At 71.7% G+C, this 115,343-nt stretch carries 94 protein-coding genes, 3 pseudogenes and 2 riboswitches (2 of these 99 cut by a window edge); of the genes and pseudogenes, 56 read left to right on the top strand and 41 right to left on the bottom strand.

What is annotated here, in order from left to right; translation table 11 throughout:
• On the top strand, positions 1 to 179 hold the final stretch of the coding sequence (locus AB0E24_RS25445; protein ID WP_359380213.1) for an LLM class flavin-dependent oxidoreductase. It extends 895 nt beyond the left edge of the window; 179 of the gene's 1,074 nt are visible here — the last part of the coding sequence; its start codon lies off the left edge, out of view; the stop codon is at positions 177 to 179.
• An 81-nt stretch (positions 180 to 260) separates the two neighbouring features.
• Positions 261 to 1,280: an LLM class flavin-dependent oxidoreductase gene (locus AB0E24_RS25440; RefSeq protein WP_359380211.1), complete on the top strand. Its 1,020-nt coding sequence runs from the start codon at positions 261 to 263 to the stop codon at positions 1,278 to 1,280.
• A 96-nt stretch (positions 1,281 to 1,376) separates the two neighbouring features.
• Here the strand turns inward: AB0E24_RS25440 and AB0E24_RS25435 are convergent, their stop codons facing one another.
• Complete coding sequence (locus tag AB0E24_RS25435; RefSeq protein ID WP_359380208.1) at positions 1,377 to 2,666, bottom strand: hydroxyacid-oxoacid transhydrogenase; 1,290 nt, start codon at positions 2,664 to 2,666, stop codon at positions 1,377 to 1,379.
• Between the two features lie 108 nt (positions 2,667 to 2,774).
• Between AB0E24_RS25435 and AB0E24_RS25430 the strand changes: the two genes are divergently transcribed.
• From AB0E24_RS25430 to AB0E24_RS25420, 3 genes are all read left to right on the top strand, one after another.
• Positions 2,775 to 3,149 (top strand): hypothetical protein, encoded by a 375-nt coding sequence (locus AB0E24_RS25430; RefSeq protein WP_359380205.1) that lies wholly within the window; start codon positions 2,775 to 2,777, stop codon positions 3,147 to 3,149.
• Positions 3,149 to 3,925, top strand: a complete 777-nt coding sequence (locus AB0E24_RS25425; protein ID WP_359380201.1) for a 2-keto-4-pentenoate hydratase — start codon at positions 3,149 to 3,151, stop codon at positions 3,923 to 3,925. Before AB0E24_RS25430 ends, AB0E24_RS25425 begins: the two co-directional genes overlap by 1 nt.
• Positions 3,926 to 4,049: 124 nt before the next feature.
• Positions 4,050 to 4,856, top strand: coding sequence for an FHA domain-containing protein (locus AB0E24_RS25420; protein ID WP_147964974.1), 807 nt, complete (start codon positions 4,050 to 4,052; stop codon positions 4,854 to 4,856).
• Between the two features lie 67 nt (positions 4,857 to 4,923).
• Here AB0E24_RS25420 and AB0E24_RS25415 read toward each other — a convergent pair whose 3' ends face one another.
• Positions 4,924 to 5,316 (bottom strand): glycosyl hydrolase, encoded by a 393-nt coding sequence (locus AB0E24_RS25415; RefSeq protein ID WP_069861889.1) that lies wholly within the window; start codon positions 5,314 to 5,316, stop codon positions 4,924 to 4,926.
• A gap of 261 nt (positions 5,317 to 5,577) precedes the next feature.
• On the opposite strand from AB0E24_RS25415, the gene AB0E24_RS25410 reads away from it, so the two are divergent.
• Positions 5,578 to 6,351: a polysaccharide lyase family 7 protein gene (locus AB0E24_RS25410; protein ID WP_232636819.1), complete on the top strand. Its 774-nt coding sequence runs from the start codon at positions 5,578 to 5,580 to the stop codon at positions 6,349 to 6,351.
• A gap of 261 nt (positions 6,352 to 6,612) precedes the next feature.
• Entirely contained in the window at positions 6,613 to 8,487 is a 1,875-nt protein-coding gene (locus tag AB0E24_RS25405) for a serine/threonine-protein kinase (RefSeq protein WP_359380196.1), read from the top strand.
• Between the two features lie 112 nt (positions 8,488 to 8,599).
• On the opposite strand, the gene AB0E24_RS25400 is transcribed toward AB0E24_RS25405, so the two are convergent.
• The 3 genes from AB0E24_RS25400 to AB0E24_RS25390 form a co-directional block, all read right to left on the bottom strand.
• Positions 8,600 to 9,244, bottom strand: coding sequence for a DUF305 domain-containing protein (locus tag AB0E24_RS25400; protein ID WP_359380194.1), 645 nt, complete (start codon positions 9,242 to 9,244; stop codon positions 8,600 to 8,602).
• Positions 9,245 to 9,385: 141 nt separating this feature from the next.
• Complete coding sequence (locus AB0E24_RS25395) at positions 9,386 to 10,336, bottom strand: DUF1996 domain-containing protein (protein ID WP_435855297.1); 951 nt, start codon at positions 10,334 to 10,336, stop codon at positions 9,386 to 9,388.
• A 249-nt stretch (positions 10,337 to 10,585) separates the two neighbouring features.
• The gene (locus AB0E24_RS25390) at positions 10,586 to 11,125 is read right to left on the bottom strand and encodes a DUF2165 domain-containing protein (protein WP_232636816.1); all 540 of its coding nucleotides are present in this window, start codon (positions 11,123 to 11,125) and stop codon (positions 10,586 to 10,588) included.
• Positions 11,126 to 11,457: 332 nt separating this feature from the next.
• On the opposite strand from AB0E24_RS25390, the gene AB0E24_RS25385 reads away from it, so the two are divergent.
• From AB0E24_RS25385 to AB0E24_RS25350, 8 genes are all read left to right on the top strand, one after another.
• Positions 11,458 to 11,928 (top strand): carboxymuconolactone decarboxylase family protein, encoded by a 471-nt coding sequence (locus AB0E24_RS25385; RefSeq protein WP_069861897.1) that lies wholly within the window; start codon positions 11,458 to 11,460, stop codon positions 11,926 to 11,928.
• Between the two features lie 40 nt (positions 11,929 to 11,968).
• Positions 11,969 to 12,892 (top strand): RNA polymerase sigma-70 factor, encoded by a 924-nt coding sequence (locus AB0E24_RS25380; RefSeq protein ID WP_102933856.1) that lies wholly within the window; start codon positions 11,969 to 11,971, stop codon positions 12,890 to 12,892.
• Between the two features lie 58 nt (positions 12,893 to 12,950).
• Positions 12,951 to 13,164, top strand: a riboswitch (cobalamin riboswitch).
• 62 nt (positions 13,165 to 13,226) lie between these two features.
• Positions 13,227 to 14,267 (top strand): ABC transporter substrate-binding protein, encoded by a 1,041-nt coding sequence (locus tag AB0E24_RS25375; RefSeq protein WP_459117469.1) that lies wholly within the window; start codon positions 13,227 to 13,229, stop codon positions 14,265 to 14,267.
• Positions 14,264 to 15,277: a FecCD family ABC transporter permease gene (locus AB0E24_RS25370; protein WP_232636815.1), complete on the top strand. Its 1,014-nt coding sequence runs from the start codon at positions 14,264 to 14,266 to the stop codon at positions 15,275 to 15,277. Before AB0E24_RS25375 ends, AB0E24_RS25370 begins: the two co-directional genes overlap by 4 nt.
• Before the next feature lie 119 nt (positions 15,278 to 15,396).
• Positions 15,397 to 16,122, top strand: a complete 726-nt coding sequence (locus tag AB0E24_RS25365) for an ABC transporter ATP-binding protein (RefSeq protein WP_351375471.1) — start codon at positions 15,397 to 15,399, stop codon at positions 16,120 to 16,122.
• A 230-nt stretch (positions 16,123 to 16,352) separates the two neighbouring features.
• Positions 16,353 to 20,474, top strand: coding sequence for a bifunctional nitrate reductase/sulfite reductase flavoprotein subunit alpha (locus AB0E24_RS25360; RefSeq protein ID WP_359380189.1), 4,122 nt, complete (start codon positions 16,353 to 16,355; stop codon positions 20,472 to 20,474).
• 96 nt (positions 20,475 to 20,570) lie between these two features.
• Complete coding sequence (locus tag AB0E24_RS25355) at positions 20,571 to 21,503, top strand: LysR family transcriptional regulator (protein ID WP_069861908.1); 933 nt, start codon at positions 20,571 to 20,573, stop codon at positions 21,501 to 21,503.
• Positions 21,504 to 21,608: 105 nt separating this feature from the next.
• Positions 21,609 to 22,769 (top strand): NAD-dependent formate dehydrogenase, encoded by a 1,161-nt coding sequence (locus AB0E24_RS25350; RefSeq protein WP_232636812.1) that lies wholly within the window; start codon positions 21,609 to 21,611, stop codon positions 22,767 to 22,769.
• 76 nt (positions 22,770 to 22,845) lie between these two features.
• On the opposite strand, the gene AB0E24_RS25345 is transcribed toward AB0E24_RS25350, so the two are convergent.
• Positions 22,846 to 23,895, bottom strand: a complete 1,050-nt coding sequence (locus tag AB0E24_RS25345) for an amidohydrolase family protein (RefSeq protein ID WP_359380184.1) — start codon at positions 23,893 to 23,895, stop codon at positions 22,846 to 22,848.
• Positions 23,896 to 23,911: 16 nt separating this feature from the next.
• Complete coding sequence (locus AB0E24_RS25340) at positions 23,912 to 24,544, bottom strand: TetR family transcriptional regulator (RefSeq protein WP_147968975.1); 633 nt, start codon at positions 24,542 to 24,544, stop codon at positions 23,912 to 23,914.
• A gap of 181 nt (positions 24,545 to 24,725) precedes the next feature.
• Here AB0E24_RS25340 and AB0E24_RS25335 point away from each other — a divergent pair, with 181 nt between their 5' ends.
• The 4 genes from AB0E24_RS25335 (at position 24,726) to AB0E24_RS25320 (ending at position 29,513) form a co-directional block, all read left to right on the top strand.
• Positions 24,726 to 26,333 carry a bifunctional 3-(3-hydroxy-phenyl)propionate/3-hydroxycinnamic acid hydroxylase gene (locus AB0E24_RS25335; protein ID WP_283887541.1) on the top strand — a complete coding sequence of 536 codons (1,608 nt, stop codon included), beginning with the start codon at positions 24,726 to 24,728 and terminating at the stop codon, positions 26,331 to 26,333.
• Positions 26,334 to 26,364: 31 nt separating this feature from the next.
• Positions 26,365 to 27,237 carry an alpha/beta fold hydrolase gene (locus tag AB0E24_RS25330; protein ID WP_283887543.1) on the top strand — a complete coding sequence of 291 codons (873 nt, stop codon included), beginning with the start codon at positions 26,365 to 26,367 and terminating at the stop codon, positions 27,235 to 27,237.
• The gene (locus tag AB0E24_RS25325; protein ID WP_283887545.1) at positions 27,234 to 28,259 is read left to right on the top strand and encodes a VOC family protein; all 1,026 of its coding nucleotides are present in this window, start codon (positions 27,234 to 27,236) and stop codon (positions 28,257 to 28,259) included. The genes AB0E24_RS25330 and AB0E24_RS25325 overlap by 4 nt, the downstream gene beginning before the upstream one ends.
• A 78-nt stretch (positions 28,260 to 28,337) precedes the next feature.
• Positions 28,338 to 29,513 carry an epoxide hydrolase family protein gene (locus AB0E24_RS25320; RefSeq protein WP_079256703.1) on the top strand — a complete coding sequence of 392 codons (1,176 nt, stop codon included), beginning with the start codon at positions 28,338 to 28,340 and terminating at the stop codon, positions 29,511 to 29,513.
• Positions 29,514 to 29,543: 30 nt separating this feature from the next.
• On the opposite strand, the gene AB0E24_RS25315 is transcribed toward AB0E24_RS25320, so the two are convergent.
• From AB0E24_RS25315 to AB0E24_RS25300, 4 genes are read right to left on the bottom strand one after another with little or no spacing between them, the layout of a single operon-like run.
• Positions 29,544 to 31,925, bottom strand: a complete 2,382-nt coding sequence (locus AB0E24_RS25315; protein ID WP_359380178.1) for a bifunctional salicylyl-CoA 5-hydroxylase/oxidoreductase — start codon at positions 31,923 to 31,925, stop codon at positions 29,544 to 29,546.
• 11 nt (positions 31,926 to 31,936) lie between these two features.
• Positions 31,937 to 33,631, bottom strand: a complete 1,695-nt coding sequence (locus AB0E24_RS25310) for an AMP-binding protein (RefSeq protein WP_359380175.1) — start codon at positions 33,629 to 33,631, stop codon at positions 31,937 to 31,939.
• 40 nt (positions 33,632 to 33,671) lie between these two features.
• The gene (locus AB0E24_RS25305) at positions 33,672 to 34,574 is read right to left on the bottom strand and encodes an acyl-CoA thioesterase (protein ID WP_359380172.1); all 903 of its coding nucleotides are present in this window, start codon (positions 34,572 to 34,574) and stop codon (positions 33,672 to 33,674) included.
• Positions 34,571 to 35,056: a cupin domain-containing protein gene (locus tag AB0E24_RS25300; protein ID WP_069861928.1), complete on the bottom strand. Its 486-nt coding sequence runs from the start codon at positions 35,054 to 35,056 to the stop codon at positions 34,571 to 34,573. The genes AB0E24_RS25305 and AB0E24_RS25300 overlap by 4 nt, the downstream gene beginning before the upstream one ends.
• A gap of 131 nt (positions 35,057 to 35,187) precedes the next feature.
• Here AB0E24_RS25300 and AB0E24_RS25295 point away from each other — a divergent pair, with 131 nt between their 5' ends.
• Both AB0E24_RS25295 and AB0E24_RS25290 read left to right on the top strand, forming a co-directional pair.
• Positions 35,188 to 35,607: a RidA family protein gene (locus tag AB0E24_RS25295; protein ID WP_359380167.1), complete on the top strand. Its 420-nt coding sequence runs from the start codon at positions 35,188 to 35,190 to the stop codon at positions 35,605 to 35,607.
• 100 nt (positions 35,608 to 35,707) lie between these two features.
• Positions 35,708 to 36,565 carry a PaaX family transcriptional regulator gene (locus AB0E24_RS25290; RefSeq protein ID WP_069861932.1) on the top strand — a complete coding sequence of 286 codons (858 nt, stop codon included), beginning with the start codon at positions 35,708 to 35,710 and terminating at the stop codon, positions 36,563 to 36,565.
• Between the two features lie 115 nt (positions 36,566 to 36,680).
• Here the strand turns inward: AB0E24_RS25290 and AB0E24_RS25285 are convergent, their stop codons facing one another.
• The 6 genes from AB0E24_RS25285 to AB0E24_RS25260 form a co-directional block, all read right to left on the bottom strand.
• On the bottom strand, positions 36,681 to 37,187 hold the full coding sequence (locus AB0E24_RS25285) for an inclusion body family protein (RefSeq protein WP_069861934.1): 507 nt from the start codon (positions 37,185 to 37,187) through the stop codon (positions 36,681 to 36,683).
• 4 nt (positions 37,188 to 37,191) lie between these two features.
• A complete protein-coding gene (locus tag AB0E24_RS25280) occupies positions 37,192 to 39,036 on the bottom strand; it encodes a thiamine pyrophosphate-binding protein (RefSeq protein ID WP_359380162.1) in 1,845 nt (614 codons plus the stop codon).
• Positions 39,033 to 41,072 carry a flavin monoamine oxidase family protein gene (locus AB0E24_RS25275; protein ID WP_359380159.1) on the bottom strand — a complete coding sequence of 680 codons (2,040 nt, stop codon included), beginning with the start codon at positions 41,070 to 41,072 and terminating at the stop codon, positions 39,033 to 39,035. The genes AB0E24_RS25280 and AB0E24_RS25275 overlap by 4 nt, the downstream gene beginning before the upstream one ends.
• Complete coding sequence (locus tag AB0E24_RS25270) at positions 41,069 to 41,293, bottom strand: hypothetical protein (protein ID WP_206331699.1); 225 nt, start codon at positions 41,291 to 41,293, stop codon at positions 41,069 to 41,071. The genes AB0E24_RS25275 and AB0E24_RS25270 overlap by 4 nt, the downstream gene beginning before the upstream one ends.
• Before the next feature lie 358 nt (positions 41,294 to 41,651).
• Positions 41,652 to 42,071, bottom strand: coding sequence for an SRPBCC family protein (locus AB0E24_RS25265; RefSeq protein ID WP_069861940.1), 420 nt, complete (start codon positions 42,069 to 42,071; stop codon positions 41,652 to 41,654).
• Between the two features lie 38 nt (positions 42,072 to 42,109).
• Positions 42,110 to 43,120, bottom strand: a complete 1,011-nt coding sequence (locus AB0E24_RS25260; protein ID WP_359380154.1) for an aldo/keto reductase — start codon at positions 43,118 to 43,120, stop codon at positions 42,110 to 42,112.
• Positions 43,121 to 43,262: 142 nt separating this feature from the next.
• Here AB0E24_RS25260 and AB0E24_RS25255 point away from each other — a divergent pair, with 142 nt between their 5' ends.
• Positions 43,263 to 44,201, top strand: a complete 939-nt coding sequence (locus AB0E24_RS25255; RefSeq protein WP_079256695.1) for a LysR substrate-binding domain-containing protein — start codon at positions 43,263 to 43,265, stop codon at positions 44,199 to 44,201.
• 182 nt (positions 44,202 to 44,383) lie between these two features.
• Here the strand turns inward: AB0E24_RS25255 and AB0E24_RS25250 are convergent.
• Positions 44,384 to 44,842: pseudogene (locus tag AB0E24_RS25250) on the bottom strand (MarR family winged helix-turn-helix transcriptional regulator); the annotation flags it as partial.
• 167 nt (positions 44,843 to 45,009) lie between these two features.
• On the opposite strand from AB0E24_RS25250, the gene AB0E24_RS25245 reads away from it, so the two are divergent.
• From AB0E24_RS25245 to AB0E24_RS25235, 3 genes are all read left to right on the top strand, one after another.
• Positions 45,010 to 46,215 (top strand): MFS transporter, encoded by a 1,206-nt coding sequence (locus AB0E24_RS25245; protein ID WP_147967423.1) that lies wholly within the window; start codon positions 45,010 to 45,012, stop codon positions 46,213 to 46,215.
• 138 nt (positions 46,216 to 46,353) lie between these two features.
• Positions 46,354 to 46,779, top strand: coding sequence for a GlcG/HbpS family heme-binding protein (locus AB0E24_RS25240; RefSeq protein ID WP_102933841.1), 426 nt, complete (start codon positions 46,354 to 46,356; stop codon positions 46,777 to 46,779).
• Between the two features lie 65 nt (positions 46,780 to 46,844).
• Positions 46,845 to 47,669 (top strand): aldo/keto reductase, encoded by an 825-nt coding sequence (locus AB0E24_RS25235; RefSeq protein ID WP_359380148.1) that lies wholly within the window; start codon positions 46,845 to 46,847, stop codon positions 47,667 to 47,669.
• A gap of 162 nt (positions 47,670 to 47,831) precedes the next feature.
• Here AB0E24_RS25235 and AB0E24_RS25230 read toward each other — a convergent pair whose 3' ends face one another.
• Entirely contained in the window at positions 47,832 to 48,419 is a 588-nt protein-coding gene (locus tag AB0E24_RS25230; RefSeq protein WP_359380146.1) for a hypothetical protein, read from the bottom strand.
• Between the two features lie 184 nt (positions 48,420 to 48,603).
• Complete coding sequence (locus AB0E24_RS25225; protein ID WP_359380143.1) at positions 48,604 to 49,077, bottom strand: MarR family winged helix-turn-helix transcriptional regulator; 474 nt, start codon at positions 49,075 to 49,077, stop codon at positions 48,604 to 48,606.
• A gap of 133 nt (positions 49,078 to 49,210) precedes the next feature.
• Between AB0E24_RS25225 and AB0E24_RS25220 the strand changes: the two genes are divergently transcribed.
• The 3 genes from AB0E24_RS25220 to AB0E24_RS25210 all read left to right on the top strand — a co-directional run bounded on the left by AB0E24_RS25220 (position 49,211) and on the right by AB0E24_RS25210 (position 52,276).
• Positions 49,211 to 50,275 carry an alkene reductase gene (locus AB0E24_RS25220; protein ID WP_359380140.1) on the top strand — a complete coding sequence of 355 codons (1,065 nt, stop codon included), beginning with the start codon at positions 49,211 to 49,213 and terminating at the stop codon, positions 50,273 to 50,275.
• Between the two features lie 37 nt (positions 50,276 to 50,312).
• The gene (locus AB0E24_RS25215) at positions 50,313 to 51,200 is read left to right on the top strand and encodes an AraC family transcriptional regulator (RefSeq protein ID WP_359380138.1); all 888 of its coding nucleotides are present in this window, start codon (positions 50,313 to 50,315) and stop codon (positions 51,198 to 51,200) included.
• Between the two features lie 227 nt (positions 51,201 to 51,427).
• A complete protein-coding gene (locus tag AB0E24_RS25210) occupies positions 51,428 to 52,276 on the top strand; it encodes an alpha/beta fold hydrolase (protein WP_100808005.1) in 849 nt (282 codons plus the stop codon).
• 54 nt (positions 52,277 to 52,330) lie between these two features.
• Here the strand turns inward: AB0E24_RS25210 and AB0E24_RS25205 are convergent, their stop codons facing one another.
• Positions 52,331 to 53,281, bottom strand: coding sequence for an SDR family NAD(P)-dependent oxidoreductase (locus AB0E24_RS25205; RefSeq protein ID WP_359380135.1), 951 nt, complete (start codon positions 53,279 to 53,281; stop codon positions 52,331 to 52,333).
• A 150-nt stretch (positions 53,282 to 53,431) separates the two neighbouring features.
• Between AB0E24_RS25205 and AB0E24_RS25200 the strand changes: the two genes are divergently transcribed.
• On the top strand, positions 53,432 to 54,295 hold the full coding sequence (locus AB0E24_RS25200; protein ID WP_079256686.1) for a helix-turn-helix transcriptional regulator: 864 nt from the start codon (positions 53,432 to 53,434) through the stop codon (positions 54,293 to 54,295).
• Positions 54,296 to 54,370: 75 nt separating this feature from the next.
• Here AB0E24_RS25200 and metE read toward each other — a convergent pair whose 3' ends face one another.
• Positions 54,371 to 56,689, bottom strand: coding sequence for a 5-methyltetrahydropteroyltriglutamate--homocysteine S-methyltransferase (metE, locus tag AB0E24_RS25195; protein WP_359380131.1), 2,319 nt, complete (start codon positions 56,687 to 56,689; stop codon positions 54,371 to 54,373).
• Between the two features lie 166 nt (positions 56,690 to 56,855).
• Positions 56,856 to 57,076, bottom strand: a riboswitch (cobalamin riboswitch).
• Positions 57,077 to 57,260: 184 nt separating this feature from the next.
• The gene (locus tag AB0E24_RS25190) at positions 57,261 to 57,485 is read right to left on the bottom strand and encodes a hypothetical protein (RefSeq protein WP_069861965.1); all 225 of its coding nucleotides are present in this window, start codon (positions 57,483 to 57,485) and stop codon (positions 57,261 to 57,263) included.
• Between the two features lie 403 nt (positions 57,486 to 57,888).
• Here AB0E24_RS25190 and AB0E24_RS25185 point away from each other — a divergent pair, with 403 nt between their 5' ends.
• Entirely contained in the window at positions 57,889 to 58,371 is a 483-nt protein-coding gene (locus tag AB0E24_RS25185; RefSeq protein WP_359380127.1) for a molybdopterin-dependent oxidoreductase, read from the top strand.
• Positions 58,372 to 58,399: 28 nt separating this feature from the next.
• Here the strand turns inward: AB0E24_RS25185 and AB0E24_RS25180 are convergent, their stop codons facing one another.
• Positions 58,400 to 59,251 carry a putative RNA methyltransferase gene (locus AB0E24_RS25180; protein ID WP_359380124.1) on the bottom strand — a complete coding sequence of 284 codons (852 nt, stop codon included), beginning with the start codon at positions 59,249 to 59,251 and terminating at the stop codon, positions 58,400 to 58,402.
• A gap of 318 nt (positions 59,252 to 59,569) precedes the next feature.
• On the opposite strand from AB0E24_RS25180, the gene AB0E24_RS25175 reads away from it, so the two are divergent.
• Positions 59,570 to 59,983, top strand: coding sequence for a (R)-mandelonitrile lyase (locus AB0E24_RS25175; protein WP_069861971.1), 414 nt, complete (start codon positions 59,570 to 59,572; stop codon positions 59,981 to 59,983).
• 209 nt (positions 59,984 to 60,192) lie between these two features.
• Positions 60,193 to 61,437: a glycoside hydrolase family 99 protein gene (locus AB0E24_RS25170; RefSeq protein ID WP_435865316.1), complete on the top strand. Its 1,245-nt coding sequence runs from the start codon at positions 60,193 to 60,195 to the stop codon at positions 61,435 to 61,437.
• A 122-nt stretch (positions 61,438 to 61,559) separates the two neighbouring features.
• On the opposite strand, the gene AB0E24_RS25165 is transcribed toward AB0E24_RS25170, so the two are convergent.
• Genes AB0E24_RS25165 through AB0E24_RS25145 form a run of 5 tightly spaced genes read right to left on the bottom strand, consistent with a single transcriptional unit; the run spans position 61,560 to position 66,760 of the window.
• Positions 61,560 to 62,675 carry a glycoside hydrolase family 99 protein gene (locus tag AB0E24_RS25165; RefSeq protein ID WP_206331687.1) on the bottom strand — a complete coding sequence of 372 codons (1,116 nt, stop codon included), beginning with the start codon at positions 62,673 to 62,675 and terminating at the stop codon, positions 61,560 to 61,562.
• A 41-nt stretch (positions 62,676 to 62,716) separates the two neighbouring features.
• Entirely contained in the window at positions 62,717 to 63,583 is an 867-nt protein-coding gene (locus AB0E24_RS25160) for an NAD-dependent epimerase/dehydratase family protein (RefSeq protein ID WP_359380119.1), read from the bottom strand.
• Complete coding sequence (locus AB0E24_RS25155) at positions 63,580 to 64,458, bottom strand: carbohydrate ABC transporter permease (RefSeq protein WP_102933827.1); 879 nt, start codon at positions 64,456 to 64,458, stop codon at positions 63,580 to 63,582. The genes AB0E24_RS25160 and AB0E24_RS25155 overlap by 4 nt, the downstream gene beginning before the upstream one ends.
• Complete coding sequence (locus AB0E24_RS25150; protein ID WP_359380114.1) at positions 64,455 to 65,438, bottom strand: carbohydrate ABC transporter permease; 984 nt, start codon at positions 65,436 to 65,438, stop codon at positions 64,455 to 64,457. The genes AB0E24_RS25155 and AB0E24_RS25150 overlap by 4 nt, the downstream gene beginning before the upstream one ends.
• Positions 65,435 to 66,760: an ABC transporter substrate-binding protein gene (locus tag AB0E24_RS25145; RefSeq protein WP_359380111.1), complete on the bottom strand. Its 1,326-nt coding sequence runs from the start codon at positions 66,758 to 66,760 to the stop codon at positions 65,435 to 65,437. Before AB0E24_RS25145 ends, AB0E24_RS25150 begins: the two co-directional genes overlap by 4 nt.
• A 266-nt stretch (positions 66,761 to 67,026) precedes the next feature.
• On the opposite strand from AB0E24_RS25145, the gene AB0E24_RS25140 reads away from it, so the two are divergent.
• The 7 genes and pseudogenes from AB0E24_RS25140 (at position 67,027) to AB0E24_RS25110 (ending at position 81,212) form a co-directional block, all read left to right on the top strand.
• Positions 67,027 to 67,821, top strand: a complete 795-nt coding sequence (locus tag AB0E24_RS25140) for an IclR family transcriptional regulator (RefSeq protein WP_359380108.1) — start codon at positions 67,027 to 67,029, stop codon at positions 67,819 to 67,821.
• Between the two features lie 133 nt (positions 67,822 to 67,954).
• Positions 67,955 to 69,241: an enolase C-terminal domain-like protein gene (locus tag AB0E24_RS25135; protein ID WP_359380106.1), complete on the top strand. Its 1,287-nt coding sequence runs from the start codon at positions 67,955 to 67,957 to the stop codon at positions 69,239 to 69,241.
• A 321-nt stretch (positions 69,242 to 69,562) separates the two neighbouring features.
• Positions 69,563 to 72,022 (top strand): PQQ-dependent sugar dehydrogenase, encoded by a 2,460-nt coding sequence (locus tag AB0E24_RS25130; RefSeq protein ID WP_206331683.1) that lies wholly within the window; start codon positions 69,563 to 69,565, stop codon positions 72,020 to 72,022.
• Positions 72,023 to 72,347: 325 nt separating this feature from the next.
• Positions 72,348 to 75,464: an alpha-mannosidase gene (locus AB0E24_RS25125; RefSeq protein WP_359380102.1), complete on the top strand. Its 3,117-nt coding sequence runs from the start codon at positions 72,348 to 72,350 to the stop codon at positions 75,462 to 75,464.
• Entirely contained in the window at positions 75,461 to 77,692 is a 2,232-nt protein-coding gene (locus tag AB0E24_RS25120) for an ROK family protein (RefSeq protein ID WP_232564337.1), read from the top strand. The genes AB0E24_RS25125 and AB0E24_RS25120 overlap by 4 nt, the downstream gene beginning before the upstream one ends.
• Before the next feature lie 249 nt (positions 77,693 to 77,941).
• Positions 77,942 to 78,694: pseudogene (locus tag AB0E24_RS25115) on the top strand (ThuA domain-containing protein); the annotation flags it as partial.
• A 130-nt stretch (positions 78,695 to 78,824) separates the two neighbouring features.
• Positions 78,825 to 81,212 carry a glycoside hydrolase family 95 protein gene (locus AB0E24_RS25110; RefSeq protein WP_435865320.1) on the top strand — a complete coding sequence of 796 codons (2,388 nt, stop codon included), beginning with the start codon at positions 78,825 to 78,827 and terminating at the stop codon, positions 81,210 to 81,212.
• A gap of 47 nt (positions 81,213 to 81,259) precedes the next feature.
• On the opposite strand, the pseudogene AB0E24_RS25105 reads toward AB0E24_RS25110, so the two are convergent.
• From AB0E24_RS25105 to AB0E24_RS25085, 5 genes and pseudogenes are all read right to left on the bottom strand, one after another.
• Positions 81,260 to 81,418: pseudogene (locus AB0E24_RS25105) on the bottom strand (2-aminoethylphosphonate ABC transport system ATP-binding subunit PhnT); the annotation flags it as partial.
• Complete coding sequence (locus AB0E24_RS25100; RefSeq protein WP_359380095.1) at positions 81,418 to 82,116, bottom strand: HAD family hydrolase; 699 nt, start codon at positions 82,114 to 82,116, stop codon at positions 81,418 to 81,420. The gene AB0E24_RS25100 and the pseudogene AB0E24_RS25105, both read right to left, overlap by 1 nt.
• 5 nt (positions 82,117 to 82,121) lie before the next feature.
• Entirely contained in the window at positions 82,122 to 83,246 is a 1,125-nt protein-coding gene (locus AB0E24_RS25095; protein WP_359380336.1) for a TIGR03364 family FAD-dependent oxidoreductase, read from the bottom strand.
• Positions 83,247 to 83,388: 142 nt separating this feature from the next.
• Positions 83,389 to 84,144, bottom strand: coding sequence for a GntR family transcriptional regulator (locus AB0E24_RS25090; protein ID WP_359380093.1), 756 nt, complete (start codon positions 84,142 to 84,144; stop codon positions 83,389 to 83,391).
• Between the two features lie 159 nt (positions 84,145 to 84,303).
• Positions 84,304 to 85,236 (bottom strand): LysR family transcriptional regulator, encoded by a 933-nt coding sequence (locus tag AB0E24_RS25085; RefSeq protein ID WP_069862005.1) that lies wholly within the window; start codon positions 85,234 to 85,236, stop codon positions 84,304 to 84,306.
• 97 nt (positions 85,237 to 85,333) lie between these two features.
• On the opposite strand from AB0E24_RS25085, the gene AB0E24_RS25080 reads away from it, so the two are divergent.
• The 12 genes from AB0E24_RS25080 to phnE all read left to right on the top strand — a co-directional run bounded on the left by AB0E24_RS25080 (position 85,334) and on the right by phnE (position 98,558).
• On the top strand, positions 85,334 to 86,647 hold the full coding sequence (locus AB0E24_RS25080; RefSeq protein WP_093703584.1) for an aspartate aminotransferase family protein: 1,314 nt from the start codon (positions 85,334 to 85,336) through the stop codon (positions 86,645 to 86,647).
• Positions 86,648 to 86,787: 140 nt separating this feature from the next.
• Positions 86,788 to 87,714: an ABC transporter ATP-binding protein gene (locus AB0E24_RS25075; RefSeq protein WP_099012830.1), complete on the top strand. Its 927-nt coding sequence runs from the start codon at positions 86,788 to 86,790 to the stop codon at positions 87,712 to 87,714.
• The gene (locus tag AB0E24_RS25070; RefSeq protein WP_069862011.1) at positions 87,714 to 88,526 is read left to right on the top strand and encodes an ABC transporter permease; all 813 of its coding nucleotides are present in this window, start codon (positions 87,714 to 87,716) and stop codon (positions 88,524 to 88,526) included. Before AB0E24_RS25075 ends, AB0E24_RS25070 begins: the two co-directional genes overlap by 1 nt.
• A gap of 17 nt (positions 88,527 to 88,543) precedes the next feature.
• On the top strand, positions 88,544 to 89,779 hold the full coding sequence (locus tag AB0E24_RS25065; RefSeq protein WP_237287482.1) for a sensor histidine kinase: 1,236 nt from the start codon (positions 88,544 to 88,546) through the stop codon (positions 89,777 to 89,779).
• Positions 89,776 to 90,381, top strand: coding sequence for a response regulator transcription factor (locus AB0E24_RS25060; protein ID WP_069862013.1), 606 nt, complete (start codon positions 89,776 to 89,778; stop codon positions 90,379 to 90,381). The genes AB0E24_RS25065 and AB0E24_RS25060 overlap by 4 nt, the downstream gene beginning before the upstream one ends.
• Before the next feature lie 266 nt (positions 90,382 to 90,647).
• Positions 90,648 to 92,060, top strand: coding sequence for a multicopper oxidase family protein (locus tag AB0E24_RS25055; protein ID WP_359380086.1), 1,413 nt, complete (start codon positions 90,648 to 90,650; stop codon positions 92,058 to 92,060).
• Positions 92,061 to 92,176: 116 nt separating this feature from the next.
• Positions 92,177 to 93,331, top strand: a complete 1,155-nt coding sequence (locus AB0E24_RS25050; protein ID WP_069862017.1) for an inorganic phosphate transporter — start codon at positions 92,177 to 92,179, stop codon at positions 93,329 to 93,331.
• A gap of 30 nt (positions 93,332 to 93,361) precedes the next feature.
• Positions 93,362 to 93,595, top strand: a complete 234-nt coding sequence (locus AB0E24_RS25045; protein ID WP_069862019.1) for a hypothetical protein — start codon at positions 93,362 to 93,364, stop codon at positions 93,593 to 93,595.
• A 20-nt stretch (positions 93,596 to 93,615) separates the two neighbouring features.
• Entirely contained in the window at positions 93,616 to 94,602 is a 987-nt protein-coding gene (gene ppk2, locus AB0E24_RS25040; protein WP_359380082.1) for a polyphosphate kinase 2, read from the top strand.
• Positions 94,603 to 94,872: 270 nt separating this feature from the next.
• Positions 94,873 to 95,811, top strand: a complete 939-nt coding sequence (locus AB0E24_RS25035; protein WP_359380079.1) for a phosphate/phosphite/phosphonate ABC transporter substrate-binding protein — start codon at positions 94,873 to 94,875, stop codon at positions 95,809 to 95,811.
• Complete coding sequence (gene phnC, locus AB0E24_RS25030) at positions 95,808 to 96,773, top strand: phosphonate ABC transporter ATP-binding protein (RefSeq protein WP_359380076.1); 966 nt, start codon at positions 95,808 to 95,810, stop codon at positions 96,771 to 96,773. Before AB0E24_RS25035 ends, phnC begins: the two co-directional genes overlap by 4 nt.
• Positions 96,774 to 98,558 carry a phosphonate ABC transporter, permease protein PhnE gene (gene phnE / locus AB0E24_RS25025; RefSeq protein ID WP_359380073.1) on the top strand — a complete coding sequence of 595 codons (1,785 nt, stop codon included), beginning with the start codon at positions 96,774 to 96,776 and terminating at the stop codon, positions 98,556 to 98,558.
• Positions 98,559 to 98,657: 99 nt separating this feature from the next.
• Here the strand turns inward: phnE and AB0E24_RS25020 are convergent, their stop codons facing one another.
• The gene (locus AB0E24_RS25020; protein ID WP_359380070.1) at positions 98,658 to 100,001 is read right to left on the bottom strand and encodes a family 43 glycosylhydrolase; all 1,344 of its coding nucleotides are present in this window, start codon (positions 99,999 to 100,001) and stop codon (positions 98,658 to 98,660) included.
• Positions 100,002 to 100,227: 226 nt separating this feature from the next.
• Here AB0E24_RS25020 and AB0E24_RS25015 point away from each other — a divergent pair, with 226 nt between their 5' ends.
• Entirely contained in the window at positions 100,228 to 100,791 is a 564-nt protein-coding gene (locus AB0E24_RS25015; RefSeq protein WP_069862027.1) for a YceI family protein, read from the top strand.
• Positions 100,792 to 100,840: 49 nt separating this feature from the next.
• Here the strand turns inward: AB0E24_RS25015 and AB0E24_RS25010 are convergent, their stop codons facing one another.
• Positions 100,841 to 102,364, bottom strand: a complete 1,524-nt coding sequence (locus AB0E24_RS25010; RefSeq protein WP_359380067.1) for a sulfatase family protein — start codon at positions 102,362 to 102,364, stop codon at positions 100,841 to 100,843.
• A 126-nt stretch (positions 102,365 to 102,490) separates the two neighbouring features.
• Positions 102,491 to 103,489, bottom strand: coding sequence for an LLM class flavin-dependent oxidoreductase (locus AB0E24_RS25005; protein WP_251770083.1), 999 nt, complete (start codon positions 103,487 to 103,489; stop codon positions 102,491 to 102,493).
• 210 nt (positions 103,490 to 103,699) lie between these two features.
• Between AB0E24_RS25005 and AB0E24_RS25000 the strand changes: the two genes are divergently transcribed.
• On the top strand, positions 103,700 to 107,539 hold the full coding sequence (locus AB0E24_RS25000; RefSeq protein ID WP_359380063.1) for a CHAT domain-containing protein: 3,840 nt from the start codon (positions 103,700 to 103,702) through the stop codon (positions 107,537 to 107,539).
• A 237-nt stretch (positions 107,540 to 107,776) separates the two neighbouring features.
• Here the strand turns inward: AB0E24_RS25000 and AB0E24_RS24995 are convergent, their stop codons facing one another.
• Positions 107,777 to 108,433 (bottom strand): maleylpyruvate isomerase N-terminal domain-containing protein, encoded by a 657-nt coding sequence (locus tag AB0E24_RS24995; RefSeq protein ID WP_359380061.1) that lies wholly within the window; start codon positions 108,431 to 108,433, stop codon positions 107,777 to 107,779.
• Between the two features lie 216 nt (positions 108,434 to 108,649).
• Positions 108,650 to 109,114, bottom strand: coding sequence for an RrF2 family transcriptional regulator (locus AB0E24_RS24990; protein ID WP_069862037.1), 465 nt, complete (start codon positions 109,112 to 109,114; stop codon positions 108,650 to 108,652).
• Positions 109,115 to 109,310: 196 nt separating this feature from the next.
• On the opposite strand from AB0E24_RS24990, the gene AB0E24_RS24985 reads away from it, so the two are divergent.
• Both AB0E24_RS24985 and AB0E24_RS24980 read left to right on the top strand, forming a co-directional pair.
• Positions 109,311 to 112,070 (top strand): FAD/NAD(P)-binding protein, encoded by a 2,760-nt coding sequence (locus AB0E24_RS24985; RefSeq protein WP_359380057.1) that lies wholly within the window; start codon positions 109,311 to 109,313, stop codon positions 112,068 to 112,070.
• A 383-nt stretch (positions 112,071 to 112,453) separates the two neighbouring features.
• Positions 112,454 to 112,972: a lytic polysaccharide monooxygenase auxiliary activity family 9 protein gene (locus AB0E24_RS24980; RefSeq protein WP_069862041.1), complete on the top strand. Its 519-nt coding sequence runs from the start codon at positions 112,454 to 112,456 to the stop codon at positions 112,970 to 112,972.
• A gap of 119 nt (positions 112,973 to 113,091) precedes the next feature.
• On the opposite strand, the gene AB0E24_RS24975 is transcribed toward AB0E24_RS24980, so the two are convergent.
• Complete coding sequence (locus AB0E24_RS24975) at positions 113,092 to 114,318, bottom strand: DUF418 domain-containing protein (RefSeq protein ID WP_069862043.1); 1,227 nt, start codon at positions 114,316 to 114,318, stop codon at positions 113,092 to 113,094.
• Between the two features lie 167 nt (positions 114,319 to 114,485).
• On the opposite strand from AB0E24_RS24975, the gene AB0E24_RS24970 reads away from it, so the two are divergent.
• Entirely contained in the window at positions 114,486 to 115,283 is a 798-nt protein-coding gene (locus AB0E24_RS24970) for a TetR/AcrR family transcriptional regulator (protein ID WP_099012819.1), read from the top strand.
• A gap of 18 nt (positions 115,284 to 115,301) precedes the next feature.
• Here the strand turns inward: AB0E24_RS24970 and AB0E24_RS24965 are convergent, their stop codons facing one another.
• A protein-coding gene (locus tag AB0E24_RS24965) for an ATP-binding protein (protein WP_069862204.1) crosses the window boundary here: on the bottom strand, positions 115,302 to 115,343 show its end. The gene runs 423 nt beyond the window's last position; 42 of the gene's 465 nt are visible here — the last part of the coding sequence; its start codon lies beyond the right edge, outside the window — the gene reads right to left on this strand; the stop codon is at positions 115,302 to 115,304.

The following is a 115,343-nucleotide window of genomic DNA, read 5'->3' as shown; positions in this document are numbered from 1 at the left end:
GTGGCGGGGGAGCGGCGACCACCTGGCTGGTCGGCTCGCCCGACGACGTCGCCGAGGCGCTGAACGGCTACCGCAAGCTGGGCATCACCCACTTCGTGCTCTCCGACACCCCGTACAAACCGGAGGTCGCCCGCATCGGTGACCAACTGCTCCACAGGCTGCGGGAACGGGCCGGGTGACCCGTTCCCCGATCGGCCGCCTGAGACAATGGAACGGCAATGGTGTGCGGCGGAGTGCGCCGCGGACGCTGGAGGAGCCCTGTGCCGCTGACCTCGAAACCCTTGCGGAAGCTGGGCTTCTTGACCATCGGGCTGTTCGATGAGGCCGACCCCCGCCGGGGCCATGAGTCGACACTCGACATCATCGAACTGGGCGAGCGGCTGGGGTTCGACAGCGCCTGGGTGCGCCACCGCCATCTGCAATACGGCATCTCCTCTCCCGTGGCCGTTCTGGCGGCGGCCACGCAGCGCACCAGCCGCATCGAACTGGGCACGGCCGTCATCCCGCTGGGATGGGAGAACCCGCTGCGGCTGGCCGAGGACCTGGCGACGGTCGACATCCTGTCCGGGGGCCGCCTCAACCCGGGGGTCAGCGCCGGTCCGCCGCATCACTACGAGCACGTCAAGGGCGCGCTCCACCCCGACACCGCCGATACCGAGGACTTCAGCCATGAGCGGGTGCGCAGGCTGCTGGACTGCGTACGCGGCGAACCGGTCACCGGCATCAGCGGTGTCGAGGGCTTCGAGGTGTTCTCCGACCGCGTCCAGCCGCACGCCCCGGGGCTCGGCCGCCGCATGTGGTACGGCGGTGGCAGCCTGCGGTCGGCCCAGTGGGCCGGTGAGCACGGAATGAACCTGCTCACCAGCAGTGTGGTGAAGGCGGAGGAGTCCGAGGACTTCGCCGAGATCCAGCTCTCGCACATCCGGACCTTCCGCGCCCACCACCCCGACGGCGACCGTGCCCGGGTCTCCCAGGGACTCGTCGTCATCCCCACCGACAGCGCCTCACCGGAGCAGCGCGCGAAGTACGAGCAGTACGTCGCGAAGCGGATGCCGCGTACCGCCACGCCTCAGGGCCCGGCGCGGATGATGTTCGCGCCCGATCTCGTGGGCACCTCCGAGGAGATCGCCGAACGGCTGTCCTCGCACGCCGCCTTCCGGGAGGTCGAGGAGGTCGCGTTCGCGCTGCCCTTCACCTTCGACCACGAGGACTACGTCCAGATCCTCACCGACATCGCCACCGAACTCGCCCCGGCACTGGGCTGGCGACCGGCCTCGTAGCGCTTCATAGGCGACCGGCCCCGTAGCGCTTCGTATCGGATTGACCTCGAAGCGGCGCCCGGTCTCGCAGACGCGGCCGGTCGACGGTTTCTCATCTCACCAGAGCGACAGGGAGCGGTCGAGGATACCGGCGAGGTCGTCCTCGGTGACCGCGCGCGGGGCGGTGGCCAGCAGCCGCTGCTGTTTCATGGTGCCTTCCACCAGGGCGGGGATATCGCCCTTGCCGTAGCCGACACCGCCGATGCCGTTGGGCATGCCGATGTCGCGCATCAACCGCTCGATGGCGGCCGGCAGATACTCGGCGAGGTCGCCGGGGCGTTCCATTTCCGGGGCGAGGAGTTCCGCGGCCCGGAGGTGCCGTTCGGGCTGGGCGGCGAAGGTGAAGCGGAACGCCTCCGGCGCGGTGAGCGAGACGGCCATGCCGTGCGGGACCATCGGCTCGTGTTCCGGGTAGCCGGCGGGGTGGAAGTCCTTCACCCGTCCGGCGATCGGGTAGGCGTTGGCGTGGGGGATGTGTACGCCCGCGTTGCCGAATCCGAGCCCCGCGAAGGTGGCCGCCAGGGCCATGTCCGACCGTGCCCCGGGGTCGTCGCCGTCGCGGACCGCGGTGCGGAAGGACTGTGCGAGCAGGTGCAGGGCCCGTTCCGACCATGCGTCGGAGATGGGATTGGCGCCGCAGTACGGTACGCGCTGTTCGGGGCGCTTGCGCGGCAGCGCGTCGTACGGGCGGGCCGTGTAGCTCTCCAGCGCATGGCACAGGATGTCCATACCGCTGGCGGCGGTCACCCCGGCGGGCAGGGTGAACGTCAGATCGGGGTCGATGACCGCGAGTGCGGGTCGCAGCCTGGCGTGGCTGATGCCGGTCTTGACCTTCAGCTCCAGGACGTCGAGTACGCAGATGGTGGTGGACTCCGAGCCGGTCCCGGTGGTGGTGGGGACCGCGACCAGCGGCTTGAGCGGGTTCACCGGCGCCAGCGCCCTGCCCACCGGCGCGTTGACATAGTCCATCAGCTCGCCGGGGTTGGTGCTGAGCAGGTTGACGGCCTTGGCGGTGTCGATGCTGGAGCCGCCGCCCACCGCGACGAAGGCGTCCCACGGGCCCGACGCCAGCGCGTGGTCGGCCGCCTGCCGCAGGCTGACGTCGGTGGGCTCCACGTGCACCCCGTCGAAGACATGGGCCTCGATGCCGAACGCCGTCATCCGTTCGGCGACGCGGTGCGGTGCGCCGGTGGCGGCCACTCCGGCGTCGGTGATCACGAGGACCCGGCGGACCTCCCGCTGGGCGAGGTCGTAGCCGATCTCGTCGGACGCTCCCGGCCCGAACTTCAGCGCCGGGGCGCCATAGGTGAACACGGACTCGGGTCCGGCCGGAACGGTGGTGCTCATACGCATCCCTCCTGAGGGATCGGACGGGGCCGCACGATCAGGTGCGGAAGCCGTTGAGTGTGAAAGCCGTTGGGGGGCGACCCACATCGAGCGCGGCCGCTGGGCGTCATGACCGAAGACGACGGTGGCGTCCGACCGCTCGGCGATGCCGCGGATCTTCTTCTCCACCGAGCCCTACCAGGTGGACAGGTCGTTGACAATGACGGTCTCCGGGGCGGCGAGCGGTTCGGCCGCCCCTTGGTGCGGCGGGAGAAGCGGCTGATCGGTAGTCTCTACGGCTCGGCCAACACACCGGTCGACATCCCCAAGCTCGTCGATCTGTTCAAGACCGGCCGCCTGCCGCTTCACAAGCCGCTCGGCGAACGGTACGAACTGTCGGCGATCAACGAGGCTTACGCCGCGCTGTCGCGGGGTGCCACCGGCCGTGCGGTGATCATCCCCGACGGGGCGGTGAGCGGCCGCCCGCGGGCAAGGAGAGACTGATGCAGAAGGACCTGATCGCAGAACTGGCGCGGCGCCTGTGGGAAGCCGGCAACGGAGCCGCCGCGGTGGACCCCGCCGCGGCCGATCGGCTCGATGACCTCGAGCTGGCCTACGCCGTGGAGAGCGCGACCCGCGACCTGGCGATCGCGGCCGGGGAACGGGCGATCGGCTACAAGATCGGCCTGACGTCACAGCCCGCGCGGGACACCTTCGGCGCCGATGAGCCCTCCGCCGGCCACCTGCTCGCCGGCAGGCTGCTCGAGCACGGCGAACCCCTCGCCACGGCCGGGCTGTTCAACCCGCTGGCGGAGGTGGAGGTCGCGTTCACGCTGGGCGAGGCGCTGCCCGGCCCGGATGTGACCGCGCAGGACGTCCGCGATGCCACCGCCACCGTCGCACCGGCCTTCGAGATCGTCGACAGCAGGTGGCACGGCGGTCCGCGCGGCCTCCCCATGCTCGTCGCCGACAACACCAATGCCGCGCGTGCGGTGCTGGGGTCCGCGGTCGCGCTGTCGGCGTCGGGGGATCTGTCGCGGCTCACCGCCACGCTGACGATCGGCTCCACAACGGTGCCGGGAAGCGCGGCCGCCGTCATGGGCGACCCCGCCGAGGCGGTCGCCTGGCTGGCCCGGCACCTGCTGCGCGGCGGCAGGCGGCTGGAGGCCGGGGACATCGTCCTGAGCGGCACCCTGTGCGCTCCGACGGCGATCAGCGCCGGTGACCACCTGATCGCCGACCTGGGCGAGCTGGGCCGGATCGAGCTCGACGTCAACTGACCGATGGCGCGCACCGCGTACTCCGGCCGCGGGCTCGCTCTGGGACGGGTCCCGGCGGAGGGCATGGACCCTGGTGGGCGTGTCTGCGCACCTGCCGAGCATCCGCCGAACCGAGGAGACCCCGATGCCCCTCTCCGCCAGCCTCGCGCGCGGAGTCGCGCCCAGCACCCCCGGCACGCTGCACGCCCGTACCGTGATCGGCGACCTCAGCGCCCCGCCCCGGCCGGGGCTGACGGTCCGCTTCGGGCGCGGGGAGAAGCCGGACGTGGATCTGGGCGTGGGCGTGGACGACCTGCGGGTGAGCCGGCGGCACGGTGAGTTGACCTACCGTCAGGGGCAGTGGTGGCTGCGGAACACCGGGCGGCAGCTCGTACGGCTGCCGCGCGGCCGGATGATGCATCTCAGCACCGAGCCGATCCCGCTCGACACCGGCTACACGCCGCTGTTCGTCAAGGGCTCCGGCTACCGTGAGCACCTGGTCGAGCTGTATGTGGCGGGCCACGACGACCAGGGGCCGGTGTCGCGGCGGCGCGCCGAGACCCTGCGGCCGGAGATCTGGCCGCTCGAGGACGACGAACGGCTGCTGCTGGTCGTCCTCGGCCAGCGGTATCTGCTGTACGAGGAGGATCCGCGGCCCCTGACGTATGCCATGGCGGCCAGGCAGCTCGGCTATCTCCGTCCGGACGCCGGCTGGAACGAGCGCAAGATCGAGTATCGGATCGAGGCCGTACGGCGCCGGCTGCACAACACCGGCTTCAGGCACCCGCTGATGCACGACAAGTCGCAGGGCCGCCCGGCCGACAACGGTCTGCTGCACAACCTGCTCAAGGGGTTGGTGGAGTCCACGACGCTCGTACCGCCCGATCTGGAGCTGATCGAGGACGACGCCCTCTGGCCCGACCCCGATCCAGGTCCGGCGCCCGAACGGTAGCCACCGGGTCCGTGGTGCCCGATCCAGCGGGCACCACGGACCACCGGGGTCAGCTCACCACGTCAGGTCACCACCAGGTGGTGCAGGCGACCTCGGGGAAATTGCTTGCCTTGCCGCAGGCCCGCATGAGGTTGCCCCGGTTGTTGAACGCGTCGGTGAAGTTGCTGCCACCGGTGTTGATCTTCGTGACGCTGAGCTGCTCCCAGGTCCGGCCGCCGTCGAAGCTGCGGTCCACCCACACCAGATCGCCCGGTGAGCCGAAGATCCTGCCCCATGCGCACGCTCCGTTGTACCGAAGCTCGATGCCGCGGGAGTGGGTCGAGGCGTTCGCGACCGTCCTGGCGTTGTTGGTGTTGCAGCCTTCGGCGGCCTGAGCCGCGGTCGGGGTCACCGCGGTGAGCAGGGCTCCGGCGAGTCCTGCCGCTGCGAGGGTTCCGAGAAAGGTCTTGCGCATGCTCATGGCTGACGTCCTTCCGATTGTCGCTTTTCCGGGACCGGATGGCGCGGGTCGGAGATCCGCTGTGATGACATCGCTCATCCGGCGACACTTCCGGGTATAGCGGGAGGTTTCCGGGAGGGGTCCCGGCCCGCACCCGGGCCCGGCCCGCACCCGGAAGACGGCCCGTCTTCGGGACCCGTCCCGGAAGCGGCGGCGAACGATGGGAAGCGGCCCCACCCGTCACTCCACCGCTCCGGACCGGAAGGAACACCCATGAGGTGCATGCGCATCGTCGTTCTCGCGGGTATCACCGCGGCCGCCTCGACGGCCCTCGCGCTCCCGGCACAGGCCGGTATCCCCGCCCGCGACGCCACCACCACGGCGGCCCCGTGCGAGTACCCCGCCGATGTTCTCGACCTCACCAACTGGAAGGTGACCCTGCCGACCGGCGACGACGAGGACCCGACCGAGATCACCCAGCCCGAGCTCGCCACCTTCTCCGCCAAACCCTGGTTCCAGGCCGACGAGGACTGCGGCGCGGTACGGTTCCGCGCCGCGGTCGACGGTGTGACGACGGGGAGCTCCAGCTACCCGCGCGCCGAACTGCGCGAGATGACGGACGATGGGGAGGAGGAGGCCAGTTGGTCGACCGATGAGGGCACCCACACCCTCGTGGTCACCGAGGCGTTCACGGCGCTCCCCGAGGACAAGCCGCATCTCGTCGGTGCCCAGATCCACGGCGGGGACGACGATGTCACCGTCTTCCGCCTCGAAGGCAGCAAGCTCTACATCACCGACGGGGACGACACCCACCACCACCTCGTCACCGACGACTACGAGCTGGGCACCGAGTTCGAGGCCAAGTTCGTGGTGCGGGACGGGAAGATCGACGTCTACTACAACGGGGAGCGCGAGACCGCGATCTCCCACGACGACGACAGCAACTACTTCAAGGCGGGGGCCTACACCCAGGCCAACTGCGGCAACTCGGACCCGTGCGACGCTGACAACTACGGCGAGGTCCAGATATCCGGCATCAAGGTCACCCACTCCTAGCCGGGGAGGAGCGCGGTGCCGGGCCCCGCCCGTAGTGGAGGCCCGGCACCGCCGTAACCTCCACAAAGGTGAAGATTTCTGGAGTGGTGGGTGAAATCCCTTCTCAACCAACCAGGTCCGCCGCGCCGCGCGCGGCCGCCGCGCCTCTTGCCGCCCTCACGAACGCCGCGAACAGTACGTGTCCCTCCGTGTACGCAGTAAGTTCGATCCGCGTGCCCGGTAACGGCAGGTGTTCTGGACTCGTACGAGGGGAGTGTCGCCGTGCGACGGGGGGAGAAGGTGGGCAAGTACCGGCTCACAAAGGGGCCTGTCGAGGGAGGGAGAGGCGCGGTCTGGTTCGCCGTCGACACCGAGCTGGGCCGGTCCGTCGTCCTCAAACGGGCCCTGCTCGAGAACAACGGCCAAGCCGACTTCGACGAGTTGCTGGCCGAGGCCCGCGCTCTGGCGAAGTTCAGCCACCCGAACGTGGTCACTCTCTACGACGCCGTCCGCGCGGGCAAGGGCAGGAAGGCCACGTTCTGGCTGGTGATGGAGCATGTGACCGGGGGCAGCCTGGACGTCCCGGTCAAGATGGCCCCGGAGCTCGCGGCGCATATCGGCGCGCAGATCGCGGGCGCGCTGGCGGCCCTGCACCACAAGGGCATCGTGCACTGCGACGTCAAGCCCGGCAATATCGTGATCACACATGACCGAGTGGCCAAGCTGACCGACTTCGGCGCCGCGTACCGGGTGGACGGCAGCGAGACCATCACCCCCAACGGACCGGTGAGCCTCACCCCGTTCTTCGCCGCCCCCGAGGCGTTCCGGGGCGCACCCGAGCGCGCGTCCGATGTGTTCTCCCTCGGGGCCACGCTGCACTGGCTGGTGACGGGGACCGCGCCGCTGCGCGGCCCCGGGCGCGCGGTCCGGCTGGAGACCATCGCCCCCCAGGTCGGCCCGCTCGGCGGGGTGGTCACGGCGATGCTCCAGCGCGACCCCGGAGCCCGGCCCACCGCGGCGGAGGTGCTCGGCGTCCTCACGGACATCGCGGGATCGCCTGACCGGTTCCCGACCCTCCCGCTGACCCCGTCGACCACGCCCTATACGGCCACCTTTGGATACGGTGAGATCCCGGCGGGAGGCCGGACGCGCACGACGGCGCCCCTCGTCGGACGCCGCCCGTTACTCATGGCCGGTGCCGCCGCCGTGACGGCTCTGGCCATCTCCGTTCCGTTCATCGTGATGAGCCTGGGCGACGACGGCGACCAGGCCGATCCGGCGCCGAACAAGCCGAACAAGCCGAACAGCGCCGCCTTCATCGGCGACCCCCGTACCGCCGATCCCTGCTCCTTGCTGAACGCCACCGTGTTCGACCGGTACGGCGAGGCCGAACTCGACCGTGACTACGGCAACTTCAACCGGTGCGACGTCCTGCTGAGGGAGCGGAGTGAGGAGGTCGTGGACGTCAGGGTGGAGCTCGACGCCGATCCGCTGCCGGAGGGCGTGGCGAGGAAGACCAGGGGCAGGGTCACCGTCGTGGAGCGCGCGGCCGAGGACGACGCGTGCGAACGGGCCGTGGCGGTGACCGCCGCCCACGGCAACAGCCTTCGGGTCACCGCGGCCGCCAGACAGCCCGATGAGCTCAAGGAGCCGCTGTGCGACACCGCCGACCGCGCCACGGGACTCGCGGTCAAGGTGCTCAACCGCGGTGCGGTCCCCCGGCGTTCCCCCGGCTTTCCGGCCAGTTCGCTGGCGCATCTGGACGCATGTACGTTGCTCGACGTCAAGGCGCTGGAGAAGGTGCCCGGTATCGACGCCGGGGACCCGGACGTCGGATTCGGCCGCTGGGACTGCCAGTGGAAGAGCACCACCAGGGAGTTCGAGGTGGACTTGCGGTTCGACCAGGGCGATCTGCCGCATGAGAAGAACTCCCGGTCCACGAGGCTCGGTGACCGCCAGGCGATCGTGCTGCCGGAGAGCGAGGGGCCGGGCACCTGCCGTGTCGAGGTGGTCCACCGTGACTACACCGGCCTGGACCGGGTGAAGGGGACCGAGCGGGTGGCCCTCGTCATCAAGGGGGCGGGCGCCAAGGATCGGCCCTGCGAACTGGCCACCGATCTCGCCGCGTCGGCCGCCACCGCGCTGCCGTCGGTCTGACGGCCGAGCGTCGGTCCGACGACCGCCGTCCGCCCGACGGCGCCCTCCGCCGGACTCCGCCCAACGGCCGTCCTCCGCCGGACGGCCGCCCTCAGCCCGGCGTGGCGCCGCGCTACGGTCGGCCGGACGTCGCCTTGAGGAGGCGGGCGCGCCAGGTGAGCGAGGTCTTCTCCACGCTCGCGGCCAGCTTCTTGGTGGCCGGGTCGGTGCCCGCCGAGCGCGCGGAGTGGGCGATCTTCGCCGCCTGGTCGAGGTGTTCGCGCATCGCCGCGAGGAAGAGCGCGTCGAAGGCGGCGCCCTTCGTTCCTTCGATGGTGCGCAGTTCGTCCTCGGTCACCATGCCGGGCATATCGTGGCCCTGGTGCGGGTTGGTGTCGGGCACGCCCGCCCGGGAGAGCAGCTCTCGCAGCTGGACGAGTTCACCCCGGTAGTCGGCGGCCACCAGTTTCGCCCACTTCTCCACCCCGGCGTCGGAGGAGTGGTCCGGGACCAGGCCCAGCAGGAGTGCGGCTTGGTCGTCCATCGCGATCATCAGCTGGATCCAGCCGATATCGCTGGAGTTGAAGGTCCCCGATGTCGCCTGCCCGTCCGGGGGCCGGGTGGCGGCGTTCCGCGCGGCCGACGTCGACCGCCCCTCGCCCGTTGGCTTCCCGCCACCGCCACCGCCGTCGCTGCCGCATCCCGTGGTGAGCAGCGTGGCGGCGGCGAGCAGCACCGCTACGGACGCCACGCGCCGTGTGACGGCTGCCGCTGTCATCTCGACTCCCCTCGTCCGTGATGGGCGGAGCCCCCGGTGACGGGGCTCCGCCCACCGGCGGGACGGGATCGCCCCGCCGGTTCGTACGCTCTCCTTCTGCGTCAGGGACGGCCAGCCCGGGTCAGAGGCGGGCCCTCTCGGTCAAGGACGGCCGTCGGCGCCGCACTTGATGATCGGGTTGATGCAGTCACGCACCCGCCGGGCCATCTCGTCCTCGGGCCAGGCGTTGAAGAAGTCACCGTGCATGGTGAATCCGCCACCCGATGCCAGCTTGAACCGCGAGGGGTCGCCGCTGACCGGGTAGCGCAGCACCTGGCGCAGCTTCGGCACGGCGACCGGGTGTGTCGCCGGGCACTGGCCACCGACCGGGTAGGCCATGTGGCTCTTGTGGTCGGGGGAGTCCAGGTCCTTCCCGTTCCAGCACTGGGGGAAGTCGAGGTAGGACTCCAGCATCGAGCCGGACGGGCAGTTCACGAAGTCCTTGGAGGGGTTGACCTCTCCGTGGTGCAGGCAGGACCACCGCGAGATGGACGAGGGATCGTCGATCCCGGTGGCCTTGGCGTTGCCCGCCACGATCCGCAGCCCCGCGGGCAGCGGCTTGATGTTCGCGATCACATCGTCGCGCACACCTTCACCGAGGTAGTAGAAGGTGGTGCCGGTGGGCTCGACCTCTTTGCCGTTGTCGTAAAGGGTGGGAGTCCAGTACGACGACAGGTCGGCGATCGGGTCGCAGCTGGTCCGGCCCTTCTTCAAGGCGGCCAGATCGGTGTGTGCGTTGGTCGAGTCGTTGCCGAAGAAGCTGTGCATATGGGACGCGCCGGGGAGCCCCGGGAACACGATCGGGTCGTCCGGCAGCCGGTGGGTGAACGGGCACTCGGCCACGAACTCGGCCACGCGCACCGGTGCCTTGACGCTCGGCGCGCTCGATGACGCGCCGGTCCTGTCGTTGGCGCGCAGATCGGCACGGGCGCTGGCCGAGCCGGTGGACAGCATGGACAGGATGAGGCCGACGGCGGCGAGGATGACACCCGGCCCTCGCCAGTGGCCGAGTACACGCCGTAAGGGCGGGAAGCGCGGGGGTGTACGTGACATGACTCTCCTTTCCGTGCGCACACGGAAGAGCGAAAAGAGCGGGAGAGCCCTGCGGTGTGGTCACGCGGGGCGGTTCAGAGAGCGCTCTCACAGAGCGGTGCTGCGGACGCTAGAGGTGGCGCAGGTCACTGTCAAGAGTCCGCGTCAACGAGGGGCGGTCGCCGTCCAACGGCGAGATCGTCGCTGTCCTCTGAGCGGAGCCCGCTCGGTCGATCCGGCCCGGCGATCCCGTTCGGCCATCCCGCTCGGTCAGTCCGTGGCGCCGGGGTCGGTGCGCTCGTCCGAGAGCAGATGAATGAGCAGCAGGACAACCCCGGAGATCATGAAGACGCGAGTGGCGGCCTCCAGCCCGTTCCACGCCTTCGACTGCCACATGGCGAACCATTCGCCGCCGATGGCGATGAACCCGGCACCGAACAGCACCATCAGCATCACGAGCCCCAAGGTGCTGGCCTGACGGGCGCGGCGAACCCTGCCCCCGCGCAGCCCCGCGCACCACATGGCCGTCGCGGCGAGGAGAACGAGCGCGGCGACGCTCTCCCAGACGATGATGGCGATGTAGGCGGTGTCCTGGAGCGTGGTGGACTCGATCGCCCGCCACATCAGATCGTTGTCCTTGAAGGTGGTGTCCATCGCCAGGACATGCCGTACGAACTGCTGATTGGTGTCGAAGTCGGTGATGTTGCCGAAGGCGACAAGCGTGATGTACAGCGCGATCGTTCCGGTGAGTACCCCCGAGGTGAGGGCATAGCCGCGGGGGGAACGTATCCTGCCGGTTCGCTCACTCACGATGGCCTCTGCCTCCCGCTGTATCCCCGTTGGCCGGGCCGAGTTGATCGACCCGAGCCGTAGCGTACAACTGACCGGATCCGAGCGGTCATGGATGCCGTACATGATGCGCGAAGTGCCGTCGCTCCCTCCGGGATACGCGTCCCGGAGGGAGCCGGGCGCCCCGGCGAAGGTGGCGGTGTACGTCGGTGCCGTGAGGGTGGCGCTCAGCAGCGGTATGACGAACTGCGCGCTCGGGGCGGGGAGACGCAGGTCACAGCCGGCGATGTCACAGGGGGTCGGGCTACCCCGTCTCAGGGGTGTAGCCACTGACAACCGCGGAGGAGCACACCATGGACGCGCGACTGAACTACTTCGACAGCGTCACCGCCGGCAAGATCCTCAAGCCCGTGATGACGGCGGGCAAGGCGGTCAAGGACTCGCCGCTGCCGGCCGCTGCGCAGGAGCTGGTGGCGCTTCGGGTGAGCCAGATCAACGGCTGCGCCGCCTGTGTCGACATGCACACCAAGGAGGCCGCCGCGGCCGGTGAGACCGCGGTGCGGCTGAACCTGGTGGCGGTATGGCGCGAGGCCACGGTCTTCACCGAGGCCGAGCGCGCCGCGCTGGCGCTGGCGGAGGAGGGGACCCGGGTCGCGGACGCGGCCGTCGGGGTCGGCGACGAGGTGTGGGCGAATGCCGCCAAGTACTACGACGAGGAGCAGCTCACCGCTCTGGTGATCTTGGTCTCGTTCATGAATATGGTGAACCGGCTGAACATCATCACCCAGCAGCCGGCCGGCGACTACCAGGTCGGGCAGTTCTGACCGGCCGGTGGTTCAGGGGGATCCGGGGGAGGGGAGCCGTGTGAGCAAGGTCGAGGAGTTCGAGGAGCTGCGGCCGCTGCTGTTCTCGATCGCCTATCGGATTCTGAGCAGTGTGAGCGAGGCCGAGGACGCGGTGCAGGAGACCTGGCTGCGCTTCGACGGCTCGGCGACCCGGCCCACGTCGACCAAGGCGTTTCTGTCGGCCACGGTGACGCGGATCTCCATCGATGTGCTGCGCTCCGCCCGGGTGCGACGGGAGGAGTACATGGGCCCGTGGTTCCCCGAGCCACTGCTCAGGGACCCGTATCAGGATCCGGCCCGCGCGGTGGAGCTGGCCGACTCGGTGTCGATGGCGGCGTTGCTGCTGCTGGAGCGGCTCAGCCCGCTGGAGCGGGCGGTGTTCGTGCTGCGGGAGGTGTTCGCCTTCGGGTTCGACGAGATCGCCACGGCGGTGGGGCGCTCGGAGGCGGCATGCCGGCAGCTGCTGGTACGGGCTCGGCGGCATATGGAGGCCGGGCGGCCGCGCTTCGAGGCGGACCGGCGGGAGCGGCAGGAGCTGGCCACGCGGTTCTTCGACGCGCTGACGGACGGCGATGTGGGTGGGCTGCGGAATCTGCTGGCCGCCGATGTGCGGCTGGTCGGGGACGGTGGCGGCAAGACCCCGCAGCTGGCGAAGGCCGTCGTGGGCGCGGAGAAGGTGGCCCGGTTGCTGGGCACGGCCTTCCCCTGGCTGTTCCGGGTGGATGTGTCGTTCGAGCCGCATGAGGTCAACGGCCAGCCCGGGGCGATCTTCCATGACCGGGACGGCAAGGTGCTCCACACCCTGGCCCTCGATGTGCTCGACGGGCGTATCCAGACCGTCCGCACGGTGTCCAACCCCGACAAGCTCGGCCACCTCGGCCCTGTCGGCGATGTCTGGGCCGTCGACCGCGAGATACGGCAGGCCCGCCGACGGCCGAACTGACCTGCTCGGCCCACGAGTCCATCCGCTTCCACGACCGGCCCTTGCGACCGACCCCTCTTGATAGGCTCGGGGAGCCAGTCGTGCCACATCCGAGGCCAGGGAATCCGGTGTGAATCCGGAGCTGACGCGCAGCGGTGAGGGGGACGGGCGGGGCATGTGATGCCACTGGAAGGAGTCCATGACGGCCGCGAGGCCGCCGCGGACGAGCACCGGGAAGGCGCCCCGTCCGGACGAACCCGAGTCCGAAGACCTGCTGGCACCTCCGCGACCCTGTGCGCGGAGGGACGTCCGTAGGCCAGGCTCCGCGTACGAGCCCCGACCCCGAGGCATGCCCGTGCTCAGCTCCGCCCGCCGCACCGCGGCCCTCCTGCTCGCCCCTGCCCTGCTGCTCACCGCATGCGGTGGCTCCGGCCATGACACCGCGGACGCCGGAAAGCCCGCCGGTTCGGGCTATCCGCGAACGATCGACAACTGCGGCCACAGAACCACGTTGACGTCCGCCCCGAAGCGGGCCGTCTCGCTCAACCAGGGCACCACGGAGATCCTGCTCGCCCTCGGCCTCGCCGACCGCCTGGCGGGGACGGCCATGTGGACCGACCCGGTGCCGAAGGGCCTGGAGAAGGCCAACGCGACGGTGCCGCGACTGGCGGACAACGCGCCCTCCTTCGAGAAGGCCCTGGACGCCGAACCCGACTTCGTCACCGCCTCGTTCGTCTCCACCCTCGGCAGGGGCGGTGTGGCCACCCGTGAGCAGTTCGAGAAGCTGGGTGTGCCCACCTACGTCTCGCCGTCCGACTGCTCGGCGGGCAGGGACCCCGACAGCGGCGGCGACGGCTCCCGCGGCAGGCCACTCACCTTGGACGTGGTCTACGGCGAAATACGCGACCTGGCCCACGCCTTCGGTGTCGACGAGCGTGGCGAGAAGCTGGTCGCCGAGTTGAAGCGGCGTGTTCGTACGGCCACCGAGGGGCTGGACGCCCCCGGTGTCTCCCTCATGTACTGGTTCGCCAACTCCCAGTCGCCGTACCTCGCCGGCTGCTGCGGCGCGCCGGGCGCCATCACCCGGGCCGTCGGGGCGGAGAACGCCTTCTCCGACACCCACGACGAGTGGCCGCAGATCAACTGGGAGACCGTGGCCGACCGCGACCCGGACGTCATCGTCCTCGGCGATCTCACGCGCAAGCAGCAGACCGCGGAGACCGCCGAGGCCAAGATGCGTTTCCTGCGGACCCACCCCGCCACCCGCAACCTCACCGCGGTGAAGAAGAAGCGGTACATCCTGCTGAGCGGGCAGGCCATGAACCCGTCCCTGCGCACGGTCGAGGGGGTCGAGCAGGTCGCCGCCGGACTGCGCGACTTCGGTCTCGCCAGGTGAGCGCCCGCCTCCTGCCGCTGCTCGCGGGAGGCGTGGCCGCGCTGCTCGCGTCGGTCGCCTTCGCCGTGACCATCGGCCCCGCCGACATCTCCACGGCCGACGTATGGGCGGCGGTCAGCGCCCATCTCGGCCTGGGCGAGAGCACGTTGCCGCCATTGCGCGACGGCATCGTGTGGAACCTGCGCATGCCCCGCACGCTGCTCGCCGCGGTGTGCGGGGCGGGTCTGGCCCTCTGCGGGGCCGTGATGCAGTCGCTGCTGCGCAATCCGCTGGCCGATCCGTTCGTCCTCGGGGTGTCCTCCGGCGCCTCCACCGGGGCCGTCGCCGTGGTCGTCCTCGGGGTGGGCGGCGGGGCCGTATCGCTGTCGGCGGGCGCGTTCACCGGTGCGCTGCTCTCCTTCGGCCTGGTCCTGGCGCTCAGCCACAGCCTCGGTGGCAGCACCGACCGCGTGGTGCTGTCCGGGGTGGCCGCCATGCAGCTGTTCTCCGCGCTGACCTCGTTCACCGTGCTCACCTCCGCGGACGCCGAGACCACCCGGGGCGTGCTGTTCTGGCTGCTCGGCTCGCTCACCGGCGCCGGGTGGGGCGATGTGCTGCTGTGCGCCGCCGTCCTGGCCGGCGTGCTCGCGGTCTGTCTCGGGCACGGCCGCACCCTGGACGCGTTCGCCTTCGGGGAGGAGGCCGCGGCAGCGCTCGGCGTACGGGTGGCCCGTGCCCGTCTCGTCCTGCTGTGCGCGGTCGCGCTGCTCACCGCGACCCTGGTCAGCTGCGCCGGGGCCATCGGCTTCGTCGGCCTGGTCCTCCCGCACGCCACCCGCGCCCTCACCGGCTCCGGCCATGTCCGGCTGCTCCCGGTCACCACACTGGCCGGAGCCATCTTCCTGGTGTGGGTGGACACCGCAGCCCGTACCGTCATCGACCCCCAGGAGGTCCCGGTGGGCGTGGTGACGTCCCTCATCGGCGTACCGGCCTTCGTGGCCGTGCTCCACCGCGGCCGGAGGAAGACGTGAGCGACTCCACGGCGGGACGCCCCGCCACCGCCACCCCCGCCACCGCCGCATCCCCCGCCACCGCCGAGGCCGCGCCCGGACTCCGCGCCGACCACGTCAGCCGCCGCACCCACGACCGGCTGATCCTCGACGGTGTCACCCTCACCCTGCGCCCCGGCGAGACGGTGGGCCTGCTCGGCCCCAACGGCTCGGGGAAGTCCACCCTGTTGCGGCTGCTCGCCGGGGTCCTCGCCCCCTCCGCCGGAGTCGTCACCCTGGACGGCCGCACACTGCCACAGGTCGGCCGCCGCGCCACGGCCCGCCGTATCGCCACCGTCGAACAGCACGCCCACACCCAGACCGAGCTGACCGTGCGCGAGGTCGTGGCCCTCGGCCGTATTCCGCACCGGCGCGCCTGGTCCGCGGCCTCCGCCGTGGACACCCGGGCCGTCGACGCGGCCCTGGAACGCACCGGACTGACCGACCGGGCCGGTCAGTCGTGGCACACCCTCTCCGGTGGCGAACGCCAGCGTGCCCAGATCGCCCGTGCCCTCGCCCAGGAACCGCGTGAGCTCCTGCTGGACGAGCCGACCAACCACCTCGACATCCAGCACCAACTCGACCTGCTCGACCTCGTCGTGGGTCTGCCCATAGCCACCCTGATCGCCCTCCACGACCTCAACCTCGCCGCGATGTACTGCGATCGCCTGCTCGTGCTGCGCGAGGGACATGTCGTGGCCGAGGGCACCCCCGCCGATGTGCTGACCCCGTCCCTGATCAAGCGGGTCTACGGGGTCCGGGCCGATGTCACCCACGATCCGGGCCACCCGGTCATCCGCTTTCTGCGCCGGCCGCCGAAACCGTGAAGCGGTGGGCGGCATGCGGCTCTCGAACCGCCGGACGCCGAGCCGTCGCGTTCACAGCCGCCTGCCGGGCCGTGTGCGGTGGGCGTAACCCCGGGTGATCGGCCGGAGAGACATGCGTGTAATCAGAGGTGTGTACGGTCCCGGAGAGTGGGACCAGGCCGAACACACGAACAGGCCGAGCACACGAAAGGGAGGCGCCCGTGGTCGCGCCGGGCTCGCGGAGCGAGGGCATGACGAGGGTCCGGACGGTCTGCTCGTACTGCGGGGTGGGCTGCGGCATGGTCCTCGACGTCGGCATGGGACCGGACGGGCGGCGTACCGTCCTGAAGGCATCCGGGGACAGGGAACACCCCGCGAACTACGGGCGGCTGTGCACCAAGGGCGCCACCACCGCCGATATGCTCGCCGCCCCCGGGCGCCTGGCGGGGGCGCTGCGGCGTCCGCGGCGCGAGGAGGCGCCGGTGCCGGTGCCCGTGGACGAGGCGATCGCCCGGACGGCGCACCGGCTGCGGGCGATCGTCGACGAGCACGGGCCGGACGCGATCGCCCTCTATGTCTCCGGCCAGATGAGCCTGGAGGCGCAGTACCTCGCGAACAAGCTGGCCAAGGGGTTCATCCGGACCAATCAGATCGAGTCGAACTCCCGGCTGTGCATGGCCGGCGCCGGCACCGGCTACAAGCTCTCGCTCGGCGCCGATGGACCACCCGGCTCGTATCAGGACTTCGACAAGGCCGATGTCTTCTTCGTCATCGGCTCCAACATGGCCGACTGCCATCCGATCCTGTACTTGCGGATGAGGGACCGGATGAAGTCGGCGGGCGCGAAGCTGATCGTCGTCGATCCGCGCCGCACCGCCACCGCGGCGAAGGCCGATCTGTTCTTGCAGATCAAGCCGGGTACGGATCTCGCCTTGCTGAACGGTCTGCTGCATCTGCTGCACACCGACGGACATACGGACCCGGAGTTCATCGCCGCGCACACCGAGGGCTGGGAGGCGATGCCCGGTTTCCTCGCCGACTACCCGCCCCGTACCGTCGCCGAGATCACCGGCATCCCGGAGGACGACATCCGGGAGGCGGCGCGGCTCATCGGTGAGGCGGGGGAGTGGATGAGCTGCTGGACGATGGGGCTGAACCAGTCCACACACGGCACCTGGAACACCAACGCCCTGGTCAATCTGCATCTCGCCACGGGCGCGATCTGCCGACCGGGCAGCGGGCCGTTCTCCCTCACCGGGCAGCCCAATGCCATGGGCGGCCGGGAGATGGGCTATATGGGGCCGGGGCTGCCCGGGCAGCGGTCCGTGCTCGCCGACGCGGACCGGGCCTTCGCCGAGGAGCTGTGGGAGCTGGAGCCGGGGACGATCCGCGCCGACGGGGTCGGCAAGGGCACCGTGGAGATGTTCCGGAAGATGGCCGAGGGGAGCATCAAGGCGTGCTGGATCATCTGCACCAACCCGGTCGCCTCCGTCGCGAACCGCAAGACGGTCATCGAGGGCCTCGAGGCAGCCGAGTTCGTCGTCACACAGGACGTGTTCGCCGAGACGGAGACGAACGCGTACGCCGATGTCGTACTGCCCGGCGCGCTGTGGACCGAGGCCGAGGGCGTACTGATCAACAGCGAGCGCGATCTGACCCTCGCCCGGCCCGCGGCCGATCCGCCCGGTGAGGCGATGGCGGACTGGCGGATCATCGCCGCGGTGGCCCGCGCCATGGGCTACGAGAAGGGTTTCGCGTACGACAGCGCCGAGGAGATCTTCGAGGAGATCAAACGCGCCTGGAACCCGGTGACCGGCTGGGACCTGCGCGGTGCGAGCTACGAGCGGTTGCGCACGACCCCGGTGCAGTGGCCGGTGGCGAGCCCGGAGGGGCCGGACCGCAATCCCATCCGGTACCTCACCGGGAGCGGTTCGCCGCTCTTCCCGACCGCGAGCGGCCGTGCGGTCTTCCACGCCCGCCCGCACCTCCCGGCGGCGGAGTTGCCCGATGACGACTATCCGTACGTACTCAACACCGGCCGCCTCCCGCACCAGTGGCACACCCTGACGAAGACGGCCAAGGTGGCCAGGCTGAACAAGCTCGACCCCGGTCCCTTCGTGGAGGTGCATCCACGGGACGCGGCCGAACTGGGCCTGGCCGAGGGCGATTCGGTGGAGGTCGCCTCGCGGCGCGGGCGGGCGGTGCTGCCCGCGGTCCTCACCGACCGGGTGCGGCCGGGCTGCTGTTTCGCGCCGTTCCACTGGAACGACCTGTTCGGCGAGTACCTGAGTGTCAACGCGGTGACCAGCGACGCCGTGGATCCGCTGTCGTTCCAGCCCGAGTTCAAGGTGTGCGCGGTCTCGTTGACCAAGGTGGCCACCCCGGTGACGGTACGGGACCCGGCCCTGATGAGCACGGAGTCCACAGCCGCGGGGCCCGCAGTCTCGGGGCCCGCCGGAGGCGCGGCGGTCCCCCCACGGCCTGCCGCCCCTGCCCCGTTCGGGCTGGAACCCGCCCCGCCGCCCGTCCTGGCCGAGCATGAGCGCCGGTATCTGACCGGCTTCCTCGCCGGGGTCCCGGCCGGAGCCCCCGGTGTGCCCGTTCTGCCGCCGGACGCCCCGTTCAGCCCGGAGCACGCCCTGTGGGTGAACGGCGTACTGGCCGGGATGTACTCCAGGGCCGAGCCGGCCCCTGCCACGGCACACGGCCCCGGCGGCTCCCCGGGGCCGTCCGCCCCGCCCGAGGACGCTTCGCGCCGCCGGGTCGTGATCCTCTGGGCGTCCCAGACCGGGAACGCCGAACACTTCGCGACCGCCACGGCCGAGCGGCTCACCGCGGACGGCCACACCGCCTCCCCCCTGCCCATGGACGAGGCCGACCCCGCCGCGCTGCCCTCCGACGCCGATCTGCTGCTGATCACGAGCACCTTCGGTGACGGCGACGCCCCGGACAACGGCGCCGGATTCTGGGCCGCCCTCGCCTCGTCCGACGCCCCGCGCCTGGCCGACCGGCGCTACTCGGTGCTGGCCTTCGGCGACTCCTCCTACGACGACTTCTGCGGCCATGGCCGCCGCCTCGACCGGCGGATGGAAGAACTGGGCGCCGTGCGGCTGGCCCCGCGCACCGACTGCGAACCGGACTACGAGACCGAGGCCGGGGCCTGGCTCGACCAGGTGCTGACCGCGCTGAGGAGCGCGGGGCGACCGGCGCCCGACCGGCCCACGTCGGCCGGGAGCGAGTCCCGGCCGAGCCGCCCCGTCCGGACCACCGCCCGTCTGACCGGCAACCATCCGCTGAGTCTGCCGGGCGCGGACAAGGAGGTCCGCCGCTTCACCTTCGACACCCGTGACGGCGGGACACCGCTGGTCTACGAGGCCGGTGACGCCCTGGCGGTGTACCCGCTCAACCGGCCCCACACCGTGACGGAGTGGCTGGCCGCCACCGGCCTCCACGCGGAGGCGACCGTTCGCGTCAAGGGCGTCGGAGACGTGCCCTTCGCCGAGGCCCTGCTGCGCCACTTGGACATCACCCGCATCACCCCCGACCTGTTGCGGTTCGCCGCCGACCACGCCCGCGACCCGCGTGAGCCGCGGAAGCTGCTGCGGCCGGACAACAAGGGCGAGCTGGCGCGGTGGTCGTGGGGACGCCAGGCCGTCGACGCGGTCGCCGAGTTCGGCGTCCGGGCCGGGGAGCAGGAGTGGGCGGATGCGCTGGGGCGCCTCCAGCCCCGGCTGTACTCGATATCCTCCAGCCCGCGGACCGATCCCCATCTGGTGTCACTGACGGTCTCCGTCGTCCGCTACGAGAACCCGGGCGGCCGCCCGCGCCAAGGCGTCTGCTCCCCCTTCCTCGCCGACGCCGAGCCCGGCACCGCGGTACCGGTCCGCGTCCGGCGCGCCCCGCACTTCCGCCCGCCCGCCGATCCCGCCACACCCGCGGTGATGGTCGGCCCCGGCACCGGTATCGCGCCCTTCATCGGCTTCCTGGAGGACCGCGGGGCCCGTGGCCACCACGCCCCGAACTGGCTGTTCTTCGGCGAACAGCACCGCGCGACCGACTTCTACTACGAGGAGGAGCTGACCGGTTTCCTCGCCGGGGGCCTCCTCGCCCGCCTGGACACCGCCTTCTCCCGCGACCAGCGCACCAAGGTCTATGTTCAGGACCGCATGCGCGAGCACGGCCCCCTGCTGTGGTCCTGGCTCCAGGACGGCGCCCACTTCTACGTCTGCGGCGACGCCTCCCGCATGGCCAAGGACGTCGACCGGGCCCTGCGGGACATCGCCACCGTCCACGGCGGCCTGGACGAGGCCGAGGCCGCCACGTACATCAAGCAACTCGCCGCCGACGGGCGGTACGCGCGCGACGTCTACTGACGGCTCCCCCGGGCCCGTTGCCGGAAGTGATCCAATTGGCTACGTTCGGCCGCATGGCGGATGCCGAAGGCATACCGCTTCCCACGGAGGCCGTGCATGCTGCTGCGTCAGCTGGAGTACCTCGTCGCGCTCGCCAGGGAGCGGCACTTCGCCCGCGCGGCGGCCGCCTGCTATGTCTCGCAGCCCTCGCTCTCCGCCGCGATACGCAGGCTCGAACACGAGCTGGACGTGCCGATCGTGCGGCGGGGGAGGCGCTATGAGGGGCTGACCCCGGAGGGCGAGACGGTGCTCGCGTGGGCACACCGCATCCTGGCCGAGCGGGACGCGCTGCTCCAGGAGCTCTCGGCCCTGCGCGGCGGGCTGACCGGCACCCTGCGCCTGGGTGTCATCCCGACCGCGCTGCCCGCCGCGTCCCTGCTGACCACCCCGTTCTGCGAACGCCACCCCCGGGCCCAGGTCAGCGTCGAGTCGCTGTCGTCCGCCGACATCACCCACGGGCTGACCGAGTTCGAGCTCGACGCCGCGATGACGTACCTCGACGACAGCGCTCCGCGCGCCGTGCGCCGCCAGCCGCTGTACGAGGAGCGCTATGTGCTGCTCACCCCGGTGGACGGCCCGCTGGCCGGTGTCCCGCGGGCCCGGTGGTCGCAGGCCGCGTCCCTGCCCCTGTGCCTGCTGGTCCCCCGGATGCGCAACCGCCGCATCATGGACGAGTGCTTCGCGGCCGACGGTGCCACCGCCACGCCCGCGATCGAGTCGGACAGCGTGGCGGGGCTGTACGCGCACCTCCGCGGCGGGCGCTGGTCCAGTGTGATCTCACACGCCTGGCTGCATATGTTCGGCGTGCCCGCGGGGATGCGGGTCGTACCACTGGACGGACCCGCCCGCGGGCCACGGGTCGGCCTGGTCACCGGCACCGACGATCCCCCGTCCGTGCTCGCCGAGGCGCTGCTGACGGTGGCCCGGGAAGCGGGGGTGCGGGACGCGCTGGACGAGCTGCTCCACTCCTACCTGGGCGGACACCGCTGATAGAAGCGGGCTATGCCGACATAGCGAGGATCGCTTTGACCGGGGCGAACGACTCCGGGGATCGTGAAACGCACCCGCAAGCAACGGAGTTGAGGAGCCGCGACCATGGCCAAGGTGCTCTGTGTCCTGTACGACGACCCCACCGCCGGATACCCGACCTCCTACGCGCGCGACGACCTCCCCCCGATCGACCACTACCCGGGCGGCCAGACCACGCCCACCCCCGAGGCGACCGACTTCACCCCGGGCCACCTCCTCGGCAGCGTCTCCGGCGAACTGGGCCTGCGCCGCTTCCTGGAGGAGGCCGGGCACACCCTCGTCGTCACCTCGGACAAGGACGGCGACGGCTCGGTCTTCGACCGGGAACTGCCGGACGCCGATGTGGTGATCTCCCAGCCGTTCTGGCCCGCCTATCTCACCGCCGACCGCATCGCCGCCGCCGGGAACCTCAAGCTGGCGATCACCGCGGGCATCGGCTCCGACCATGTCGACCTCGACGCGGCGATCGCCCATGGGGTGACCGTGGCCGAGGTGACGTACTCCAACAGCATCAGCGTCGCCGAACACGTGGTGATGATGACGCTGTCCCTGGTCCGCGACTACCTGCCCGCGCACCAGGTGGTCCTCGACGGCGGCTGGAACATCGCCGACTGCGTAGCCCGTTCGTACGACCTCGAAGGCATGCACGTCGGCACCGTCGCCGCCGGGCGTATCGGCCTCGCGGTGCTGCGCCGCCTCGCGCCGTTCGATGTGAAGCTGCACTACACCGACCGGCACCGGCTGCCGCGAGAGGTGGAGGAGGAGCTGGGCCTGACCTTCCACTCCAGCGCCGCCGACATGGTCCCGCACTGCGATGTCGTCACGATCAACGCACCGCTCCACCCGGACACCGAGGGCCTCTTCGGCGACGAACTGCTCGCGAAGATGAAGCGCGGCGCCTACCTCATCAACACCGCGCGGGCGCGGATCGCCGACCGCGACGCCATCGACCGCGCCCTGCGCGCCGGGCGGCTCGCCGGGTACGCGGGCGATGTCTGGTACCCGCAGCCCGCCCCCGCCGACCACCCGTGGCGGACCATGCCCCACCACGGCATGACCCCGCACATCTCCGGCTCCTCCCTCTCCGCGCAGGCGCGCTACGCGGCCGGCACCCGCGAGATCCTGGAGTCCTGGCTGGCAGGCCGCCCGATCCGCGAGGAGTACCTGATCGTCGACGGGGGCGGCCTGGCCGGGACCGGCGCCCACTCCTACTCGGTCACCAGCTGACCCCGCCACCTGTTGCGCCACCGTGCCGACACCCGCTGGTCGTTCAGCAGGTGTCGGGGCGGAGGTGGCGGGGTGCTCAGCCGGGGCCGGGCTGGACGAGCCTGAAGACCAGCCGTGCGGCGGCGCGTCGGGCGGCCCGGCGCAGCCGCACCGGGACCGGGCGGGCCTGGGCCGGTGGCGGCGGAGTGGCGGCCAGCCGGGGGAAGAGGGCCTCGGCGGCGGTGCGGTGGACGGCCGCCAGGGTCGTGGCGTCGGCGTGGGTGTCGAGGCCGTTCGCGAAGTACTGGCCCGCGGGGGCGGGTGCGAAGGGCCAGTCGCTGCCGAACAGGATGTGTCCGGGGCGGGCGAAGGCGAGGAGGGTGGGCAGGGCGGCGGGGCTGGAGGAGAGCGCGGTGTCGAAGTAGAAGCCCTGGAAGTCGTCCAGGATGTCCAGCGGGCTGCGCCCGGTGTCATGGGCGAGGGCGACGGCCATGCGGTGGGAGGCGTAGGGGACGAACCCACCGGCGTGGCCGAGGATGAAGCGGATGTCGGGGTAGGCGCGCGGAATGCCGTTGCGGACGAGCAGATAGGCGGCGCGGGTGGTGTCCAGGAGGAAGTCGGCGGCGAAGGCGGGGATGCCGTCGACCGGGGGAGCGGGCAGTTCGGCGGGGTGCACGAAGACCACCGCGCCACGGTCGTCCAGGGCGCGCCACAGCTCGTCCTGGCCCTCGGCGCCGAGGTAGCCGCCCCGACTGTTGGCGAGCAGGGTGACCCCGTCGGCCCGCAGTCCGTCCAGCGTCCGCGCGGCCTCGGTGGCGGAGGCCGCGGTGTCCGGCATGGGGAGAGTGGCGAAGTAGCCGAAGCGGCCGGGGTGTTCGGCGGCCAGGGCGGCGGAGTGGTCGTTCAGGCGCCGGGCCAGATCGGCGGCGCTGTCCGGGTCGGTGAGGAACCCCGTACCGGGTGTGGAGACGGACAGGATCGCGGTGGCGATGCCGAGCAGGTCCATCAGCTCCAGGGCCGACGCGGGGCTCCAGTCGGGCAGCGCCCGGCCACCGGCGTCGGCGATGCCCGCCCTGGCCAGCTCATCGCGGTAGAAGGGAGGCACCACGTGCTGGTGGACGTCGATGCGCTGTGCCGAATGGGTCATGACGCGGCCTTTCCTGTCATCGCCCGCTCCTTGCCGCCATGCGGGTGGCCGCCTCGTACAGCAGCTGTGCGTGCAGTTCGAACATGGCCACCAGGTCGATGGCCTCGCCGTTGATCTCCCGCTGTACGAACAGCCCGTCGGCGCCCGCGATGGCGTAGGTCGTCAGGGCGTGGACGGCGTCCTGGTCCAGCTCGGGGAAGAGCGTCCCGATCGTCTCGGCGATCTTCTCGCGGGTGGTCGCGCGGACCTGGAGGAACACGGTCCGGCCGCGGGGTTCGGCGGGGCGCCGTTCCAGGGCGAGCATGAGCCCGAGGCGGAGGAAGTCGGGCGCGTCGAGCAGGGACCTCGCCACGTTCGCCGCCATGGTGGTGACCCGCTCCAGCGCGGTGCCCGCGCCCTCGTCCGGCAGCGCGACCGCTGTCAGCCAGGTGTCGAAGCTGCGCTCGATCACCGCGGCGATCAGGTCGTCCTTGTCCTTGAAGTGCCAGTAGATGGAGCTGGCGGGCAGCCCGCACTTGGCGCTGACGGCGGCGATCGACGTGCCCTCGTAGCCGCGCTCGCCCGCGATCTCCACCGCGGCGTCGAGGATGCGCTGCCGCGATTCCACCCCGTTCGCACGCTTCTTGCGCGTCGTCTGCGGTCTGGTCATGGACGGTGCCCCTCCTGGTGTGCCCTGCCGTGCGCGGTGTGCGAGCCCTCGGCTGTCGCCGGTCCTTGGACCGCCGCCGGGCCCTTGACCGTCTTCGGCGCCATGCTTACTGTAGCACTCGCTCCAATTGGAGTAATCGCTACAGCAACGTTCGCCACGGGGACGACAGTGAGGTGGCCGGGTGAGTGGGATCAGAGCCGCGGGCGGAGCCGACCCCACCGCGTACGACGTGGCGGTGATCGGTTACGGGCCCACGGGCGTGACCGCGGCGAACCTGCTCGGCGCGATGGGCCTCAGGGTCGTCGTACTGGAGCGCGACGCCGAGGTCTTCACCCGTGCCCGTGCCATCTCGACCGACGAGGAGGTCGTCCGGATCTGGCAGCGCGTCGGACTCGCCGAGCGGCTCAAGCGGGACATGCTGACCGAGCGGCCGGTCCACTTCGTCGACGCGAACGGCCGGGCGTTCCTCAGCGCACACCCCACCCCGCGCGGCCACGGCCATCCGCCGCAGCTGTTCATCCACCAGCCCGCGCTGGAACGGGTCCTGCGCGACGGGGTCACCCGCTACCCCGGCGTCGAGGTGCTGCTGCGCCATGAGTGCCTGCGGCTGCGCCAGGACGCCGACGGTGTCGAGCTGACGGCCGTGGAAACGGCCGGCGACACCGTCCACCGGCTGCGGGCCGCGTACGCGATCGCCGCCGACGGCGGATCCAGCCTCGTCCGGGCCCAGCTGAACATCGGCTACGAGGGCCGGACATACGAGGACCGCTGGGTGGTCATCGACACCAAGGTGCGCAAGGCATGGCCCGGTCACGACACCCTGCGTTTCCACTGCGACCCGGCCCGGCCGGCCGTGGACTGCCCGACCCCGCTCGGCCACCACCGCTGGGAGTTCCCCATCCTGCCCGGCGACGACGAGCGGCGGCTGACCACCGAGGAGGCCGTCTACCGGCTGCTGTCCCGGTACGGGATCGGCCCCGACGACGTCGAGGTGGAGCGCGCCACCGTCTACAGCCACCACGTCCGCTTCGCCTCCCGCTTCCGGGCGGGCCGGGTCTTCCTCGCCGGGGACGCCGCGCATGCCATGCCGCCGTGGATCGGCCAGGGCATGGCGGCCGGGGTGCGGGACGTGGCCAACCTGTGCTGGAAGCTGGACGCCGTCCTGCGCGGCGAGTTGCCGCAGACCGCGCTCGACAGCTACGAGGCCGAGCGCAAACCGCATGTGAAGGAGGTGACCCGGCGGGCGGTGTTCGTCGGGCGCCTCATCACCGAGCGGCGCCCGCCGGTCACCCGGCTGCGCGACGGTGCCCTGCGCGCCCTGGACCGCGTACCGGGCCTCGGCGACCGGCTCCAGGACTCCCACTGGATCCCCGCCGCCCGCTACGGCGCCGGGCTGCTGGCCCGCGACCGCACCAAGGCGTCCGGCCATCAGCTCCCCCAGCCCTGGGTCACCGGCCCGGACGGCATCCGCGTACGCCTCGATGACGCCCTCGGCGGCCGGTGGCTGCTCCTGCACGCCCGTACGGCCACGCCCCAGCCCGCCTGGGACCGGCGGGGCGTGCGCTCGCTGACCGTCACACCGGCCGGTGCCCGCCCGGCCGAGGGCACCCTCGTCGACAGCGACGGTGTGCTGCTGCCCTGGATGGCCGGACACCGCGCCGCCACCCTCGCCCTGCGCCCCGACGCCTATGTCTACGCCGCCGCGCCCACGGGCTCCCGGCTCCCGGCGCCGCCCCGGGGCCTCACACTTCCGGCCACTCCCGGCCCGGCCCCGTCCACCGCCCGATGAGCACACCGACACGATGAGGGACACCGACACCATGACGACATCGACCGCCCTGCCGACGATGCGGGAGACGACCTACGACATCGCCGGACGGCAGATCTTCGCCGCGGAGACCGGCGACGGCCCGCCCGTGCTGCTGCTCCACGGCGGCGGCCCCGGCGCCTCCGGAGTCTCCACCTACGCACGCAACATCACGGAACTGGCCGAGGAGCACCGGGTCATCGTCCCGGACCTGCCGGGCTACGGACGCAGCACCAAGGGCATCGACCGAACCGACCCGTTCGGATTCCTGGCCGACGGCATCCGCGGACTGCTCGACCGACTGGGGCTGGAGAAGGCCCATCTGGTCGGCAACTCCTACGGCGCCTCGTGCTCCCTGCGGCTGGCGCTGGACACCCCCGACCGGGTCGACCGCATGGTGCTGATGGGCCCCGGCGGCATCGGCACCACGCGCTCCCTGCCCACGCCCGGCCTCAACAGCCTGCTGAACTACTACACGGGCGAGGGCCCGTCGCGGCAGAAGCTGGAGACGTTCATCCGCGACTACCTCGTCTTCAACGCCGCCGACATACCGGACTCCGCCATCGACGAGCGGTACCGGGCCAGCATCGACCCCGAAGTGGTCGCCTCGCCACCGCTGCGCCGCCCCTCCGGGCCGCACGCCCTGCGCACGCTGGTGCGGATGGACTTCACCCGTGACCGGCGGCTGAACCGGCTGCCCGTGCCCACCCTCGTCGTGTGGGGTGCGCAGGACAAGGTCAACCGGCCGAGCGGCGGACGCATGCTCGCCGAGCGCATGCCCAACTGCGATCTGTACCTGGTGGCCAACACCGGCCACTGGGTGCAGTTCGAACGCGCCGAACTCTTCAACCGGCTCTGCGCCGACTTCCTGGCGGGCCGCCGATGACCGCCACCGCCACCGCTTCCGAATCCGGCTCCGTGTTCGGCGCCGTCCACCTCGGCTACATCGTCATCGAGACAGGCCGCTTCGCCGACTGGCGCCGATTCGGCACCGACGCCATCGGCATGCACCACGACGCCCTCTCCCGCGATCTGATGCGCTTCCGCATCGACGACCAGGAGTGCCGCTTCCTCATCCGGCGGGGCCCGGCCGAGGACGTCGTCGCCACCGGCTGGCATATCGCCGACCACACCGCCTTCGAGCGGATCGAGGCCCGTATCCGCGCCCACGGTGTCCCCCTCACCGTCGGCACCGACGAGGAAGCCGCCCTGCGCGGTGTCGAACGGCTGCTGCGCTTCCCCGGCCCCAAGGGCATCGCGCAGGAGATCTACACCACCCCCGTGACCTCGGCGGCACCCCTGCACATGCTGGCCTCGGGCTTTGTCACCGGCGACCTCGGCATGGGCCATATCGCGCTCACCTCCACCAGGCCGACGCGGGTCCGCGGCTACTTCAACGCCGTCTTCGACGCCCGTCCGACCGACTACGTCGAGGAGACGATCAGCGGCGTCAAGCTCAGGATCCGCTTTCTGCGTGTCAACGAACGCCATCACTCCGTCGCCGTCGCGGCGGTGCGCGGCCTGCCGCTCGACCCGATCCCCACCCGCGTCCAGCACCTCAACATCCAGGCGGCCACGCTGGACGACGTCGCCCGGAGCTATCAGCGCGTCCATGAACTCGGCTTCGACATGGCCCTCTCGATCGGCCGGCACACCAACGACAAGGAGCTGTCCTACTACGCCCGCACCCCCTCGGGCTTCGAATGGGAGGTCGGCTGGAACCCCATCGTCATCGACGAGACCACCTGGGAGCCCACCACCTACCGGAGCATCAGCGACTGGGGCCATCTCCCGGTCGGCCGGACCATCCTCGACCAGCTCGAACAGTTCCGCGTGGGCGCCCGCTCCCTGGCCCGGCCGGAGCGGACCGTGCCCGCTCTCGGCGGCTCCGGCATCCCCGACGACTGACACGGGGCGCTCGGCACACCGGCGGGGCGGCGCAGCGGGGCGGAGGGGCGGAGGGGCGCGGCTTGTAGGGTACGTGCCATGCCGGACGCCCCGCCCCGCCCCGAGCCGTTCACCCCGCGAACCGCCCCCGCGGCGCTCGAGGACCTCCGCACACGGCTGCGCGCGACCCGCTGGCCGGACACGCCCGAGGACGCCGGGTGGTCGCTCGGAACCGACCTCGGCTACCTCCGCGAACTCGTCGCCTACTGGGCGGACGGCTTCGACTGGGCGGCACAGGAGGCGGCGCTCGCCCGGCTGCCCCGGTTCCGGGTCCGGCTCGGCGGCCTCGGGATCCACTTCGCACACGTCCGGGCCGCCGCCCCAACCGGGCCCGCCCTGCCGCTGGTCCTCAGCCACGGCTGGCCGGACTCGTTCTGGCGCTATACGAAGGTCATCCCGCTCCTCACCGACCCCGGCGCGCACGGCGCCGACCCCGCCGACGCGTTCGACGTGGTGGTGCCCGACATGCCGGGCTACGGCTACTCCGACCGCCCCACCGGGCCGCCCCTCGACTCCATCGCCGTCGCCGGGCTGTGGGCCGAGCTGATGGACGTCCTCGGCTATGGGCGGTTCGGCGCGGCGGGCGGCGACGTCGGCAGCCATGTGAGCCGCTACCTCGGGCTCGACCACCCCGACCGGGTGGTGGCCGTGCACCGTATGGACGGCGGCCTGCCCGTCTTCACCGGCGACCCGGCGGACCTCACGCCCGAGGAGCGCGCCTGGTTCGAGACCGTCACGGCCTGGGGCCGGGACGAGGGCGCCTACGCCGCCATGCACCGCACCAAGCCCCAGACCGCCGCCTTCGGGCTCACCGACTCACCGGTGGGGCTCGCCGCGTGGATCGTCGAGAAGCTCCGGGCGTGGAGCGACTGCGACGGCGATATCGAGCGGAGCTTCACCAAGGACGAGATCCTCACCAATGTGATGCTCTACTGGCTCACGGGCACGATCGGCTCCTCGATGCGCATGTACCACGCCAACGCCGCGATCCCGCCCGCGCAGCACGCCCGCCGGGTCGAGGTGCCCTCCGGCTTCTCGCTCTTCCGCGGCGATATCGTCCGCCCGCCGCGGGCCTGGCTGGAGCGCACGACCAACCTCGTACGGATGACCGAGCCCGCGCGTGGCGGACACTTCGCGCCGTTCGAGGAGCCCGAGCTCTACGCGGAGGAGCTGCGCGCCTTCTTCCGCCCCTACCGGGCGGCGGCGACGGGCTGAGCCGGAAGACCCGTGGTGGCCACGGCCCCGTCAGGAGACCGGGGCCGGTTCCCGGGCCGGGGTCCAGCGCTGGTGGACGGCCTGGTCGGCGGGGTCGGGCCGGAGCAGGGACAGACGGGGCCGTACGGCGTCGGTGCGCGAGGCGGGCGGCTTGCGGCCGCCCGCGCGGAACTGCACCGGCCACTCGGCGCCCGGGCCCCGGTACTCCTGCTCGGCCGCCGCGTGCAGGGTCCAGTGCGGGTCGTAGAGGTGGGTGCGGCCCACGGCGCACAGATCGGCGCGGCCCGCCAGCAGCAGGGAGTTGACGTCGTCGTACGAGGCGATCGCGCCCACCGCGATGACCGCGGCGCCGGTGGCGGCGGCCACCTCGTGGCGGATGCGGTCGGCGAATGGGGTCTGGTAGGAGCGGCCGAAGGCGGGCCGCTCGTCCTTGGTGACCTGGCCGGAGGAGACGTCGATGGCGTCCGCCCCGTGTGCGATGAACGCGCGGGCGATCTCGACGGCGTCATGCTCGGTGTTGCCGTCCGGCACCCAGTCGGTGGCGGAGACGCGCACGATCAGCGGCCGCTCGGCGGGCCACGCCTCGCGCACGGCGTCGAACACCTCCAGCGGGAACCGCAGCCGGTTCTCCAGCGGGCCGCCGTACTCGTCGGTGCGGTGGTTGGCGATCGGGGAGAGGAACGAGGACAGCAAGTAGCCGTGTGCGCAGTGCAGTTCGAGCAGGTCGAACCCGGCCTCGGCGCCCCGGCGGGCGGCCGCGACGAAGTCCGCCGCGATCCCGTCCAGGTCGGCGCGGGTGAGTTCGCGCGGCACCGCGGAGCCTGGGCCGTACGGCAGCGGGGACGGGCCGACGACCTCCCAGTTGCCCTCCGGCAGCGGGTCGTCCATGCCCTCCCACATCAGCCGGGTCGAGCCCTTGCGGCCCGAGTGGCCGAGCTGGAGGCCGATACGGGCGGTGCCGCGCTCGTGGACGAAGGAGACGATTCGCCGCCAGGACTCGCGCTGCTCGTCGTTCCACAGCCCCGTACAGCCGGGGGTGATGCGGCCCTCGGGCGAGACGCAGACCATCTCGGTCATCACCAGTCCGGCCCCACCCATGGCCTTGGAGCCGAGGTGGACGAGGTGGAAGTCGCCGGGCACGCCGTCCACCGCGGAGTACATGTCCATCGGCGAGACGATCACCCGGTTCCTCAGCTCCAGCCCGCCCAGCCGGTACGGCTGGAACATCGCCGGTGCCACGCCGTCCAGGCCCTGTGCGGTGGCGAAGGCCATATCGACCCGGTCGGCGAACTCCGGGTCGCGGGTGCGCAGATTGTCGTAGGTGATCCGGCGTGAGCGGGTCAGCAGGTTGAAGCAGAACTGGGTCGGCTCCTGGTGGACGTACATGCCGATGTTCTCGAACCACTCCAGTGAGCCCTGCGCCGCCCGCTGGGTGGACTCCACGACCGGCCGCCGCTCGGTCTCGTACGCGGCCAACGCCCCCTCGGTGCCCGGGTGTTCATGCAGACAGGCGGCCAGGGCGAGCGCGTCCTCCATCGCCAGCTTGGTGCCCGAGCCGATGGAGAAGTGCGCGGTGTGGGCGGCGTCGCCGATGAGCACGAGATTGCCGTGGTGCCAGCGCTCGTTGCGCACGGTCGTGAAGTTCAGCCACTTGGAGTTGTTGGCGAACACCTGGTGGCCGCTGAGCTCATCGGCGAAGAGCTCACGGACGCGGGCCACGGCCTGCTCGTCGGAGGCGCCCGGCCCGAAACCGGCTCCCTCGGTGGCGTCGAAACCGGCCCGCCGCCACACGTCCTCGTGCATCTCGACGATGAAGGTGGAGCCGGTGTCGGAGTAGGGGTAGCCGTGCACCTGCACCACCCCCCATTCGGTCTGCTTGATGAAGAACTGGAACGCCTCGAAGACCCGGTCCGTGCCGAGCCACATGTACTTGCTGCGCCGACGGTCCAGAGAGGGGCGGAAAACGTCCGCGTGGGCCGACCGTACGGCGGAGTTGACTCCATCGGCCCCCACCACCAGGTCGTACGACGCGCACAGCCGCGCGGTGTCCGGGGCGAGGGTCGAGAAGCGCAGGGTGACACCGAGGTCGCGGCAGTGCTCCTGGAGCAGCCGGAGCAGTTCCTTGCGGCTCATGGCCGCGAAGCCCTGACCGCCGACGGTGTGGCTCTCGCCCCGGTAGTGGATGTCGATATCGGTCCAGCGGGCGAAGCGCCTGGCCATGGCGCGGGCGACGGTGGTGTCGGCGTTCTCGATGCCACCGAGCGTCTCGTCGGAGAAGACCACGCCGAAGCCGAAGGTGTCGTCGGGGGCGTTGCGCTCCCAGACGGTGATCTCATGGGCCGGGTCGAGCTGTTTCATCAGGGCCGCGAGGTACAGTCCGCCGGGACCGCCGCCGATGATCGCGATGTTCACGGGGGTTCCTCTCAACTCTCGGCGACGGCCTTGGCCTCGGCGGCCCGCTCGTCGTCGGCCTGCTGCACCTCTTGCACCTGGCGAAGCAGCTTGAAGCGCTGCAACTTGCCGCTGGTGTTGCGCGGCAGGGCGTCCTGGAATCGCACATCGCGCGGGTACTTATAGGGCGCCAGGACCCGTTTGACGTGGTCCTTGATCTCCTTCGCCTTGGCCTCGTCGCCCGGCACACCGTCCCGCAGCACCACGAAGGCGCAGACGATCGAGCCGCGCTCGGGGTCGGGCCGGGCGACGACGGCGGATTCCACGACGTCCGGGTGGGTGTCGATGGCGGCCTCGACCTCGGGGCCGCCGATGTTGTACCCGGAGGAGACGATCATGCTGTCGCTGCGGGCGTGGTAGTGGAAGTAGCCGTCCTCGTCCCGGTGGAAGATGTCACCGGTGATGTTCCAGCCCGCCAGGACGTAGTCCCGCTGTCGTTCGCCGTCCAGGTAGCGGCAGCCGACCGGGCCGATGACCCCGAGTCTGCCCGGTTCCCCGGGGCCGAGTTCCGCGCCGTCGGGGCCGAGAACGGTGGCGCGGTAGCCGGGGACCGCCTTCCCCGTGGCGCCGGGCCGGATGTCCGCACCGGCGGCGGAGATGAAGATGTGCAACAGCTCGGTGGCGCCGATGCCGTCGACCACCTTCAGGCCGATGTGTGTCCGCAGCTGCTCCCAGGTGGCGCGGGGTATGTGCTCGCCCGCCGAGACCCCGATCCGCAGCCCGGCCAGCCACTGTTCCTTTCCCTCGCGCAGGATCGCCCGGTAGGCGGTGGGCGCGGTGGCCAGGACGGTGACGCCGTCGCGCCGCACGATCTCCGCGAGCCGCGGGGGAGTGGCGGACTCCGTCAGCAGGGCGCAGGCCCCGGCCCGCAGCGGGAAGACGACCAGCATGCCGAGGCCGAAGGTGAAGGCCAGGGGTGCGGTGCAGGCCACCAGGTCATGCGGGACCAGACCGAGGGTGTGGCGGCCGAAGGTGTTGTCGATGGACAGGATGTCCCGGTGGAAGTGCATGGTGATCTTCGGGGCGCCGGTGGATCCGGAGGTGGGGCCGAGGAGCGCCACATCGTCGGCGGCGGTGCGTACGTCGGTGAACTCGCCGGACTTGGCCACGGCCCTGGCCACCAGGTCCTCCGGGCCCGCCCCGCCGTACTCCACCACCGCCAGGCCGGGCAGCACGGTGTCCCGGACGGTGTGCACATCGTCGGCGAACCGGTGGTCCACCAGGGCGATCGACGGCCGGGTGCGCTCGGCCACGGGGACGAGCTCCCGGGTGCGCAGCGCGGCCATCGTGGTCACCACGACACCACCGGCCTTGAGGACGCCGAGCCAGGCCGCCACGGTCCAGGGGTTGTTGGGCGAGCGCAGCAGGACGCGCTGCCCCGGCACCAGGCCCAGGTCCTCGGTGAGCACCTGGGCGATCTGCTGGGCGCGGATGCGCAGTTCGCCGTAGGACCACAGTTCGCCGGACGGGGTCCGCAGGGCGGGACGGTCGGGACCGAACAGCGAAATGGGCGTGTCGATGAGCTCGGTGGCCGCGTTGAGCCGGTCCGGGTAGCGCAGCTCCGGTGTGCTGAACTCGATCGTCGGCCACAGGTCCGCCGGGGGCAGACGGTCGCGGGTGAAGGTGTCGATATGCGCAGAGAGGGAGAGGCGGTGCGGAAGCGTCACGGAAGAGTCCTTCCGGGAGCCCGCCGGGAAGAACGGCGGGTCAGGTGGGGCGGATCAGGCCCTCTTGGACGACGGTGGCCAGGTGGCGGTGGTCGCGGGTGAAGAAGCGGCCGGTGCCCAGACCGCGGCCCGCGTCGGCGGCCACGGCCTCCTGGACGTAGAGGAGCCAGCCGTCCACCGGCCCCGGACGGTGGAACCACATCGCGTGGTCCAGGCTCGCGGTGACCAGCCCGGGTTCGGCCCAGGCCAGGTCGAGCACCCGCAGGACGGGTTCGAGGATCGTGTAGTCGCAGACGTACGCGAGGGCGGCCAGGTCCCGCTGGGCGTCGGTGAGCCCGTCGACCGGGCGGAGCGGGTCGAAGGGCCTGAGCCAGACCGCCTGGTGCGGAAGGCGTTCCCCCTCCACGGTGAGGTAGACCGGGCCGGGAACGTGCCGCATGTCGAAGCCGCGACCGCCGGACCAGTACGCCTTGGACTCCTCGGTCATGGACCCGCCCGCGCGCCCCGCGAGGTACTCGGCCGAGGTGGACAGGTCCTCGGGACCGGGTACGTCTTCGTCGAACGCGGTGTGGAAGGCGGCACCGGCCTCGCCCGCCGCGAAACCGGCCAGGCAGACGTACAGCGGCTTGCCGTTCTGGTAGCCGCGCACCTGCCGGGTGCTGTAGCCGCGGCCGTCGCGCACCACCTCGACCTCGTAGCGGACCTCGGCGCCGATGTCGGCGGGGCGCAGGAAGTAGCTGTGCATCGAGTGCAGCGACTTGCCGTCGGACACCGACCGCATGGCCGCCGCCGCGGCCTGGGCGACCAGATCGCCGCCGTACGCCTTGGGCCAGGGGCAGGGCTGGGTGGTGGCGGTGAAGGCGAGGTCGAAGTGGTCGGGCCGGGCGGGCTTCAGGGTGATGGCGTCGGTGAGGACGGCGGAGGTCGGGGGTGTCCGGGTCATCGGCGGTCCAGCCAGTCGCGCAGCTCGGCGTCGGCGATATCGGGGAGGTTGACCACGATGTTCTCCGGTGTCCGGGTGGTCATCCAGGTCAGCGGCTTGCTGCGGGAGAGGTTGCACTCCACATGCGGCATGAAGGGCGGCACGAACACCCAGTCGCCCTCCTCCATGTCGACGTAGTCCTCGAGCTCCTCGCCGAAGTAGATACGGGCCCGGCCGGAGAGGACATAGCCGCCGGTCTCGGCCTCGCCGTGGTGGTGGGTCACCGAGCGATAGCCGGGTTCATTGCTGACCTTGCCGAACCAGAGGCGGGTGGCCGGGGTGTGCTGGGCGCTCACCCCCGAGACGCGGACGGCACCGCCCGAGTCGGCGGTGTCGCCGCTTTCGAGGCCGCCGCGTGTCACCACGGGGGCGACGATGCCGCTGGGCAGCCGGTACATCGAATTGTCGCCTTCCAGGCGGTACTTGCTCAGGTCGGGCTCCATGGGGACGGCTCCCTTCGGTCGGGACCAGGATCCGATGTCTCGTGTTTCTCACGGTCGTCATTTAAAGTCAATACACCTGAGCGCTCCTGCCCGACCTGGGCAGGACGGAACGCGACCGAGCCGGAGGCCCCATGCCCCCCGTCCCCGTGAACCCGCCCGCGCTGCCGAAGCCCAGCGGCTACTCGCACGGAACACTCGCCGGAAACACGCTCCACCTGGGCGGACAGACCGCCCTCGACGCCGACATGAAGATCGTTCCGGGCGGTGTGGTCGAGCAGTTCCGGCAGGCGTTCACCAATCTGCTCCTCACGCTCCGGGAGGTCGGCGGCCGGCCCGAAGACCTGGTGAGCGTGACCCTCTACCTCACCGACATCCCCGACTACCAGGCGCACGGCAAGGAGATCGGCAGGGCCTGGCGCGAACTCGCCGGGCCCGTCTACCCGGCCATGGCGGGCATCGGCTGCACCGCGCTGTGGCAGCCCGAGGCAGTGATCGAGATCCTGGGCGTGGCCGTGATACCGGAGGAACGGCTCGTGGTGCCGAGCCCGTAGGCAGGGGCGGGACGACCGGCGCGCTCCCCGTATCCCTCCGCGCGGCCCGGCGGGAGCGGGTGATCACCGTCGCCGCGCCAGACGTTAGGGTGGCCAGGACATGACGGCGCAGACGACGACACGGGCCCCCGGCGCGGCGGGCGAACGGGAATCCCGTCATGCCCCGCTCATCCTCACGGTCTTCGGCCTCTACGCACGGGGCGAGCACAACTGGCTCTCGGTCGCCTCGGTGATCAGCCTCATGGCGGACCTCGGCGTGGAGAGCCGGGCCGTGCGGTCCTCGGTCTCCCGGATGAAGCGCCGTGAGGTGCTGCGCGGTGAGCGCCATGAAGGCGTCGCCGGGTACTCGCTCGCCGACTCCACCCTCCAGACCCTCGCCGAGGGTGACGTCCGTATCTTCCGGCAGGCCAGGGCGTCCCGCGAGGACGGCTGGGTGCTCGTGGTGTTCTCCGTGCCCGAGTCCGAGCGCGAGAAGCGGCATGCGCTGCGGACGGCCCTGACCCGGCTCGGCTTCGGCACCGCCGCGTCAGGCGTCTGGATCGCCCCCGGACATCTGGCGGCCGAGACCCGGCGGACCCTGGAGCGCCGGGGACTGTCCGCGTACGTCGACATCTTCACCGGTGACCACGTGGCCTTCGGGGAGCTGCGGGAGAAGGTCCGCTCCTGGTGGGACCTCGATGAACTCACCGCCATGTACGCGGACTTCCTGGACCGGTACCGCCCCGTCCTGGACGCGGTGACCCGGCGCGAGCCACGGCCGCTGGAGGCGTTCCGGACCTATGTGCCGATGCTCACCCAGTGGCGGCGCATGCCCTACCGCGACCCGGGGCTCCCCCTGGAGCTGCTTCCGCCGGAGTGGAACGGGGTGGCCGCCGCCGAGCTGTTCGACCGGCTCAACACCCTGCTGCGCGCCCCCGCGGAAGCGCACGCGGCGGAGCTCTTCCGCACACGGCGCTGACGCCCCGGCGGGCCGGCGTGCCCGGCCGCCCCACATCGCCTCACAGGCGGCGCGGATGCCCGCGCCGCCTGCGAGACGTTTCCCACGTTCCGTCACCCGACCGCGGGGAGGGCCGTCAGGAACGCTTCTCGATGGTGATGAACGGGTCCCACTGGAAGTACCCCACCAGCTCCTGGCCACTGTCCAGGAGCTGGAAGTAGAAGTGGTAGGTGACCTGGCCGACCTTGTTGACGTCCGACTCCCAGTAGTGGTCCTCGTAGTCCTGGGTCCCGAAATCCGGCTGGTCGGTGGCGCCCTCCTTCGGCAGCGGATAGGTGCCGTCGCTGATGACGACCCGCGGCTTGCTGATGAGCGGGTCGTAGCTCACATACCGGTACAGCAAGGCGCTGTACTCGCTGTTGAGCGACAGCGTCGTCTCGCGCCACCGGATGATGTCCCGGGGGTTGGCGCGGAAGTTCAGCTCGGCTCCCGAGGTGCCGATGACGTGGTCCTGGCGCGTCGTCATATAGATCAGGCTCTGGTCGACCTGGGTGGGTGATTCGGGATCCTTGGACGCGTCGGGGTAGCGCTCGGCGATCGAGGACGCGTCGAACGCGATCAGTACGTTGATGAACTCCGACATTCTTCTACTCCCCTTTCACTTTGTATGCCATCGCCCGCGGGTAGTCGTGCCGGTGCAGGCGCACGCGGACCAGCAGCGGTCCGGCGTTGACCGGGTCGGTCGGGTCGGTGAGGCGGGTCAGCAGCTCGTCCAGGTCGGCGGCGTGCGCGACGCTGACGCCGGTCGCCGGGGTCTTCTTGCCGGCGAAGACCTCGGCGAGGCGGTCGTAGTGCCACGGGTGGAGGACGTTGTAGAAGTCCGCCCCGTTGGTGTCGTCCGCGCCGTGGGGGTCCCGGTCCGCGAAGTAGGACGGGTCCACCAGCATCTGCTCGACGCCGTAGAAGTGCCCGTTGTCCATGACGAACACCACCGACCGCAGCCCGAGCCTGGTGTGGGTGGAGATCTCCTGGCAGGTCTCCTGGAAGGCCCCGTCGCCGACGAACACCATCGGGCGGGCGTGGCCGCGCTCGGGGGCGAGCGCGGCGCCGGTGGCCGCGCCGACGGACCAGCCGATGGACAGCCAGCTGATCTGCGAGAGGAACCCGCCCGCGGGCAGGGTCAGGTTCATCGAGCCGATGAGCGAGAACGCGGCGTCGGAGACCACCGTCCAGCTCTCCCGGGTCTCCTGGCCCAGGAAGTGGTTGATCCGGTCGAACACCCCGTCGTAGGTGAGCCGTTCACCGGACCGCGACGACGAGGCGCCGACGCTGAGGGCGGCGCGGTGGGCCTCGATGCTCGCGGGACGCCCGGCGGACGCGCCGTGGTGGGCGTGGGCCTCGGCGTAGTAGTCGGCGCTCAGACCCCCGGAGCCGAAGCGCGCCACCAGCGCGTCCTGGAGGGCGGGGATCAGCCGGGTGAGCTGGACATCGGGGAAGTACCTGGTGCCGACGCCGACCCCGCCCTGGGCCGCCACCACCCAGTCCGTGCCGACCGACTGCTCACCGCCGAGGTTCTTCGAGGTGGACCAGGTGCCGAGGCCGATCCGGCAGGTGGCCCACTCCTTGAAGATCCGGTGCACATCCGGATGGCTGGCCTTGCCGTTGTAGACGCCGTGGAACCCCGGCGACCGCTCGTCGACGACGGTCTTGGCACCGAGGGTGGTGCAGAACGGCACCCCGGTGGCCTGCGTCAGATCGGTGAGCTGCCCGCCGAGGTGGAAGCGGACGATCTCCTCGCCCGCCCATACGATCGGGCGGGTCCCGCCGTCCGGCCCCGGATGGTCCTCGATCAGGGCGAGGATCGCCTCGACGGCGCTGTCCAGCATGGTCCGGTTGCGCGCGCTGAACGGCCGCTCACGGCGCAGCAGCGGCCCCTCGGCAGCGGCACAGGGCTCGTCCCACAGGTCCTCCATGACCTCGAGGTAGACGGGCCTGCGCTCGGACAGACAGGCGGTGAGCGCGGCGTCGATCTGGCCGGGGGCGAGGCCCGGGTTGGAGATGACCTGCGCCTCCACGGTGACCTGCCGGTAGGCGTCCAGATTGCTCTCCGTACGGGGGCTCATATGGGAGGTGAGCAGGCCGAGGGCGCGGAAGTTCTGCCACTGCTCGTACGGCGGGCAGGCGTTGACGGCGATGAGCGGCACATGCTCCACATAGGCGCCGCCGCACGCGTTGAGCAGGTTGAACGCGCCGACGCTGTAGGTGACCGCGGCCGCGCCGATGCCATGGATCCGGGCGTAGGAGTCGGCGGCCTGGCCCGCGCCGCCCTCGGTGGGGGTGCCGACCCACTCGACGTCGCCCTCGGCCCGCAGGACGGTGAGGAACGGGCCGAGGTGATTGCCGGGAACCCCGAACAGATGGGTGATGCCCAGCTCGGCCAGGCGGCGGGCCAGATAGCGGGCGACCGTGCACTCGGGGGCGATCGCGGTCACGAGGGGTCCTCCTGGTTCGGGCCCGGGGTGGTGACCGGCGGGGCCTGGTGGACGGCGACGGCGGCGCGGACGGCGCTCTCCAGGGCGCCCTCGATCCAGGCGTGCTTGAGGGAGGTGTGTTCCCCGGCGAAGTGCACGGGACCCTCGGGGCGGGAGGCGTCCAGATGGAAGCTGGTCATCTGGTGCGCGGTGTACGTGGCGGCCTCGCCGAAGGCGTACGGGTCGCGGGCCCAGCTCTTGGTGGCGCCCCCGCCGGTGACGAACACCTCGATACGGCGGCCGTGCAGGGCCTGGAGGTTCCGCAGCGCGTAGACATAGCGCTCCGCGTCGCGCATGGAGTCCCAGCGCATGGCGTCGTCGGACCAGGAGTACGAGGCGAGCACCACACCACCGGTGCTGCCCTCGACCCGGTGCGAGGGGTAGTACATGAACCGGTTGGGGTTGTCGGTGGTGGAGCCCCCTCCGAAGCAGTGGACGGCGGGGCGCACGGCGGGTCCGCGCAGCGGCGTGGTGCTGTTGAGCCGCCGCACCTCCTCGGTGACACCGCTGTCCTTGACCGCGACACCGAGCAGATCGGTGCCCGCTTCGACGAGCGCGGGCACCGGATCGGTGCCGTTGCCACCGCCCTGCTGGTAGTGGGCGTAGAGGCCCGGTGCGATGCTCTCGAGCTCGTTGCGCCAGTCGTCCTCGGTGAACTCCCACCACCGGTGGCTGAACTCCAGCAGCACCTTGGTGGCCTGGTCGTAGTGGGTTTCGATGATGGCGCGGCGCTTCTTGTACGACATCGAGGGGACGATCTCCACGAAGCGCAGGGTGGAGAACGGGATGGTCACGATCGCCAGGTCCGCGGTCCACAGCCGGGTCGGGCCCGCCGGGTCGTCCTCGGCGACGGTCCGCACGGCCACGCCCCACTCGTCGGGTCCGACGGCGTCGCTGCCCTCGGGGGCGGTGTCGCGGCTGGGGTCGTGGTACGCCAGGCGGATCATGCGGTGGCCGAGCCGCACCTCGTCGCGCAGGCCCTGGTGGAGGGCGTCCGGCAGACGCCGGCTGCCGCCGGGTATCTCCCAGTAGCGCACGCCCGGGTTGATGTCGCTGTGGCTCAGAAAGCTGTGGAAGAAGGAGAGATGCAGCCGCGAGGACATGTTCTCCAGCGTTCCGACGGCCTCGATCGCCTCGTCGCTGAGCCCGGCGTAGTCGCGCAGGAAGCCACCCATCGAATAGCCGTCGAAGTCGCGGATCACCCGCGCCCAGCCCTCGACCCACTGCTCGAACGGCTTGTTGACGCGCTTCCCGTCCACGAGGTCGGAGTAGTAGTCCCGCACGCTCTCCAGCGCGTCGTCGACCATCCGCACGGCGGGCGCGCGGACCTCGTCGTCGGTGAGGTGGAAGCCCTCGTTGATCCGCTCCGGGGCGGTGGAGTAGTCGGCGCGCCGCACCTGGACGCGGTTGGCGCGGATCCAGGTGTTGCCGCGCTTGTCGGGTGCGCGGAAGTCGGGGCTCTCGTCGCCGTAGCTCCAGGTGCGGCCGTTGAAGGAGGTGTAGGTCACCGGGGGTACGGGGACATCGGGGCCGCTGCCGGTGGAGGGGTCGACGTCCACGTTGTAGAACAGGCGGCGGCCGAGCCCGAGTTTGTCCACGAGGGCGAGGACGAGCGGGTGGAAGTCGGGCAGCCGCATGGCGCCGGCCTCGGCGTACTGGGCCGGGTCGTCGAAGGGCTGGTGGTGTTTGGTGGTGTGGAAGGTCTTGATGCGCCCGCCGACACGGCTCTCGTTGGCCTCGAGGATGGTGACGTCATGGCCCGCGTCCTTGAGCAGCCGGCCGGCCACCAGACCGGTGATACCGGCGCCGATGATGAGGATCTTCTTGCGGGGGTGGCGGGTGGGGCCGAGGCGGCCCGTGTCGATCAGAGTATGGAGATAGTCGAGTTTGAGGTCGGTGTTGTCGGGCCCGATGAGAAGGAGTTCACGGGCCAGCTTGAGACACGTCTGCCAGCGCGCACGGGTGGCGGAGTTGTCGCGTGGAGCGTCGTCGGTCATAGCTTGGGATCGTAGATATGGAGAAACGATTTGCCGATTCTCCAGCCCGGTAATGCATTGGTAAAGTCCAAAAACTGGATATATCGCGGCTGACGGAATTTCGACTTGCCGGATTTCCCCGAGGAGAAGCCGAAGATCCGCCAGGGACGGAAGCTCCACCAGGGGCCGAAGGGGCGGCGGACATACGAGAGCGTCGGTGCCTCGGCGAACTGAGTGGCCATCACACCGATGCGCGCAACGGGTCCGGATCGGCCATGCTCAGGCCATGGAACGACATCGAACTTCTGCCCGATGAAGACGCGGGAGAAGCCGCAGCAACACCTGTGGCCGCTCAGGTGCCATTCCGAAACCCATTCCGGTGGGGCGGCCCGGAAATCCGTATGGATTTCAGGCCGCCGGGAACATGCGTGCCAGAAGTGTCGTGAGCGGGTTTCCGCACCGCCGGAAACCCGCTCACCTTCCGCGTGGGGGGCTCAGTGCGGAGCCGTCACCGCTTCCGGACTCGGCACGCCGTCCCACACGCCCCGGCCGGTCTCCGCGGACGACCGACGGCGTGTCAGGACACTTCGGGCGGAGCGCTCAGCCGGCCAGGGTGTTGCGCAGGGCGGCGAGGCCGTCGGCGTAGATGCCGTGAAAGAGTTCCACGGCTTCGTCGTCGCTGACGTCCGTGGGGGTGAACGTCCCGGACCATACGACGCGTGACGCGCCGGACTGGCCGGGGACCTCGCGCACGCTCAGGGTGGACAGGTAGTCGGTCACCGGGAACGGCGCCTCGAGGATGGCGTAGCTGTACGAGCGTGCCGCGTCGTCGAAGGCCACGAGCCGTTCGACGATCTCGCCGCCCTCCTCGTTGCGCAGTTGACGGACGCGGCCGCCCTCGGCGGGGACGCTCGAGGAGATGTACGGCAGCCAGTCGGGCAGCGAGCCGAAGCCGCCGATGAGCTGCCAGACCCGCTCGGGCGCTATGGGCAGATCGAGGGTGGCGCTGGTGGAGGCCATGGGGATCGCTCCTGTCGGATGGGGGAAGTGGCGGATGGTCAGGCCGTGGGCAGGGGTGCCTGGCGGGAGACCAGCCCGGCGTCGCGGAGCTCGGTCCAGAACGCGGCGGGGATGGTCTCGCCGAGGGCCGCCACGTCCTCGGCGATGCGGCTGGGCCGGGTCGCGCCCGGGATCACGGCGGCGGTCGCCGGATGGGCGAGGGCGAACTGGAGGGCGGCGGCCTTGACGCTGATGCCGTGCCGCTCGGCGAGCTCCTTGATGCGCTGGACCTTCTCGATGATGTGCGCGGGCGCCTCCTGGTACTCGAAGTGGGTGCCGCCCGCGAGGATGCCGGAGCTGTAGGGGCCGCCGACGACGAGGTCGACGCCCTGGTCGACCGCCGTGGGCAGCAGACGCTGAAGGGCGCGGTCGTGGTCCAGCAGTGTGTAGCGCCCGGCGAGCAGGAAGGCGTCCGGCTTCGGCTCGTCCAGGTCGAGGGTGAGCTCAATGGGTTCGACGCGGTTGACGCCGAGCCCCCACGCCTTGATCACGCCCTCGTCGCGCAGGCGCTGGAGGACCCGGAAGGCGCCGGTGCGGGCGCTCTCGTAGACCGAGAGCCACTCGTCGCCGTGGAAGTCCTGGGCGACGTCATGGACCCAGACGATGTCGAGCCGGTCCGTGCGCAGGCGCCGCAGGCTGTCCTCGATCGACCGCAGAGTGGCGTCGGCCGTCCATTCGTCCACCATCTTGTTGGGACGGCCGTGCTCGAACAGGCCGCCCTTCTCGCCGAGCTCACGGCCGGCGGGGTCCTCCACCTCGTCGAGGATGACGCGGCCCACCTTCGTGCTGAGCACATAGCCGTCGCGGGGGCGCCCGGCCAGCGCGTCGCCGAGCCGGATCTCCGACAGACCCGCGCCGTAGAACGGGGCGGTGTCGAAATAGCGGATGCCGTGGTCCCAGGCGGCGTCGACGGTCGCGGCGGCCTCCTCGGTGGAGACGTCGCGGAACATGCTGCCCAGCGGGGCCGTGCCCAAGCCGAGGCGACCGGGGAGCAGTGACTTGACGGTCATGGAAGGTCCTTGCGGAGAGGGGGGAAGGTGGCGGACGCGTGGCCTGCGGCCGGTCCGCCGTTCTTTCGCCTTCGACGCTAGGATCGCTACTTCAGACTGTCCAAGACTCTCTTGGATACACTTGAGTCCTCGGAGGTCTTACATGCTTGACCTGCGCCAATTGCGCTACTTCAGCGCCGTGGCCGAGACCGAACATGTCGGCCGCGCCGCAGAGCAACTCCATATCTCCCAGTCTCCTCTCAGTCGGCAGATCGCTCAGCTGGAGAAGAACCTCGGCCTGACGCTGTTCGAGCGCAGTCAGCAGCGGATCCGGCTCACCCGCGACGGCGCGATCTTCCTGAGTGAGGCCCGGGCGCTGCTGCGCCACGCCGACCGTCTGGAGAACCTGGGCCGCCGGCTGGGCAGGGGCGAAGAGGGCGGACTGTGCATCGGCTATGCCGCCGACGCCATGCACACAGGTGTGCTGCCGGGCGCGCTGCGCAGGCTCCAGGAGGAGAGCCCCGGCATCCATGTCGCCCTGTACAGCATGCCCGCGGCCGAGCAGTTCGAGGGGTTGCGCCAGCGCAGCCTCGACATCGCCCTGGTGCGGGAGCCGCCGGACCGCGACGACCCCGTGCTGCGCGCCGCGCCGCTGCTGGAGGACCCGCTGCTGCTCGTCCTCCCGGCGGGCCATCCGCTGGCCGCCGACGAGACGATCACGGCGAAGGACCTGGACGGTCAGCCGTGGATCGCGGTCGAGGAGCCGGGCGACCCGGTGTGGCGGGACACGTTCGTCGCCTCGTGTGTCGCCTCGGGCTTCACGCCCGACATCCGGCTCGACGCCGCGGATCCACTGACGGCACTCGGCCTGGTGGCCTCGGGCCTCGGGCTGGCGCTGGTGCAGAAGAGCATGGTGCGCGGTGCGACGGACGCGGTGGCCGTGCGCACACTGCCCTGGTACGAGGCGTCCGTTCGGCTGTGGGCGGTCTGGCACCACGTCGATCTGCGGCCGGTGGTGGCCGCGTTCCGCGAGACGGTGCTGTCGGCGGAGCGGGAGTTGGGCGAGGGGCCGCTGCCCGGTGGCCTTTCGGGCGGGGTGTGAGATTGCCCGGGGTGAACTCCCCCGGGGTGTGAGCCGTGCCGCGGTCCGGTGTTGTCCCGGTCCGGTGTCGCCGCGGCCTCAGCCGGACGCCTTCAGCGCGGACGCCTCCAGTGGGGCGCCTCCAGTGAAGGTGTTTCCAGGGAAGGTGTTTCCAGCAGTGACGCCTTCGGTGACGGTGTTTTCGGCACCGACGCCTCCAACGACGCCACGGCCGCGACCAGAGTGGTGAGCCTCGGGTCCTTGGCGGCCAGGTCGAGCGCCTCGCGCAGGGCGCTCTCGTATGTCGGCCGGGCCTGGCGGAGCAGCCGTAGACCGGCCTCGGAGACGTTGGTGTAGATCCCGCGCCGGTCGGTGGGGCACAGGTAGCGGGAGAGGAGCTCGCGGTCCTCGAGCCGGGTGACCAGGCGGGTGGTGGCGCTCTGGCTGAGGGCGACGGCGTCGGCGACCTGCTTCATCTGGAGATGGCCGTTGTCCCCGTCGTGCTGTCGGCTCAGCACGTCCAGGACCGCGTACTCGCGGGCGCTGAGCCCGTGGCCGGTGTGGAGCGCCCCCTCCAGACGCGTCTCGATCCCGCTGTGCAGCAGTGACAGGGCGCACCAGCTCTGGGCGAGAGGGGTGGCGGCGAGGTCGGGCCTGGTCATGGATGCCTCCTGGGGTGGGGCGGCGGGTCGGGGCGGGGACGGGGGCCCGCGGTGGGGTCGGTGACGTGATGCACAGCACGAGCAATATAGCGCGCTTGCAATTAGTGTGTCTGCAAGTATTGTGGATGCTCGTAAAGGGCGGTAGCAATCACTTGGAGTGAACTTTCATGCCCATCGCACTGCTGGCCCTTGCCATCGGGGCCTTCGGGATCGGAACCACCGAGTTCGTGATCATGGGCCTGTTGCCCGAGGTCGCGGGGGACTTCGATGTGTCCATCCCCACCGCCGGGTTCCTGGTGACCGGCTACGCGCTCGGCGTCATGGTCGGCGCGCCGCTGATGACCGCGCTCGGTACGAAGATCTCCCGCAAGCACATGCTGATGCTGTTGATGGCGCTGTTCGTGGTGGGCAATCTGCTCTCCGCGCTCGCCCCCGCCTTCGGTGTGATGGCCGTGGGACGGATCGTCGCGTCCTTCGCGCACGGCGCGTTCTTCGGCATCGGCTCGGTCGTCGCGGCCGACCTGGTCGCGCCCGAGAAGAAGGCCGGTGCCATCTCGATGATGTTCACCGGACTGACCGTCGCCAACGTCGTCGGCGTACCGCTGGGCACCTCGATCGGCCAGTCGCTGGGGTGGCGGACCACGTTCTTCCTCGTCGCCGCGCTCGGTGTGATCGGCCTCGTGGGCATCGCCAAGCTCGTCCCCGACATCCCCAAGCCGGAGGGTGTCCACCTGGTCCATGAGCTGGCCGCCTTCCGCAACGCCCAGGTGCTGCTGGCCATGGCGATGACCGTGCTCGGCTTCGGCGGTGTCTTCGCCGCCATCACCTACATCGCGCCGATGATGACCGAGGTGGCCGGCTACGCGGACTCCTCCGTCACCTGGCTGCTGGTCCTCTTCGGCCTGGGCATGGTCGGTGGCAACCTCCTCGGGGGCCGGTTCGCCGACCGGGCCCTGATGCCGATGCTGTACGTATCGCTGGGCGCCCTCGCGCTGGTGCTGGCCGCGTTCACCTTCACCGCGCACAACAAGATCGCGGCCGCCGTCTCCATCGCTCTCGTCGGCGCCCTGGGCTTCGCGACCGTCCCCCCGCTACAGAAGCGGGTGCTGGACCACGCGGCGGGCGCCCCCACCCTCGCCTCCGCCGTCAACATCGGCGCCTTCAACCTGGGCAACGCGCTCTCGGCCTGGCTCGGCGGCCTGGTGATCTCGGCCGGGCTCGGCTACACCGCCCCCAACTGGGTCGGCGCCATCCTCGCCGGATCCGCCCTGGTCCTCGCCGTCCTCTCGGCCGCCCTGGAGCGCCGCGGCGCCCGCCACCGCCACACCCACGACGGCACCACGCGGGCCCACGTGGCCGCCGCCCGGCACTGAGCCCCCCCCGACCCTGGCCACCCCGACCCTGGCCACCCCGGCACTGAGCCCCCCCGACCCTGGCCACTCCGACCCTGGCCACTCCGACCCTGAGTGCCCCCAACACCACACCCCCACCGTCAAGGAGACCAACCCGCCATGAGCACCCCCGCGACCGCCCTCGCCCCGCTGACCACCCAGGACGCCGAGGCCCTCGTCCAGGCCGCCCGCGCCGCCGCCGAGGCGGCCGGGGTGACGGCCGCGATCAGCGTCGTCGACGCCGGTGGCCACCTCCTGGCCTTCCGGCGCGACGACCGGGCCGTACTGATCGCGGGGGAGACCAGCACCCGCAAGGCGTTCACCGCGCTCCAACTGGACGCCCCCACCGCGGACCTGGTCGAGGCGGTCCAGCCCGGAGGTGTCTTCCACACCCTGCCCACTGCCCTCGACCGTCCGCTGCTGTTCCTCGCCGGTGGCGTCCCGGTCCACCGCGACGGCCGGCTCATCGGCGCGATCGGTGTGGGCGGCGGCGCTCCCGAGCAGGACCACGAGATCGCCACCACCGCGGTCGCGACCCTCGGCTGACCCCCGAACCACAACACACCGCGGAACACCCACCCGCACACCCGAACGATCCGACGAAGGACACCATGACCTCCGTACCCAACGTCACCCTCCACACCGGCCTCGAGATCCCGCAGCTGGGCTTCGGCGTCTTCCAGGTGGAGGACGAGCAGACCACCTCCGCGGTGCTCTCCGCCATCGAGGCCGGCTACCGCAGCATCGACACCGCGGCGATCTACGGCAACGAGGCCGGGGTCGGCCGTGCCCTGGCCACCTCCGGCGTCCCCCGCGAGGAGCTGTTCCTCACCACCAAGCTGTGGAACGCCGACCAGGGGTACGACTCCACCGTCGCGGCCTTCGACACCAGCCTGGCCAAGCTGGGCACCGACTATGTGGACCTCTACCTGATCCACTGGCCCACCCCCGCCCGGGACCGCTACCTGGACACGTGGCGCGCCCTGGAGAAGCTGCTGGCCGACGGCCGCACCCGCGCCATCGGCGTGTCCAACTTCCAGCCCGCCCACCTGGAGCGGCTGCTCGACCACAGCGGTGTGGTCCCGGTCATCAACCAGGTCGAGCTGCACCCCTACCTCCAGCAGCGGGAGCTGCGGGCCTTCCACGCCCAGCACGACATCGCCACCGAGGCGTGGAGCCCGCTGGCCCAGGGTGCCCTGCTCCAGGACCCCGCCCTCGACGCGATAGCGCGGCGGCACGGCAGGACCCCCGCCCAGGTGGTGCTGCGCTGGCACCTTCAGCTGGGGAACGTCGTGATCCCCAAGTCCGTGACCCCCGCCCGTATCCGGGAGAACATCGACGTCTTCGACTTCACCCTCACCGCCGAGGACATCGAGGCGATCAACGCTCTCGACCGTGGGCAGCGCACCGGACCCGACCCCGACACCCTCAACTGACCCCGCCGCCCCCTCGACCGCGCCGCCGTGGCCGTGCCCACCAGCCGGCCGCGGCGGCGCGGCCCCGTTTCCGCACCCGTCTCCCTCTCCTGGAAGCCGACTTCGCGCCGCGTTCGCCCGGGAGCCCGTCGGCGGAGAGCCGACGACCGGGCACCGGGCCGGTCAGCCGGAGACGATGTGGAGGATCGCGGTGCCGTCCTCCCCGGCCGTCATCTGGATCACCACGGCGTTCGGCTGGGCGGCCGGTCGGTCCTTCCCCAGTCTGCCGCACGAGTTGGCGCTGCCATGGTCGCGCAGAACGGTGATGCACCCCTGGCCCGGCCCGCTCGCCTCGCCCTGGGAGCGGCCGCCCGACGACTTCACCGTGTACTCGACCTTGTTCGGGCCGACCTCGGTCACGGACAGCGTGGCCGGACCGGCCGGGCCCTTGAAGCGGACCGTCACCGGTTCGGACACCGCGATCTCGCAATTGCCGTCCGCGCAGGCGCCGGCGTCCCGCCCGTCCGCCGCCGACACCGAGGGTTTCGCCGAGGCCGAGGCCGAGGCGGAGGCGTCGCCGGAGGAGCCTCCCGAGGGCTGCGCGGAACGGGACGCCGACGCGGGCCCGCTGTGGGAGGGCGCCCCGTCCTCCTTGTCCGACCCACCACAACCGGCCACGGCCACCGCGGCCAGCACCGCCAGCGCAAGCCCTGACCCGGCCTGACGCGCTCGTGCCCGTCGAGTTCCGCGTACCGATGTCGTCGTGGCCATGATGTCCCCAGTGTTCCGGCGTGCCCGGGTTCGACGTTTTCAGCCGCCAGTCTTCCCCAGCGCCTCCGTCGCCGCCCCCTCGCGACACGCGCCAAACGGCGGGTACCGCCGGGCACCCGTCCACCCCGCGCTCCCACCTTCCGGCGGGGCCGGACAGTGGGCGGGCGGGATCCCGCGCCCCGGCTCAGGCGCCCGTGCCGGAGGCGAGGTTCTTCTCGACCTTCGCCAGGATGGTGGCGAAGGCGTCACGCTCCGCGTCGTCGAGCCCGTCCAGGATGCGCTCCTCCAGCCGCGCCCAGATGTGCGCGACCTCGGGCCGCAGGGTGTAGCTCTCCTCCGAGGCCCGGACGAGCATGACGCGCCGGTCCTGCGGATCGCGTGAGCGGACGACATGGCCGCCCTGCTCCAGCCGCCGCAGCATCAGGGTCACGGTCGACGGGTCCAGGTCGAGCGCCTTCGCCAGGTCCGACTGGCGGACCGATCCGGCGTCCCACAGGGTCATCATCAGGAATTCCTGGCCGGAGCAGAGGCCGGTCGGGCGCAGCAGCTTGCCCCCGGCCAGGCGGTGCAGTCGGGAAACCCGCGCCAGGGTCTGGCTGACGGGGCCGCCGTATCCGGTCTCCGTCGTATCGGCGGGCGGGAACTGCTCTGACGTCATGGCCGCAAGGCTATCGTGGCCGGCCAATCATTGGCCACCCAATGAATCGGTTATGGTGGCTCTCCGATGAGATCGTTGGCCGCCCAATGATCTCGTTGTCGACTGTTGTGCCCCATCGACCTCGGGAGCCGTTGTGACCTCACCCTTCGATCCGATCGACCTGGCCGGGCTGCGGCTGCGCAACCGGCTGGTGATGCCCGCCATGGGGCGCGCCCGCGCCTTCGGGCCCGGCAATACGGCCACCGACTCCATGGCGACGTACTACGCGCAGCGGGCCACGGCCGGCCTGATCATCACCGAGGGGTCGCAGCCGTCAGTGGTCGGCCAGGGCTTCCCCAACACCCCGGGGCTGCACAGCGCCGAGCAGATCGCCGCCTGGCGCCGTGTCACCGACGCGGTGCACGCCCAGGGCGGCACGGTCTTCGCCCAAATCTCGCACGTCGGCCGGGTCGGCGACCCCGCGCTGCTGCCCGACGGGCTGATCCAGGTCGCCCCCTCGGCCGTCGCCGCGCCCGGGCGGCTGTTCACCCTCGACGGGATGAAGGACTTCGGCACCCCGCACGAGCTGACCTCCCAGGAGGTGCGGGAGACGATCGCGGACTTCGGCCGTGCCGCGCACAACGCCATCGAGGCGGGGTTCGACGGGGTCGAACTGCACGCCGCCTACGGCTACTTGATCCACCAGTTCCTGGCCCCCAGCGCCAATCTGCGCACCGATGAGTGGGGTGGCTCCATCGAAGGCCGGGTCCGGTTCGCGGCCGAGGTGGTCGCGGCCGTCTCGGCGGCCATCGGCGCCCGGCGCACCGGGATCCGCATCTCGCCCGGGATCCGCTACAACGGAATCGAGGAGCCCGACCTCGAGCCCACCTACGTCCAGCTCGTCCGACGGCTGAACGAGACCGGCCCCGCCTATCTCCACCTCGTCGAGGACTCCCGCGATCTGACCGGCATCCTCCGCAAGGAGTTCTCCGGAACCCTCATCCTCAACCCCGCGACAGACGGTTTCACCGGCGCGGAGGACCTGGCGCTCATCGAGGACGGCACGGCCGACATGCTGTCCTTCGGCGCGCTGTTCCTCGCCAACCCCGATCTGCCGGCCCGGCTGCGGGCGGGCGGGCCGTACAACACACCCGATGAGACGACCTACTACGGCGGCAGCGACAGGGGGTACATCGACTACCCCTCCCTGAACGCCTGAACGCCTGAACGCGCCCGAACCTCGTATCCTGGGCGCGGTGTGTGACGTTCCGGATTTCGACCTCGAACCGTATGCCGGATTCGACGCGAATCCGTATGTCGAGCGGACGTTCAGCAGCTGGGACAGGCTCGGCTGGCGGTCGCTGCTGCTCCAGCGGTTCCAGCACACCGCGCGAGCGGAGAGCGTGGCCTTGCCCGCCACCGAGGATCTGCATCTGATGCTCACCGTCGCGGGCGACGCGTCCATGGAGACCCGTACCGATGGGCGCTGGCGGCAGCGGCGGTGGATCCCCGGGCAGCTCGAGATGGCGGTTCCGGGCGTGGCCTCGGTGCGCCGCTACCGGTCGGTGGTCCCGCTGCGGACCCTTCAGGTGCACATCCCGTATGTCACCGTCGCCCGTACGGCGGAGCAGCTGGGCGGGGCGCGGATCGACTACGAGCGGATGGCCGCCGCGGTGGCCTCGGGGGATCCGCTCGTGGAACACACCCTGCGGTCGTTGGGCGCGGCCGGTGAGGGCGACGATCTGTATGCGGAGTCCGCGGCCACGTTCCTCGCCGTGCACGTGCTGACCCGCGGCCTCCGGCCACCCGAGGAGAGCCGACCGGGCGCCGAGGGGCCCTGGGTGCACAAGGCCGTGGCGATGATGCGGGACCGGCTGGGTGGCCCCCTGACGGTGGCGGACATGGCCGCCGAGGTCGGCTTCAGCGTCTACCACTTCATCCGGGTCTTCAAGGACGCCACCGGCCAGACTCCCCACCGCTACCTCACCCGGCTGCGCGTCGAGGAGGCGCAGCGGCTCCTCCGGGCGGATGGGCTGTCCGTCGCGCAGATCGCCACGCGGTGCGGATTCGGCAGCCCCGGCTCACTGTCCACGGCGTTCCTGCGGCACACCGGTGTACGGCCGTCGGCCTATCGCGATCAGTGAGCCATACCCCACGGGCGGAGCGACGCCCGCTATCGAACCCTTCGCCCTCTCCGTTCCCGATGCCGCGCCACTTCCGTACGGTCTCCGCGGTCGTGGCACAAAATGGATAGAGCGGCTATTTCCCCGGACTGGAGCAGCCCGCGTCGCTGGTGCGGGAGGTGCGGGACGCCTTCCGCGGTCCGCGGTGACGCACCGCACCCGGGGACCGACGACATAAGGGAACGACGATGTCCACTCCACCCACCCCATTGCTGTTTCTGCACGGCAATTGGCATGGCTCCTGGTGCTGGACGGGGGTGATCGCCGCTCTGGCGGGGACCGGCCGTGCGGCCGTCGCCGTGGACATGGCCGGTCATGGGCTCCGCGCACGCAGGCCCGCATGGACCACCCGGCGCCCGGTCGACGAGGAGGCGCTGGCCACCGAGGTCTCGCCGTTGGCGGACGTGGATCTCGACCAGGCGGGCGACCTCCTGGTGTCGCAGCTCGGGCAGATCGGCCGGGGCGGCCCGGTCACGGTGATCGCCCACAGCATGGGCGGCACCGTGCTGACGCGGGCCGCGCAGCGGGCACCCGAGCTGGTGGCCCGCGCGGTGTATCTCAGCGCGGCCATGCCCGCCTCGGACATCCCGGCCATCGCCTACCTCCGGATGCCGGAGAGCGCGGGCAGCCTTGTCCGGCCCTGCATGCGGGCCGATCCCGCCGCGATCGGGGCACTGAGGCTGGACCCCGGCTCGGACGACGCGGAGTATCGGCAGCGGTTGCGGAACGCGTTCTACGGCGATGTCGACCGGACCCTCGCGGACGCCGCCCTCGGACTGCTGACGCCCGACGCCCCGGCCGGTATCGCGTTCGGCACCACCACCCTCACCCGCGACGGCTGGGGATCGGTCCCCCGTACCTACATCACCTGCGCACGCGACATGGCGGTACGCCCGGCCCTCCAGCGGAAGTTCATCGCCGAGGCCGACGCGGCCTTCCCGGACGAGCCCACCGCGGTCGTGGCGCTCGACTCCTCGCACTCACCGTTCCTGTCCATGCCGGGTCGGCTGGCGGACGTGATCGCGGAGCAGGGCTGATCCGGACCCATGGGCCCGGACCGCACGCCCGGGGGACGTCCGGACCTCCGGAGCTCAGGCGGCGTGCGCCATGGTGAACCGTTCCACGGCGTCCCAGAGCTCCCGCTCGCGCCGCGGGTCGTAGGACTCCCGCGACGACCGCGCCACCTCCGTGCGGTCGACATAGGAGCCGGTCGGCGCCGCGGTCGTGCCCAGGACGACATCGGCGAGGTAGCGGCCCGCGGCGCCGCGGCCGGTGGCGAACGGCGTGAGGGCCAGCACCGGCAGGATGCGCCGCATGGCGAACCGGGAGAGGGGCCCGGCGTTGCGGGCGAGGCCGGTGCCGGGGACGAAACCGGGGTTGTAGGCGATGGCGTCGACCCCGGCCGGAAGCCGGCGCGCGTACTCGTGCACGAGGTAGATGGCGGCCAGCTTGCTCGTCGAGTACGCGGTGCGCCCGCCCGCCGTGCTGCCCGGCGCGGGGAAGGCGCCCGTACGGGCGAGGACGTCGGGGGCGTTCCAGACCGGGCCGGGCACCATGCCCAGGTTGTGCTTGAAGTCGCCGAAGTGGGTGTCGCTGACGGTGATCACGATCCGGGCGGGGGCGGCGAAGTGTTCTTGGAGCACGCGGACGAACAGGTGGTTGGCCAGGACGTTGACGGCGAAGGTGGCCTCGAATCCGTCGGGGGACTCGGTCAGCGCGTTGGTGTACTGCATGCCCGCGTTGCCCACGAAGCCGCGCAGCGGTGGCAGGCCACCGCGGTCCAGCCGGTCACGGATCTCGACGGCGGCGGAGCGGACGCTCTCGAGCGAGCCGAGGTCCGCCGGGATATGCGAGACCGTATGCCCGCCGGTGGCGAGTTCGGCGGCGAGCCGGGCGCCGGACGAGGCGTGTGCGCCGGGGGATTCGCGGGCGACGACCAGCAGGTGGGCGTCGGGCGAACGGCGCAGGATGTGCTCCGCGGCGACACGGCCGATTCCGCGGCTCGCGCCCGTCATCACGATGGTGTGCTTCGTAGCGGACATGGAAGGCTCCTTCACGGTCGGCCGATGGCGCCCGGCTCGGGCGCGGCGGCTCCACGTTCGCCGCCTCCGCGGGCGCCGGCCAGTGCCGTCCCCGTCACCAGGACTGGCAGTACCCAGGCTGATCCGGCGCCGGGCGGCGAGAATGGGCCCATGGCTTCCTCCCGCTCCGACTTCGCCGCGCTGCTGCGCGCCTGGCGCGACCGCCTGGCCCCGGCGGACGCGGGCTTCGCCACGACCGCGGGCCGTCGGGCCCCGGGGCTGCGCCGCGAGGAGCTGGCCCAGCTGGCCGGGCTCTCCGTCGACTACATCCTGCGCCTGGAGCAGGGGCGTGCGAAGCACCCCTCCGACCAGGTCGTCGGCGCCCTCGCCCGCGCCCTCCAGCTCTCCCGCGAGGAGCGTGACCAGCTGTACCGGAGCGCCGGGCTGCTGCCGCCGCGGGACGGGACGGTCAGCGCCCATGTGCCCCCGGGCATCCAGCGGCTCGCCGCGCGCCTGGGCGATGTCCCGATCGGGGTGTTCACCGCCGACTGGACCCTGGTGTGGTGGAACGCGATGTGGAGCGCCCTGCACGGCGACCCCGCGGTCCTCCCGGCCGCCGAACGCAACCTCGCCCGCGCCCTGTTCGGCGGCGGCGGTGGCGTCGGCGCCTCGATGCCGCGCATCCGCTTCGAGCACGGACGAGGCGCCTTCGAAGCCTCGATCGTCGCCGACCTCAAGGACGCCACCTCCCGCTATCCGGCCGATGGCCGGCTCGAACGCCTGGTACGGGACTTGCGGGCGGAGTCCGACGCCTTCGCACGGCACTGGGCCACCCGGCCGGCCGCCGCGCAGCACACGGCCGACCGCAAGACGATCCGGCATCCGGAGGTCGGCGACATCCTGCTCGACTGCGATGTGCTCATCGTGCCCGGCGCGGATCTGCGCATGGTCACCTACACGGCGGCGACCGGAAGCAGCGACGCGGGCAAGCTGGACCTCCTCCGCGTCACCGGCGCCTCCGCACCGCGCCCGTGACGTCCGCGTCCATGCCCGCGTCGACCGGCCGGGGCCGGAGCGCATGGCGCCTCCGGCCCCGGCCGGTCGTCCGCGTCAGGACGCGGGCAGCTCACCGCGGACGGTGCGGGCCGCGGCGACCAGGTTGCGCAGTGCGGAGCGCGTCTCCGGCCAGCCGCGGGTCTTCAGACCGCAGTCGGGGTTGACCCACAGCCGTTCGGCGGGGATGGCCCGCAAGCCGGTGCGGAGCAGTTCGGCCGCCTCCCGCGCGCTGGGCACGCGCGGGGAGTGGATGTCGTACACACCGGGCCCGGCCTCGCGCGGATAGCCGTGGGTGGCGAGCTCGCGGGCCACCTGCATATGGGAGCGGGCGGCCTCCAGGCTGATGACATCGGCGTCGAGGTCGTCGATCGCCCGGACGATGTCGCCGAACTCGGCGTAGCACATATGGGTGTGGATCTGGGTGCCGGGACGTACACCGCCGGTGGTGAGGCGGAAGGCTTCGGTCGCCCAGGCCAGATAGGCGGGCCGGTCCCCGGCCCGCAGGGGGAGGGTTTCGCGCAGCGCGGGTTCGTCCACCTGGATCACCGAGGTCCCGGCCGCCTCCAGGTCGTTCACCTCCTCGCGCAGGGCGAGGGCGACCTGGCGCGCGGTGTCGCCGAGGGGCTGGTCGTCGCGGACGAAGGACCAGGCGAGCATGGTGACGGGGCCGGTGAGCATGCCCTTGACCGGGCGCTCGGTGAGGGACTGGGCGTAGGCCGTCCAGCGCACCGTCATCGGCTCGGGGCGTGTGATGTCACCGGCCAGGATCGGCGGGCGGACATAGCGGGTGCCGTAGGACTGGACCCAGCCGTGCCGGGTGGCGAGATAGCCGGTGAGCTGTTCGGCGAAGTACTGGACCATGTCGTTGCGCTCGGCCTCGCCGTGTACCAGCACATCCAGGCCGGTGCGCTCCTGGAAGGAGATCACCTCCCGGATCTCGGCCCTGACCCGCTCCTCGTACCCGGCCCTGTCGATCCGGCCCTCGCGCAGCTCGGCGCGGGCGGTGCGCAGTTCGCCGGTCTGCGGGAAGGAGCCGATGGTGGTGGTCGGCAGCAGCGGGAGGCGGAGGTGTGCGCGCTGGGCCGCGACGCGTTCGGCGTACGGCTGGGAGCGGTGGGCGTCGGCGTCGGTGACCGCGCCGGCGCGGGCGCGGGCGGCCGGGTCGCGGGTGATGGGGGAGGTGGCGCGGGAGGCGAGGGCGGCCCGGTTGGCAGCGAGCTCGGCGGTGATCGCTCCGGTGCCGCGGGTCAGGCCCCTGGCGAGGGTGACGATCTCCGCGGTCTTCTGCCGGGCGAAGGCCAGCCAGCGCAGAATGGGCGGTTCGATGTCCCGCTCGGCGGCGGTGTCGAGGGGGACGTGCAGCAGTGAGCAGGAGGCGGCCACATCGACCCGGCCGGCCAGGCCCAGCAGGGTGCCGAGCGTGGCCAGGGACTTCTCCAGGTCGTTGACCCAGATGTTGCGGCCGTTGACGACACCGGCGATCAGCCGCTTACGGGGCAGGCCGCCGACGGCGGCCAGCTCCTCCAGATGGGCGGCCGCGGCCTCCGTGAAGTCCAGCGCGAGCCCCTCGACCGGGGCCTTGGCCAGTACGGGCAGGGCCTCGCCGAGACGGTCGAAGTACGAGGCGACCAGCAGCTTCGGACGGTCGGCGAGGGCGCCGAGATCGCGGTAGGCGCGGCCGGTGGCGCTCAGCTCGGCCGGTGTGCGGTCCTGGACCAGGGCGGGCTCATCGAGCTGCACCCATTCGGCACCGGCCGCCCGCAGGTCGGCCAGGACCTCGGCGTACACCGGGAGCAGCCGGTCCAGGAGGGTCAGTGGCTCGAAGTCCGCGGGGGCGCCGGGGGCGGGTTTGGCGAGGAGGAGATAGGTGACGGGCCCGACCAGGACCGGCCGCGCCGTGAGGCCCAGGGCGAGGGCCTCCCTGAGTTCCGCGACCTGCCGGGCGGAGTCGGCCGTGAAGACCGTGTCCGGACCCAGTTCGGGTACCAGGTAGTGGTAGTTGGTGTCGAACCACTTGGTCATCTCCAGTGGTGCGACGTCCTGTGTTCCCCGCGCCATCGCGAAGTACCCGTCGAGCGGGTCGGCGGCGACGGCGTCGCGGTGGCGGTCGGGGATCGCGCCGACCATCACGGTGGTGTCCAGCACATGGTCGTAGTACGAGAAGTCCCCGGTGGGGACCTCGTCGATGCCCGCCCCGGCCAGTTGGAGCCAGTTGGCACGGCGCAGTTCTGCGGCGGTGGCCCTCAGCGCGCCGGCGGTGACACGGCCCTTCCAGTAGCCCTCGATGGCCTTCTTCAGTTCCCGGTTCGGCCCCTGACGGGGGTAGCCGTACACGGTGGCCCGTGCTGCCGCGGCAGCGGACTCGGTGGTCACGGAGATCTCCTTCGCGAGATGAATCCCTGAGATCCCGGCGGCGGGACGAGGACGCGAAGGGTGACGGACCTGACGCCACGACCTCGCGCGGTAAACGCGCGGTCGTCCCGCCTGGTGTGTACGCCGACCCGCCCTCGAGGTCACCGGGATGTCCGCGCACGAGTCGTCCGTACGCGGGCAGATGGCAGGTCTTCGGACTCGCGGGCACATCCTCCTCGGAGGACATCTACTGGCCGTCGCTTCCCAGGTCCTCTCACCGGACCCAGTGCGTTGTGACGGCGGTCGTTCCCGCTCACCGCTGCGGGGCAGTCCCGGATTCCCACCGGGTTCCCTCTTGCGACGCGTCCCGCCTGGCGGACGGGGCGAACCAGCTGCACCCGCCAGCCTACGGTGCCGTCCGGCGGTGTGCGGGTCCCGTCCGGAATACGGAAGGTGAGGTGGGACACGCGGTGCCCCGGCAGGTCCGGCCGGGGCACCGCCGCGTACGGCTCGTGGGGGCGGCGCCTCCGGGCCGGTCCGCGTCCGTCGCGCGTGATCGGTCGCGCGTGGTCAGCCGCGCGTCATCGGGGGGTCAGCACGCGCCGGAGTCCGACGCACCCACCAGATTGACCGGGACGGTGACGAAGGAGAACTGATTGCTGGCGCACACGTTGGGGCCGGGGATGGACGTGCTGCTGGAGTTGGTGACGGAGACATCGGGCGTGTCGTCCGCCATGGCGCCGGCCGCGCCGACGGCGAGGGACGCGGCGGCGAGGGTGACCGTGGAGAGGGCGGTGAGAGCGGTCCGCATACGCATGGGAACTCCTTGCTGAGGATGAGCGGCCGGATATGACCGGCTTCGCATGCATGGTGCCCTTTTGTCGGGCGGATCGCGGCTCAACGTCCCCCCAATGGGCGAAGACGATCCCGTCGGCTCGTCCGCCGACGCGCCGTCCGTCCTCCGCCGGTGGGCAGGGCGTGCGCGGTGCCGCCGGAGGTATCGGATGTCGTACGAGCGTCGCCACACTCGTCCACGGTGGCCGGGGCCGGTGCCCGCGGTTCAGGGGTCCGGGCCGCCGCCGATTCCATCGCCCTACCGCAGGTGCGAGGGTAATCGCTCGAACTTCCTCGTATGAGCCGGATCTTTGGTCTATCGGCATGGCATGTGCGTTTGCGCGGGATGGGTGTTCGGGTAACGGTCCACCAGGAGGTGGTAGCCCGTGAGCGACTCCCTCGCAGCTGCCGGTACGGCCGCCGGTCCGATGGCGGAGGTCGCCCTCACCGGCGATGTGAGCCGCCCGGCCCGGATGACGGTGTCCGAGCTGCTGTCCTGGCCCCAGCACCGGGTGCGGGTCAGCTTCGACTGCGCCACCAGCGGGATTCAGCGCCACCGTTTCACCGGGCCGTTCCTGCATGACGTCCTGGTCTCCGCGGGCCCCGCCTTCGATCCGGCCCGGCGCAAGGACCGGCTGCGCTTCCTGATCGCCGTGCACGGAGTGGACGGCCACCACGCCCTGTTGTCCTGGGCCGAGATCGACCCGGACTTCGGCCGTGCGCCCGTCCTGCTCGCGGTCACCATCGACGACACCCCGCTCGACCGCGCGGGCCCTCAGCTCGTCCTGCCCCAGGACCGCTGTGGCGCCCGGTACATCAGCGGTATCGACACGATCCGCGTGGACGGCGGATACACCCTCCGGACCTGACGGCGGGTACGGCCGGGGCCCGGCGGTGTCAGATCAGCGGGCGGTACGCGGTGAGGGTGATGGACACCGTCACCTCGCAGGGCTCGGGCAGCGACGCGATGCGCTCCTCAAGCCGCTCACCGTGCTGGTGCCAGGCGTTGGGCCCCATCCCCACCAGCCGCGGCACGGCCTTGTGGTCCAGTGCCATGGTGCTCCGCGACCGCTCCCGGGCCACCTCGGTGAAGTACGCCGAGAACCGGTCCGCGAGCCGCTCGTCCTTCTGCTCGTCCACCCGTAGCAGCCCCAGGGCCTCGACCAGTTCCCGCAGATGATCGGGCCGGGGCGTCACCACCAGCAGAACGCCCTCGGGGCGCAGGATCCGCCGCAGCTCGGCCGGGTTGCGCGGTGCGAAGACATTGAGGACCACCGACGCGGCCCCGTCGGCGATCGGCAGCCCGTCCCAGGCGTCGGCCACCACCGCGCTGATACGGGGATGTGCCCGCGCGGCCCGGCGGGCGGCGAACTTGGAGATGTCGAGCAGGATGCCCTCGTGGCCGGGGAACTCGGCCATCACCCGGGCGTGGTGGTACCCCGTGCCGCCGCCGATGTCCACGACACAGCCGGGGTCCCCGCCCGTCGGCACCGGTGCCGTGGCGCGCGCCAGCGCGGCCAGGGCCTCGGCGATCGGCGCGTAGTGACCGGCGGCCAGGAAGTCCGCGCGGGCCGCCACCATGGCGGCGGTGTCCGCGCTGAACCTGGCGGCCGCGGGCAGCAGATTGACGTACCCCTGCTTCGCCACGTCGAAGCTGTGCCCCAGGGGACACCGCAGTGTGCCGTCGGTCATCGCCATGGCACCGGAGCAGTGCGGACAGCGAAGGTACCGAACCGCCTCTTTCCGCACCGTGTCCCCCGTTGCCGCTGTTGTCCTGACAGGAGCTCACCCTATGCACTGGTCCACGGGGTGCCGCACACCACCCCCGGCGCCGCGCACCGCCCGCACGGCCGGCCTTCGGGAATTCGCCCAACCGGTTGAGGTGTGAGCCGGGGCTCAAGGCTTCCCGTGTGGCACCGCCCGACGGCCCGCCGAGGGGGAGAGCTTTGTCGCAGCGCGTTTCCGTGCCAGGGGGAAACTCCTCCTCCGCGCGCATCGGCACACGGGGGTGCAGGTGCGAGCCTGGACACCGCGCCACCGGAAAAGGCGAAAGAAAGCAGGAGCACGTTGAAGTTCATCACGCCCCGGCCCACCACGAAGGGCCCCGCGGACTGGTTCACCGGCGATGTGTGGTTCGACGTCGTCTACGTCGGCCAGGAACCCTCCCGGATGCGCGCCAACATGGTGCGCTTCTCCCCGGGCGCCCACACCGCCTGGCATCACCACGCCGTCGGCCAGACCCTGCACGTTGTGGAGGGCGTCGCCCTGGTCGGCACCCGCGACGGCACCGTCTTCGAGGCCCACCCCGGTGAGACCGTGACCTGCCCGCCCGGCGAGGAGCACTGGCACGGTGCCCCGCCGGACCGCTTTATGCAGCACCTGGCGATGTGGGAGGGCCCGGGTGACGACCGCCCCGAGACCACCTGGCTGGAGAAGGTCACCGACGAGCAGTACGGCGGCGCCCGCACCCGCAGCCACTGACCCTCGGCGCGGTCCGTACCACCACGGCCACGGCGACCTCGAACGTCCCGGTCGGCCGGTGTATGGCGCATGGCACATAAACGACGAAAAGCGCTTCCGCCGGAATTCGGCTTTTCGTCAATTAAATTGCGGAATCGTTAATGCGATATTACGCTCCGCCGCAGCGAGCACCCCACACAAGCCGCTCACTGCCGGAAAGGCAGGCCCCCATGGGTATTTCACGCCGCCATCTCATCGGTTCCGCACTCGGCGCCACGGCGCTCGGCGCGCTGGGCGCCGCCAGGCTGACGACGGGCACCGCCACCGCGGCCAGTCCGCCCGGAGACGTCGTCGGCAAGATCACCGTCGGCTATCAGGGCTGGTTCGCCTGTGCGGGTGATGGCGCCCCGATCAACGGCTGGTGGCACTGGGCCGCCAATATGTCCCAGCCGCCGTCGCCGAGCAACACGGGCATCCACAGCTGGCCGGATATGCGCGATTACACCAAGGGCTACAAAACCGACTACAACAACCTCAACAATGGCCAGCCGGCCAACCTGTTCTCCTCCTACGACCAGCAGACCGTGGACACCCACTTCCGCTGGATGCAGCAGTACAACATCGACACCGCCGCCCTCCAGCGCTTCAACCCCTTCAGCCCGGAGGGGCCGACGCGCGACGCCATGGCCACCAAGGTCCGCTCGGCGGCGGAGAAGTACGGCCGGAAGTTCTACATCATGTACGACGCCACCGGCTGGCTCGACATGAAGGGCCAGATGAAGCAGGACTGGACCAACAAGATGAAGGCCCACACCTCGTCCTCCGCCTACGCCAGACAGAACGGCAAGCCGGTGGTGGGCATCTGGGGCTTCGGCTTCAACGAGGGCAACAAGCCCTGGTCGGCCGCGGACTGCCTGGACGTCGTCAACTGGTTCAAGTCGCAGGGGTGTTATGTGATGGGCGGGGTCCCCACCCACTGGCGCTCCGGCAACGAGGACTCACGCCCCGGCTACATCGGCGTCTACCACGCCTTCAACATGCTGTCGCCGTGGATGGTGGGACGGATCGGCAACATCGCCGACACCGACCGCTTCTTCACCAATGTCAACACCCCGGACCAGGCCGACTGCAATGCCAACGGGGTCGACTACCAGCCGTGTGTGCTCCCCGGGGACACCCAGTCGCGGCAGCGCGCGCACGGCGACTTCATGTGGCGGCAGTTCTACAACATGGTGCGGGTGGGCGCACAGGGCATCTACATCTCCATGTTCGACGAGTACAACGAGGGCAATCAGATAGCCAAGACGGCGGAGAACGCCTCGATGGTCCCGGCCGGTTCGGGGATCTGGGCGCTGGACGAGGACGGGACCGTCTGCTCCTCGGACTACTACCTCCGCCTCACCGGTGACGGCGGCCGGATGCTCAAGAAGGAGATCGCGCTGACCCCCAACCGGCCCACCAGGCCGGTCGCCTAGCGGATGTGCCGGGCGGACCCGCCGACCGGGTCCGCCCGGCGGGTCCACCCGCGCAGCGAGTGCCCGGGGGCGCCCCCGGGCCCGACGGCCCGACGACGGCTCGGCGCGGGCCCGGCAACGGCTCAGCGGCGGCGCGCCGCCTCGAAGCGGCCCACCCAGTACGCGGTGCGGTCGACATACGCCGTCTCGGCCTCGCGGCCCGTCCTCCCGTACGCCCCGCCATAGGTCCGGTAGCTCAGCGCCGTGGGCGGGGTGGCGGTGGCGGGCTCGATCTGGCTGCCCTCGTGCCACTCGTTGAACGAGGTGATCGAGACCCAGGTGGGCGGGCCCCCGTTGGCCGGGGAGAGGGCGTTGTTCCACTCCAGGTCGTAGGTGGCGCCGTTGTCGCGCTCCAGGGTGGGCGTGGTGTTGCCGGGCACGGCGCGGTCGTCGATGTAGCCGGGGCCGATGGAGGGTGCCCAGACCATGCCGTGGTCGCGGCAGTACGCGGCCGGGCCGGCCCACTGCGGATTGTTGCCGGCCGCGATGGCGTCGTAGGTGTACATGCCGCCGAAGTGCGCGACCTTCGACACATCCGTGGTCTGGGCGAGCACGATGGCGCGGTCGGCCACCTGGTCCAGCGGGGTCCAGTCGACGATCCGCAGGGATTCGAAGACGTAGTACGCGCCGCGGTCGCCGTGTGCGGTGTCCCGGTAGAAGGCGGGGTGGCCGCCGTACCGCTGGATGAGATAGCCGATGTCGTCCACCACGGACTGCGCGGTGCGGCCCGCGTACGGCTCGATGTGCCAGGCCACCTTCAGCCCGCGGGCCGCCGCCGCGTCCAGGATCAGCGGCACCCGCTGATCCTCGTAACCGCCCCGCCCCCACCAGCTGGTGACCAGCACCCCGGTACGGGCCTGGGCCATCCAGCCCATATGGCGGTCGACCACGGCGCGGTCCCCGGAGTCGTAGGCGCCGGCCGCCGGGTAGAAGTCGGAGCCGATCCGGTCGGGCGGGGTGAGGCCGCCCTGCTCCCAGTGGCGCCATGAGCCGTTGACCTGCGGGCTGCCGTACCAGGGGTAGTAGAAGATGTGCACGTCCGGCGAGGGTGCGAGCCGGGCGGTGGCGGGTGACCCGGAGCCGGCGGGCGCGGCGGCGGCCGCCCGGCCGCCCGCGGCGGCGAGTGCGCCGGCGCCCAGGGCGCCCGCGGCCGTGCGGGTCAGAAAGGTCCGGCGGGTGGTGCCGGGGCTCTGTGCCATCTCACGTTCCTTCCATGGGGGAGGAGCACCGTGGAGCCCCGTCAGCGGGGACCCTCGGTGACGGCGTCGGTGGTACGCCAGCGGTGGGCGGGGGTGAAGCCCAGCAGCCGGGCGCAGCGCGAGGTGTCGTACAGCCCCGCGAAGCGGGACAGTGGCGCGACGATGTCGGCGGTCGGGTGGTAGCGGGCGAGCAGTTCGGCGGTGGGGATGTCCGATGAGGTGTCGGGGGCCGCCACGTACAGCACATGGCTGCCGTGCGTCTCGGCGGCGAGCGCGGCTCGTATCGCGGTGGCGGCGTCGCGGGTGTCCAGCCACCCCCACAGGTCGCTCGCGTGGTGGCCGGGATCCGCGCGTACGGCGGCCAGTTGGCGGGTCAGCCGCGGGCCGGTGCCGGTGAAGGGGAAGCGCAGACAGATGGTGTCGATGCCCCACCGCCGGTGGGTGCCCTCGGCGACCTGCTCGAGGACCAGCTTGGAGAGCCCGTACGGGTCCTCGGCGAGCGTGGGGTGCGACTCGTCGACCGGCACATGGCCGGGTGAGCGCGGGTGGGCGGACCACGCAAGTCCCAGCGCGCCGATGCTGGAGGCGGCCACCACCCGGCGCACCCCGGCGCGCCCGGCCTCGTCCAGCGCCAGGAAGGCGGTGTGGCAGTTGGCGGTGAACTGGCCCGCCGGATCGCGGGTGTCGGGGTGCGGGATCGCCGCGAGGTGGACGAGCGCCTCCACTCCGCGCAGGGCCTCCCGCACCAGCTCGCGGTCGCGCAGGTCCCCGGCCAGGCTCCGTGCCAGGCGCGGGTCGTGGACGGGGTTCCGGTCGGTGGCGGTCACACGGTGGCCGTGGCTCAGCAGGTCGTCGACCACCAGGCGCCCGATATGGCCCGCGGCGCCGGTCACCAGAACGTGGGTCATCCCTTCACCGCCCCGACGAGTCCGTTCACGAAGTACCGCTGAAGTGCGAGGAAGAGCAGGATCACGGGGATCACCACGATCAGGGCTCCGGCCATGAGGTTGTTGTAGTGGGGCACGTTCTGCGCGGAGAGCTGCTGAAGGCCGAGGGAGAGCGTGTACGCGGACTCGTCGTTGAGCGAGACCTTGGTGAGCAGATACTCGTTCCAGGTCGGGATCGCCGTCAGCAGCGCCACGGTGATCAGCGCGGGCCGGGCGAGCGGCAGATGGACGCGGGCGAAGATATGCGCCTCCCCTGCCCCGTCGACCCTGGCCGAGTCCCGCAGCTCCTTGGGAACGGCCCTGAAGGCGCCGGTCAGCAGCATCACCGAAAGCGGCGCGGTGCCGTTGACGAACGGCAGGACGAGACCGTAATGCGTGCCGAGGACGCCGAGGTTGTGCTCCAGCAGGATGATCGGCAGCAGCACCGTCACACCGGGGACGAACAGCAGCGCCACGAAGAGGCGGTACAGCCAGTCGCGGCCCGGGAAGCGCAGCACCGCGAAGGCGTATCCGGCGGCGGCGTAGATCAGCAGTGTCAGCACCACGGTCAGGGCGGTGACCTTGAGGCTGTTCAGGAAGTAGTCGAAGAAGTGCAGCCGGTTCCAGGTGTCGGTGAGGGTGTGCAGCGTGGGGTGCTCGGGGATGAGATGGCCGCCGCGCACCACCTCGAACTGGTCCTTGAAGGCGCCCGACACCATCCACAGGAACGGATACAGGCTCACCAGGGCGTACGCGGCCAGCGGCACACCGATCAGGACGCGGGCGCCGATCCGGCGGGCGGTGGCGGGGGGCTTGGCGCCCGTGGCCGAAGGGGCCGGGGCGGGGAGGGTCGTCATACGCGGCTCCGCAGTGCTCGCAGGTTGATCAGGGCCAGCAGGATGGCGACGGCGAAGAGCAGCCAGCCCAGGGCGCTGGCGAGGCCGAGGGTGGGGGCGAACTTGGAGAGGAAGGCCAGCCGGTACGTCTCCAGGCCGAGGACGTTGGTATGGGTGCCGGGGCCGCCGTTCGTCATGATCAGGAAGGTCTGGAATCCGTGCAGGGCGGATCGGAGGGTGAGCAGCACGACGATGGCGGTGATGGGGCGCAGCAGCGGCCAGACCACCGCTGCCTGGACGCGCCACCAGCCAGCGCCGTCCAGTTCGGCCGCCTCCAGCAGACCGCGGTCGATGGTCTGGAGCCCGGTCAGATACATCAGCATCGCCACCGGGACCTCGGTCCACACGGTCACCACGATCATGGTGGGCAGGGCGGTGGCGGGGTTGCCGAGAAAGCCCTGCGGCTCCTGCAAGGAGCCGAGCCCCAGGACGCCCAGCAGATAGTTGACCGCGCCGTCCGGCTGGAGGATGTACTGCCAGGCGTAGAACACGGCGATGCCGGAGGTGACGTACGGCAGGAAGTAGACCGAACGCAGCACCGCCTGCGCCCGCTTGACCCTGTCCAGGGCGACGGCCAGCGGGAAGGACACGGCGATCGTGAGCACGGGCACGGCGATCATGACGTACAGGGTGTTGACGGCCGCCTCGCGCACCCGCGGCGCGTAGACCGGGTCGCGCCACAGCAGATCGGCGTAGTTGTCCAGGCCCACCCAGTCCCAGTGCGGGGCGAAGCCGTTCCAGCGGGCGAAGCCGAGCAGAAAGCCGTAGCCCACGGTGTACAGGCCCATCACGGCGAAGAGGATCACCGCGGGGGCGATGAACAGATAGCCGGTGAGGGCTTCGCGTCCCCGGCCGCCGGGCGCCGTCGTGCGGCGGGAGCGCCGGGTGGCCGCGGCGGCGGCCCGGGGCGCGGAGGCGGGAGGTGTGCCGACGGCCGTCACTTCGCCGCCTTCCAGTAGGACTCGAGGAGTCTGCGCAGCCGGAGGCCGGTTCGGGCGGGGTCGGTCTGGCGCAGGGGAGACATGTCGATGAGGGGCGCGCCCGCCTCGTCCATGTCGAGCGTCGGGGGCCGGAAGCTGGTGTCGTACGGGTTGTAGGTGTTCTCCGGGGTGCCCTTGAACGTCTCCATCAGCCGGGCGAGGTTCGGGCCGAGGACATCGGCGGCCTCGGCGCCCAGTTCGGTCGCGGACAGATCGGAGGCGGCCTTGGAGAACCTGGCGGCGATGTCCGGTTCGGAGAGGAACCGCATCCATCTTTTGGCCTGGTCCTCGCGGGGGCTCGAACCGTTCAGGGCGAGGCCGGTCAGCGCGATCGGGCCGAGTGCGAGGTCCTTGACGGTGCCCCGCGCGGGCGCGGGCAGGCCGAAGGCGAGGATGTCGTCGGCCTTCATCCCGGCCTCCTGGAGAAAGGCCAGGGTGAAGGTGCCGCCGACGTCGAAGGCCGACTTGCCCTGGGCGAATGCCTGGTCGGCGTCGTCGATGGTGAGGGTCTGGGTGCCGGGCATCCAGTACGGGGTCAGCTGGTCGTACGCCGTGAGGACCTCGGTGCCGTTCGGCGAGCCCCAGTCGGCGGACTTCTCCCGGCCGTACAGGGCCTCGTAGCCGTCCTTGCCGAGCTGGGCGAAGGCGAGCGGCTGGCCGATCCAGTTCAGGCCGGTCGACGGCACCTTGAGGCCCAGGCTCAGCCCGCCGGTCCGCGGCTCCTTCGCCTTCGTCTTCTTCAGATCGGCGATGAACTCCTCCCAGGTGGCGGGGGGCCGGGTGATCCCGGCGGCGGCCAGCTTGGCCTTGTTGGCGTAGACGATCCCGAAGGTGCCGATGGTGAACGGCAGGCTGTAGCGCGCGCCCTTCTTCGCCCCATGGCTCGTGGAGGTCACCGGCAGCGACTGGTCGTACTTGTCCTGGGTGACCGTGCCGGACTGGCGCACGGCCGGGTTGAAGCGGTTGTTCCAGCTCGCCGGGATCTGGCCGCGCAGGTCCTCGACGATGCCCGCGGCCCCGTAGACGAAGTCCTCGCCGTCGGAGTGGACTTCGAAGACATCCGGCAGATCGCCCGTCATGGCCGAGCTCTGGACCTTGATGCTGTAGGCGTCCTCGGGGGTGTACGCCTGGATCGCGACCTGGATACCGGTCTTCCGCTCGAACTCCGCGGCGGCGGCGCGCAACCCCGCTACATGCGACTGCTTGAACGTCCACATCGTCAGGGCCGATGAGTCGGCCCCCGACGCGCTGCCGCAGCCGCTCAGCGCCGAGGCCGAGAGCACGGCGGCGAGACCGAGCGCCGCGAGCCGGGCGCGCCGCCGCGGTGGGGAGGAACGTCCCGAAGGAGGCGGGGAGGAACTTCCCGAGAAAGGAGAAACAGGATAACTGGTATGCATACGAGCCCCCGCCTCGCACCTAAGCGTTCAGAAGACCGAATGGCGTTGGAGTAACGGAACATAGGCTTACCGTGATATAGCGTCAAGACGAGCTACGTAAGTTGTCGGGGACCGGGGCCAGCGGGGCGCCGGGCCGGGGAGCGGAGGCTGGCGTGGAATCGGTGTCGGGAGCAGCGCGGATCCGGCGTCACGAGGACGTCAAGTCCGCGGCGCGCGTCCTGGAAGTGCTCGAACTCCTGGGTGCCGAGGGCGCCCGGCTCTCGCTCGCGGACATGGCGAGCACCCTGGCCGTGCCCAAGAGCAGCCTGCACGCCGTGTTGCGCACCATGGAGTCCCGCCGCTGGGTGGAGACGGACCCCTCGGGAACGCTGTACAGCCTCGGTCTCAAGGCGCTGCTGACCGGCACGGCCTATCTGGAGAGCGATGACCTCGCCGGGATCGCGGGCCCCGTGCTCGACCTGCTGGCCGAGGAGACGGGCGAGGCCGTCCACATCGGGCGGCTGGACGATACCGACGTCGTCTACCTGGCCAAACGCGAATCCCGGCATGCCCTGCGGATGTACTCGGCGGTTGGCCGCCGGCTCCCGGCGCATGCCACCGCGCTCGGCAAGGCGATCCTGTCCCAGTACGACGAGGCGGAGGTGCAGCGCAGGCTCAACTGGCCGTTGCCGGCCCTCACCCCGAGCACCGTCACCGACCCGGACGAGCTGCTCGCCCAGCTCGCCGAGAGCCGTAAGCGCGGCTGGGCGGTGGACGAGGGCGAGAGTTCGGTGGACATCCGCTGTGTGGCCGTCCCGCTCGGCACCGGGCACGGCGGGGGCGACGCGATCAGCTGCTCGGCGCCCCGTATCCGGATGGACGATGCCCGGCTGAGCGAGATCGCCGCCCAAGTCACCGAGGCCGCCCACTCGTTGCGGACCCTGCTGAGGCGCCTCGGCGAGCACTGAGCCCCGCGCCCGTCGCACGCCCCTGGGCCGGCCCCTGTCCCGGTCCGTATCCCGGCACGGTCATTGACACCGCTCCTGAACCCTCTTTACGTTCGAATGGACGATCGCCATTCGGCTACTGGAATGGGAGCGCATGTCCGCACCCCATGAGCCGCACCTCCCGCTGGCCCAGGCCCCCTGGGTGGAGGAGCGCGGTGACAGGCTCCGCATCACCGCCGTACGCACCTTCCTGACGGCACCGCAGGGCTGCCCGCACCTCATCGTGCGGGTCGAGACCAACGACCCCGGGCTGTACGGCCTCGGATGCGCCAGCGACCCCCAGCGCACACTGGCCGTCCGCAGCGTGATCGACGACTATCTCGCACCGCTGCTGCGCGGCCGCGACCCCGGCGACATCGAGGACCTGCACCGTCTGATCCTCAACAGCGCCTACTGGCGCGGCGGTTCGATCACCGGCAACGCCCTCGGCGGTATCGACGTCGCCCTGTGGGACCTCAAGGCCAAGCGGCTCGGCGCCCCGCTCCACGCACTCCTCGGCGGCCGCTTCCGGCACCGCGCCACCGCCTACACCCATGTGGACGGCCGGGACGCCGAGGAGCTCGCCGACAAGGTGGCCGCCGCGCGCGAGCGGGGCTTCGGACACGTCCGGATCCAGTCCGCCGTCCCCGGCTCCGACACCTACGGCGCGGCGCCGTCCGGTGCCGCGGAGGCGCGGGCCCGCCATGAGCGCTCCGGCCGCTGGGACAGCGCCGCCTATCTGCGCGGGGTGCCCCCGGTGCTGTGCCGCACCCGCGAACTGGTCGGCGACGACGTCGAGTTGCTGCATGACGCGCATGAGCGCCTCGATCCGCGTCAGGCCGGGGAGTTCCTGCGCCGGGTGGCGGACGCCGGGCTGTACTTCGTGGAGGACGTGCTCGCCCCGGAGGACGCCGCGCACTTCGCCCGGCTGCGCGCCGCGTCCCCGGTCCCGCTCGCGATGGGCGAGCTGTTCAGCGATGTCACCCAGTTCCTGCCGCTGCTGGCAGGACCGGTGATCGACTTCGCGCGGATCCGGATCCCCACGATCGGCGGCCTCACCCCGGCCCGTAAGCTGGCCGCCGCCTGTGAGCTGTACGGCGTCCGGCTCGCCCCGCACGGGCCGGGCGATGTCAGCCCGCTCGCACAGGCGGCCACCATCGCCCTGGACATCTCCAGCCCCGCCTTCGGCGTCCAGGAGGCGGCGACCTTCCGCGAACCGGTTCATGAGGTCTTCCCCGGGACGATCGTGCCGCACCTGGGGGCGATGGAGCCCCATGAGACCCCGGGGCTCGGCGTCGACTTCGATGAGATCGCCGCGCGCCGGTATCCGGTGCCCGAGCCCCTGGCCCATGACCGCTGGGCCCTGCTGCGGACCGTCGACGGAAGCGTGCAGAGGCCATGAGACCGAACGCCGCCACCGAGGGCCGGGCCGGTCACCGGCACGCGCGGATCCGCCACCGGGGCACGGGACGGCCCTTCGCCCCGGCCTTCACCACGCCACCCAGGAGAGCACCCCGCTCCCGGGCGGCACCCCCTGTTTCCGTCCCGAACCCGCGCCCTTCGTCAACGAGTTGTCCACGTTGGCGGGGCGCGGCCAGGGGCGGGGTCGAGTACGGGCACAAGGGTCCCCTCCACCCTGCCGAAGGCCCGTACCGCGGCGCGGCGGCGCGCGCCTGTGCTCAGCACGTCCGCGAGTATCCCCCACCGCATACGGAGGACTTCCGTGCACAGGAAACGCCTGAGACTGCGCAGATCCCTCGCGCTGTTCGCCGGAACGCTGCTCACCGGAGCCACCCTGACGCTCACGGCCCCGGCGGCGGACGCTCAGCCCGACCCCGGCCGCAAGGCCGCCGCCCCCGTGTTCCAGCAGGTCACCCTCGCCAAGGGAGTGGCCGAGACGGGCGAGCCGATGTCGCTTGCCGTGCTGCCCGACCGCTCGGTGCTGCACACCTCGCGCGATGGCACCCTGCGGCTGACCGACGCCGCCGGCACCACCAAGGTCGCCGGCACCCTGCCCGTCTACAGCCATGACGAGGAGGGGCTCCAGGGCGTCGGGGTCGACCCGGGCTTCAGCGCCAACCGCTTCATCTACCTCTACTACGCACCGCCGCTGAACACCCCCGCGGGTGACGCCCCGGAGAACGGCACGGCCGCGGACTTCACCAGGTTCGACGGCGTCAACCGGCTCTCCCGCTTCGTGCTCAAGACCGACGGCACCCTGGACCGGGCCAGCGAGAAGACGGTGCTGGAGGTCAAGACCTCCCGCGGTATGTGCTGCCACGTCGGCGGCGACATCGACTTCGACGCCCAGGGCAATCTGTACCTGTCGACCGGCGACGACTCCAACCCCTTCGCCTCCGACGGCTACACCCCCATCGACGAGCGGGCGAGCCGCAACCCGGCCTTCGACGCCCAGCGCAGCGCGGGCAACACCAACGACCTGCGCGGCAAGATCCTGCGCATCAAGGTCAAGGCGGACGGGTCGTACGACATCCCGGCGGGCAACCTCTTCGCCCCCGGCACCGCCAGGACGCGCCCCGAGATCTACGCGATGGGCTTCCGCAACCCGTTCCGGATGAGCGTCGACAAGGCCACCGGTGTGGTGTACGTGGGTGACTACGGGCCCGACGCGGGCAACGCCAGCTCCACCCGCGGCCCGCAGGGCATGGTGGAGTTCGCCCGGGTCACCAAGGCGGGCAACTTCGGCTGGCCCTACTGCGTCGGCAAGAACCAGCCGTACATCGACTTCGACTTCGCCACCGGCGCCTCCGGCTCCGCCTTCAACTGCGCCGCGCCGAAGAACACCTCGCCCAACAACACCGGCATCACCGATCTGCCCCCGGCCCAGCCGGCCTGGATCCCCTACGACGGCGGATCCGTGCCCGAGTTCGGCTCCGGCTCCGAATCCCCGATGGCCGGACCGGTCTACCGCTACGACGCCAACCTCAACTCGCCGGTGAAGTTCCCGCAGGAGTACGACGGCGACTTCTTCGCCGGGGAGTTCGGCCGCAAGTGGATCAAGCGGATCGACCAGGGCACGGACGGCACGGTCGCCTCCATCAACGCCTTCCCCTGGACCGGCACCCAGGTGATGGACATGGCCTTCGGCCCGGACGGCGCGCTGTACGTCCTGGACTACGGCACCGGATGGGGCGCGGGCGACGCCAACTCGGCGCTGTACCGCATCGAGAACGTGGTCGGAGGCCGGGCCCCGGTCGCCCAGGCGGCGGGCGACCGGATCTCGGGGCAGGCGCCCCTGCGGGTCGCCTTCTCCTCGGCGGGCTCCAGTGACCCCGACGGCGACGCCATCAGCTACAGCTGGGACTTCGGCGACGGCGGGAAGTCCACCGAGGCCAATCCGGCGCACACCTACACCGCCAACGGCACCTACACCGCCACCCTCACCGCCAGGGATCCCGGCGGGCTGACCGGCACGGCGAGCGTCCACATCACCGTCGGCAACACGGCGCCGACGGTCACCCTGGAACTCCCCGGTGACGGCCGGCTGTTCACCTTCGGCGACAAGGTGCCCTACCGGATCAAGGTCAGCGATCCGGAGGACGGGGCCGTCGACTGCTCCAAGGTGAAGATCACCCACCTGCTCGGGCACGACAGCCATGCCCATCCGATCACCTCCGCCACCGGCTGTGAGGGCACCCTCCAGACCCTGGCGGACGGCGAACACGACGAGAACGCCAATATCTTCGGGGTCTTCGACGCCGAATACACCGACAAGGGAGCGGGCGGCCAGCCCCCGCTGACCACCCACACCCAGCATGTCGCCCAGCCCAAGCACCGTCAGGCCGAGCACTACACCGCCTTCCAGGGCATCGAGCAGGCCAGCCACTCCACGGCGCACGGCGGCAAGACGGTCGGCTTCACCGACAACGGTGACTGGATCTCCTTCAAGCCCTACCTCCTCGACAACGCCACCAAGCTGACGGCCCGCATCTCCTCCGGCGGGCCCGGCGGCACCATCGAGGTCCGTGCGGGCAGCCCGACCGGGACGCTGCTGGGAACCGCGACCGTGCCCGGCACCGGTGGCTGGGAGAACTTCCAGGACGTGAGCGCCACGCTCGGCGGCGCCCCCTCGGGGACGACCACGCTCTACCTCGTCTTCAAGGGCGTCACCGGCCAGGGCAACCTCTTCGACCTGGACGACTTCACCTTCACCACCGGCTGAGCCGGGACGAGCCCGGGCCGCGCCGGAGGACCCGAGGGGACCCTCCGGACGGCCCGCGCGGCGGGGAGGAGAACGCCGACTCCTCCCCGCCGCATTTCTGCCCCCGATGTCAATTCTCTTTATTGACACAGTCGATGGAAAGCCGCTTATTTTCCTCCTGACAGAGCGTCGAACCGCTTCTTTTGCCGAGTAAAACAGCAGGTCGAAGGGGCGGTTCAAAGCCGTGCTCCGGTATTTCAGCCGAAGCGTTGACGTGATAACACACATGGTTTTACATAAACGTCACGCGCACTTTCCCGGAGGTAAGCAGGAGGAACGGCCGACCATGCACGACGACCGCCACACCGTGGAAGAGCGCATCGCGAAGTTCATCGCCGAGCGCCTGCGCCCGGCGCTCCACAGCGACCGCGTCCCCCTGGAGGTCGCCGCCTGGCACATCCCCGGGGAGCCGGTGCCGGTGGCCGACGCGCTGCGCGCCGAGTACCGCCCGTTCATCACCGGCGGCAGCTGGGGCGGCCCCTGGTCGACCACCTGGTTCCGGACCACCGCGACCATTCCCGAGCGCTGGGCGGGCCGCCGGGTCGAGGCCCTGTTCGACCTCGGCTTCGACCTCTCCCACGGCCCCGGTGGCCAGGCCGAGGGCCTGGTCCACACCGCCGACGGCACCCCGCTCCAGGGCCTGCACCCCCACAACCGCTCGGTGCCGCTGACCCCCCGCGCCATCGGCGGCGAGAGCGTGTGCCTCCTGGTCGAGGCCGCCGCCAACCCGCCCATCGCGGTAGCCACCGGCATCGGCACCCACTACGGCCACCGGCTCACCGCGGGCGAGGAGGAGCTGTACCGGCTGCGCCGCGCCGACCTCGTGGTCCGCGAGGAGGACATCTGGCAGCTCCTCCACGACATGGAGGTGCTGGACGAGCTGATGCGCGAACTGCCCCTCGGGCTGCCGCGCAGACACGAGATCCTGCGCGCCCTCCAGCGGGCCGTGGACAGCGTGCCCCCGCGCCGTATCGCCGCGGGCGCCGCGGCCGCCCGCGAGATCCTGCGCCCGCTCCTGGACCGGCGGGCCCATGACTCCGCGCACACCATCGCCGCCGTCGGACACGCCCACATCGGCTCCGGGTGGCTGTGGCCGCCGCGCGAGAGCGTGCGCAAGTGCGCCCGGACGTTCTCCAGCGTGGCCGCGCTGGCCGAGGAGTATCCCGAGCTGGTCTTCGCATGCTCCTCCGCGCAGAGTTACGCGTGGATGCGCGACCACCAGCCGTATGTCTTCGAGCGGATCAAGAAGGCCGTCGCCGACGGCAACTGGGCGCCGGTGGGCGGCATGTGGGTCGAGGCCGACGGCAATCTGCCCGGCGGCGAGGCACTGGCGCGCCAACTGGTCCACGGCCGCCGCTTCTTCTCCCAGGAGCTCGGCGTGGAGACCGACGGCGTCTGGCTGCCCGGCGCCTTCGGCTGCACCGCGGCCTACCCTCAGCTGGCCGCGCTCGCGGGCGCCCGCTGGTTCCTCACCCGGAAGCCGTCGTGGCACGAGACCGGCCGGCCGCCCCACCACACCTTCTGGTGGGAGGGGATCGACGGCACCCGGATCTTCACCCACTCCCCGCCCGTGGACGACAACGCCGCCCTGTCCGGCGCCGAACTGGCCCACGCCGTCGCCCGTTACGCCGACAAGGGCGGCTCCACCCGCTCGCTGGCCCCCTTCGGCTTCGGTGACGGCGGGGGAGGGCCCACCCGCGAGATGCTGGAGAAGGCCCGCCGCCTGGCCGACCTCGAAGGCTCCCCGCGGGTCCGGGTCGGGACGCCGTCGGACTTCTTCCGCGAGGCCCGCGAGGAGTACCCCGACGCGCCGGTGTGGCGCGGTGAACTGCACTTGGAGCCCCACCGCGGCACCTACACCAGCCAGGCCCGCACCAAGCGCGGCAACCGGCGCGGCGAGGCCCTGCTGCGCGAGGCCGAGCTGTGGGCGGCCACCGCCGCCGTCCGCACCGGCGAGCCCTATCCGTACGAGACGCTCGACGCGCTGTGGAAGCAGGTGCTGCTCCACCAGATCCACGACATACTCCCCGGCATCTCCATCTCCTGGGTCCACCAGCAGGCCGAGCAGACCTACCGCGCCATCCACCGAAGCCTGGAGCGGATCGTGGCCGCGGCCGCCGGCCACCCGGACCCCGCGGAGCCGCTCGCCGTCCTCAACGCGGCCCCCCACGCCCGGCGCGAGGTCGTACCCCTCGATGAGCCGCCCGCCGCGGGCGGCCCGGTGCAGAAGCTCTCCGACGGCCGGTACGCCGTACTCGCCCAGGCCCCCGCGCTCGGCGCCGCCGCGCTCGGCACCGGAAGCGCCGACACCGCCGACCGGCCGACGGTCACCGCCCGTCCCGCGGACGGTGGCGGATACGTCCTGGACAACGGCGCGCTGACGGTGCGTATCGACGCCGACGGGCTGGTCCGGTCCGCCTACGACCACGCCTGCCGCAGAGAGGCCATCGCACCCGGTGGCGCCGGAAACCTGCTCCAGCTCCACCCCGACGATCCGGTGCGCTTCAGCGCCCGGAACCTGGACGCCCAGTACCGCGACGCCCATCGCGACCTGGACACCGCCACCGCCGTCCGGCTCGAGGACGAGGGTCCGCTGCTGGCCCGGGTCCGCGTGGAGCGCACCACCGGCCGGTCCGTGGTCGTGCAGCGCCTCGGCCTGGCCGCGGGCAGCCGGATCCTGGAGGTGGACACGGACATCGACTGGCGGGAGGAGGACACCGTCCTCAAGGCCGCCTGGCCCCTGGACGTACACGCCGAACGCGCCGCGTCCGAGATCCAGTTCGGCCATGTCGAGCGGCCCACCCACGAGAACACCAGCTGGGACGCCGCCCGCTTCGAGGCATGGGCGCACCGCTGGATCCACGTCGGCGAACACGGCTGGGGCGCGGCCCTGCTCACCGACTCCACCTACGGGCACGACGTCGGCCGCCGCACCCGCGAGGACGGCGGAACGACCACGACCCTCCGGCTCACCCTGCTGCGCGGCCCCCACAGCCCCGACCCGCACGCCGACCGGGGCCGCCACCGCTTCCGCTACGCGCTGTGCCCCGGCGCCGACATCGGCGACGCCGTGGCCGGGGGCTACGCGTTCGGCCTCCCGCTGCGCCCGGCCACCACCCGGCTCACCGGACCGCCGCTGGTCGCGGTGGGCGATCCGGCCGTCGTGGTGGAGGCGGTCAAGCTCGCCGACGACCGCTCCGGCGATGTCGTGGTCCGGCTCTACGAGTCGAGGGGCGGCCGGGTCCGCACCTCCCTCGCCGCCGGTTTCGCCGTCGCACGCGCGCAGGTGACCGACCTCCTGGAGAACCCCACGGGCGAACTGCCGCACACCGACGGCGTGCTGGACCTCGAGTTGCGCCCGTTCCAGATCCTGACCCTCCGGCTGGCGCGCGGGGCGTCGTGAACCCGCCCCGCCAGGACACCGCGGGCCTGCCCGAGGAGGACCACAGGCTGCTCCGGAACTGGGTGGCGGAGGGCGGCCCGCGCGCCACCCGCGCCGCTGTCGTCCTCCTCGCCTCCCAGGGGCTGCGCAACGCAGAGATCGCCCGGCGGCTGGAGGTCTCCCGGCAGACCGTGGGCCACTGGCGGCAGCGCTTCGACACCTCCGGCATGGAGGGCCTGCGCGAGCGCCCCCGCCCCGGGCGGCCCAGCATCATCGACGAGGCCGAGGTCATCACCCGTACGGTCCTGGCGCCCGACGGCAGCGGCGCCTCCCGCGCGGTCGCCCGCGAACTCGGCTACAGCCACGCGGCCGTCGCCGCCATCCGCCAGCGCTGGCGGGTCACGCCCGGCAACGCCACCGTCCCCGTCGTGCCCACCCGGCCCCCGCTCCCGGAGGCCGAGGTGTGGGTCCTCGGCCTGTACCTCGACACCCATCGGGCACTGCTGCTCGTCGGCACCAGCCCGGCCGCCGACGAGCGGCACCGCGGCGCCTCGCCCGGCGCCGATGTCATCGCCGCGGTGGACGCCGCCGTGGAGGCCGCGCTGAAGGTCCCGCCGTCCCCGGCGCCGGGGGAGGGGCGCGGCCAGGACCGGCTGACCGGGTATCTGGACGAGGCCCGGCGCCGCCACCCGGGCGCCTCCCTGCACGCCATCACCCTGTGGGACACCGGGGAGGGCGGGCCGCAGGCCGAGCGGTGCGCCCGGGGCGGGGTGGTGCACCACGCCCTTCCGGTGCGCACCACCTGGCGCACCTTCCTGCGGGCCGTGGTCGGGCTGGACTCCACCCGGCACCCGGAGTCCTCGCACCGCGTCTACCTCGACCTGGCCGCCGCCCTCACCCGCTACGCGGACCGGCCCGGCACCGCCCGCGAGCGGCAGCCCGTGCGCTGGCTCCGGGAACCCATCGCCACCCACTTCGCCGACGCCTCCCGAGCCGACACCGACCAGCGCCGGGAGTCCTGGGGCGGCGCGAACCAGATCGACCTCGGCTCCTTCAACGAATGCGTGGTCATCGAGGCGGTACGGCTGGCCGGGACCATCACCCGCGGCGAGATCTCGCACCGCACCGGCCTCACCCAGCAGTCGGTCTCCCGGATCTCCCGCTCGCTGCTGCGCCGCGGCATCCTGGTGGAGGACGACCGGCGGCAGGCCACCTCCGGCAAACCGCGCACACCGGTGCGGCTGCGCGGCGACGCCGGCCACGCGCTGGGCATCCATGTCGACCCCGAGGTGCTGACGGCGGTCGTGGTCGACCTCGACGGCGCCATCGTGCGCAGCCGTACGGAACCCGTCGCGCAGACCGCGAGCCCGGACCAGCTCGTGGACCACATCGCCCGGCTGGGCCGGGGTGTGCTCTCCGCCGCCGGTGGCGCGGTGCGGCCCGGGGGATTCCTCGGCATCGGCGTGGCCACCCCCGGCCCCGTGGACGTGGCCTCCGGCACCGTCCTGGACCCGCCGCTGCTGTCGGTGTGGCGGGATGTGCCGCTGCTGTACATGCTCAAGGACCGCTTCCGCTGTCCCATCGTCATGGAGAAGGACTCCTCGGCCGCGGCCATCGGCGAGCGGTGGATCGGGCGCAACCGGCGCGCCCGCGACTTCGTGTACCTGTACCTGGGCACCGGGGTCGGCGCCGGGCTGTTCATCAACGGCGACATCCACCGCGGAGTCAGCGCCAACGCGGGGGAGTTCGGTCAGCTGTGTGCCGTCGCCCTGGAACGGGTCGACGCGGACGGCAGACCGGAGATCCTGCCCGAGTGCAATCCGCCGGTGTCCATCCCCGAGACGGCCGCCCGGCTCGGCATGGCCCTCGGCCCGCGCGCCGCACACGACCCGCGCGGGGCCCACCGGGCGGTGAGCGCGGCCGCCGGGGCCGGCGATCCGGTCGCCGAGAAGGCCGTGCGCCAGGTCGCCGGGGCCATCGGCAGGGGTGCCCTGTCCCTGGTGGACCTGCTGGACATCGACCTGGTGGTGCTCGGCGGGCCGTTCTTCACCGATGGGGTCGCCGACCTCTACACCTCCGAGATCTCCCGTATCGTCAACGACTTCCCGACGGCCAGACGACTGCGCCGCGTCGATGTCGAACGGTCCGTGCTCAGCCGCGAGGCCGCCGCCGTCGGCGCCGCGTCGACCATCTTCCACGCCACGTTCACCCCGCGGCTCGCGGGCCGTCCCGCGCCCATGAGGCGGTGAACGAATGGCCGGACACGGGTTTTTGTCAACGGGCTTTGCAAAGTGGGGCCGACTCGGTACGGTCCCCTTACGCCCACGGACGCGGCTCCTCCCCTCACCATGGCTCGCATCCGTGCGGCGCCCTAGGCGCGACGGCGCGCGCCTGTGCCCAACCCCCTTTGAGAATCACACTTCTCCCGGAGGTTCCCCGTGCACAGGAAACGTCCCGATCTGCCCGCCACCGCCACCACCCCCGCCCCGCGCCGCTCCGTGATCAAGGCCGCGGCCGGTGCCGCCCTGCTCACCGGCGCGGCGAGCGCCCCCGCGTGGGCCACCCCCGTCCGCAAGCGGCCGAGAGCGGGCCGGGTGCTGGTGTTCTCCAAGACGGCGGGCTTCCGCCACGACTCCATCCCCGACGGCATCGCCACCGTCCGGCAACTGGGCTCCGAGGCCGGGTTCACCGTCGACGCCACCGAGGACGCCGCCGCCTTCACCCCCGGCAACCTCGCCCGGTACGCCGCGGTGGTCTTCCTGTCCACGACCGGAGATGTCCTCGACACCACCCGGCAGACGGCCTTCGAGGGCTATATCGCCGCGGGCGGCGGCTACGCGGGGGTGCACGCGGCCGCCGACACCGAGTACGACTGGCCCTTCTATGGCGGGCTGTGCGGTGCGTGGTTCCAGTCGCACCCGGCGATCCAGCAGGCCACGGTGAAGGTCGAGGACCACGCCCACCCGGCCACGGCCCACCTCGGGAACACCTGGGTCCGCACCGACGAGTGGTACAACTACCGCACCAACCCCCGCGGTACGGCCACCGTGCACGTACTCGCCGCGCTGGACGAGTCCTCGTACAGCGGCGGCACCATGAACGGCGATCACCCCATCTCCTGGTACCAGCAGTACAAGGGCGGCCGCGCCTTCTACACCGGCCTCGGCCACACCAAGGAGTCCTACGCCGAGCCCGCCTTCCGGCAGCACCTCCTCGGCGGCATCACCTACGCCATGGGCACCACCGCGGCCAGTCACGCCCGCTGACGCGCCACCCGGACCGCGGGAGACCCCGGCCGGGACGGCCGGACGGACCGAGGCAGACCCCCGACACCCCTTTCCTGGAGTCGCAGTGACCCCTGATGTGCCGCGCCGACACTTCATGGCCCTCGCCGCCACGACCACCACCGGCCTCGCGGCCGCCGGACTGCCCGCCGGGGCCGCCCACGCCGCGGCGCCCGGCGGCCCCAAGGCGGCGGACCGGCCGCTGGCGCTGTGGTACCGCAAGCCCGCCGCCGACTGGCTGAGCGCCCTGCCGCTGGGCAACGGGCGGCTCGGCGCGATGGTGTTCGGCGGTTCGGAGACCGAGCGGCTTCAGCTCAACGCGGACACCGTCTGGGCGGGCGGACCACATGAATACGACAACCGCAAGGGCCTCGCCGCCCTGCCCCGCATCCGGCAACTCGTCTTCGACGGAAAGTGGCCCGAGGCCGAGGCGCTCATCAACTCCGACTTCCTCGGCGTGCCGGGCGGTCAGGCCCAGTACCAGACCGTCGGCAGCCTCCTGCTGACCCTGCCGACGGCCGGTACGGTCTCCGCCTACCGGCGCGAGCTGGACCTGGACTCGGCGGTCGCCACCACCACCTACACCCGCGACGGGGTGACCTTCACCCGCGAGGCGTTCGCCAGCGCTCCCGACGGCGTCATCGTCGTCCGGCTCTCCGCGTCCAGGAAGGGCGCCCTGTCCTTCGGCGCCACGTTCGAGAGCCCGCTGCACACCTCCCTGTCCTCGCCGGACCCGCTCACCGCCGCGCTCGACGGGACCGGGGACGCCACGGGCGGGGTGAACGGCGCGGTGCGGTTCCGCGCCCTGGTGCGGGTGCTCGCCGAGGGCGGCAGCACCACCAGCGCGGGCGGGACCGTCACCGTCCGGGGAGCCGACGCGGCCACCGTCCTGGTCGCCATCGGCACCAGCTATGTGAACTGGGAGAACGCGGGCGGTGACGCGGCTGGCAAGGCGGCGGCGGACCTCAACCCGGCGGCCGGCCGCCCCCACGGCCAGCTGCGCGGCCGCCATGTCGACGACCACCGTGCGCTGTTCCGCCGTACCTCACTGGACGTGGGCACCAGCGACGCGGCGGCCCTGCCCACCGACGAACGCGTGGCCCGCTTCGCCTCCGGCGGCGACCCGCAACTGATCGAGCTGCACTTCCAGTACGGCCGCTATCTGCTCATCGCCGCGTCCCGCCCCGGCACCCAGCCGGCCAACCTCCAGGGCATCTGGAACGACCTGACGGGCCCGCCCTGGGGTTCGAAGTACACCATCAACATCAATACGGAGATGAACTACTGGCCGGCCGCCCCCGCCAACCTCCTGGAGTGCTGGGAGCCGGTCTTCGCCATGCTCGACGAGCTGGCCGTGGCCGGGCAGTCGACGGCGCGCACCCAGTACGGCGCCAACGGCTGGGTCACCCACCACAACACCGACGCCTGGCGCGGCACGGCGCCCGTGGACGGCGCCTTCTGGGGCATGTGGCCCATGGGCGGCGCCTGGCTGTCCATGGCCGTCTGGGAGCACTACCGGTACACCCGCGACACGGCGAAACTGCGGGCGCGCTACCCCGTACTCAAGGGCGCGGCCCAGTTCTTCCTCGACTCGCTGGTGACCGACCCGACCACCGGCGCGCTGGTCACCTGCCCCTCCGTCTCCCCGGAGAACGCCCACCACGGCGGGGGCGGCGGCTCGCTGTGCGCCGGGCCGACGATGGACATGCAGCTGCTGCGCGATCTGTTCGGCGCCGTGGCCTCGGCCGCCGACGTCCTCGGCACCGACGGCGGCTTCCGCGACCAGGTGCTCGCCGCGCGCGGACGGCTCGCGCCCATGAAGGTCGGCGCTCAGGGCCAGCTCCAGGAGTGGCAGCAGGACTGGGACGCGGGCGCCCCCGAGCAGCAGCACCGCCATGTCTCCCATCTGTACGGGCTGCATCCGAGCAACCAGATCAGCAGGACGCGCACCCCGGACCTCTTCGCCGCGGCGCGCACCTCCTTGGTGCGGCGCGGCGACGCGGGGACCGGATGGTCGCTCGCCTGGAAGATCAACTTCTGGGCGCGGCTCCAGGAGGGGGACCGTTCCCACAAGCTGCTCACCGATCTGCTCACCCCCGAGCGCACCGCCCCCAACCTCTTCGACCTGCACCCGCCGTTCCAGATCGACGGCAACTTCGGCGCCTGCGCCGGAGTGACCGAATGGCTGCTCCAGAGCCAGCACGACGAGCTCCACCTCCTGCCCGCCCTCCCGCCGAACCTGCCGAACGGCAGTGTGCGGGGCCTGCTGGCGCGGGGCGGTTTCGAGGCGGACGTCAGCTGGCAGGGCGGTGCGCTGAGCGAGGCGCGGCTGCGGGCCCGGGTCGCGGGTCCGGCGCGGCTGCGCACGGCGAAGGCCGTGCGGGTGACCTCGGGGGACGCGCCCGTCCCCACGACCCAGCCGGAGCCGGGTGTCACGGCCTTCACGGCCGAGGCGGGCGCCACGTATGTGGTGCGGCCCGCCTGAGACCGGGCTCAGCTGCCGGTCGCCGACTTCCAGGCGTCGATGTTGTGGACGAAGCCGAAGTAGTTGTTCACCACGGTCGTCCAGGTGCCGGATCCGGACGGCCCGAGGAGCGCCATGACCTCGCCGGGCGCCACGGTGAGGTCGAGGGCGTCCAGTACGACATTGCCGTCGTAGGCGACGGTGACCGCGTCGAAGCGGATGCCCATCAGCCGACTCCCCGCAGCAGGGCGGGCAGTTCGGCGACCGAGTCCAGCACATGGGTGGCCCCGGCCGCGCGGAACGCCTCGTCGCCGTGGGCCCCGGTGCGCACACCGGCCACCAGCCCCGCACCGGCCCGTACCCCGCTGACCATGTCGTAGGAGGTGTCGCCGACGACGGCGACCTGAGCCACACTCTCGGCGGCCTTGGTCCGCAGGAACGCCGCCAGCACCATGTCCGGGTACGGCCGCCCGCGCCCGCCCGCGTCGGCGGGGCACAGGGTGAGCGGCACCAGGTCGCGCCAGCCGAGCGCGTCCAGGATCGCGTCCTGGGTGACACGGGCGAAGCCGGTGGTCAGGACGACGGTGCGGCCGTCGGCGGCCAGTGCCGCGATCGCCTCGCGGGCGCCGGGCACGGGGGCGATCAGACCGCCGTCGACGAGTTCGCCGTACGACCTCTCGAAGGCGGCGTTGGCGCGCCGGGCCAGATCCTCCGTGCCGAACAGATGGCGGAAGACGGAGATCTTGGACTCGCCCATGGTGGCGCGGACATGGGCCAGCTTCTCGGCGTGGTCGGGGGTGCCGGGCTCGACGCCCAGCTCACCGGCGGCCGCGTCGAAGGCGCGCTCGACCAGGCCGCCGTCGGCGACCGTCGTACCGGCCATGTCGAGGGCCACCAGGCGGAAGTCGGGGGTGGGGGCGGTCATGTGTGTCACCAGCCCAATTCGTTCGCGGTGGTTTCGGCTATCGCGGGCGAGCAGGTCATACCGCGCCCGCCGGGCCCGGTGACCAGCCAGACGCCATGGCGCACCCGCTGGCGGTGCACGACCCGCCCGGTGTCGGTGCACTGGGCGTACACCCCGGCCCAGCGGCGCCGGACCTTCGGCAGCGGCCGGCCGAGCAGGGCCTCCACGACACCGGTGAGGTGGTCGTAGGGGTCCTCGAGGGTGTCGAAGGCGAAGGGGTGCTCGTACTCGTGGGTGTCGCCGATGGTCAGTCCGCCGTCGGCGCGCTGCACCATCAGCAGCTGCATACGGTGCTCCGCCGCGGTACCGGCCTGCGGCCGCCGCCCGTTCAGCTCGTCCAGGGCGGGGGAGGCGTACGCCGGGTAGTAGCGGAGGCTGTCGGCGTCGGCGACCGAGGTGGTCAGCGGCTCGCCGAGCGGGTCGGTCTGCATCATCTGGAGCCGGACGCGGCGCACCGGCAGGTCGGGACCGGCCAGTTCGCGCACCAGACCGCCGAGCCAGGCGCCGGTGCACAGCACGACGGCGTCACCGGTGTGCACCTCGCCGTGGTCGTCGCGGACGGCCCGCTCGCCGATCACCTCCCGGACCTCGCGGCCGGGCAGGAAGGTGTAGCGCGGGGACCTCAGCAGCTCGGCGCGCAGCGCCACCTGGGCGGTGCGCGGCTCGACGGCCGCGTCCCGCTCGCAGTACAGGGCGGCGTCGAACTCCCCGCGCAGGGCTGGGTTGAGGGCCCGGGCCTCGCCCGGGGTCAGCAGCTCGTAGCCGCGGGCGGCGGCGTCCGCACGGGCCACGGCGGCCTCGGCGACGGCCACTTCCAGCTCATCGCGCACCGGGGTCAGGGAGCCGTTCGGGCGGAAGCCCAGCGCCGGGACGCGGCCGCCGATCTTCTCCCACAGCTCCCGGGCCCGCAGCGCGGTGTCCAGCTCCTCGCCGCCCGCCCGGCCGCTCACCCAGATCTGGCCGAAATTACGTAGCGAGGCGCCGCGAGCCTCCGTCTCGCGCTCGATCTGTACGACCTCGTGGCCGCGTTCCACTGCGTGCCAGGCGTGCATGGTGCCCACCACGCCGGCTCCGACGACTATCACTCTCACGTCCGTCACGCTCCATGGGTTCGGGGAACCGGAGGAATCCGGCTGACAACGAGAGCGTGAACCGGGCATCGCATTTGGGCTAGACCCGTTATCTTTTTGTGATCTCACAAGAGGGGCTAAAGGCGGGCCAAAGGGGCATTTTTCAGCCGCGCAGATGTGTCGTGAAGGAGAACCGGTCACCCCGGTACAGCGTCCGTACCCGCTCCAGCGGACGGCCTTCGGTGTCCCGTGAGACCCGGTGGATGAGCAGCATCGGCAGGGCCGGCGGGGTGCCGATGAGCAGGGCCTCGCGCGGTGTGGCCAGGACGGTCTCGATCCGCTCGTCGGCGTCGCCGAAGGCGATGCCCCGCTCGGCGAGATGGGCGTAGAAGGAGGAGTCCGGATCGAAGGCGGTGTCCAGATCGGGCACGCGAGCCTCGGCGACGTATGTGCTCTCCAGCCCGACCCGCTCATCGTCCGCGAGCAGCACCCGCTCCAGATGCCAGACGGGCTCCCCGCGCGTGAGACCCGTCTCGGCGGCGAGCGCGTCGGGGCAGGGGAAGCGGTCGAGGGTGACGAGCGAACGCCCGGGGGTGCGCCCCTGGCGCCGTACGCCTTCGGTGTAGCTGGCCAGCGACAGCGGCTGCTCCAGCTTGGGCCCCGCGACCACCGTGCCCCGGCCCTGTCGGCGCAGCTTGCCCTCCAGCACCAGCTCGCGCAGCGCCTGGCGCACCGTCTCCCGGGCGACCTCGAACCGCTCGGAGAGATCGCGCTCGGTGGGAATGGGGGCGCCCTCGCCCAACTCGTCGACGAGCCGGGCGATATGCGCCTTGACGGCGTAGTACTTGGGCACACGGCCGTGCTCCGGGATGCCGGAGCGGACGGGGGCGCCGGGGGCCTGGTCGTTCGGGTAGTCCACGCAGAGATCGTCGCAGACGGAGGTGCGCGCCCCGGCGGCGGTCGCGACCCATGTGGACCTCGGCGGTGGTCGCCGCCGTCGCGCGGACCGGCACGCCGTGGCGGGAGCGCTCGTTCCGGCGGTACGTCACCGACTGGGAGTTCCGCGAGTACGCCCGGCTCAGCCGAGCCGGCCGGGGCGCTGCTTCGGGGCGGCCAGGGCGGGGATCTCGGGGTGGTCGCGCAGGGCGGTGACGACCGCGTTCACCGCGGCGCGCTGTGTCGTGCCACGGCGCACCGCGATGGTGACGTTGCGGTGCACCGGTGTGCTGAGCTCCCGGGTGGTGACGGCGTGGTCCGGTGTGATGGCGAGGGCGGGCAGCAGTGTGATCGAACGGCCCGACTCGACATGTCGCAGCACCATCAGATAGTTGCTGAACCGGCATGCCACCCGGGGTTCGAACCCCGCCTCGCGGCACAGCCGTACGGTCAGATCCGCCATGTACGACTGCGGTCGGTCACACGCCCAGGTCTCCTCCGCGCAGGCCGCGAGGTTCACCGTCGTACGGCCGGTGAGCGGGTGGTCGCGCGGCAGCACCAGCACGATGGGGTCGGTGCCCAGGGGGATGATCTCGAGGTCCGCGCCCCATGACAGGCCGACGTAGTCGGTGGTGGTGACGATGACGTCGGCCTCTCCCGAGCGGAGGGCCGGGCCGCTCTCATGCGGCTCCAGCTCGATCAGTTCCAGGCGGAGCCGCGGATGGCTGGTGGCCAGCCGGGTCGCCGCCGGTACCGCCAGGGTGTAGATCGCGCTCTGGAACGCCCCGAGCCGGACGGTGCCGATGGGCTCGTCGTTCAGGGCGTGCAACTCGGCCTCGGCCTCGGCCATCTGGTCCAGGATCTCCCGGCCCCGGCGGGCCAGCAGCAGTCCTGCCGGGGTCAGCCGCACCTTCCGCCCGGTCCGCTCCAGCAGCTGGCACCGGGTCTCGGTCTCGAGGACGGCCAGCTGCTGGGACACCGTCGACGCGCTCAGATGCAGCGTCTCGGCGACCGCGCGCACGGTGCCCAGGGTTTCCAGCAGGCTGAGCAGCCGCAGCCGGCCCGAGTTGAGCATGCCCCGATTGTAGATCCGAGCTGTACGGTTTCGCCGAACAGATCGGTCGGATCTGTGCGATGGACGCGCGCAGCGACGCATCCCTACCGTCGGTCGTATGGATCCCGAGACTGCCGGTGGCGCCGCCGAGCGCCACCTCATCCGCTATTCCGGCAAAGCCGCGTTCACCTCCGAGGTCATCGCCCGCGCCGCGGGCACATCGGTGTTCACCGAGAGCGGTCGTGAGCTGCTCGACTTCACCTCCGGCCAGATGAGTGCGATCCTCGGCCACTCCCACCCGGCGATCGTGGCGACGGTGCGCGAGCAGGTGGCCCACCTCGACCATCTGCACAGCGGCATGCTCAGCCGCCCGGTCATCGACCTCAGCCGCCGGCTCGCCGAGTCCCTGCCCGATCCCCTGGAGAAGGCGCTGCTCCTGACCACCGGGGCGGAGGCGAACGAGGCCGCGGTGCGGATGGCCAAACTCGTCACCGGCCGCCATGAGGTCGTCTCGTTCGCCCGGTCCTGGCACGGGATGACCCAGGCCGCCGCGAACGCCACCTACAGCGCCGGGCGCAAGGGCTACGGACCCGCCGCGCCGGGCAACTTCGCGCTGCCCGTCCCGGACCGCTTCCACCCCGAGATCGTGGACGCCGACGGCTCGCTCGACTGGCGCCGCCAGCTCGACATGGGCTTCGACCTGATCGACGCCCAGTCGGTCGGCAGTCTCGCCGCCTGTCTGGTCGAGCCGATCCTCAGCTCCGGTGGTGTCATCGAACTCCCACCGGGCTATCTCGCCGCCCTGGCCCGGAAGTGCCGGGAGCGGGACATGCTGCTGATCCTCGACGAGGCCCAGACCGGGCTGTGCCGTACCGGCGACTGGTACGCCTTCGAGGCCGAGGGCGTCGTCCCGGACATCCTCACGCTGTCCAAGACGCTCGGCGCGGGGCTGCCGCTGGCCGCCGTGCTGACCAGCGCGGAGATCGAGCAGCGGGCGCACGACCTGGGGTTCCTGTTCTTCACCACCCATGTCAGCGATCCGCTGCCGGCCGCCGTCGGCAACACCGTCCTGGACGTCCTGGTCCGCGACCACCTCGACAAGCGTGCGCGCGACCTCGGCGCGGCACTGCGCGATGGGCTCGATGAACTCGCCACCCGACACGAGGTCATCGGGGACGTCCGCGGCCGGGGCCTGCTGCTGGGCGTGGAGCTGGTGGGCGATCAGGTGCTGGGCGAAGGCGGCGCCGACCGGCTCGGCGCGGCCGTCACCCGGCGCTGCTTCGACCTCGGGCTGCATATGAACATCGTCCAGTTGCCCGGTATGGGCGGCACCTTCCGGATCGCGCCCCCGCTGACCGCGAGCGATGACGAAATCGCCCGCGGCGTCGCCATCCTCGACCAGGCGCTCACCGACGCCGTCCGGGGGCTCTGAAGCCCGGGACCCCGGAGGGTCCGGGCCTCCGACGCCCGGGCCCTCCGAGGGCGTTCGGCGGTGTCCGCATGACAGATGTCATGCGGACTCATGACACACCGCACTCCAACCGGCCCCGCCGTGCGGGAAACCTGGAACCCATGGACACCGTTATCGAAACCGCCGATCTGCGTCGGCACTACAAGGGCTTCGAGGCCGTACGCGGTATCGACCTCACGGTCGCCCGCGGTGAGCTCTTCGCGCTCCTGGGGACCAACGGGGCGGGTAAGACCTCCACCCTGGAGGTCCTGGAGGGCCAGGCCACCCCGACCGCCGGGACCGTCCGGGTGCTCGGCCGCGACCCGTACCGCGAACGCGCCGCCGTCCGCCCCCGTATCGGGGTGATGCTCCAGGAGGGCGGCTTCCCGACGGAGCTGACGGTCAACGAGACCGCGCGCATGTGGGCGGGGTGCACCAGCGGCGCCCGCCCCGTGGCCGAGTCCCTGGAGATGACCAGGCTGTCCAAGCGGGGGACGGTGCGGGTCAAGCAGCTCTCCGGTGGCGAACGCCGTCGCCTCGACCTCGCCCTGGCCCTGCTCGGGCGGCCCGAGGTGCTGTTCCTCGACGAGCCGACGACCGGCCTGGACGCGCAGTCCCGCCGCGACACCTGGGAGCTGATCCGCGAGCTGAAGGAGCAGGGCACGACGGTGGTGCTCACCACGCACTACCTGGAGGAGGCGGAGCAGCTGGCCGACCGGCTGGCGATCATGCACGAGGGGCGGATCGCCACCTCGGGACGGGTGGCCGACGTGGTCGCCGAGCGGCCCTCGCGGATGACCTTCGAGCTGCCCGAGGACTACTTCCTGGGCGATCTGCCACCGCTGGCACCGCTGGGTGTGATCAAAGAGGAGACGGCCGGGCGGACGGTCCGGCTGGAGACCGGCGATTTGCAGCGCACGGCCACGGCGCTGCTGCTGTGGGCCCGGGACAAGGACGTGACACTGCGCGGCCTCGACGCCCGGTCGGCCACGTTGGAGGAGGCGTTCATGGAGATAGCGAAGGGCCTGGAGCAGGAGGGGGCACGATGATGACATCAGCAGCCGGTACGGCACAGGCGCCGACCGCCACACGTGCGCGGCGCACCGCGGCCGACCGTATGTCCGCCCTCGGCCGAGCCGAGTTGACGCTGCTGCTGCGCAGCAAGGCGTCCCTGGTCACCGCGGTGATCCTGCCCAGCACGATGGCGTTCGCGATGCGCGGCATGGTCGAGGAGCTGGACCTGGGCGGCACCGGCCTTTCGGTGGCCACCGTCATGCTGCCCGCCGCGCTGGCCACGGCGCTGCTCTTCTCCGTCTACACCAATCTGGTCGGCGTGTACGTGCTGCGCCGCGAGAGCCTCGTGCTCAAGCGGCTGCGCAGTGGCGAGCTGCACGATTCGGAGATCCTCGTCGGCAGCGCGCTCCCGGCGTTCCTGCTGGCGGGCGTGCAGTCCCTGCTGCTGGCCGGTGGGATGACCGCGTTCCTCGACGCGGACGCCCCGGCCGCCCCGCATCTGGCGGTGCTCGGCCTGCTCATCGGGGTGGCGATGCTGGTCGCCGGGGCGGCGCTCACTGCCGCGTTCACCAGGACGGCGGAGAGCGCACAGCTGACGTTCCTACCGTTCCTGCTGGTCACCCTGGCAGCCTCCGGGGTCTTCGCACCGCGTGAGGTGATGCCGGACACCATGGCCGACATAGCCTCCTGGCTGCCGTTCTCGCCGGTGATGGATCTGCTGCGGGGCGGCTGGACGGGTGAGCTGGCCGGTACGGATCAGATCCGGGCGACCCTCCTCGCGCTGGCGTGGACGGGCCTGGCAGTGTTCGCCGTACGGCGGTGGTTCCGCTGGGGGCAGCGGGGTTGAGAACGATGGAGCCCGAGGTGACGTGGTCGGCGACCATGAGCGTGGAGACCTGGGTGGAGCGGCTCGGGGGCCCGGACGGCCCCGAGCGCTACCGCCGCTACACCCTCTTCACCATCACCTTCTTCGCCGTCGCCGAGGCCGCGCTATGGGTGTTCTGGGGCAAGACGTCGGACGCCGGCACGCCCGAGTCGGCCCTGGTGGTGGCGCTGGGAGGGGTACACGTCGGTGTCCAGGCGCTGCTCGCCCGGGCCGCCCTGCGCCACTACCTCGGCGCCGGACCGCGCCCGGTCCGGCTGGTCGCGCTGTACATCGTCGCCACCGTGGCCATGGCCGCCCTGGGCTGTGCGCTGCTGGCCACCGGCCGCATCGGGGACCCCGACCTGGCGTCGTACCTGATCTGGCTGCACATGTTCTACGCCGGTCCGCCGATGCTGGCGCTGCCGCGCGGCCCCGGGGCGGTGCTGGTCGGTGCGGTGCCGGTGGCGGCGCTCGGTGCGGCGGCGGCGAGCGGGCTGTCGGGCGAGCGGCTGGCGATCACGGTCGGCACCACCCTGCTCATGGTGCCGTTCATGGCCATGGCGATCCGGGTCTCCGGCTGGAGCGTGCGGCTGATCGAGGAGCTGGCAAGGGCCCGCGAGACACAGGCGCGGCTGGCCGTGGCGGAGGAGCGGCTGCGCTTCGGCCGCGATCTGCACGATGTGCTGGGCCGCAACCTCGCGGTGGTGGCGCTGAAGAGCGAGCTCGCGGTGCAACTCGCGCGGCGCGGCCGGGAGGAGGCGGTGGGCCAGATGGAGGAGGTGCAGCGCATCGCGCAGGAGTCACAGCGGGAGATCCGCGCGGTGGTACGCGGCTACCGCACCGCCGATCTGCACACCGAACTGGCCGGGGCCCGGTCCGTGCTCGAAGCCGCCGGGATCGACTGCCGGATCGAGAACGGCCCGGCGGCGCGGCTGCCCGCGCAGACGCAGGCGGCGCTCGGCTGGGTGGTCCGCGAGGGAACGACGAATGTGCTCCGCCATGCACAGGGCGCCTCGCGCTGTGAGGTGACGGTGCGCGCGACCGTCTCGGACGCGGTGTTGCTGGTGATGGAGAACGACGGGGCGGGCACGGCCCCCGTACCGGGCACCGGAAGCGGGCTGCCGGGGCTGCGCGAGCGCTTGGCCGAAGTGGACGGCACGCTGGACGCCGAACCGGGCCCGGACGGGACCTTCCGGCTGACCGCGAGGATTCCCTGGAAGGCGGCCGACGAATGATCAGGGTTCTGCTGGCGGACGACGAACACCTCATCCGGGGCGCCCTCGCCTCACTGCTGGCGCTGGAGGACGACATCCTCGTGGTAGCGGAGGCCGGTACGGGCGACGAGGCGCTGGCCATGGCCCGGGCGCACCGCCCCGATGTGGCCGTCCTTGACCTCCAGATGCCCGGATATGACGGAGTGTCGGTGGCGGCCCGGCTGCGTGACACGGTGCCGGAGTGCACTTCGATGATCGTCACCAGCCATGCCGGGGCCGGGGCGCTGAAGCGGGCGCTGGGCGCGGGGGTGCGCGGCTTCGTGCCCAAGACGGTGTCCGCGCGGCGACTGGCGGAGATCATCCGTACGGTGCACACGGACGGCCGCTACGTCGACCACGAACTGGCGGCCGACGCGATCGCGGCGGGCGAGTCGCCCCTCACACCGCGCGAGGCGGAGATGCTGTCGCTGGCCGAGGACGGAGTACCGGTGGCGGAGATCGCGTCCCGCGCCGCGCTGTCCCCCGGGACGGTGCGCAACTACCTGTCGGCCGCCGCGGCGAAACTCGGTGCGGAGAACCGCCATATGGCGGCTCGGGTCGCCCGCGAGCGCGGATGGCTCTAGGAGTGCTGTGTCGGGTGGTGTCAGCCCTCTGACGCCGTGTCTGCCGCGCGCGTGGCGGCCTTCCACAGGGCCGCGCGCCTCGGCCTGCGGAGGCATTCAGCGGACCCATCAGCGTGTCGGGGCGTGGCGGCCGGGGCGTCGGGGTGGGATGGGCACGGCGCACAACGGCCAACGGTTCGGTTCCGGCCGAGGTGTTCCGGGCATCGAGTTCCGGCCCCGGCGGCGCCGCGACACCGATTCTCCCCGGCTCACCTCCGGAGACAGCGATGGGATCCCGACTGACCCGCCGTGCCGCCGTGCCGCTTCTCGCCCTCGCCACGGCGCTGTCCAGCTGTTCCGCACCGTCCCCGAAACCGGCGGTACGGCGGGAGGTGGCACCGGGCGCCCGGCTGGAGGACCCGCCGGAGCTGGTGAGCCACAACGGGCTGCTGCGGGCACGGCTCGTCGTACAGCGGCGCAAGGTCGACGTGGCCGGCCGCAAGCGGTGGGCCCTCACCTACAACGACCGCTATATGCCCCCTACGCTGCGGTTCCGCCCGGGTGACAAGGTGGAGCTGGACTTTGTGAACCGGGTGCGCCCCTACACCAACCTCCATGTGCACGGGCTGCATGTGTCACCCAAGGCCCCGGCCGACGATGTCCTGATCCATGTCGGCGCGGGCAAGACGTACCACTACCGATACCGGTTCCCCCAGGCCCTCAAGCCCGGCACCTACTGGTACCACTCGCACGCCCACCCCATCTCGGCTCCCCAGGTCGCCGGGGGACTGGCGGGAATCATCGTGGTCGACGGGCTCGAACGGTACTTGCCGTCGGCCTTGCGCCACATCACCGAGCACACCATCGCGCTCAAGGACTTCCAGGTCCAGGGTGATGCGGTCAAGACCGAGGGGCTGAAGATCGGCGCCCCCACCCATCGGACCGTCAACGGCCAGCTCAACCCCACCATCCACATCCGGCCCGGTGAGGTCCAGCTGTGGCGGCTGGCCAACATCAGCGCGAACATCTACTACAAGCTGCGCCTGAGGGGGTATCGGTTCAGGGTGATCGGACGGGACGGATTCCCCGTCGACCGCACCTTCACCAGGGACACCCTCCTCCTCGCGGCCGCCACCCGCTTCGACGTACTGGTCACCGGTGGCCGGCCCGGCCGCACCGTGCTGGAAACGCTCCCGTACAGCACCGGCCCGGCCGGCAACCAGTTCCCCCGGGCGAAGCTGGCCACCCTGGTCTCCTCGGGGAAACCGGTGGCGCGGGTGGCCATGCCCACCACCTTCGCTCCGCCGGAGGATCTGAGCCACCTCCCGCTCGCACGCCGCCGTACGGTGGTGTTCTCCGAGAACAAGGCGGGGACCGAGTTCTACATCAACGGCAGGCAGTTCGACCCGCACCGGGTGGACCTCAGATCGAAGCTGAACACCACCGAGGAGTGGACCGTCGTCAACACCAGCAACGAGGAGCACTCCTTCCACACCCACACCAACCACTTCCAGTTGATGAGCGTCAACGGCGTGCCCCACCACGGCCACAGCCTCCAGGACATCGCCAACGTTCCGGCCAAGGGCCGGATGGTCATCCGGATCCGCTTCACCAACTACACCGGGAAGACCGTCCTGCACTGCCACATCCTCAACCACGAAGACGCGGGAATGATGGCCGTCCTGGACATCGTGAAGTGACCGATCCGGGGCAAGTGACCGATCCGGTGGGAGCCCCACGATCCTCGCGCGTCGCCCTTGTACTGCCTTTGCCTCGAGTTCGCCGAGCATTGGCCTGAGCTTGTTTGCATACAGGAATGGACCACATCACCTTCCTGGTGGCGGTCGTCATCGTCACGGCCCTCGCTTTCGACTTCACCAATGGATTCCATGACACGGCGAACGCGATGGCCACGTCCATCGCCACCGGCGCGCTCACCCCCAGAACGGCGGTTCTGGTGAGCGGGATCCTCAATATCGTCGGCGCCTTCCTCTCCACCGAGGTGGCCAAGACCATCTCCGGTGGCATCGTCGACGACACCTTGGTCACCCCGGGCATGATCTTCGCGGGGCTCGTCGGGGCGATCCTCTGGAATCTGCTGACCTGGCTGGTCGGGCTGCCGTCGAGTTCGTCGCATGCGCTGTTCGGCGGGCTGATCGGGGCCGTATGGGTCGGTGCGGGCTCTCATGGCGTGCACTTCGACAAGGTTGTCGAGAAGGTGCTGATACCGGCGGTGGCCTCGCCGATCGTGGCCGGTGTCGCCGCGCTGCTGGCCACCTACCTCGCGTACCGGCTCACCGACCGCGCCCGGAAGAAGTCCGTGACCAAGGGTTTCCGGGTCGGCCAGATCGCCTCGGCCTCGCTCGTCTCCCTCGCGCACGGCACCAATGACGCGCAGAAGACCATGGGCGTCATCACGCTGGCCCTGATCTCGACGGGCGCTCTGGGCCATGACGCCGGTCCGCCGCTGTGGGTGATCGCCTCCGCGGGCCTCGCCATCGGCCTCGGCACCTACCTGGGCGGCTGGCGGATCATCCGCACCATGGGCAAGGGCCTGACCGAGATCCAGTCGCCGCAGGGTTTCGCCGCCGAGACCGCCTCCACCACCGTCATCCTCACCTCCGCGCACCTCGGCTTCGCCCTGTCCACCACCCAGGTGGCCTCCGGCAGCATCCTCGGCGCGGGCCTCGGCCGACGGCTGGCGGAGGTGCGCTGGGGCGTCGCGGGCCGCATGGTGATCGCCTGGCTGGTCACGCTGCCCGCGGCCGCGCTGGTCGGCGGCGTCTCCGCGAGCGTGGTCACCAACGGCGGCAACATCGGCGCGGCGGTCGTCGCCCTGATCGGCGCGGCCCTCGCCGCGGGCATCGTGCTCCTCTCACGCCGTAACCCCGTGGACGCGAAGAACGTCAACGACGCCCACGAGGTCACGATCCGCACCGAGCCGCCGGCCGCGGTCGGCACGGCCGCGTAAACCCCCCGAATCACGGAGAGAGTCAAGACGATGCATCTCGACTGGACCGCACTCGGCCAGGTCACCGCGGTGAGCATCGGCGTCACCATCGCCGTGGTCACCGTCTTCGCCCTCGGCGTCCTGGGCCTCGCCCGTGTGGAGGCGGCTCGTGAGGAGAACGGCACCGGCTCCACCCTCGGCCTGACCCAGGCCGGGCTGTGCTTCGTGGCATGCGCGGCGGTGGTGGCCTACGGGATCTATCTGATCGTGCCGCAGTTCCACTGAGAGCGGAAGGGAAGGACCGGATGACAACGCCGCCCTTGCTGTCCGAGCTGTCCGGCCTTCGGGTCGACTACAGCGACCAGGACGACCCCGTACTCATCCGGCCGGACGGAAGCCCGGTCGACACCTGGCGGGAGAACTATCCGTACCCGCACCGCATGGAGCGCAAGGAGTACGAGTGGCACAAGCGGCTCCAGCAGATAGAACTGCTGAAGTTGCAGAGCTGGATCAAGGAGACCGGACGCCGGCTCGTCATCGTCTTCGAGGGGCGGGACGCGGCCGGCAAGGGCGGCACCATCAAGCGTTTCACCGAGCACCTCAACCCGCGCGGCGCACGGGTCGTCGCGCTGGAGAAGCCGACCGAGCGTGAACGTGGCCAGTGGTACTTCCAGCGGTATGTGGAGCATCTGCCGACCGCGGGTGAGATCGTGCTCTTCGACCGGTCCTGGTACAACCGGGCCGGTGTCGAGCGGGTCATGGGCTTCTGCTCGGCGGATGAGTACCGGCGCTTCATGCGCCAGGCGCCGATGTTCGAGCGGATGCTCGTGGACGACGGCGTGGACCTGGTGAAGTTCTGGTTCTCGGTGTCCCAGAGCGAGCAGCGCACCCGCTTCACCATCCGTCAGGTGGACCCGGTACGGCAGTGGAAGCTCAGCCCGATGGATCTGGCCTCGCTGGACCGCTGGGACGACTACACCGCCGCGAAGGTCGCCATGTTCCGCTCGACGGACACCGAGTACGCGCCCTGGACGGTGGTCAAGAGCAACGACAAGAAGCGGGCCCGCGTCGAGGCCATGCGCAGTGTGCTCGCCCGCTTCGACTACACCGACAAGGACGAGGAGATCGTCGGTCCCCCCGACCCGCGCATCGTGGGCGCGGCGGCGGGCCTGCTGGAGGCGGGCGAAGACGACAGCCCCGACACCCCCGACACCAACGCTCCCGACACCGACACCACCAAGCCCACCGACACCACCGTCACCGACACCACCGGCGGCGCCGACGGGCGCTGACGAGCACACCGAAGCCCGGCACCCGCCCAGGGAGCCGGGGTTCCGCACCGGGGCCGGGTCCGCGTATCCGCGGGCCCGGCCCCGGCGGGTGTCGGCGCGTACGACCGGCCGGGGTTGTCCGGTCAAGCGGCCCGTTGCCTCCCGCATCGTTCAGACAGCCGTAACCGACGGCGGCGGGTGTGCACACCTGCTCTCCGCAGGGTTGGCGTCATCCCCGGTGCCCTCACCACCCGGGAGGCCCGAATCGCCCCACCGCTCGAAGGACGACGCATGCCCCGCCACCTCCGCCTCCCCCTCGCCGCCGCGCTGCTGCCGCTCGTGCTCACGGCCTGCGGCGCCAGTGCCTCCGACGACGGCTCCACGTCCGAGGGCCGGGACCCCGACACCCTGGTGGTCGCGGCGATCCCGTCCGAGAACTCCACCTCGCTCGCCCAGCAGTACGCCCCGGTCATCAAGCTGCTGGAGGCCGAGACCGGCAAGAAGGTCCAGATGCAGAAGGCGACCAGCTACGCCGCCGTCATCGAGGCGCAGCGGGCGCACAAGGCGGATGTCGCGCTCTACGGTCCGCTCTCCTACGTCGTCGCCAAGGACAGCGGAGTCGGTGTGAAGCTGGCCGGCGCGCTGGTCACCGCCAAGGGCGAGACGCCGGGCTACCAGTCGTACGGCATCACGCGCGGTGACGCCAAGGACATCAAGAGCCTGGCCGACTTCAAGGGCCACAAGGTGTGCTTCGTGGACCCGACCTCGACATCCGGCTATCTCTACCCGCAGGCCGGTCTGCTGAAGGCGGGTGTGAAGTCCGGCGACTACACCAAGGTCATGGCGGGCGGTCATGACGCTTCGGCACTCTCGGTCGCCTCCGGCGACTGCGACGCCGGTTTCGCCTTCGACACCATGGTGGACAGCGACCTGATCAAGCAGGGCAAGCTCAAGAAGGGCCGGCTGAAGACGGTCTGGAAGTCCACCGAGATCCCCGGCTCGCCCGCCGCGGTCTCGACCGACCTCACCGCGAGCCTCCAGAAGAAGATCGTCGACGCGTTCCTGACCAAGGCCAACGCCGACTACATGGAGTCCAAGGGCTGGTGCTCCGGCGACGGCTGCAAGATCGACGACAACTGGGGCTTCGTCGCGGTCAAGGACTCCGACTACGACTCCGTCCGCGCGGTCTGCGACACCACCAAGGACGCGCAGTGCAAGGACGGATCGTGACGGCCCCGGTTCCCACCCCCACCGCCGCCACCGCCGTCACCGGCTCCCCCGTCGCCGCCGGGGAGCCGGTGATCCGGCTGAGCGGTCTGACGAAGCGGTTCGGCACCGGCGCCGACTCGCTGCTCGCCCTGGACGATGTGTCGTTCGAGGTGCGGCCCGGCGAGGTCGTGGCCCTGCTGGGGCTGTCCGGCTCCGGCAAGTCGACGCTGCTCTCCCTGCTCGACGGCCTCCAGCCGCCGACCTCCGGCGACGGCACCGTCCTCGGCACCGCACTGGCCCGGGCCGGCCGGTCCGAACTGCGCGCGCTGCGCCGCCGGATCGGATTCGTCTTCCAGCAGTTCCATCTGGTCGGCCGGCTCAGCGTGCTGGAGAACGTGTGCACCGGCGCCCTCGGGTCGCTGCGCGGGCCCCGGCTGGGGCTGCTCAGCTACCCGCGCGCGGTGCGGGAGCGCGCACTGGACGGGCTGGAGCAGGTGGGCCTGGCCGCGCACGCCTTTCAACGGGCGGACACCCTGTCCGGCGGCCAGCAGCAGCGCGTCGCGGTGGCCCGCGCCCTGATGCAGGAACCGGCTCTGCTGCTCGCGGACGAGCCGGTGGCCTCCCTCGACCCCGAGTCCTCGGCGCAGGTCATGCGGCTGCTGGCGCGCGTGGCCAAGGAGCGGGAACTGACCGTGCTGTGCAGCCTGCACCAGGTCGATCTGGCGCTGTCCTGGGCGCACCGGATCGTCGGTCTGCGGTCGGGCCGGGTCGTCATGGACGTCGCCACGGAGGGCATCGACCGCGCGACGGTGATGCGGCTGTACGAGGCGGTGGCCGCCGAGGGCGCCGAGAGTGTGGCCGCCGCCGTCGCGGCCGGCCCGCCCGCCGTCCGCCACCCCGCCTCCGCCGCCACTTCCGTCTCCGTCCGCGCCCCCGGGGGCGTGCCGGTCACCGCGTCGCCGGTGCACACGTTGGGGGACTGAGTGTCCGTAGCCGAACAGCATCCCCCGGCCGCGCCCCCCACCGGCCCCGGTCCGGGCCCCGGCGCCACGCGTCCGCACCGGCGCACCCTGGCCCGGCCCACCGCCGCCGGGCTCAGCGCGGCCACGGCACTGCTGCTGTGCGTGGGCGGCGGGGTATGGGCGTTCGTCGCGCTCCGGCTCAACATCGCCACGCTCACCGACAGCGCCGACAACGCGGTGAACTTCCTGTCGCGGACGCTGCCGCTGGACTTCCCGCCGACCGGTGAACTGCTCTCGCTGATCTGGCAGACGCTGGCCATCGTGGTCTCCGCCACCGTGCTCTCGGTGGTGCTCAGTGTGCCGCTGGCCCTGCTGGCGGCCCGTAACACCAGTCCGGGGGCCGGTGCCCGGGCCGTCTCGCGCGGTGTGATCGTGCTCTGCCGCGCGGTCCCCGAAGTGGTCTTCGCCATCGCCGCCTTCCGTGTCTTCGGCCTGGGCGGGATGACGGGTGTGGTCGCGCTCGGTGTCCACTCCGTCGGCATGGTGGGCAAGCTGTACGCCGACGCCGTCGAACAGACCGACGAGGGCCCGCGCACCGCACTGCGCGCCACCGGCGCCGGGCGGCTTCAGCAGATCACCGGCGCGGTGCTGCCGCAGGCGCTGCCGTCCCTGGTGGCGACCGCGCTGCACCGCCTGGACATCAACCTGCGCGCCTCGGCCGTGCTCGGCTTCGTCGGCGTCAACGGTCTGGGGTACGCGCTCTCCACGGCGATCACCACCCTCGACTACCGGCGGGCGATGGCGCTGGCCGTGGTCCTGCTGCTGCTCTGCTTCGTCGCCGAGTCGGTCTCCGGCGCCATCCGGCGCACCCTGCTCCAGGACGTCACCACGGCGCGGCGCTCCCGCCGTTCATGGCCGGTGTTTCCCGGCGCGCGCCGCGACGAGCGGCCGGGCGGCACCGCTCAGGCCCGCCCGTCCCCGCCGACGGCCGCCGGGCCCCCGGCCGGCGGTGGCACGGCCGTACGCCGCACCCTGCCGCGCTGGAGCGCCCGGCGGATCCGCGGGACCACCTGGCTGGTGCTCACCGTCGCCCTGGTCGTCGCCTCTGCCGTGCGCTCCGGTCTGTCCTGGAGCACCCTGCGGCGCGGCGCCGAGTCGTTCCTCCCGACGCTGGGCGACTTCCTGCCGCCCGGCACCGGTGGGATCGGCGGCCAGCTCTGGGCCGATCTGTGGGTCACCCTCCAGATCGCGCTCGCGGGCACTCTCATCGGGCTGGTGCTGGCGCTGCCGCTGGGGGCGCTCGCGGCCCGGAACGTGGTGGGGTCGCCCCGGGTGGCCCGGTTCTTCCGTACGGTCATCCTGCTGGTGCGGGCGGTCCCGGAGCTCGTCCTGGCGATCGTCTTCGTCGTGGTGACCGGTCTGGGCGCGGTCTCCGGCGCGCTCGCCCTGGGCGTCGGTTCGGTCGGCCTGCTGGGCAAACTGGTGGCCGACTCCCTGGAGGAGACCGAACCGGGCCCGGCCCGTGCCCTGGTCGCCACCGGCGCCCGCAGACACCAGGTGTTCTTCGGGGCCGTTCTGCCCCGGGCCTGGCCGGCGGTGGTCGGACATCTGCTGTACCAGCTCGATGTCAACCTGCGCTCGGCCACTCTGCTCGGCATCGTCGGCGCCGGTGGTATCGGCTACGACCTGCTGAACGCGGCCCGGGTCCTCCAGTTCCCGGTGGTCACCACCGTCGTGCTGATGGTGCTCGCGCTGGTGCTGCTCATCGAGGGGCTGGCCGTCTGGGTGCGCAAGGTGTACGCCTGACGCGGCGCGCCCGGTGTGCGTCCGACGCCCGGTGGAGGACACGACGGCCGCCTGACGTCCGGGTCGCCGGTGAGCACGAGATCACCGCCCGCTTCGGCGTCAGCCGGCCGTACGCCCCCGGTTCCGGCGCTGGACGTAGAGGCGATGACCCTCCGGGCCGGTCCATTCCAGCCGTACGACACCGGGTACGGCGGCGTCGGCGATGCGCGACGGGTCGGACCAGTAGCCGAAGTTCGGGTTGCGGAAGAACGTCGCCCACAGATGGCCGTCGCGGTCCACGAAGAAGTTGTTGTGACCGGCGCCGACCCCCGCGGTCCACCGCCTGGAGTACGGCCCCTCGAAGGTGTCCGACACGGCGACGACGGCGTCGTACTGGTACTGCGCACGGCCGGGTCCCGGCGGGTCGTAGGCGTATCGCGTGCCGCCGTCGGGATGGACCGACGTACGGTCCCACGCGGCCTGGACCAGGTAGTACTTGCCCCCGTACCGGAACACGTAGGCGCCTTCGAGATACGGCTCGGGGGCGTAGGGCAGCTGCCGGAACGTGGGCAGGCCGCTCGTCGGGACGATGTCCTCCATGTCCTCGCGGAAGGTGGCGTAGAGGTCGTTGTGCAGCACGAGCCGCGCCTCGTCGCCCTCGGTGTAGAGGCTGCCGTCGATGTGGTGGTAGGCGCCGGGCTCGATGAACTCCGGCCCGCCGATGAACGCGTCGCCGAAGGGCTTGTCGAGGTTGCCCTCGGCGAGCCGGTACGGGCCCTCCACCCCGCCCTCGCTCACCAGCAGGAACGATCCGACCTTGCGGGAGTGGTCGCCCATGCACGCCACGATGTACCACCTGCCGCGGAAGTGGTGCAGCTCCGGGGCCCACACCTGGCCGCGCTTGCCGAACCGGTCGTCGTACCAGTACCGCTGCCACGGCGCGACGACCGTGCGCCCCGGCCGGTTCTCACCGGCGAACTCGGGCGACCACACCTTGCCCCGCTCGGCGCCGGGCCGGATACGCGTCGTGTCGGCCAGCCGCCATGGCCCCCGCAGGGACGGGGACACCCAGACGAAGATGCCGTCGTTCCACGGGGCGGCCGCGTCGAGCCCGGGTACGCGGGTGGTGCCGGTGGCCACGTACACCGGACGGCCGTGCACCATGAAGCAGTTGACGTAGGTGTCCCGCATCCAGACCACGCCGCGCTCCCGGTCGCGGGGGCGCGGTTCGAGCGGGAGGATGAAGGAGTTGTCCTCGCGCGGCCACAGGTCCGGCCGGGTGTCCGCGAGGCCGTAGGGCCGGGGATCGGGCCAGTTCGGCGGGTGGCGCCGCATGGCCGCCACCTCCGTGGACGATGCCGGGGCGGCGGTGGCGGGCAGTCCCGCCGCCACCCCCAAGGAGCCGGCCACTCCGGCCAGCAACGTCCGTCTGTCGATGGGCAATCTCTTCTCGGAGCTGGTCATCAGTCACGCCCTTCGTCGTCTTACGGCGTGGTGCTGGACTCGCTTGACACCTGACAGAGGCCATCGTGGGATGGCATGCCGCACAGCATGCGAACGTCCGCTGATTTTCGTCAAGAGTGGCGACAAAAATACCGTCCCGCGCCCGTGTGCTGATGGGACGTACCGGAACGTATACCGCGAAAGTCCCTGGCCTTCGCGTACGGTGAGTGCCGTGAAACTGAGGGATATGAGCTATCGCCTTGGCCCGCCGAGCGGGCGACTGCTGATCAGGACCAGCCGTACCGGGCTCGGCCGGAGGGCGGGGCACGATCTGACGATCGAGGCCACCCGATGGTCCGGGGGCGCGACGGTGGTCGGCGGCGCCCCCGAGGAGTCGTCGGTGAGCGTGACGGTCGAGACGGACTCGCTGGAGGTCCGGGAGGGCAGCGGCGGGCTGAAGCCGCTCACCGATGGCGACCGGGCGGATATCAAACGGCTGCTGGCGGGCGAGGGGCTGCTGCACACCGCGGCGCACCCCGTGATCACCTTCCGCTCCACCCGCGTCATCGGGACGCCCCAGTCCTTCGAGATCACGGGAGACCTCACCATCAAGGGCCGTACCCATCCGGTGACGGTGCACGGGAGCGGCGACCCCGACGGGACGCTGCGCGGCTGGGCGTCGGTCACCCAATCCGCCTGGGGGATCAAGCCGTACACCGCGTTCCTGGGCGCGTTGAAGCTGGCCGACGAGGTCCGTGTGGAGTTCGAGGTGACCGCCCTCGAACCGGCGCCCGGCCCCGGACAGGGCTGACCGGCGTGGCGGACCGAAGCGATCCGCCACGCCGGGCCGCGGGCCGTGGCTATGAGGTGTGCGTCCGGGCCGCGGCTTGGCAGCTCTCCGCGCCCTTGCAGCGCTGGAGCTCGGTGAGGGTGCGGTGCAGGGCGTCCCGTTGCGCGGGCGACAGGGCCGCCGCCCGGTTGGTGAGCTGCTCGGGGTCGGAGTCCAGTGCGTAGAACTCGCGCTGTCCGTCGACGTACTCGACGTAGAGCGAGTCCTCGGTGCGGATCGCCCCATAGGTCGGCGGGTCGCCGCTGTCCTTGGGCGCCGCGTCGGGATCGTCCTTCTTGACCGTGGAGTGATGGTGCTCGATCAGGACGGCCTCGCGCCACTCCTCCTCCGTCCGGCCGTGCATCAGATCGCTCAGGCTGCGCCCGTCCACGGTGGACGGCGGCGCCACGCCCGCGAGGTCCAGGAAGGTCGGGTTGAGATCGACGTTCTCCGCGAGTCGCGACACCTTCTCACCGGCCGGAACGCCGGGTCCGGTGACCATCATCGGCACCTTGACGTCGGTGTCGTAGGCGGTCTGCTTGCCGGGGCGGAGCCGGTGTTCGCCCATGTGGAAGCCGTTGTCCGACCCGAACATGAGGTAGGTGTCGTCCGCCAGGCCCTTCTCCTCCAGTGTCTTCTCCAGCTGGCCGATCATGGCGTCGACGGCCTGGACGGAGCGCACTCGCTTGGCGAACTTCCGGTCGATCCCCTGCTTCTCCTCCGCCGTCAGCGGCGACAGGGTGCTCTGCCACTTCGGCGCGTCACCGGTCGCCTTGTCGTAGGCGTCCGTCCGGGGGGCCTCGAGCCCGGGGAACTTGTCCTTGTCACGCGGCGCGGGGGTGTACGGGCCGTGCGGCGCGAACGTGGCCACCTCCAGCATGAACGGCTTCTTCTCCGCCGCAGAGGAGCCGATGAAGGAGGTCGCCTTCTTCGACAGCACATCCGTCAGATAGTCCTCGGGGGCCTTCCCGTAGGGCACGACCTTGCCGTTCTCGTTCAGGTCGTAGTCGTACTCGTTGTAACCGGCCCCGGCGACGTCCCATTCGTCCCAGCCGGAGGGGACATAGGGCTTGGAGGTGCCGTTCTTGTCCTTTGGCTGATACCCGTTGAGGTACTTGCCCATGAACCCGGTGCGGTAGCCGGCGCGTTGCAGCGCGGGCCCGAAGGTCTTCTCCTCGTTGCGGTTCTTCATGAACGCGCGGTAGCCGCCGTCATCGCCGCCGTTGGTGAAGACCCCGGTGTTGTGCGGGTACTGACCGGTGAGGAGCGATGTACGCGACGGGCAGCACAGCGAGTCGGTGGCGAAGAAGTTGGTGAAGGTCGTCCCCTTCTCCCGCATCCGCTGTACGTGCGGCATGTACTCCACGAGGTTCCACGCCAGGTCGTCGGTGAGGACATACACGATGTTGGGCTTCTTGCCCGAACGCGAGGCGTCGGCGTCGGCGGAGCCACCTTCATCCGCCGTGTTCATCACTCTGGCGCATGAGGCCAGCAACGCGATCGCCAGGGCCGCACACAGGGCGGCGAGGACACGTGGACGGCGACTGCCGAACATGGCGCAACCTCCTACGAGTTGTGCGTCTTCGTCGCCGGGACCGTAGGAGAAGGCTTTGTGTGATTCTTGTGAGGCGGCCGCCCGGGCCCATGGGCGGCCCGGGGCGCCTGCCGTGGGTCCGCGGGCTCAGGGCCGCGGTGCCGCCGCCGAGGGCTTCGTGGCGTGTTCTTTGACGAGTTCGTACGAGCGCAGGCGGGCGGCCAGTTCGTAGACCGGTGTGACCAGCATCAGCTCGTCCGCGCCGGTCGCCTCCGCCACCTCCGCCAGGCGCCCTACGACGGTCTCGGGTGTGCCGTACGCCTGATGGGCCCCGAAAGCCGCCAGCCCCGCCCGCTCCTCCGCGGTGAACGGGTGGGCGGCCGCCTCGGAGGGCGAGGGGAAGGGCACCTCGCTGTGCCCCTTGAGGAGCCCGGCCTTGACGACGTTCATCGGGCCCGCCAGCCGCCTGGCCTCCTCCTCGGTCTCGGCGCAGATGGCTTCCACGCACACCAGCACACGGGGGCTCGCGCACCACCGGGACGGGGAGAAGTGCGCACGGTAGTGGCCGAGCGCGGCCTGGGTGTTGTCCGGGCGGATGTGGTGGGCGAAGGCGATGGGCAGGCCGAGCTCCGCGGCGAGCTGGGCACCCGCGGTGCTGGAGGCCAGCAGCCACGGCTCCGGGAGCGGGCCGAGCGCGACCTCCTCGACCAGGAAGCGGAGCGTGGAGGCCACGTCGTCCCGGTACTCCTCGTCCGTCGTCGGCCCGGCGCCGCGCCGCAGCGCCCGGGCCGTGGACTCGTCGAAGGTGCCGGGGCCGCGGCCGATGCCCAGATCGATCCGGTCGGGGTGCAGCGCGGCGAGGGTGCCGAACTGCTCCGCCAGCATGATGGGGGCGTGGTTGGGGGCGAGTACGCCTCCGGAGCCCAGCCGGATGGCCGATGTCGACGCGGCCGCGTGGGCGGTCAGGACGACGGGCGGGAAGGCGCCGATGGCGGGGGAGTGGTGGTGCTCGGCGTACCAGAGTCGGAGATAGCCGAGGGCGTCGAGACGCTGGGCGAAGGCCGTGGTGTCACGGAGCGTGTCCACGGCCCGCGTACCCGTTTGGACCATGGCGACTTCCAGCGCGGAGAGCGGCACATCGATCATGCGGCGAGCATACGGAGTACCGGTCGCCGCGGGCAGCCGTTCCCCCGATGAGCCCGGGTCTTCGCGACCCCGGTGGCCGGGGAGGCGCGCCGGGCGGCCACCGGCGGTCCGCGTCGAGCCGCACACCGTGCCGTCCGGGTGGGGCTGCCCGCCGCCGCCCCGTGGCACGCTGGTCAGCAGGGCATGTGTCCGGACACGGGGGAGCACGAAGTGGACGAGGAACCGCGCCGGAACGGCGGTGAGGACGGCGCGCGGGCGCTGCGGGTGTGGGCGGCCACCGCCGCCCGCCAGGCCGGTGGCGTATTACGCCGGGCGGCGGACGACCCGGCGCGGCCCGCCGCGCTGGCCCAGACGATCGAGCATCTCGCCGCCATCGAGCGGCTGTTGCCCGTGGACGATCCGCTCCGGGACGAGTTCGTCCCGCTGCTGGGCGTGATGATGTGCGTCCGGCTGGGCACGCGTGGGGCGGCCGATACGCCCGAGGACGCCCGGCTCGAACGGGAGCGCGCACTGCGCCATCTGCGCTGGGCCGACCGCACCAGGCCGCTCACCGACCCGTTCGCGGTGAAGGCCCGGAGCGCGCTGCTCCAACTGCTCGTCCCGGAGCACTGCGCACGGGCCACGCACGCGTGGAGCCGGGCCCGCCGCCAAAAGCCGCCGCTCCGGGCCACCGGCCCGCGGCCGCCGGCCTCATCCACTGCGGCCGCGTCCACGCCGACCTCGTCCACGCCGGCCGATCTGGCGGAGGCCAGGGAGGTTCTGGAGCGCCTCGTCGTCGGTCCCGAGGAAGCGGACCTGCGCGGGATCCTCGGATTCCTCGGGCCGGAGATCGGGCTGACGCCGTCCCGCTCCTCCGGCTTCTCCGCCCCGTCCGCAGGGAGTTCCCCGGCCAGTTCCCCGGCCGCCGCGGAGCGGCCCGCCGAGGTGGCGACCGCCGAGGTGGCGACCGGGGAGCGTGCCGAGGACCCGCTGGCCGACGCCGTCCGCGGCGTGCTGGGCTGGGCCGCCGAGGACGTGGCGCGGTTCACGGAGCTCATGGTGTGGCTGTACAGGACCGCGGACCGGCTCACCATCTCCCCCGAGGAGGCCGAGGGGGAGGTGGCGGCCCTGGGCCTGGACCGGCCGGTGTTCGCACCGCTGCGCGAGCTGCTGACCGGGCTCAGGTCGGGCCAGGGTGACCGTCAGGTCCTGGCCGAGCGTGTCCGCCGCGGCGCGGAGGTCGCCCGGCGGACGCTGGGGGAGCTGCCGGCCCACACACCCGAACGGCCCCGCATCGCCAGGCTGCACGCCGTCCTGCTGGTGTGGGCCAACCTCCTGGTGCCCGGCACGATGGACTTCGACGAGCTGGACGAGGCCATGTCGGAGCCGGGGCCGGACCCCGAGGACCGCCCCGGCGGCCCGGGGCGTCTCGGTTTCGAGCAGCAGCTCGGCACCCTGGTCGATGCCGTACGGGTGTCCCAGACCGGCGATCTGACGCATCTGGAGACGAGCGCCGGCCGGATCCGGGCGATGGCCGATGCCCTGTCCGAGGGCGGCGAGGAGGCCACGCTCGCCCGTCGCGCCCTGTCCTTCGGCATGGCCGGGCGCCTCCACGAGGCGGTGACGCTCGGGGGCGGCCTCGACGCCGCCGACGCCGCCCTGACCGTGGCCAGGGAACTGCGCGCCGCCCACGACGACGAGGGCGCGGTGCCGTCCACGAGCAGGCTCACCGCGGTGGTGTTCGTCGCCCAGCACGAGCTGGCCCTGGCCCGCCGCAGCGGGGACCTCACCGGGCTGCCCCGTCTGATCGAGGAGCTGACCGGTCTGTACGACACCCTGCCGCCCGACCAGGAGAACCGCTTCGCCCTCGCCGCCACCTTGGCCGAGGTCCATCGGGAGCAGGCCGCCCATGACCAGGATCCGGCCGGATTCCGCGCCGCGGCCCGGTATCTGAGGGAGGTGGTGGCGACCGACGTACGGGAGCTCGCGCCCATGCTCGCACCGTACTTCCCGGCGGTGCGCGTCTCCGCGCTGCTCCAGCTGACCATGATCGAACCCAGCCGGGACGCGGCCGACCGGGCCGTCGCGGAGGTCCACCGGACCCTCGAAGGACCGCAGCCCACCCCCCATGAGGAACTCCGGCTGCGCTACCAGCTCGGCCGGGCCCTGCTGCACACGGCCCGCCACCTCGACGACCCGGACCTGCTCGACCTGAGCATCACCGAGCTGTCCCGGGCCCGCGAGCTGATCGTCGGAGGGGACGGCCTGCCGCACACCGCGGACGCCCTGACCCAGCTGTCCGAGGCCCACTGGCTGCGCCGCCGGCGCGGCGGGCCGAGCGCCGGCGAGGACCGGGCGGCGGGACTCGCCGCCAGAGGCGAGGCGCTGACCAGGATCTCCTCGGACGTCCTCCTCCAACCCGGCTCCGAACACGGCCTGGCCGTGGCCCGCTTCGGTTCGGCACAGGCGCTGTGGCTGGCCTACTGGAGCACCGTGTCCGGCCGTCCGGCCGACGCCGTGCACGCGCTGGAGCTGGGCCGGGCCCTGGTGTTGCGGTCCGGCGCCGCGTCCCGTGGCATTCCCGAGATCCTCGAAGCCCGGGGCCATCCGGACCTGGCCCGGCAGTGGCGCGCCGAGGTCGCCGCGAACCCGCTCCGGCCCGGTACCGAGTCCGACCTGGGCCGGGCCACCGGCCCGCAGATCCCGGGCAGTCTGCGCCGCAGGGCACTCGAAGCGCTGGGCGCGGGCAGCGGCGCGGACGCCCGGAAACTGCTCGGCCCCCCGGACCTGCCGGCGCTGCGGGCCGGGCTCGCCGCCGCCGGTGCCGATGCGCTCGTCCACCTCGTCCCCGGGCAGAGCCCCGGTATGCCGGGCTTCGCCCTGATCCTGCGCCCCGGCACCGGCGACGCACCGCCCGCCGTCCTGAAGCTGCCGCTGCTGACCCCCGGCAGCCCGCCACTCGAGCGCTACCTCGACGCCACCGCCCGGCGTTCCCGGACGGACGCCGACGCCACCGACGAGGCGGGGCGGCAGGCGGTGCGGGACGGGGAGTGGGAAGCGGCGCTGCGCGAGCTGTGCGACTGGGCCTGGCCCGCCGCGATGGGCCCCGTCCTGGCGGCCGTGGGCCCGCTCCACCGGCCGTCGCGGATCGTGCTGGTGCCGTGCGGGCCACTCGGCGCGGTCGCCTGGCACGCGGCCCGCACCCCGTACGGGACCGACGGGCGCGAGTACCGTTACGCATGCGAGGACGCGGTGTTCAGCTACGCCCCGTCCGGCGCCGAGTTCCTGCGGGCCGCCGCCCGGGACCGGCTGCCCACCACCGCCGGGCAGGTCCTGGTCGCCGACCCCGAACTCAGCCTGGTCTGGGCGGAGATCGAGGCGGAGGCGGTGCGCGCGGCCTGCTACCCCGACGGCCTCCGCTACGGCGAGTTCCCCACGGCCGATGTCAGCGACGCGCCGGGCACACCGGAGGACATCCTCGCCGTGCTGCCCGGCGGCGGCTCCCCGGTCGCCGTCCTGCACATCTCCTGCCACGCCCTGGCCGGTCCGGACCCCACGCGCTCCGCCCTCTGGCTCGCCGCCCCGCCCGCGGGGCCCGAGGACGCGGGGCGGCTCAGCGTGGCCCATATCCTGGATGGCGCGGTCGGCGCGGTCGGCGCGGTCGGCGCCGTGGGCGCCGCCGCCGGACAACCGGGCGGCGCGGGCCCGCTGGTGGTGCTCAGCGCCTGCGAGACGGACCTCAGCACCCGCGACCACGACGAGGCCCTGACCCTGTCCACCGCCCTGGTCGCCCGTGGCGCGGCCGATGTCATCGGCTCGCGCTGGGCGGTCCTCGACGCCTCGACGGCCCTGATGATGGCCGTCTTCCACGACTTCGTCAGCACACATGGCCTCGCCCCGGCGGACGCCCTGCGCGCGGCCCAGCTCTGGATGCTCGACCCGCGGCGCGAGCCCCCGCCCACCCTCCGCGGCCACCTCCGCGGCGAAGCCGCCCGTACCGACCTCGACCGCGTGCACCTCTGGGCCGCCTTCACCCACCAGGGCAACCCGGCGGCCCGGGGCCCGGGGTGACGCCGAGAGCCGGGCCCGCACCGGCGCGGCGAACGGCGGGCCGAACAGCCCCGGCGGCCCAGGGGTGGTGCCGATCCGGCGGGAGGCTAAGCGCTCAGCTGGAAGTGCCCCGACCTGCCGTCGATCGTCTGCGGCGCCGTCGTGGCTGGTCGCGCCCACGCGGCGGAGCCGCACCTCGACACGGCCCCGCGCCCCTTCGGGGCGCCACCGGACCGCAGCCGACTTCCGCTGATCCGCTCAGCCGATGACGAACGGGAGCTTCGCGGCCAGATCGCCCAGTTCGGCCCTCTCCACGTCGGCCGGGGCCCGCCGCCCGGTGCCGACCAGCAGCGCGTCCTTGTCGGACCACGACGCGGGGAACGCCGCCCCGGCGATCTCCTCCAGCATCCGGCGGGATCCGGCGAGGCTCTCGGCGGGAGGCTCCGCCGCGCCCGGGAGGTGGGCGATCAGATCGAGGTGGTGCAGGGTCCACTCCAGGACGTACGCGGAGAGGTAGTCGCCCGCGGTGAGCACCACATCGCGGGTGCCGACCCGGAGGGCCGGGTCGGCGAGACCGGCCGCGCGCCCGGCGGCGGAGCCGACGTCGTCGAGGTGGAACTTCAGCAGCCACGGCTCCTCGTACGCGGCGGCCAGCCGGACGATCAGCGCGTCGAGCGGATCGTCGCCGGCCGGCGGCGCGTCGGCCACCTCCCAGTAGGTCACCGCGTCGCGCGTCGGTTCGGCGTCGGTGGGTGTCACGAGGGTGATCAGGACGTCCTGGGCGTCGATGACCAGGTGGCACACCAGGTCCCGGACGAGCCAGCCGGTGCAGCCCGACGGCCGGGCGAAGTCCTCGTCCGCGAGCTCGGCGACCGCGGTGCGCAATGCCGTCCATGAGTGTGAGAAGAGGTCCACAGCCGCAAGTCAATCAGATCGGCGGACGTCGGCCGCGGTTCGGTGGCGGCCCCGAAGGTGTGCGGGGGCTGTGCCGAGGCGCGGTCGGCCACGATGGCGCCCCGGACGATCGGCGGCACCACGAAGGCTGAACTCGGGCCCGGGAACGGGGGATTGGGGAGTCGTCGGCGTGTTCCGCCAGGGGCGGCGGTGTCACGACACGCCGATGTCATCAGGTCAGGTGTCGTAGTGGCGGACGTCGTCGAGGTATTCGCGCGCCCGCGCCCGCACCAGCGGGGGCAGCTCACCGGCGGCCAGATCCGCGAAGGTGGTCTTCTCCAGCACCTGCCGCAGACTCGCCCGCACCGCGCGCCACACATCCGGCAGCACCGCCGCCGCGCCCGGGTACTCCAGCCCGCTGAGGCCCACGTCCCGCACATTGGCCAGCGGGCCGTCCATGGCGCGGATCGCGTCGGCGAGGGTGATCTCCTTCGCCGGGCGCGCCAGCAGATATCCGCCTTCCGGGCCCCGCACACTGCGCACCAGATGGGCCAGACGCAGCTCCCGCAGGATGCCGAAGAGGAAACGCAGTGGAATGTCCTGCCGGGTCGCCACCTGCTCGGCGGTCAGGGGTGAGCCCTCCGCGGCCGCCAGTTCGGCCATCGCCCGGACGGCATAGTCCGACTTGGCTGTGATCCGCACCCGCGCAAGTTATCACGCACGTCCGTTTCATGGGCCGGGGCACCAAACAACCGGCTTGGGTCCAGGCCCGCTTTTCCTTCTCCCATGAGTTCACAAAGTTCATTGAATTGGTGAACTTAGATAGCTACGGTACCGCTGCGTGAGCGGGGCATCGGTCTTGCTCGCCCACCGGTTCAGGGGAAGCAGGAGGTATCACATGGCATCGCCAGAGCCGTGTACGACGTCAGGGCCGTGCAGGAAGACCGTCGCCATCGTGGGGGCGGGTGCCGCCGGGGCGCTGGTGGCGATCCAGCTCTGCGAGACCGCGGCACGCCGCCGTATCCCGTTCGACCTCCTTCTGATCGACCCGGCCCCCGAGGCCGGCCGCGGCACCGCCTACTCCACCCTCGACCCGCGCCACCGCCTCAATGTGCCGGCGGGCAGGATGAGCTGCTACCCCGACGATCCGGGACACTTCGTGCGGTGGCTGTGCCACCACGGTGAACCGGGCGTGCGCGGCGGCGACTTCGCGGAGCGCTACCGCTACGGCGCCTATCTCGCCGACACCCTCGGCCGGGCGATCATGGCGGCGCAGGGCGTCGTCGGCGTCCGCCGGCTGCGCACCCGGGCCACCGGCTGCCACTGGACCACCCGGCCCGGAGCGGACCCGTCCGCCCGGCTGGAGCTCGCCGACGGCGGCACCGTCGAAGCGCACCACGTGGTGCTCGCGACCGGGCCGTCCCGCGCCACCGCCGAATGGGCACCGGCGGACCTGCGCGGCAGCGACCGCTTCATCGCCGACCCCTGGGCGCCGGGCGCCCTGGACGCCGCGCTCGGACAGCGCCACAAGGAGGATGTACTCCTCGTCGGCACGGGGCTGACCTCGGTGGACATCGCCATGACACTCGACCGCCCCGGCCGCACGGTGCACACCGTCTCCCGTGGCGGAAGGCTGCCGCAGCCGCATGCGGTGGACCCGCTGCCCGCCGCCGAGTGCACGACACCACTGCCCGGTCTGTCCCTGGCCGCGCTGCGCGCCGAGGTACGGCAGCACATCGGCCGGGTGATGCGCACCCACGGCGACTGGCGGCCCGCGGTGGACGGGCTGCGCCCGGTCACGGCCGAGATCTGGGCGTCGATGTCCACCGCGGAGCGGGCCGAGTTCATGGCGCGGGACGGCTCCCTGTGGAACACCCACCGCCACCGCATGCCCCCGGCCACCGCCGAGTCGGTGGGCCGTATGCGCCGCACCCGGCGGATGCGCACGTACCAGGGGCGGCTCGCCTCCGCCTCGGCCCGGCCCGACGGCTCCCTGACGGTCTCCCTCGCCACCGCCGACGGCCCGCGCACCCTGCCCGTGGGCTGGGTGGTGGACTGTACGGGGCCGGGCCTGCGGCTGCCCGGGACGGCCGACCCGCTGTGGCGGAGTCTGCTCGACCAGGGCGCCGCGGTGCCCGGCCCGCTGAGCATGGGCGTGGCCACCGACCACGGGCGGCTGCGCGGCGCCGACGGCGGCGCCACCCGCCCCCTGTGGACCCTCGGTGCGCCCCGCCGTGGCGAGTTGTGGGAGACCACCGCCATCCCGGAGATCCGCGAACAGGCCGCCGCCATCGCCGAGGCCGTCCTCGACCCGTGGACGGCCCCCGCCCTCCCCGCAGACGGCGGCCGCGCCCCGCGCCGGGCGCGCCGGCCCATGGACACCTCGGGCTTCCCCCTCAGCACCCACGCGGCCGCCGCCACCGCCTACCGCCTCGGTGTGGACCGGCTGCTGAAGGTCCGGGCCGGGGCCCCGCGGGCGCTCCGCCGCTCCGTGGCGCTCGACCCCGGATTCGCCCTCGGCCACGCCGCGCTCGCGCTCATCGGCCATGAGTGCGGCGCCGATGTGGATGTCTCGCGCGCCCTGGCCGACGCCCGGCGCGCGGTGCGCGAGCGGGCCGATGACTACGAGCGCTCCTTCGTGGACGTCGTCTCCCGCCGTGTTCTGCGCTCGCCCGCGGACGGCGACGCCGCCCTCCTGCGCCATCTGGAGGAGTACCCGGGCGATGCGCTGGCGCTCGCCGTCGCGGTGCCCACCATCGCCTTCTCCGGGCTGCGCGATCTGGACGGCACCACCGCGCTCCGCGTGGTCGAGCGGACCGCCCAGGCCCATGGAGGGGGCTGGTTCCACACCTCCCTGCTGGCCTTCATGCGCCAGGAGCAGGGGCGTTACGACGAGGCCGGAACCCTGGCCGAGCGGGCCCTGGCCGCCGAACCCGCCTCCGGCCACGCGATGCACGCCCTGGCCCACGTGCACTACGAGCGCGGCGACCACGAGGCGGGCCGTGAGCGGCTCGAACGATGGCTGGCCCACCAGGGCCGGGGCGGCACCCACCGCGCCCACTTCTCCTGGCACGCCGCGCTGCACGAACTCGCCCTGGAGGATACGGCGGCGGTCCGCCGCCGGTGGGCGGAGCAGCTGTCCCCGGGGAAGGTCCACGGGGTCCGCGCCCTGGTCGACTCCGGCTCCCTGCTGTGGCGGGCCCGGCTGGCGGGTGCGTGGCAGGGCCCGTTCCCGATCGGCGACGTACTGGACTCGGCGCCCGCGGCCGTCCTGGAGCGCCCGGCCACCGCGTTCGTCGCGCTGCACGCGGCCATCGCCCTCACCGCCGCGGGCGACCTGGCGGGGCTGCGGCGGCTGCGGGTCCACGCCCTGCGCGCCGATGAGGTGCAGCGGAGCGTCATCGCCCCGCTGTGCACGGCCTTCGAGGACATCCTCGAAGAGCGCTGGGCCGAGGCGGCCCGCGGATTGGAGCGCCTGCTGCCACGGCTCCCCGGTGTGGGCGGCAGCGCCGCGCAGCGCGAGATCGTCGAGGAGACCCTGCTGTTCGCGCTGGTGTCCGCGGGCCACCGCGACGCGGCCCGGGATCGTCTGGAGGAGCGGCTGGACCGCCGCTCCTCTCCCCACGACCGGCGACGGCTGACGGCTCTCTCGTCCTGACGGCTCTCTCCTCCTGACGGCCCTCTCGTCCTGACGGCTCTGTCGTCCTGAGCCCCTCTCGTCCCGACCACCCTCATCGTCCCGACCGTCTTCCCGTTCCGCCCCCGGGCGCCAAGGCCCGGGGCCTGTTGGGGAGTTGGGAGTCGGTGAGGTGGTTAGGACGGTGACATCGATGGGGATGACAGTGGACCAGACCACTTCCGTCCCATGTCTTGACCGTGAACGGACAGCCGGTATGGTCTAGACCTAGTGCGGCGCGGATTCGCGGCCGCCTGAGCGGCCATGAAACGTTCCGACACAGCCACCCCCCACATCCCCCCACATCCCCACCTTCGGCAAGGGCTTCGCGCCTGGCGTGGGGCCCTCGCCGCGAAGGAGTTGGCATGAACATGAAACGCAAGCTGTCCGTGGTCATCGGCGCGGGGATAGCTCCCCTGATCGCACTGAGCCTTCCCACGGCCGAGGCGAGCGCACACGGCTACATCTCCACCCCGCCGAGCCGCCAGGCCCAGTGTGCGGCCGGGACCGTGCCCTGCGGCGACATCAAGTACGAGCCGCAGAGCGTCGAAGGCCCCAAGGGGCTGACGAGTTGCAGCGCTGGTAACTCGCGGTTCGCCGAGCTCGACGACGACAGCAAGGGCTGGGCGGTCACGCCCGTCCCGTCCAAGGCCGACTTCACCTGGAAGCTGACCGCGCGTCACTCGACCAACACCTGGCAGTACTTCGTCGGCGGCCAGAAGGTCGCCGAGATCGACGACGGGGGAGCGCAGCCGGGTGAGACCGTCACCCACCAGGTCGACTTCGGTGACCTGAAGGGCAAGCAGAAGGTGCTCGCCATCTGGAACATCGCGGACACCTCCAACGCCTTCTACGCCTGCATCGATGTGAACATCGGCGGCTGAACGCCGACGGTCGAACGTGGGCGGTTGAACGCAGGCGGTTGAATGCAAGCGGTTGAACGTCGGGCCGGTCGTCACCGAGACGACCGGCCTTCGCCGTTGCCGCCGTAGCCCCGGGCCGGCTACCGGGGTCCGTACGTAAGCCTCCGCAGCAGCTTCTCGGCGGGCCCCGGAAGCGAACGGCGCTGGAGGGCGTACGCCCCGGCCACCGTGGCGAGCCAGACCAGGATGGCGCTCAGACACGCGGTGAGCGTCGGACTGCCGGTCCGCTCGCCCAGTGCGAGGGCGAACGGGGAGAGCAGCAGCACCCACGCCAGGGACTGGCACAGATAGCCGCTCAGCGACCGCTGGCCCAGGGCCGCCAGCGCCGCCACGGGGAGTTTCGGCCGCGAGCCGGAGCGGCCCTTGGACAGGCGCAGGGCGAGGAGCCCGAAGAGCGCCACATATCCCGGGCCGCCGTACTGGCCGCTCACCTCGTACAGCGTCAGGAACGCGTCCGCGGTGGCGCCGTCGACATGGACGAAGCCCGCGCTGACGAGGCCGATCGGCGCCCCGCCCGCGAAGGCGATGCCGAGCCCGATCACCGCGGTGCGGATCAGCAGCCGCCGGTGGCGGGCCGGGTCCTCCAGCACGCCCCGGCGCGCGGCCCACGCGCCCAGCCAGACGATCACGATGAACGGCAGGACGGTCAGCGTGTGGATCGGCCACTCGCCGAGCCGGTCGGCCACGGACGCGGCGTAGTCGGGTGCCGAGAGCGAATCCACATCGCCCGTCGGCACACCGGCGGACCCCGACCCGCTGTTCGCGGCGCGGTAGCCGGCCATGGCCGCCACGACGGCGACGTACACCGTCATACCGCCCCACAGCCACAGCACCACGCGCTGCACCCGCTCGCCGCGGCGCAGGAGCAGCAGGGTGAAGAGGATGCCCACGATGCCGTAAGCCCCCAGGAAATCACCGAAGTTGAGCAGCGCGGCGTGGACGAGGCCGAAGGCGACGAGCCATGCGTTGCGCTTCAGCAGCACCGAGCGCGCCGCGCCGGGGCCGGAGCCCGCCGCGTCCTGTCTGCGGGCGAGCTGCACCAGCCCGTAGCCGAACATCACGGCGAACATCGGATAGGCGCGGGCGTGGACGAAGACGAACATGACGAGGTTGAACGGGCGTTCCCAGCCGTGCGGGGACGCCTCGGCGCCCGGCTGGTTGCCGAAGGCGAACACCGCGGCGTTCGCGAGCGCGATGAACAGCAGCATGGTGCCCCGGGCCAGATCGGGGGCCAGGGCCCGTTCGGTCCGGCGGACTGGGCCCCGCGCGGGGCCCGGGGCATGGGACTGCGTCGGTATGGCGGTCACCGGGATCTCTCTCCGTCCTGTCGTATTGAGGGCCCTTCGGGCAAAGGGGCGTGAGCGAGCCCTCGGCGCTCAGCTTAGTATAAGCAATAATCTATATGAGGGATACTAAGTAGCCGTGCGCCATGATGTACCTGGTGAGAAACCGAGGTACGAGAAGGAGGAGCGCCATGTCGGCCGACCAGGAGGAGGCGCCCGCCGAGCTGGCCCGCCTGTGGCGGCTGCCGGTCCCGGCCTCGGGCCTCGGCCGGCCCGCCGCGCTCGACACCGAGCGCGTGGTGCGTACGGGGGTGGAGCTGGCGGATCGCGACGGGCTGCCGGGCGCGACGCTGCCGAAGATCGCGAAAGAGCTGGGCGTCTCCCCGATGTCCCTCTACCGCCACGTCGGATCCAAGGACGAGCTCCTCGTCCTCATGCGGGACCTGGCGCTCGGCTCTCCGCCCGATGTCGAGACCGCCCCGGACCGGTGGCGTGCGGGGCTACGGCGGTGGGCCGTCGCCCAGCGCCTGGTCAACCACCAGCGCCCCTGGCTCCCCCGCCTCCCCATCGCGGGGCCGCCGATGGGACCTCATGAGATCGCCTGGATGGAGGCGGGCCTGAGCGCGCTGAGCGGCACGGAGCTCGACTGGGCCGCGAAGGTCGGGAGCCTGAGCCTGCTCAGCGGCTATGTGCGCCACGCCTCCCTGCTCGCCCAGGAACACGCGCAGGGCAGAAGCGGAACGGGCCTGAGCCAGGAGGAGACCGAGCGGGCGTACGGCCGGACCCTGGCGCGGCTCATCACCCCGGACCGCTTCCCGCAGATGGCGCTGCTCCTCTCCGCCGGCCTGTTCGAGGCGGCGCCGGACGGCGCGTACGACGACCCGGCCACCGACCACGACTTCGTCTTCGGCCTCGAACGCGTCCTCGACGGAATCGCCGTGGCCGTCGACGACGCGCGGACGGCTACGGGGCGGGGCCCGACGCCGTAACGCTGGGCCGGCGACGGATCAACACGGCGCGGGGGCGGTGGCCCGCCCCGTGGCCCGCCC

The organism is Streptomyces malaysiensis subsp. malaysiensis, from assembly GCF_040653035.1.
GTDB lineage: Bacteria > Actinomycetota > Actinomycetes > Streptomycetales > Streptomycetaceae > Streptomyces > Streptomyces malaysiensis.
The sequence above is the reverse complement of the archived record's forward strand: the minus strand, read 5'-3'. Positions and strand labels throughout refer to the sequence as shown.

What these genes read in the sequence shown, in the direction of transcription:
- AB0E24_RS25230 (WP_359380146.1), bottom strand. Translation starts at nt 48,419, where the DNA reads ATGGCCACGACGACATCGGTACGCGGAACTCGACGGGCACGAGCGCGT.
- AB0E24_RS25020 (WP_359380070.1), bottom strand. Translation starts at nt 100,001, where the DNA reads ATGACCAGCTCCGAGAAGAGATTGCCCATCGACAGACGGACGTTGCTG.
- AB0E24_RS25200 (WP_079256686.1), top strand. Translation starts at nt 53,432, where the DNA reads ATGGCTTCCTCCCGCTCCGACTTCGCCGCGCTGCTGCGCGCCTGGCGC.
- AB0E24_RS25225 (WP_359380143.1), bottom strand. Translation starts at nt 49,077, where the DNA reads ATGACGTCAGAGCAGTTCCCGCCCGCCGATACGACGGAGACCGGATAC.
- AB0E24_RS25275 (WP_359380159.1), bottom strand. Translation starts at nt 41,072, where the DNA reads ATGACCGACGACGCTCCACGCGACAACTCCGCCACCCGTGCGCGCTGG.
- AB0E24_RS25300 (WP_069861928.1), bottom strand. Translation starts at nt 35,056, where the DNA reads ATGGAGCCCGACCTGAGCAAGTACCGCCTGGAAGGCGACAATTCGATG.
- AB0E24_RS25325 (WP_283887545.1), top strand. Translation starts at nt 27,234, where the DNA reads ATGACCGCCACCGCCACCGCTTCCGAATCCGGCTCCGTGTTCGGCGCC.
- AB0E24_RS25085 (WP_069862005.1), bottom strand. Translation starts at nt 85,236, where the DNA reads ATGCTCAACTCGGGCCGGCTGCGGCTGCTCAGCCTGCTGGAAACCCTG.
- AB0E24_RS25190 (WP_069861965.1), bottom strand. Translation starts at nt 57,485, where the DNA reads ATGCGTATGCGGACCGCTCTCACCGCCCTCTCCACGGTCACCCTCGCC.
- AB0E24_RS25135 (WP_359380106.1), top strand. Translation starts at nt 67,955, where the DNA reads ATGTCCGCACCCCATGAGCCGCACCTCCCGCTGGCCCAGGCCCCCTGG.
- AB0E24_RS25270 (WP_206331699.1), bottom strand. Translation starts at nt 41,293, where the DNA reads ATGGCCACTCAGTTCGCCGAGGCACCGACGCTCTCGTATGTCCGCCGC.
- AB0E24_RS25355 (WP_069861908.1), top strand. Translation starts at nt 20,571, where the DNA reads ATGCTGCTGCGTCAGCTGGAGTACCTCGTCGCGCTCGCCAGGGAGCGG.
- AB0E24_RS25410 (WP_232636819.1), top strand. Translation starts at nt 5,578, where the DNA reads ATGCGCATCGTCGTTCTCGCGGGTATCACCGCGGCCGCCTCGACGGCC.
- AB0E24_RS25160 (WP_359380119.1), bottom strand. Translation starts at nt 63,583, where the DNA reads ATGACCCACGTTCTGGTGACCGGCGCCGCGGGCCATATCGGGCGCCTG.
- AB0E24_RS25435 (WP_359380208.1), bottom strand. Translation starts at nt 2,666, where the DNA reads ATGAGCACCACCGTTCCGGCCGGACCCGAGTCCGTGTTCACCTATGGC.
- AB0E24_RS25035 (WP_359380079.1), top strand. Translation starts at nt 94,873, where the DNA reads ATGCCCCGCCACCTCCGCCTCCCCCTCGCCGCCGCGCTGCTGCCGCTC.
- AB0E24_RS25320 (WP_079256703.1), top strand. Translation starts at nt 28,338, where the DNA reads ATGCCGGACGCCCCGCCCCGCCCCGAGCCGTTCACCCCGCGAACCGCC.
- AB0E24_RS25245 (WP_147967423.1), top strand. Translation starts at nt 45,010, where the DNA reads ATGCCCATCGCACTGCTGGCCCTTGCCATCGGGGCCTTCGGGATCGGA.
- AB0E24_RS25255 (WP_079256695.1), top strand. Translation starts at nt 43,263, where the DNA reads ATGCTTGACCTGCGCCAATTGCGCTACTTCAGCGCCGTGGCCGAGACC.
- AB0E24_RS24970 (WP_099012819.1), top strand. Translation starts at nt 114,486, where the DNA reads ATGTCGGCCGACCAGGAGGAGGCGCCCGCCGAGCTGGCCCGCCTGTGG.
- AB0E24_RS25010 (WP_359380067.1), bottom strand. Translation starts at nt 102,364, where the DNA reads ATGTTCGGCAGTCGCCGTCCACGTGTCCTCGCCGCCCTGTGTGCGGCC.
- AB0E24_RS25045 (WP_069862019.1), top strand. Translation starts at nt 93,362, where the DNA reads ATGCATCTCGACTGGACCGCACTCGGCCAGGTCACCGCGGTGAGCATC.
- AB0E24_RS25110 (WP_435865320.1), top strand. Translation starts at nt 78,825, where the DNA reads ATGGCCCTCGCCGCCACGACCACCACCGGCCTCGCGGCCGCCGGACTG.
- AB0E24_RS25425 (WP_359380201.1), top strand. Translation starts at nt 3,149, where the DNA reads ATGCAGAAGGACCTGATCGCAGAACTGGCGCGGCGCCTGTGGGAAGCC.
- AB0E24_RS25290 (WP_069861932.1), top strand. Translation starts at nt 35,708, where the DNA reads ATGACGGCGCAGACGACGACACGGGCCCCCGGCGCGGCGGGCGAACGG.
- AB0E24_RS25340 (WP_147968975.1), bottom strand. Translation starts at nt 24,544, where the DNA reads ATGACCAGACCGCAGACGACGCGCAAGAAGCGTGCGAACGGGGTGGAA.
- AB0E24_RS25400 (WP_359380194.1), bottom strand. Translation starts at nt 9,244, where the DNA reads ATGACAGCGGCAGCCGTCACACGGCGCGTGGCGTCCGTAGCGGTGCTG.
- AB0E24_RS25345 (WP_359380184.1), bottom strand. Translation starts at nt 23,895, where the DNA reads ATGACCCATTCGGCACAGCGCATCGACGTCCACCAGCACGTGGTGCCT.
- AB0E24_RS25100 (WP_359380095.1), bottom strand. Translation starts at nt 82,116, where the DNA reads ATGACCGCCCCCACCCCCGACTTCCGCCTGGTGGCCCTCGACATGGCC.
- AB0E24_RS25165 (WP_206331687.1), bottom strand. Translation starts at nt 62,675, where the DNA reads ATGGCACAGAGCCCCGGCACCACCCGCCGGACCTTTCTGACCCGCACG.
- AB0E24_RS25205 (WP_359380135.1), bottom strand. Translation starts at nt 53,281, where the DNA reads ATGTCCGCTACGAAGCACACCATCGTGATGACGGGCGCGAGCCGCGGA.
- AB0E24_RS25305 (WP_359380172.1), bottom strand. Translation starts at nt 34,574, where the DNA reads ATGACCCGGACACCCCCGACCTCCGCCGTCCTCACCGACGCCATCACC.
- AB0E24_RS25350 (WP_232636812.1), top strand. Translation starts at nt 21,609, where the DNA reads ATGGCCAAGGTGCTCTGTGTCCTGTACGACGACCCCACCGCCGGATAC.
- AB0E24_RS25170 (WP_435865316.1), top strand. Translation starts at nt 60,193, where the DNA reads ATGGGTATTTCACGCCGCCATCTCATCGGTTCCGCACTCGGCGCCACG.
- AB0E24_RS25015 (WP_069862027.1), top strand. Translation starts at nt 100,228, where the DNA reads ATGAGCTATCGCCTTGGCCCGCCGAGCGGGCGACTGCTGATCAGGACC.
- AB0E24_RS24985 (WP_359380057.1), top strand. Translation starts at nt 109,311, where the DNA reads ATGGCATCGCCAGAGCCGTGTACGACGTCAGGGCCGTGCAGGAAGACC.
- AB0E24_RS25055 (WP_359380086.1), top strand. Translation starts at nt 90,648, where the DNA reads ATGGGATCCCGACTGACCCGCCGTGCCGCCGTGCCGCTTCTCGCCCTC.
- AB0E24_RS25265 (WP_069861940.1), bottom strand. Translation starts at nt 42,071, where the DNA reads ATGGCCTCCACCAGCGCCACCCTCGATCTGCCCATAGCGCCCGAGCGG.
- AB0E24_RS25330 (WP_283887543.1), top strand. Translation starts at nt 26,365, where the DNA reads ATGACGACATCGACCGCCCTGCCGACGATGCGGGAGACGACCTACGAC.
- AB0E24_RS25210 (WP_100808005.1), top strand. Translation starts at nt 51,428, where the DNA reads ATGTCCACTCCACCCACCCCATTGCTGTTTCTGCACGGCAATTGGCAT.
- AB0E24_RS25385 (WP_069861897.1), top strand. Translation starts at nt 11,458, where the DNA reads ATGGACGCGCGACTGAACTACTTCGACAGCGTCACCGCCGGCAAGATC.
- AB0E24_RS25285 (WP_069861934.1), bottom strand. Translation starts at nt 37,187, where the DNA reads ATGTCGGAGTTCATCAACGTACTGATCGCGTTCGACGCGTCCTCGATC.
- AB0E24_RS24980 (WP_069862041.1), top strand. Translation starts at nt 112,454, where the DNA reads ATGAACATGAAACGCAAGCTGTCCGTGGTCATCGGCGCGGGGATAGCT.
- AB0E24_RS25420 (WP_147964974.1), top strand. Translation starts at nt 4,050, where the DNA reads ATGCCCCTCTCCGCCAGCCTCGCGCGCGGAGTCGCGCCCAGCACCCCC.
- AB0E24_RS25415 (WP_069861889.1), bottom strand. Translation starts at nt 5,316, where the DNA reads ATGAGCATGCGCAAGACCTTTCTCGGAACCCTCGCAGCGGCAGGACTC.
- ppk2 (WP_359380082.1), top strand. Translation starts at nt 93,616, where the DNA reads ATGACAACGCCGCCCTTGCTGTCCGAGCTGTCCGGCCTTCGGGTCGAC.
- AB0E24_RS25075 (WP_099012830.1), top strand. Translation starts at nt 86,788, where the DNA reads ATGGACACCGTTATCGAAACCGCCGATCTGCGTCGGCACTACAAGGGC.
- AB0E24_RS25155 (WP_102933827.1), bottom strand. Translation starts at nt 64,458, where the DNA reads ATGACGACCCTCCCCGCCCCGGCCCCTTCGGCCACGGGCGCCAAGCCC.
- AB0E24_RS25125 (WP_359380102.1), top strand. Translation starts at nt 72,348, where the DNA reads ATGCACGACGACCGCCACACCGTGGAAGAGCGCATCGCGAAGTTCATC.
- AB0E24_RS25005 (WP_251770083.1), bottom strand. Translation starts at nt 103,489, where the DNA reads ATGATCGATGTGCCGCTCTCCGCGCTGGAAGTCGCCATGGTCCAAACG.
- AB0E24_RS25235 (WP_359380148.1), top strand. Translation starts at nt 46,845, where the DNA reads ATGACCTCCGTACCCAACGTCACCCTCCACACCGGCCTCGAGATCCCG.
- AB0E24_RS25050 (WP_069862017.1), top strand. Translation starts at nt 92,177, where the DNA reads ATGGACCACATCACCTTCCTGGTGGCGGTCGTCATCGTCACGGCCCTC.
- AB0E24_RS25240 (WP_102933841.1), top strand. Translation starts at nt 46,354, where the DNA reads ATGAGCACCCCCGCGACCGCCCTCGCCCCGCTGACCACCCAGGACGCC.
- AB0E24_RS25260 (WP_359380154.1), bottom strand. Translation starts at nt 43,120, where the DNA reads ATGACCGTCAAGTCACTGCTCCCCGGTCGCCTCGGCTTGGGCACGGCC.
- AB0E24_RS25060 (WP_069862013.1), top strand. Translation starts at nt 89,776, where the DNA reads ATGATCAGGGTTCTGCTGGCGGACGACGAACACCTCATCCGGGGCGCC.
- AB0E24_RS25070 (WP_069862011.1), top strand. Translation starts at nt 87,714, where the DNA reads ATGACATCAGCAGCCGGTACGGCACAGGCGCCGACCGCCACACGTGCG.
- AB0E24_RS25295 (WP_359380167.1), top strand. Translation starts at nt 35,188, where the DNA reads ATGCCCCCCGTCCCCGTGAACCCGCCCGCGCTGCCGAAGCCCAGCGGC.
- AB0E24_RS25395 (WP_435855297.1), bottom strand. Translation starts at nt 10,336, where the DNA reads ATGTCACGTACACCCCCGCGCTTCCCGCCCTTACGGCGTGTACTCGGC.
- AB0E24_RS25430 (WP_359380205.1), top strand. Translation starts at nt 2,775, where the DNA reads ATGACCGAAGACGACGGTGGCGTCCGACCGCTCGGCGATGCCGCGGAT.
- AB0E24_RS25080 (WP_093703584.1), top strand. Translation starts at nt 85,334, where the DNA reads ATGGATCCCGAGACTGCCGGTGGCGCCGCCGAGCGCCACCTCATCCGC.
- AB0E24_RS25360 (WP_359380189.1), top strand. Translation starts at nt 16,353, where the DNA reads ATGACGAGGGTCCGGACGGTCTGCTCGTACTGCGGGGTGGGCTGCGGC.